This is a genomic window from Pantoea sp. Sc1, from assembly GCF_000255315.1.
GTDB lineage: Bacteria > Pseudomonadota > Gammaproteobacteria > Enterobacterales > Enterobacteriaceae > Pantoea > Pantoea anthophila.
Genome location: NZ_AJFP01000001.1, coordinates 3,732,750 through 3,838,220 on the forward strand (window position 1 = coordinate 3,732,750; position 105,471 = coordinate 3,838,220).

89 protein-coding genes, 4 tRNA genes, 2 rRNA genes and 2 riboswitches (1 of these 97 cut by a window edge) are annotated in these 105,471 nt (G+C 56.6%); of the genes, 32 read left to right on the forward strand and 63 right to left on the reverse strand.

The genetic code is table 11. From position 1 onward, the window contains the following. The 3 genes from murP to gltP form a co-directional block, all read right to left on the reverse strand. Positions 1-173: the 5' portion of a PTS N-acetylmuramic acid transporter subunit IIBC gene (murP, locus tag S7A_RS17310; protein ID WP_009092575.1), read on the reverse strand. The gene continues 1,282 nt to the left of window position 1, outside the view; the window shows 173 of its 1,455 coding nt (coding positions 1-173); the start codon lies at positions 171-173; the stop codon falls past the left edge of the window. Continuing rightward, positions 173-1,084 (reverse strand): N-acetylmuramic acid 6-phosphate etherase, encoded by a 912-nt coding sequence (murQ, locus tag S7A_RS17315; RefSeq protein WP_009092577.1) that lies wholly within the window; start codon positions 1,082-1,084, stop codon positions 173-175. Before murQ ends, murP begins: the two co-directional genes overlap by 1 nt. Positions 1,085-1,442: 358 nt before the next feature. After that, positions 1,443-2,744 carry a glutamate/aspartate:proton symporter GltP gene (gene gltP / locus S7A_RS17320; RefSeq protein WP_009092578.1) on the reverse strand — a complete coding sequence of 434 codons (1,302 nt, stop codon included), beginning with the start codon at positions 2,742-2,744 and terminating at the stop codon, positions 1,443-1,445. A 585-nt stretch (positions 2,745-3,329) separates the two neighbouring features. Here gltP and acs point away from each other — a divergent pair. The 3 genes from acs to S7A_RS17335 all read left to right on the forward strand — a co-directional run bounded on the left by acs (position 3,330) and on the right by S7A_RS17335 (position 7,407). Next, positions 3,330-5,285 (forward strand): acetate--CoA ligase, encoded by a 1,956-nt coding sequence (gene acs / locus S7A_RS17325; protein ID WP_009092579.1) that lies wholly within the window; start codon positions 3,330-3,332, stop codon positions 5,283-5,285. 140 nt (positions 5,286-5,425) lie between these two features. Beyond that, entirely contained in the window at positions 5,426-5,755 is a 330-nt protein-coding gene (locus S7A_RS17330) for a DUF485 domain-containing protein (protein ID WP_009092580.1), read from the forward strand. Beyond that, positions 5,752-7,407 carry a cation acetate symporter gene (locus tag S7A_RS17335; protein ID WP_009092581.1) on the forward strand — a complete coding sequence of 552 codons (1,656 nt, stop codon included), beginning with the start codon at positions 5,752-5,754 and terminating at the stop codon, positions 7,405-7,407. The genes S7A_RS17330 and S7A_RS17335 overlap by 4 nt, the downstream gene beginning before the upstream one ends. A 78-nt stretch (positions 7,408-7,485) precedes the next feature. On the opposite strand, the gene S7A_RS17340 is transcribed toward S7A_RS17335, so the two are convergent. From S7A_RS17340 to S7A_RS17350, 3 genes are all read right to left on the reverse strand, one after another. Further along, positions 7,486-8,031, reverse strand: coding sequence for a YfaZ family outer membrane protein (locus tag S7A_RS17340; RefSeq protein ID WP_009092582.1), 546 nt, complete (start codon positions 8,029-8,031; stop codon positions 7,486-7,488). A 136-nt stretch (positions 8,032-8,167) separates the two neighbouring features. After that, complete coding sequence (locus S7A_RS17345; RefSeq protein WP_009092583.1) at positions 8,168-8,863, reverse strand: LrgB family protein; 696 nt, start codon at positions 8,861-8,863, stop codon at positions 8,168-8,170. Then, positions 8,856-9,281 carry a CidA/LrgA family protein gene (locus S7A_RS17350; protein ID WP_009092584.1) on the reverse strand — a complete coding sequence of 142 codons (426 nt, stop codon included), beginning with the start codon at positions 9,279-9,281 and terminating at the stop codon, positions 8,856-8,858. Before S7A_RS17350 ends, S7A_RS17345 begins: the two co-directional genes overlap by 8 nt. A 102-nt stretch (positions 9,282-9,383) precedes the next feature. Here S7A_RS17350 and S7A_RS17355 point away from each other — a divergent pair, with 102 nt between their 5' ends. Continuing rightward, a complete protein-coding gene (locus tag S7A_RS17355; protein ID WP_009092585.1) occupies positions 9,384-10,286 on the forward strand; it encodes a LysR family transcriptional regulator in 903 nt (300 codons plus the stop codon). Positions 10,287-10,328: 42 nt separating this feature from the next. On the opposite strand, the gene S7A_RS17360 is transcribed toward S7A_RS17355, so the two are convergent. From S7A_RS17360 to soxR, 4 genes are all read right to left on the reverse strand, one after another. After that, positions 10,329-11,978 carry a Na+/H+ antiporter gene (locus S7A_RS17360; protein WP_009092586.1) on the reverse strand — a complete coding sequence of 550 codons (1,650 nt, stop codon included), beginning with the start codon at positions 11,976-11,978 and terminating at the stop codon, positions 10,329-10,331. Between the two features lie 145 nt (positions 11,979-12,123). Next, positions 12,124-13,473 (reverse strand): NCS2 family permease, encoded by a 1,350-nt coding sequence (locus tag S7A_RS17365; protein ID WP_009092587.1) that lies wholly within the window; start codon positions 13,471-13,473, stop codon positions 12,124-12,126. Positions 13,474-13,831: 358 nt separating this feature from the next. Continuing rightward, entirely contained in the window at positions 13,832-14,497 is a 666-nt protein-coding gene (locus S7A_RS17370) for a glutathione S-transferase family protein (RefSeq protein WP_009092589.1), read from the reverse strand. Between the two features lie 39 nt (positions 14,498-14,536). Continuing rightward, on the reverse strand, positions 14,537-15,022 hold the full coding sequence (gene soxR, locus S7A_RS17375) for a redox-sensitive transcriptional activator SoxR (protein ID WP_009092590.1): 486 nt from the start codon (positions 15,020-15,022) through the stop codon (positions 14,537-14,539). A 100-nt stretch (positions 15,023-15,122) separates the two neighbouring features. On the opposite strand from soxR, the gene soxS reads away from it, so the two are divergent. Next, on the forward strand, positions 15,123-15,548 hold the full coding sequence (soxS, locus tag S7A_RS17380; protein ID WP_009092591.1) for a superoxide response transcriptional regulator SoxS: 426 nt from the start codon (positions 15,123-15,125) through the stop codon (positions 15,546-15,548). Between the two features lie 254 nt (positions 15,549-15,802). Next, positions 15,803-16,084, forward strand: a complete 282-nt coding sequence (locus S7A_RS17385) for a YjcB family protein (RefSeq protein ID WP_009092592.1) — start codon at positions 15,803-15,805, stop codon at positions 16,082-16,084. 72 nt (positions 16,085-16,156) lie between these two features. Here the strand turns inward: S7A_RS17385 and S7A_RS17390 are convergent, their stop codons facing one another. Together S7A_RS17390 and S7A_RS17395 are read right to left on the reverse strand one after the other, a co-directional pair. Beyond that, positions 16,157-17,107: an ATP-grasp fold amidoligase family protein gene (locus S7A_RS17390; protein ID WP_033736441.1), complete on the reverse strand. Its 951-nt coding sequence runs from the start codon at positions 17,105-17,107 to the stop codon at positions 16,157-16,159. Positions 17,108-17,115: 8 nt separating this feature from the next. Beyond that, positions 17,116-18,372, reverse strand: a complete 1,257-nt coding sequence (locus S7A_RS17395) for an oligosaccharide flippase family protein (protein ID WP_033736443.1) — start codon at positions 18,370-18,372, stop codon at positions 17,116-17,118. A 525-nt stretch (positions 18,373-18,897) separates the two neighbouring features. Between S7A_RS17395 and S7A_RS17400 the strand changes: the two genes are divergently transcribed. Beyond that, the gene (locus S7A_RS17400; protein ID WP_009092595.1) at positions 18,898-19,293 is read left to right on the forward strand and encodes a transposase; all 396 of its coding nucleotides are present in this window, start codon (positions 18,898-18,900) and stop codon (positions 19,291-19,293) included. 924 nt (positions 19,294-20,217) lie between these two features. On the opposite strand, the gene S7A_RS17405 is transcribed toward S7A_RS17400, so the two are convergent. Beyond that, the gene (locus tag S7A_RS17405) at positions 20,218-21,177 is read right to left on the reverse strand and encodes a DMT family transporter (RefSeq protein ID WP_009092596.1); all 960 of its coding nucleotides are present in this window, start codon (positions 21,175-21,177) and stop codon (positions 20,218-20,220) included. Between the two features lie 76 nt (positions 21,178-21,253). Then, on the reverse strand, positions 21,254-22,081 hold the full coding sequence (locus S7A_RS17410; protein WP_009092597.1) for an AraC family transcriptional regulator: 828 nt from the start codon (positions 22,079-22,081) through the stop codon (positions 21,254-21,256). A gap of 122 nt (positions 22,082-22,203) precedes the next feature. On the opposite strand from S7A_RS17410, the gene S7A_RS17415 reads away from it, so the two are divergent. Continuing rightward, the gene (locus S7A_RS17415) at positions 22,204-22,725 is read left to right on the forward strand and encodes an isochorismatase family protein (protein WP_009092598.1); all 522 of its coding nucleotides are present in this window, start codon (positions 22,204-22,206) and stop codon (positions 22,723-22,725) included. 72 nt (positions 22,726-22,797) lie between these two features. Here S7A_RS17415 and ssb1 read toward each other — a convergent pair whose 3' ends face one another. After that, positions 22,798-23,340, reverse strand: a complete 543-nt coding sequence (ssb1, locus tag S7A_RS17420; protein WP_009092599.1) for a single-stranded DNA-binding protein SSB1 — start codon at positions 23,338-23,340, stop codon at positions 22,798-22,800. A 224-nt stretch (positions 23,341-23,564) separates the two neighbouring features. Here ssb1 and uvrA point away from each other — a divergent pair, with 224 nt between their 5' ends. Beyond that, complete coding sequence (gene uvrA / locus S7A_RS17425) at positions 23,565-26,393, forward strand: excinuclease ABC subunit UvrA (RefSeq protein WP_009092600.1); 2,829 nt, start codon at positions 23,565-23,567, stop codon at positions 26,391-26,393. A gap of 234 nt (positions 26,394-26,627) precedes the next feature. Beyond that, on the forward strand, positions 26,628-27,692 hold the full coding sequence (locus S7A_RS17430) for an NAD(P)-dependent alcohol dehydrogenase (protein WP_009092601.1): 1,065 nt from the start codon (positions 26,628-26,630) through the stop codon (positions 27,690-27,692). A gap of 38 nt (positions 27,693-27,730) precedes the next feature. Here the strand turns inward: S7A_RS17430 and S7A_RS17435 are convergent, their stop codons facing one another. From S7A_RS17435 to dnaB, 6 genes are all read right to left on the reverse strand, one after another. After that, positions 27,731-28,066: an MmcQ/YjbR family DNA-binding protein gene (locus S7A_RS17435; RefSeq protein WP_009092602.1), complete on the reverse strand. Its 336-nt coding sequence runs from the start codon at positions 28,064-28,066 to the stop codon at positions 27,731-27,733. Then, positions 28,066-28,485, reverse strand: a complete 420-nt coding sequence (locus tag S7A_RS17440) for a secondary thiamine-phosphate synthase enzyme YjbQ (RefSeq protein ID WP_009092603.1) — start codon at positions 28,483-28,485, stop codon at positions 28,066-28,068. Before S7A_RS17440 ends, S7A_RS17435 begins: the two co-directional genes overlap by 1 nt. Positions 28,486-28,604: 119 nt before the next feature. Beyond that, positions 28,605-29,798 carry an amino acid aminotransferase gene (locus S7A_RS17445; RefSeq protein ID WP_009092604.1) on the reverse strand — a complete coding sequence of 398 codons (1,194 nt, stop codon included), beginning with the start codon at positions 29,796-29,798 and terminating at the stop codon, positions 28,605-28,607. A 38-nt stretch (positions 29,799-29,836) separates the two neighbouring features. Continuing rightward, a complete protein-coding gene (locus S7A_RS17450; RefSeq protein ID WP_009092605.1) occupies positions 29,837-30,451 on the reverse strand; it encodes a YitT family protein in 615 nt (204 codons plus the stop codon). 241 nt (positions 30,452-30,692) lie between these two features. Continuing rightward, positions 30,693-31,172: an Lrp/AsnC family transcriptional regulator gene (locus tag S7A_RS17455; protein ID WP_009092606.1), complete on the reverse strand. Its 480-nt coding sequence runs from the start codon at positions 31,170-31,172 to the stop codon at positions 30,693-30,695. Positions 31,173-31,301: 129 nt separating this feature from the next. Continuing rightward, positions 31,302-32,708 carry a replicative DNA helicase gene (gene dnaB, locus S7A_RS17460; RefSeq protein ID WP_009092607.1) on the reverse strand — a complete coding sequence of 469 codons (1,407 nt, stop codon included), beginning with the start codon at positions 32,706-32,708 and terminating at the stop codon, positions 31,302-31,304. A 96-nt stretch (positions 32,709-32,804) separates the two neighbouring features. Here dnaB and S7A_RS17465 point away from each other — a divergent pair, with 96 nt between their 5' ends. Beyond that, on the forward strand, positions 32,805-33,788 hold the full coding sequence (locus tag S7A_RS17465; RefSeq protein WP_009092608.1) for a quinone oxidoreductase: 984 nt from the start codon (positions 32,805-32,807) through the stop codon (positions 33,786-33,788). Between the two features lie 208 nt (positions 33,789-33,996). Here the strand turns inward: S7A_RS17465 and pspG are convergent, their stop codons facing one another. The 3 genes from pspG to traF form a co-directional block, all read right to left on the reverse strand. Then, the gene (pspG, locus tag S7A_RS17470) at positions 33,997-34,263 is read right to left on the reverse strand and encodes an envelope stress response protein PspG (protein ID WP_009092609.1); all 267 of its coding nucleotides are present in this window, start codon (positions 34,261-34,263) and stop codon (positions 33,997-33,999) included. Positions 34,264-34,439: 176 nt separating this feature from the next. Continuing rightward, positions 34,440-35,432 carry a tRNA dihydrouridine(20/20a) synthase DusA gene (dusA, locus tag S7A_RS17475; RefSeq protein WP_009092610.1) on the reverse strand — a complete coding sequence of 331 codons (993 nt, stop codon included), beginning with the start codon at positions 35,430-35,432 and terminating at the stop codon, positions 34,440-34,442. A 106-nt stretch (positions 35,433-35,538) separates the two neighbouring features. After that, complete coding sequence (gene traF / locus S7A_RS17480; RefSeq protein ID WP_009092611.1) at positions 35,539-36,789, reverse strand: conjugal transfer protein TraF; 1,251 nt, start codon at positions 36,787-36,789, stop codon at positions 35,539-35,541. Between the two features lie 450 nt (positions 36,790-37,239). Between traF and zur the strand changes: the two genes are divergently transcribed. Next, positions 37,240-37,761, forward strand: a complete 522-nt coding sequence (gene zur, locus S7A_RS17485) for a zinc uptake transcriptional repressor Zur (RefSeq protein ID WP_009092612.1) — start codon at positions 37,240-37,242, stop codon at positions 37,759-37,761. A gap of 42 nt (positions 37,762-37,803) precedes the next feature. On the opposite strand, the gene dinF is transcribed toward zur, so the two are convergent. The 3 genes from dinF to S7A_RS17500 form a co-directional block, all read right to left on the reverse strand. Further along, positions 37,804-39,126, reverse strand: a complete 1,323-nt coding sequence (gene dinF, locus S7A_RS17490) for an MATE family efflux transporter DinF (RefSeq protein ID WP_009092613.1) — start codon at positions 39,124-39,126, stop codon at positions 37,804-37,806. A 100-nt stretch (positions 39,127-39,226) separates the two neighbouring features. Next, on the reverse strand, positions 39,227-39,841 hold the full coding sequence (lexA, locus tag S7A_RS17495; protein WP_009092614.1) for a transcriptional repressor LexA: 615 nt from the start codon (positions 39,839-39,841) through the stop codon (positions 39,227-39,229). 105 nt (positions 39,842-39,946) lie between these two features. Then, a complete protein-coding gene (locus S7A_RS17500) occupies positions 39,947-40,315 on the reverse strand; it encodes a diacylglycerol kinase (protein ID WP_009092615.1) in 369 nt (122 codons plus the stop codon). A gap of 127 nt (positions 40,316-40,442) precedes the next feature. Between S7A_RS17500 and plsB the strand changes: the two genes are divergently transcribed. After that, complete coding sequence (gene plsB / locus S7A_RS17505; RefSeq protein WP_009092616.1) at positions 40,443-42,866, forward strand: glycerol-3-phosphate 1-O-acyltransferase PlsB; 2,424 nt, start codon at positions 40,443-40,445, stop codon at positions 42,864-42,866. Between the two features lie 245 nt (positions 42,867-43,111). Here plsB and ubiA read toward each other — a convergent pair whose 3' ends face one another. From ubiA to S7A_RS17525, 4 genes are all read right to left on the reverse strand, one after another. Further along, positions 43,112-43,978, reverse strand: a complete 867-nt coding sequence (gene ubiA / locus S7A_RS17510) for a 4-hydroxybenzoate octaprenyltransferase (RefSeq protein WP_009092617.1) — start codon at positions 43,976-43,978, stop codon at positions 43,112-43,114. Between the two features lie 28 nt (positions 43,979-44,006). Further along, positions 44,007-44,519, reverse strand: coding sequence for a chorismate lyase (gene ubiC, locus S7A_RS17515; protein WP_009092618.1), 513 nt, complete (start codon positions 44,517-44,519; stop codon positions 44,007-44,009). Between the two features lie 86 nt (positions 44,520-44,605). Next, complete coding sequence (psiE, locus tag S7A_RS17520; protein ID WP_009092619.1) at positions 44,606-45,016, reverse strand: phosphate-starvation-inducible protein PsiE; 411 nt, start codon at positions 45,014-45,016, stop codon at positions 44,606-44,608. A 70-nt stretch (positions 45,017-45,086) separates the two neighbouring features. Next, positions 45,087-45,794: a UTRA domain-containing protein gene (locus tag S7A_RS17525; protein WP_009092620.1), complete on the reverse strand. Its 708-nt coding sequence runs from the start codon at positions 45,792-45,794 to the stop codon at positions 45,087-45,089. A 206-nt stretch (positions 45,795-46,000) separates the two neighbouring features. On the opposite strand from S7A_RS17525, the gene S7A_RS17530 reads away from it, so the two are divergent. From S7A_RS17530 to S7A_RS17555, 6 genes are all read left to right on the forward strand, one after another. Then, complete coding sequence (locus S7A_RS17530) at positions 46,001-47,062, forward strand: ABC transporter substrate-binding protein (protein ID WP_009092621.1); 1,062 nt, start codon at positions 46,001-46,003, stop codon at positions 47,060-47,062. A gap of 19 nt (positions 47,063-47,081) precedes the next feature. Next, complete coding sequence (locus S7A_RS17535; protein ID WP_009092622.1) at positions 47,082-47,894, forward strand: alkaline phosphatase family protein; 813 nt, start codon at positions 47,082-47,084, stop codon at positions 47,892-47,894. Next, positions 47,891-48,736 (forward strand): ABC transporter permease subunit, encoded by an 846-nt coding sequence (locus S7A_RS17540; protein ID WP_009092623.1) that lies wholly within the window; start codon positions 47,891-47,893, stop codon positions 48,734-48,736. The genes S7A_RS17535 and S7A_RS17540 overlap by 4 nt, the downstream gene beginning before the upstream one ends. A gap of 10 nt (positions 48,737-48,746) precedes the next feature. Next, positions 48,747-49,532, forward strand: a complete 786-nt coding sequence (locus tag S7A_RS17545; protein WP_009092624.1) for an ABC transporter permease — start codon at positions 48,747-48,749, stop codon at positions 49,530-49,532. A 2-nt stretch (positions 49,533-49,534) separates the two neighbouring features. Beyond that, on the forward strand, positions 49,535-50,527 hold the full coding sequence (locus S7A_RS17550) for an ABC transporter ATP-binding protein (protein WP_009092625.1): 993 nt from the start codon (positions 49,535-49,537) through the stop codon (positions 50,525-50,527). Positions 50,528-50,635: 108 nt separating this feature from the next. Beyond that, positions 50,636-52,261, forward strand: coding sequence for a Na/Pi cotransporter family protein (locus tag S7A_RS17555; RefSeq protein WP_009092626.1), 1,626 nt, complete (start codon positions 50,636-50,638; stop codon positions 52,259-52,261). 37 nt (positions 52,262-52,298) lie between these two features. Here the strand turns inward: S7A_RS17555 and panS are convergent, their stop codons facing one another. From panS to lysC, 3 genes are all read right to left on the reverse strand, one after another. Beyond that, positions 52,299-53,216, reverse strand: a complete 918-nt coding sequence (panS, locus tag S7A_RS17560) for a ketopantoate/pantoate/pantothenate transporter PanS (RefSeq protein ID WP_009092628.1) — start codon at positions 53,214-53,216, stop codon at positions 52,299-52,301. Positions 53,217-53,397: 181 nt separating this feature from the next. After that, positions 53,398-54,090: an aquaporin Z gene (aqpZ, locus tag S7A_RS17565; RefSeq protein ID WP_009092629.1), complete on the reverse strand. Its 693-nt coding sequence runs from the start codon at positions 54,088-54,090 to the stop codon at positions 53,398-53,400. Between the two features lie 241 nt (positions 54,091-54,331). Then, on the reverse strand, positions 54,332-55,684 hold the full coding sequence (gene lysC / locus S7A_RS17570) for a lysine-sensitive aspartokinase 3 (RefSeq protein ID WP_009092631.1): 1,353 nt from the start codon (positions 55,682-55,684) through the stop codon (positions 54,332-54,334). Between the two features lie 119 nt (positions 55,685-55,803). Then, positions 55,804-55,994: riboswitch (Lysine riboswitch) on the reverse strand. 429 nt (positions 55,995-56,423) lie between these two features. Between lysC and pgi the strand changes: the two genes are divergently transcribed. The 5 genes from pgi (at position 56,424) to S7A_RS17600 (ending at position 62,538) form a co-directional block, all read left to right on the forward strand. After that, complete coding sequence (gene pgi, locus S7A_RS17575) at positions 56,424-58,070, forward strand: glucose-6-phosphate isomerase (protein ID WP_009092632.1); 1,647 nt, start codon at positions 56,424-56,426, stop codon at positions 58,068-58,070. Between the two features lie 565 nt (positions 58,071-58,635). Continuing rightward, complete coding sequence (yjbE, locus tag S7A_RS17585) at positions 58,636-58,884, forward strand: exopolysaccharide production protein YjbE (RefSeq protein ID WP_009092634.1); 249 nt, start codon at positions 58,636-58,638, stop codon at positions 58,882-58,884. A gap of 176 nt (positions 58,885-59,060) precedes the next feature. Then, complete coding sequence (locus tag S7A_RS17590; RefSeq protein ID WP_009092635.1) at positions 59,061-59,708, forward strand: YjbF family lipoprotein; 648 nt, start codon at positions 59,061-59,063, stop codon at positions 59,706-59,708. Next, on the forward strand, positions 59,705-60,448 hold the full coding sequence (locus S7A_RS17595; protein WP_009092636.1) for a capsule biosynthesis GfcC family protein: 744 nt from the start codon (positions 59,705-59,707) through the stop codon (positions 60,446-60,448). The genes S7A_RS17590 and S7A_RS17595 overlap by 4 nt, the downstream gene beginning before the upstream one ends. Then, a complete protein-coding gene (locus tag S7A_RS17600) occupies positions 60,448-62,538 on the forward strand; it encodes a YjbH domain-containing protein (RefSeq protein ID WP_009092637.1) in 2,091 nt (696 codons plus the stop codon). Before S7A_RS17595 ends, S7A_RS17600 begins: the two co-directional genes overlap by 1 nt. A 237-nt stretch (positions 62,539-62,775) precedes the next feature. Here S7A_RS17600 and metH read toward each other — a convergent pair whose 3' ends face one another. After that, on the reverse strand, positions 62,776-66,459 hold the full coding sequence (metH, locus tag S7A_RS17605; RefSeq protein ID WP_009092638.1) for a methionine synthase: 3,684 nt from the start codon (positions 66,457-66,459) through the stop codon (positions 62,776-62,778). A gap of 194 nt (positions 66,460-66,653) precedes the next feature. Here metH and iclR point away from each other — a divergent pair, with 194 nt between their 5' ends. Continuing rightward, complete coding sequence (gene iclR / locus S7A_RS17610; RefSeq protein ID WP_009092639.1) at positions 66,654-67,481, forward strand: glyoxylate bypass operon transcriptional repressor IclR; 828 nt, start codon at positions 66,654-66,656, stop codon at positions 67,479-67,481. On the opposite strand, the gene aceK is transcribed toward iclR, so the two are convergent. From aceK to rrf (S7A_RS17640), 5 genes are all read right to left on the reverse strand, one after another. After that, on the reverse strand, positions 67,456-69,204 hold the full coding sequence (gene aceK / locus S7A_RS17615) for a bifunctional isocitrate dehydrogenase kinase/phosphatase (protein ID WP_009092640.1): 1,749 nt from the start codon (positions 69,202-69,204) through the stop codon (positions 67,456-67,458). The two genes, iclR and aceK, sit on opposite strands and share 26 nt — an antisense overlap. Before the next feature lie 61 nt (positions 69,205-69,265). After that, positions 69,266-70,567 carry an isocitrate lyase gene (gene aceA, locus S7A_RS17620; protein WP_009092641.1) on the reverse strand — a complete coding sequence of 434 codons (1,302 nt, stop codon included), beginning with the start codon at positions 70,565-70,567 and terminating at the stop codon, positions 69,266-69,268. Positions 70,568-70,584: 17 nt separating this feature from the next. After that, a complete protein-coding gene (aceB, locus tag S7A_RS17625) occupies positions 70,585-72,183 on the reverse strand; it encodes a malate synthase A (protein ID WP_009092642.1) in 1,599 nt (532 codons plus the stop codon). A gap of 262 nt (positions 72,184-72,445) precedes the next feature. Further along, complete coding sequence (metA, locus tag S7A_RS17635; RefSeq protein WP_009092644.1) at positions 72,446-73,375, reverse strand: homoserine O-succinyltransferase; 930 nt, start codon at positions 73,373-73,375, stop codon at positions 72,446-72,448. A 179-nt stretch (positions 73,376-73,554) separates the two neighbouring features. Continuing rightward, positions 73,555-73,670, reverse strand: a 5S ribosomal RNA gene (rrf, locus tag S7A_RS17640). A gap of 523 nt (positions 73,671-74,193) precedes the next feature. On the opposite strand from rrf (S7A_RS17640), the gene purH reads away from it, so the two are divergent. Both purH and purD read left to right on the forward strand, forming a co-directional pair. Continuing rightward, positions 74,194-75,783: a bifunctional phosphoribosylaminoimidazolecarboxamide formyltransferase/IMP cyclohydrolase gene (gene purH, locus S7A_RS17645; protein ID WP_009092645.1), complete on the forward strand. Its 1,590-nt coding sequence runs from the start codon at positions 74,194-74,196 to the stop codon at positions 75,781-75,783. Positions 75,784-75,802: 19 nt separating this feature from the next. After that, positions 75,803-77,083 (forward strand): phosphoribosylamine--glycine ligase, encoded by a 1,281-nt coding sequence (gene purD, locus S7A_RS17650; protein ID WP_009092646.1) that lies wholly within the window; start codon positions 75,803-75,805, stop codon positions 77,081-77,083. A gap of 33 nt (positions 77,084-77,116) precedes the next feature. Here purD and S7A_RS17655 read toward each other — a convergent pair whose 3' ends face one another. The 6 genes from S7A_RS17655 to nudC all read right to left on the reverse strand — a co-directional run bounded on the left by S7A_RS17655 (position 77,117) and on the right by nudC (position 81,513). Then, complete coding sequence (locus S7A_RS17655) at positions 77,117-77,779, reverse strand: DUF1481 domain-containing protein (RefSeq protein ID WP_009092647.1); 663 nt, start codon at positions 77,777-77,779, stop codon at positions 77,117-77,119. Positions 77,780-77,848: 69 nt separating this feature from the next. After that, positions 77,849-78,121 (reverse strand): nucleoid-associated protein HU-alpha, encoded by a 273-nt coding sequence (hupA, locus tag S7A_RS17660; protein WP_003850136.1) that lies wholly within the window; start codon positions 78,119-78,121, stop codon positions 77,849-77,851. A 188-nt stretch (positions 78,122-78,309) separates the two neighbouring features. Further along, positions 78,310-78,900 (reverse strand): YjaG family protein, encoded by a 591-nt coding sequence (locus S7A_RS17665; RefSeq protein ID WP_009092648.1) that lies wholly within the window; start codon positions 78,898-78,900, stop codon positions 78,310-78,312. Between the two features lie 63 nt (positions 78,901-78,963). Further along, the gene (nfi, locus tag S7A_RS17670) at positions 78,964-79,632 is read right to left on the reverse strand and encodes a deoxyribonuclease V (RefSeq protein ID WP_009092649.1); all 669 of its coding nucleotides are present in this window, start codon (positions 79,630-79,632) and stop codon (positions 78,964-78,966) included. A 2-nt stretch (positions 79,633-79,634) separates the two neighbouring features. Then, a complete protein-coding gene (hemE, locus tag S7A_RS17675; protein ID WP_009092650.1) occupies positions 79,635-80,702 on the reverse strand; it encodes a uroporphyrinogen decarboxylase in 1,068 nt (355 codons plus the stop codon). Positions 80,703-80,742: 40 nt separating this feature from the next. Next, positions 80,743-81,513, reverse strand: coding sequence for an NAD(+) diphosphatase (gene nudC / locus S7A_RS17680; protein ID WP_009092651.1), 771 nt, complete (start codon positions 81,511-81,513; stop codon positions 80,743-80,745). Between the two features lie 89 nt (positions 81,514-81,602). Between nudC and S7A_RS17685 the strand changes: the two genes are divergently transcribed. From S7A_RS17685 to thiE, 3 genes are all read left to right on the forward strand, one after another. Beyond that, complete coding sequence (locus S7A_RS17685) at positions 81,603-82,109, forward strand: Rsd/AlgQ family anti-sigma factor (protein ID WP_009092652.1); 507 nt, start codon at positions 81,603-81,605, stop codon at positions 82,107-82,109. 153 nt (positions 82,110-82,262) lie between these two features. Beyond that, positions 82,263-82,363: riboswitch (TPP riboswitch) on the forward strand. An 87-nt stretch (positions 82,364-82,450) separates the two neighbouring features. Continuing rightward, the gene (thiC, locus tag S7A_RS17690; protein ID WP_009092653.1) at positions 82,451-84,373 is read left to right on the forward strand and encodes a phosphomethylpyrimidine synthase ThiC; all 1,923 of its coding nucleotides are present in this window, start codon (positions 82,451-82,453) and stop codon (positions 84,371-84,373) included. Between the two features lie 2 nt (positions 84,374-84,375). Then, positions 84,376-85,002: a thiamine phosphate synthase gene (gene thiE, locus S7A_RS17695; RefSeq protein WP_009092654.1), complete on the forward strand. Its 627-nt coding sequence runs from the start codon at positions 84,376-84,378 to the stop codon at positions 85,000-85,002. A gap of 193 nt (positions 85,003-85,195) precedes the next feature. Here thiE and S7A_RS17700 read toward each other — a convergent pair whose 3' ends face one another. After that, complete coding sequence (locus tag S7A_RS17700) at positions 85,196-86,650, reverse strand: PLP-dependent aminotransferase family protein (RefSeq protein ID WP_009092655.1); 1,455 nt, start codon at positions 86,648-86,650, stop codon at positions 85,196-85,198. A 174-nt stretch (positions 86,651-86,824) separates the two neighbouring features. On the opposite strand from S7A_RS17700, the gene S7A_RS17705 reads away from it, so the two are divergent. Continuing rightward, positions 86,825-87,007: a DUF1127 domain-containing protein gene (locus tag S7A_RS17705; RefSeq protein ID WP_009092656.1), complete on the forward strand. Its 183-nt coding sequence runs from the start codon at positions 86,825-86,827 to the stop codon at positions 87,005-87,007. Positions 87,008-87,061: 54 nt separating this feature from the next. On the opposite strand, the gene rpoC is transcribed toward S7A_RS17705, so the two are convergent. From rpoC to S7A_RS17770, 13 genes are all read right to left on the reverse strand, one after another. After that, on the reverse strand, positions 87,062-91,285 hold the full coding sequence (rpoC, locus tag S7A_RS17710) for a DNA-directed RNA polymerase subunit beta' (protein ID WP_009092657.1): 4,224 nt from the start codon (positions 91,283-91,285) through the stop codon (positions 87,062-87,064). A gap of 129 nt (positions 91,286-91,414) precedes the next feature. After that, positions 91,415-95,443 (reverse strand): DNA-directed RNA polymerase subunit beta, encoded by a 4,029-nt coding sequence (gene rpoB, locus S7A_RS17715; protein ID WP_009092658.1) that lies wholly within the window; start codon positions 95,441-95,443, stop codon positions 91,415-91,417. Between the two features lie 329 nt (positions 95,444-95,772). After that, positions 95,773-96,135, reverse strand: coding sequence for a 50S ribosomal protein L7/L12 (rplL, locus tag S7A_RS17720; RefSeq protein ID WP_009092660.1), 363 nt, complete (start codon positions 96,133-96,135; stop codon positions 95,773-95,775). 65 nt (positions 96,136-96,200) lie between these two features. Continuing rightward, positions 96,201-96,698, reverse strand: a complete 498-nt coding sequence (gene rplJ, locus S7A_RS17725) for a 50S ribosomal protein L10 (protein ID WP_003848098.1) — start codon at positions 96,696-96,698, stop codon at positions 96,201-96,203. Between the two features lie 366 nt (positions 96,699-97,064). Beyond that, entirely contained in the window at positions 97,065-97,769 is a 705-nt protein-coding gene (gene rplA, locus S7A_RS17730; RefSeq protein ID WP_009092662.1) for a 50S ribosomal protein L1, read from the reverse strand. A gap of 3 nt (positions 97,770-97,772) precedes the next feature. Next, positions 97,773-98,201 (reverse strand): 50S ribosomal protein L11, encoded by a 429-nt coding sequence (gene rplK, locus S7A_RS17735; RefSeq protein WP_006121495.1) that lies wholly within the window; start codon positions 98,199-98,201, stop codon positions 97,773-97,775. Between the two features lie 148 nt (positions 98,202-98,349). Continuing rightward, positions 98,350-98,895 carry a transcription termination/antitermination protein NusG gene (gene nusG, locus S7A_RS17740; protein ID WP_003848088.1) on the reverse strand — a complete coding sequence of 182 codons (546 nt, stop codon included), beginning with the start codon at positions 98,893-98,895 and terminating at the stop codon, positions 98,350-98,352. A gap of 1 nt (position 98,896) precedes the next feature. After that, positions 98,897-99,280 carry a preprotein translocase subunit SecE gene (gene secE, locus S7A_RS17745; protein WP_008927141.1) on the reverse strand — a complete coding sequence of 128 codons (384 nt, stop codon included), beginning with the start codon at positions 99,278-99,280 and terminating at the stop codon, positions 98,897-98,899. A gap of 229 nt (positions 99,281-99,509) precedes the next feature. Further along, complete coding sequence (gene tuf / locus S7A_RS17750) at positions 99,510-100,694, reverse strand: elongation factor Tu (RefSeq protein ID WP_009092664.1); 1,185 nt, start codon at positions 100,692-100,694, stop codon at positions 99,510-99,512. 108 nt (positions 100,695-100,802) lie between these two features. Continuing rightward, a tRNA-Thr gene (locus tag S7A_RS17755) sits at positions 100,803-100,878 on the reverse strand. Between the two features lie 5 nt (positions 100,879-100,883). Next, positions 100,884-100,958 (reverse strand) — tRNA-Gly (locus S7A_RS17760). A gap of 188 nt (positions 100,959-101,146) precedes the next feature. Next, a tRNA-Tyr gene (locus tag S7A_RS17765) sits at positions 101,147-101,231 on the reverse strand. A gap of 8 nt (positions 101,232-101,239) precedes the next feature. Next, positions 101,240-101,315 (reverse strand) — tRNA-Thr (locus S7A_RS17770). Positions 101,316-102,056: 741 nt separating this feature from the next. On the opposite strand from S7A_RS17770, the gene coaA reads away from it, so the two are divergent. Then, positions 102,057-103,004, forward strand: a complete 948-nt coding sequence (gene coaA, locus S7A_RS17775; RefSeq protein WP_009092666.1) for a type I pantothenate kinase — start codon at positions 102,057-102,059, stop codon at positions 103,002-103,004. 43 nt (positions 103,005-103,047) lie between these two features. On the opposite strand, the gene birA is transcribed toward coaA, so the two are convergent. The 3 genes from birA to rrf (S7A_RS17790) all read right to left on the reverse strand — a co-directional run bounded on the left by birA (position 103,048) and on the right by rrf (S7A_RS17790) (position 105,306). Continuing rightward, positions 103,048-104,007: a bifunctional biotin--[acetyl-CoA-carboxylase] ligase/biotin operon repressor BirA gene (birA, locus tag S7A_RS17780; RefSeq protein WP_009092668.1), complete on the reverse strand. Its 960-nt coding sequence runs from the start codon at positions 104,005-104,007 to the stop codon at positions 103,048-103,050. Then, positions 104,004-105,041: a UDP-N-acetylmuramate dehydrogenase gene (gene murB / locus S7A_RS17785; RefSeq protein WP_009092670.1), complete on the reverse strand. Its 1,038-nt coding sequence runs from the start codon at positions 105,039-105,041 to the stop codon at positions 104,004-104,006. The genes birA and murB overlap by 4 nt, the downstream gene beginning before the upstream one ends. A 149-nt stretch (positions 105,042-105,190) precedes the next feature. Next, positions 105,191-105,306: ribosomal RNA gene (rrf, locus tag S7A_RS17790) — 5S ribosomal RNA — on the reverse strand. Between the last annotated feature and the right edge of the window lie 165 nt (positions 105,307-105,471).

The following is a 105,471-nucleotide window of genomic DNA, read 5'->3' on the forward strand; positions in this document are numbered from 1 at the left end:
TCGATGACGCCCAGCACGCCCGGCAGGCTTTTCAGGCGTGGCAGATCGGCCTGCCCGGCCTGATTGAGCGTCAGCCGCAGCCGCGTCATGCAGTGGCCGCAGGCTGCGATATTGCGCGCGCCGCCGACCGCCTGCAGGATATCGCGCAGCAGTGCTACGGTGATGCTGGCCATCAGCGTGCTCCCGCTGCCTGCAGAGCCTGGCGGATAAAGCCCTGATGCTGGCTGAGCAGCGCTTTTGCCTCATCGGCGTCCAGTCCGGCCAGCACCATCAGGATGGCCGTTTTGCAGTGTCCGCCGCAGGCGGTGAGCGCGGCGCGGGCCGTGGCGTCATCGCAATCCGTGGCCTGCATGACGATGTTGACCTGGCGCTGAACCAGCTTCTGATTCGTGGCTTCCACATCCACCATGAGATTGCCGTAGACCTTTCCGCTGCGGATCATCGCGCCGGTGGTAAGCATGTTGAGCACCAGTTTCTGCGCCGTGCCCGCTTTCATGCGGGAAGAGCCGGTGACAATCTCCGGGCCGACCACCGGGGTGAGCGCAATCGCGGCAACCTGTGCCATGGCGCTGTTTGGATTACAGGTGAGCGCCACGGTGGTCGCGCCAAGTTCGTTCGCGTAAGCCAGCGCACCCAGCACGTAAGGGGTGCGACCGCTGGCGGCGATACCGACCAGGATATCGTGGCGGCTGAAGTGGATATCTTTCAGATCCTGCGCGCCCTGCTCCCGGTTATCTTCGGCGTTTTCAACCGCCTGCAGGATGGCGGTATGGCCACCGGCGATCAGGCCGATAACCTGTTCGCGGGGGGTGCCAAAGGTGGGCGGGCATTCGCTGGCGTCCAGAATACCGAGCCGTCCGGAGGTGCCTGCGCCGCAGTAGATCAGTCGTCCACCGGCCCGGAAGGCGGCGCAGATGGCGTCAACGGCGGCAGCGATCTGCGGCAGGATAGCCTCAACCGCCAGCGCGACCTTTTTATCTTCATCATTAATGACGCGCAGCATCGCTTCGGTGGAGAGTTCATCAATGTTCTGGCTGGCCGGGTTGCGGCCTTCGGTAATCATCTGGCTGAGGTCGAGTTTCATGGCGGGCTCCGCAAAAGGAATAAATTATTCAAACTGGAAAACATTATAAAGAATGATTAATTCGCTGGGGGAGATCTTTTTTCACTGGATGTGAGTGGCGTCGTTGTCAAATCGGAGCCGGTCAGAAAAGGTTCACCTGATCGTAAAGACGCATTCGTCATCCATGACGCTCGCCCCACGCCGTCCCTGGCGTGGGACGCTTTACTCGTCAGGTGAACATTTTCTTCCCTCAGGCTGTTTTACTGCTGTTTGAAAAGAAGTTTTAGCCGGACATCTGCCCTATCGACCCGGTATGAACTAAGCCACATAAAAAAAGGGCCCAACTTTCGTTGAGCCCTTTCTGCGTGAACGAGAACGATCAGCCTGCGGTCTGCGTCCGCAGCTGCAGCTCGTACGCCTTCGCCTGTTCTGCATCGAACTGGTTTTCCCAGCGGGAAATCACCAGCACCGCCAGCGCGTTACCGACCACGTTCAGTGCGGTACGCGCCATGTCCATGATGCGGTCAACACCAGCGATAAACGCCAGGCCTTCCAGCGGAATGCCGACGCTGCCCAGGGTGGCCAGCAGCACCACGAACGACACGCCCGGCACGCCGGCGATCCCTTTCGAGGTCACCATCAGCGTCAGCACCAGCACAATCTCGTCGGTCAGTGACAGGTCAATGCCATAGAGCTGCGCGATAAAGATGGCCGCGATGCTCTGATAAAGCGTTGAACCATCGAGATTAAATGAATAGCCGGTCGGCACCACAAAGCTGGTGATCGCTTTCGGCGCGCCGTAGGCTTCCATCTTCTCCATGATGCGTGGCAGCACGGTTTCCGAACTGGAGGTGGAGTAAGAGAGGATCAGCTCATCTTTCAGGATACGCATCAGGGTGGTGATCCGCAGCTTGCAGAGACGCGCCACGCCGCCCAGTACCACGAAGGCGAAGAAGAGAATCGCCACGTAAACCAGCAGCACCAGCTTGGCCAGCGGCCAGAGCGAGGCAAAGCCGAAGTTGGCAATCGTCACCGCAATCAGCGCAAACACCCCTACCGGCGCATAGCGCATGATCATGTTCGTGACTTTAAACATCGTTTCAGAGATGCCACGGAACAGGTTCACCAGCGGATCGCGCTGTTCTGACGGCAGAGACGAGAGGCCTAAGCCAAACAGCACCGAGAAAAAGATAATCGGCAGCATGTCGCCCTTCACCATTGAGGCGAAGATGTTCTGCGGGATCAGCGACAGAATGGTGGCAACCAGGCTGTGCGGACCGCCCTGCACCTCTGCCGTTGTCGCTTCATATTTAGAGATGTCCACCGTTGCCAGCGTTGACATATCGATGCCGGTGCCGGGTTGAAATACGTTGGCCAGCGTAATACCGACCACAATGGCAAGGGTGGTGATCACTTCAAAGTAGAGAATCGTTTTGACGCCGATGCGTCCCAGCTTCTTTGCATCACCTACGCCGGCAATGCCGACCACCAGGGATGAAATCACAATCGGTACCACAATCATCTTGATGAGATGAATGAAGATATCGCCTGCCGGACTGAGAATGTTGGTGACTAACCATTCACGATTGTCTGGCTGATTATGCAACACAGCGCCCACAATGATACCAAGCACAAGGGCTGTCAGAATCTGCCAGGCCAGGCTGATTTTAAAACCTTTCATAACGTGTCATTTCCTCAGTCAAAACCCGTTTTTTCTCTGCTGCGAAGGTGCAGAAGACGATACACACAGGGAGTGAGCAAAAAGCCCGGTAAATTAGAGGGTGTCTTGAAACAGCGCCTCGTATGAAAATCTGACGATTCCCATACCCATTTTCAGACGCGGTCTGAGTTGATACCTGCAGAACAGGGGCGAGATAAGTACCATTTTCACTGTGGTAAATGCAACCCCTGGCGGATCCGATTAAAAGTTCACCACCTGAGTAGCATAAAGTGCTGCTGACGCTGAAAAACCCTAACCTGCTGTTATGAAAAGTATTACTTCGATGAATTTACGCATAGCTATGCAGGAGCGGTTAAAAAGGCTCCCGGCGCGTTTGCTTGCTTTTTATTCAGGGTGAGTGTCAAAAGGTCATGCCTGTCGCCCTTATCCCCTTCGGCTTATCCAGCAGAAATATCGGGATAGCCTCCTGCTCAGGCGGCGAAGAAATATCCCGTGATCTGTGGCGCAAAAAAGAAACAAAGGCTCAGGGCAGGCTTCAATTAACTATTGATTGACATATCATTAACATCTTCAAGGAGATCCGCCATGAGCCAAAACCACAAACATCCTGTTCCAGAGAACATTGCAGCGAATGCCCTGATCACAGCAGAACAGTATCAGGCGATGTATCAGCACTCTGTCGACGACCCGGACAGTTTCTGGGGCGAACAGGGCAAAATCCTTGACTGGATTAAGCCCTACAGCACAGTGAAAAACTGCTCGTTTGCACCGGGTAACATCAGCATTCGCTGGTACGAAGATGGCACGCTGAACCTGGCGGCAAACTGCCTTGACCGTCATCTCGCCACGCGCGGCGACCACCCGGCCATTATCTGGGAAGGCGACGACGCCAGCGAGAGCAAAACCCTGACCTTCCGCCAGCTGCATGCTGAAGTCTGTCGCTTCGCCAACGTGCTGGAGCTGCTGGAGGTGAAAAAAGGCGATGTGGTGGCGATCTATATGCCGATGGTGCCGGAAGCGGCGGTGGCGATGCTGGCCTGTGCGCGTATCGGGGCCGTTCACTCGGTGATTTTTGGCGGCTTCTCGCCGGAGGCGGTAGCGGGCCGTATCGTCGACTCCAGTGCCTCGCTGGTGATCACCGCAGATGAAGGGATCCGCGCCGGCCGCAGCATCCCGCTGAAGAAAAATGTCGATGACGCATTAAAAAATCCTGCCGTCACCAGCGTGAAGAACGTGGTGGTCTTCCGGCGCACCGGTAAAGAGGTGGGCTGGGTGGAAGGCCGCGATCGGTGGTGGCATGACCTGATGCAGAACGCCAGCACCAACCACTCCCCAGCCGAAGTGGGTGCAGAAGATCCGCTGTTTATCCTCTATACCTCCGGCTCCACCGGCAAACCCAAAGGGGTACTGCACACCACGGGCGGCTATCTGGTCTATGCGGCGACCACCTTTAAGTTTGTCTTTGATTACCATCAGGATGATATCTACTGGTGCACCGCCGATGTCGGCTGGGTCACCGGTCACAGCTATCTGGTCTATGGCCCGCTGGCCTGTGGCGCAACCACGCTGATGTTTGAAGGGGTGCCGAACTGGCCCACACCGAGCCGCATGGCGGAAGTGGTCGATAAACATAAAGTGACCCTGCTCTATACCGCGCCCACGGCTATCCGTGCGCTGATGGCGGAAGGCGATAAGGCGATAGCGAACACTGACCGCAGTACGCTGCGCATCATGGGTTCGGTCGGTGAGCCGATCAACCCGGAAGCCTGGGAGTGGTACTACCAGAAAATCGGCAACAGCCGCTGCCCGATTGTGGACACCTGGTGGCAGACCGAAACCGGCGGCTTCATGATCACCCCGCTGCCGGGTGCAACCGAGCTGAAAGCCGGTTCCGCCACCCGGCCGTTCTTCGGGGTGCAGCCCGCGCTGGTAGACAACGAAGGTCAGCCTCAGGAAGGTGCCTGCGAAGGCAACCTGGTGATCACGGAATCCTGGCCCGGACAGGCGCGAACGCTCTTTGGCGATCACGACCGTTTCGAGCAGACCTATTTTTCCACCTTTAAAAATGCCTACTTCAGTGGTGACGGTGCCCGTCGCGATGAGGATGGCTACTACTGGATCACCGGCCGCGTTGATGACGTACTCAATGTCTCCGGTCACCGGCTCGGCACTGCCGAAATTGAGTCGGCGCTGGTGTCGCACCCGAAAATTGCCGAAGCCGCGGTGGTGGGCATTCCGCACAGCATCAAAGGTCAGGCGATTTATGCCTATATCACGCTGAATCACGGCGAGGAGCCGTCACCGGAGCTTTACACCGAAGTCCGCCAGTGGGTACGCAAAGAGATCGGCCCGATAGCCACGCCGGATGTGCTGCACTGGACGGACTCTCTGCCGAAAACCCGCTCCGGCAAAATCATGCGCCGTATTCTGCGCAAAATTGCCACCGGCGACACCAGCAATCTGGGTGATACCTCCACGCTCGCCGATCCTGGCGTCGTAGAAAAACTGCTTGAGGAGAAACAGTCCATCAACATGCCTTAAGCGCACGCTGTCCGGCGGGAAGATCGCTTCCCGCCACCCTCGCCCCACGCAGTCTGTTTCGGTAGTCACAAATATTATAACCAGCTGAATCCGCGTCCTGACGCGAGGTTCTCCCCTGCAAGACCTCTGGAGAAAATGTGATGAATGACGCCCTTTCGAGTCAGGATGCAATCAATCAACAGATTGAACGTAATCCCCGTTTTCATGAGCTAGTCCGTAAACGCCAGGCGTTCGCGACGCTGCTGTCGCTGATTATGCTGGTGCTCTATGTCGGTTTTATTCTGCTGATTGCGTTCGCGCCCGGCTGGCTCGGTACGCCGCTGCACGCCGGCACCAACGTGACCCGCGGTATCCCGATTGGTGTCGGGCTGATTGTGGTCTCCTTTCTGCTGACCGGCGTCTATGTCTGGCGCGCCAACGGGGAGTTTGACCGTTTAACCAAAGCGATCCTCAGCGAGGTGAAATCATGACCCGACTCACCTTATGGCTGCTGGCCCTGATGCTGCCCTTCTCCGCGCTGGCCGCCGATGCGATAACCGGTGCCGTGCAGCGTCAGGCAACCAACTATCAGGCGATCATCATGTTTATGATTTTCGTCGGGGCCACGCTGGGGATTACTTACTGGGCCTCCAGACGAACCCGTTCACGCAATGACTACTACACCGCGGGCGGCAACATCACCGGCTTCCAGAACGGTCTGGCGATGGCGGGAGACTTTATGTCCGCGGCGTCGTTCCTGGGGATATCGGCGCTGGTTTACACCTCCGGTTATGACGGGCTGATCTACTCGCTCGGCTTCCTGGTCGGCTGGCCGATGATTCTGTTTTTGATCGCCGAACGGCTGCGCAACCTGGGTCGCTATACCTTTGCGGATGTCGCCTCCTATCGTCTTAAGCAGATGCCGATCCGCATCCTCTCCGCCTGCGGTTCGCTGGTGGTGGTGGCGCTTTACCTGATTGCACAGATGGTGGGGGCCGGGAAGCTGATCCAGCTGCTGTTTGGTCTTAACTACCATGTGGCGGTGATTCTGGTCGGCATTCTGATGGTGATGTATGTGCTGTTTGGCGGCATGCTCGCCACCACCTGGGTGCAGATCATCAAAGCGGTGCTGCTGCTGTTTGGCGCCACCTTTATGGCGGTAATGGTCATGAAGGCGACCGGTTTCAGCTTTAATACGCTTTTCACCGAAGCGATGGCGGTTCATCCTAAGGGCGCCGCGATTATGCAGCCTGGCGGACTGGTCAAAGATCCCATTTCGGCGCTGTCACTGGGCTTAGGGCTGATGTTTGGTACGGCTGGCCTGCCACACATTCTGATGCGCTTCTTCACCGTGGCCGATGCTAAAGAGGCGCGGAAAAGCGTCTTCTGGGCTACCGGCTTCATGGGTTACTTTTACTTCCTGACCTTCATTATTGGCTTTGGGGCCATTCTGCTGGTCGGCGCGAATCCGGCGTTTAAAGATGCGGCGGGTGCGCTGATAGGCGGTAACAACATGGCGGCGGTGCACCTGGCGAATGCGGTGGGCGGCAGCACCTTCCTCGGCTTTATCTCTGCGGTCGCTTTTGCCACGATTCTGGCGGTGGTGGCGGGCTTAACCCTGGCAGGCGCGTCGGCGGTGTCGCACGATCTCTACGCCAGCGTTTACCGTAAAGGTCAGGCCAGCGAAAAGGATGAACTGCGGGTCTCTAAAATCACCGTGCTGGCGCTGGGCGTGGTGGCGATTGCGCTGGGTATTCTGTTTGAGAAGCAGAACATCGCCTTTATGGTCGGGCTGGCCTTCTCCATTGCGGCCAGCTGTAATTTCCCGATCATCCTGCTGTCGATGTACTGGTCAAAACTCACCACGCGCGGCGCGATGGTGGGCGGCTGGCTCGGTCTGCTGACTGCGGTGATCCTGATGATCCTCGGCCCGACGGTGTGGGTGCAGGTGCTGGGCAACGCCACACCGATCTTCCCGTATGAGTATCCGGCGCTGTTCTCGATGATCGTGGCCTTTGTAGGCATCTGGATCTTCTCGATTACCGACCATTCGCCGCAGGGTGCAGAAGAGCGTTCGCGCTTCCGGGCGCAGTTCATTCGCTCGCAGACCGGCACCGGTATTGAACAGGGTAAAGCGCACTGATTGCCCTCTGAAACGGGCAGAAACAGGCCATAAAAAAAGGGCGGCTCAATCAGCCGCCCTTTTCTTTCATGTCGCGCATCAGAAACGCAGTGAAGCCCCGACATAAGGACCATCGACCAGCACGTTATCTTTGCGTCCATCTTTGTTGTTCAGCTCGATGTACTGATAACCCACGCGCAGGTTAAGCAGTGAGACCGGCGTGAAGCTCAGGCCGCCCGCCGCTTCCTGGTAGCTGTCCAGCTGATCGGTGAAGGACTCCGGCGCATAGTAATATTCGCCATACAGGCCCCACATGCTGTTCAGGCTGTAGTGTGCTGCACCACCCAGCGCCACCGCAAATCCATCTTTTCCATCTTCAGGATGGGTGAAGATCGCTTTTGCGGTCGGCGCCAGACGCAGCGGCCCGAAATCGACGTTGTAACCCAGACCGGCACCGTAGGTGCTGCCGTCATGATCGCTACGCAGCCAGTTACCCTTCAGAAACAGCCCCGGCGTGGTGGTGCCCAGCCCCAGATTCAGGTTGGTGTTGTGTTCACTGACATCAACACTGCCTTCGATTGCCTGAGCGGCACCGCTCAGTAAAACCAGCCCGAGGGCGCTCCCGGTAACAAGTTGCTTAAACATGATTCCACTCCGTGAAAGGACAATTAATTCGGCCGCAAGGTTAACAGCCTGAAAAACGGAGACAACATTATCCGGAAAACTTTACGTAAAAATACGTGTCGCGGTCAGGAGAGTCGCCTGCGCAGAGCAGTGTAGACTATATCGTCCACATCAGGTGTCCAATCAGCGGAGCCAGAACCACGGTCACCACGCCAGAAAGCATCATCACCAGGCTGGCGACAACGCCCTCCTGCTGCCCAAGCTGATAAGCACGTGCCGTTCCGGCACCGTGCGATGCTGCGCCCAGTCCCGCGCCTTTCGCTACGCCCTGCTTAATGGCAATGCGCAGAAACAGGACGTCACCCACCGCCATGCCAAACACGCCAGTGATCACCACAAACAGCGCCACCAGATCGGGCTGTCCGCCAATCGGCCCCGCGGCGGCCAGCGCAAAGGGGGTGGTGATGGAGCGAACGGCAAGGCTGCGCTGAATCGACTCCGGTAACGTCAGCAGCCGCGCCAGCCAGACGGAACTGCAGACGGCCATCAGCGTGGCGGTCAAGACGCCCGCGCTCAGCGACAGCCAGTGACGCTTAATAATCGCCACGTTCTCATACACCGGCACGGCGAAGGCCAGCGTGGCGGGCCCCAGCAGCCACAGCAGCCAGTGGTTTTCAGCGATGTAATCCTGCCAGCTGATGTGCGTCAGCAGCAGCAGCGCCACCAGCACCAGCGGCGTCATGACCAGGGGCATCAGCAGCAGCGTCCGCCAGCGCCGGTAGAGCCGTTTATTCAGCGCATAGACCAGCAGGGTTACCGCCACACAGAGCAGGCTGAGCAGAATATCACGCATGGGGGCCCTGCTTACGCGCGGCGCGCGCGACTTCATACTGATAAAGCCGATCCACGACCCAGGCGGTGGAAGCCAGCACCAGCACGGTACTGACGCCGATCACCACGCAGATGCGCCAGCCGTCGATCCGCAGCAGATCGCCATAGTTGACCACCGCAACCACGGCCGGAATGAAGAACAGCAGCATCTCGGCCAGCAGCCAGCGTGACCCCGCTTTCACCCAGTTGAGCGGCACGACGCGCGTCACGATCAATGCCAGCAGCAGCAGCATGCCGACGATGTTGGCAGGCAACGGCAGATGCAGCCACGTCACCAGCCGGTCGCAGGCGATAAACAGACCGATATAGAACCCCAGCTGCAGCGGCAGACTCAGCCATTGCGCTGCGCGGTGACTGCGTGGTGTGAGTGCTAACGCCATACCCTTCTCTCCCGATTAAATTCACCGCACCAGTATAAATCGCCGACAGAAGGTGAAAAAAATGAATTAAAATTATCGCAATCATGCCTGAAAGGAATAGTTATGGATGTCCGTGCCCTGCGTTACTTTACTGAAGTGGTTCGCCAGCAGAGCTTTACCCGAGCGGCACAGAAGCTGTTTGTGACGCAGCCGACCATCAGCAAAATGCTGCGCCAGCTGGAGGAGGAGCTGGGCTGTACGCTGCTTCTGCGTGATGGCCGTCGCCTGCATCTTACCGACAGCGGACAGGCGGTCTATCAGCGCGGGCTGGCGATCCTGCAGGAGTTTCATCAGCTGGAAGCAGAGATCGGTGACATCAACGAGCTGAAAACCGGTGAGCTGCGGCTCGGCATTCCACCGATGGTCGGGATGCAGATAGCCGGATCGATCTCTGCGTTTCGCCGCCGCTATCCGGGTGTGGCGCTGAAAATTTCGGAGTTTGGCGGGCTGACCGTCCAGCAGGCGGTGCTGGCGGGCACTCTGGACATCGCGCTGACCGCCCTGCCGGTTGACGCCGGGCTGCCGCTGAACACCCTGCCCCTGATGCACCATCCGCTCTGCGTGCTGCTGCCCCGGCATCCGGCGTGGCTTGGCCGCCAGCAGATTGGACTGGCTGAACTGGCGCAGCATCCGCTGCTGATTTTCAACGAGGAGTTTTCGCTGAACCGGCAGCTGATGCAGGCGTTTCAGCGGCTCAGTCTGACGCCGACGATAGCGGTGCGCAGCGGCCAGTGGGATTTTCTGGCGGCGATGGTGCAGGCGGAAATGGGGCTGGCGATTCTGCCGGAGCCGATCTGTCAGCGGCTGGATAAGCACTCTTTATTGTGGCTGCCGCTGGAGTCGGAGCTGAAATGGAGTCTGGGTCTGATCTGGCGGGAAGGCAGTTATCTGTCGCGCAGTGCGCAGGCGTGGATAGCGTGCTGTCGCGAGCACTGGCCGGATCAGCCGCCGCGTCTGTCGGTGTAGCAGGCGGGCGCGCCGCGTTATCGCAGACGCGCCCGTTGCGGATTACTCCTCTTTTTCGATCAGCAGCGCTTCCAGCAGGTCCAGGTCGTGCAGTAATTTCTGCATCGTCTCATTGGAGATCTGCTGAGTAGCGCGCAGATGATAGACCTCGGCGCGTTCGGCGCGCAGCCCGGTCAGGCGGAAGCGACGCTCCAGGTTTTCAGCGAACAGCGCATGTTCGAGGTCGTTCTTCCCTTCGGCGCGACGACGTAAGTTGCCAATCACCCGCAGGCTCACCTCTTTCAGCAGCTCCGGATCGATATTCTCTTCCGACTCCTTCTCCAGCCGCTCTTCCATTTTGTGCAGGCTCTCAATCGCGGCTCCGGCCATGACGGCACGGGCGTTCTGCAGTTCGCGGCGATGCGCACCCTTGTCGATGGTATCGATGCCGCGCAGCAGAATCGGCAGGATCACCACGCCCACCAGCAGCGAGAACAGAATCACCCCGGTCGCAATAAACACCAGTTCATAACGCGCCGGGAAGGGTTCGCCATTGCTCAGGAACAGGGGAATGGAGAGCACACCCGCCAGGGTAATCGCACCGCGGACACCGGCAAAAGAGGCGATCAGCAGTTCGCGCAGCGAATAGTTAGAGAACTCCAGCGGCTTCTTCTTCAGCAGGCGTTTGCTGAAGCGCTGCATAATCCACAGCCAGCCGAAACGCACCAGCATCAGCGCCAGATAGACCAGCGCGATATCAGCGAACAGCATCCAGAGTTCGACGTTGGGATCGGCCTGCGCCTGGTCAACCGAGGTCTGCAGAATGTCCGGTAACTGCAGGCCAAGCATCAGGAAGACCATGCCGTTAAAGACAAACTCCAGCATCTGCCAGACGCTGTTGGCGCGCAGACGCATCGCCAGCGGAGCCTGACGGATAATGCCGGAGCGGGTGATGGTCATACCGGCCGCCACGGCTGCCAGGATGCCTGACACACCCAGATGTTCGGCAATCAGGTAAGAGGCGAACGGCAGCAGCAGCAGCAGAACGGTCTGGGTCGCCGGGTCGTCACCGCTCCAGCGGCTGAGCAGGCGCAGCGATTTCCCGTAGAGCCAGCAGACCGCTACACCCGCCACCAGACCACCGACGGCGACTTTCAGGAATTCGATGCTCGCGCCGCCCCAGGTAAAGACCATGGTGCCCATGGCGACAGCCACGGCAAACTTCAGCGACACCAGGCCCGACGCGTCGTTCATCAGTGCTTCACCCTGAACGATCGACATAATCTTTTTAGGGATGCGGCCTTCGCCGACGATGCCGGAGAGCGCCACGGCGTCGGTGGGCGACAGTACCGCCGCCAGTGCAAAAGCGGGGATCAGCGGGATACCTGGCACCATCCAGTAGATGAGATAGCCGATACCAATTACGGTAATCAGCACCAGCGCCAGCGCTAAGCCGATAATTTCACGACCGTGATGCAGGAACTCACTGATCGGCGTCTTCCAGCCATCCGCGAACAGCAGCGGCGGGATGAACAGCACCAGAAACAGTTCCGGATCAAAGTCGACATGCAGACCAAACGTCGGCCAGGCCAGCAGCGCACCAGCGGCGATCTGGACAAGGGGTAACGGGATCTGAAAAGGGAGAATGCGGGCCGCGACGCCGGAGAGCGACACGACCAGCGTCATGATGAGAATAGTAAAAAAGATTTCCATGCTTTCCTTAGGCGTCGTTTCTTTCAGTCATTGGTTAAGCGATAAAGTGTAAAACAAACGGCGATGAAGGGTGTCAGCTACGCGTGCGACGAGGAGGAAAAAAGTGAAAAATTCCGGACGCGTTGTTACACGTCCGGTTCAGCAGTCAGATCGCCCAGCCTCCGGCATAAAACGCCACCAGCGCAACGGCAATCACGACGGTGCCGACGTTGAGCCTGCGCCATTCGCCCGCGAAGAGACGGCCCACTACCAGGCTGGCAAACCCAATCATGATGCCGGTCACGATGTTGCAGGTGAGCACGATGATCACCGCCGTTAACAGACCCGACATCGCATCAACAAAATCAGCGAAGTCGATTTTTGCCACGTTGCTCAGCATCAGCAGACCCACATACATCAGGGCAGGTGCCGTGGCGTATGCCGGTACCAGGTAAGCCAGCGGCGACATAAACAGAATGGCCAGGAACAGCAGGCCGACCACAATGGCGGTCAGACCCGTTTTACCGCCCGCCGCCGTTCCCGCCGCCGACTCGATATAGACTGCCGCCGGCGACGCGCCGACCAGACCGGCGAACAGGCTGCTGACAGAGTCCGAGGTCAGGGCACGGCCGCCATTGATGATCTGGCCCTGCTTATCCAGCAGATTGGCTTGCCCCGCCACGGCGCGAATGGTGCCGGTGGCATCAAAGACCGCCGTCATGACCAGTGCCAGCACGCTCGGCAGCACCACCGGCTGCAGGGCACCCATGATATCGAGGCTGAACAGCAGCGACTGTCCCTGCGCATCACGCAGGTCAGGCAGCGCAAACAGCCCGTGATACGTCACCGCCGGGTCAAAGATCAGTCCCAGCAGTGAAATAGCGATAATCGTCAGCAGGATGCCGCCCGGCACCCGGCGCTTCTCCAGCCCGATAATCGCCGCCAGACCCAGCAGCGTCATCATCACCGGAAAGGTGGTGAAGTGGCCCAGGGCGACCGGCAGGCCGGGAGCCGGATTTTTAACGACCAGGCCCACGCCATCCGCCGCAATCAGCAGCAGAAACAGACCAATTCCGACGCCGGTGCCGTGCGCCACCCCCATCGGCAGGTTGCGCAGGATCCACGCACGGATACCGGTGACGGAGATCAGCGTAAAGAGCAGGCCCATCAGGAACACCGCGCCCAGCGCGACCGGCACGCTGATGTGCTGACCCAGCACCAGGCTGAATGCGGTAAAGGCGGTTAACGAGATCGCGCAGCCAATCGCCATCGGCAGATTGGCCCATAAGCCCATCAGGATAGAACCAAAGCTGGCGACCAGACAGGTGGCGACAAAGACGGCCGTCGGGGAGAAACCGGCTTTGCCCAGCATCACCGGTACGACGATTACGGAGTAAACCATCGCCAGAAAGGTGGTGAGTCCGGCCAGAATTTCCTGACGCACGCTGCTGCCTCGCGCCGAGATCGAGAACCAGGCGTCCAGTTTTCCACTGGCCGGGCGTGATTCAGTTGACATAATTGAGCCTCAAAAATTTTTGTTGTGTGGATCGCTCTGCGGCCATCGCTGTCCCTGGAATAAGCGGGTAGACGGTAACCCTGACCGGGCGGACCCGGCAGGCAAACGTTTACCTTGCCGCAGAGTGTGGGTCGCTAAAGGCGGCCGGATAAAAAGGCAGGCGATTATCCGGCGTTTGGCGGCACAGTTTCAACTGTCAGAGGGAGATTGTTCAGCATAAAGATCCGCGGTTCAGGGCGGAAAATCGTGCAGCCGGGGCCAGGGCAACGCGCTGACGCATTGATGTTAAAGCGGTTTCTGACGGACGGGGCACCGGCATAGCCGTGAAGAGAGACGGCTTGCCGGGCGAAAAAGAGGATCAGCCTGGCAGCGAAAGCTCGCCGCCCTGAGCGATCGCGCGCTGCCAGGCGGCGCGCTGCTGTACGGTCTCTAACCATTTCCGGGTGGCGGGCATCTGATCCAGCCCGGCGCGCTGCGCCAGTGCCAGCAGCGGAAAGCTCATCTGGACATCGGCTATGGAGAAGCGCTCACCGGCAAACCAGGGGTTAGCCGCCAGATGCTGTTCAATCATCTTCATGTGCGGCTTTAGCTGTTTATCCAGAAACGCCTTCTGCACCCCTTTCCCGAATGCCGCCCCGACCGGACGCAGCAGCCACGGCACCGGGGCTTTGCCCATCTGCCCGAAGATCAGCTTCATCACCAGCAGCGGCATCAGCGATCCCTCGGCGTAGTGCAGCCAGTAGCGGCACTGCAGACGTGACGCCTCATCACTGATTTTCAGCCGGAAGGTGTGATCGTAGTTCTCTTCCAGGTATTCCAGGATGGCTCCCGACTCGGCCACAACCCGGTTGCCGTCGGTAATCACCGGCGATTTCCCCAGCGGATGCACCTTTTTCAGCGCCTCCGGGGCCAGCATCGTCGGTTCGCGTTGATAGCGTTTAATCTGGTACGGCACTTCCAGCTCTTCCAGCAGCCACAATACGCGTTGCGAGCGCGATTGCTCAAGATGGTGAACGGTGATCATCATGATTCCCTGTGTTTTGACCTCTCTTCAGTATAGACGTCACTCCACATCCGGATGTTTATCATCCTGTTCCGGGTCCAGCAGCACCGCACCCGACCCCTGCTCGCCCAGCCGGTCGCCGGGATTACGCAGCGGGCAGTCGCGCATCGACAGGCAGCCGCAGCCGATACATCCATCCAGATCGTTGCGCAGGCGGGTCAGAGTTTCGATGCGCTTATCCAGCTCTTCGCGCCAGTGCCGGGTCAGCGCATCCCATTCCGGTGTCGACATCCGTTTGTCAGCCGGGATGTGATCGAGACTGTCGCTGACCGTCGCCAGCGGAATACCGATGCGCTGAGCAATCTTGATAATCGCCACGCGTCGCAGCACGTCACGACTGTATCGCCGCTGATTGCCGCTGTTACGCGTACTGAAAATCAGCCCTTTGCTTTCATAAAAGTGCAGTGCCGACACCGCCACACCACTACGGCGCGCCACCTCACCCGGTGTTAACACCGGTTTTGGATAGTTGCGTTCTTTTTTCATCAGGCCCTTTACCTCAAGTTAACTTGAGGAATTATACTCCTTCTCTATCAAAACGACGAAACTCCCTATATCACTTATTAAGCACCAGAAGGATGAGGCCATGATGCAAGAAGAGATCATTCATTCCCTGACGCACTGGATTGACCAGAACCTCGACAAGAGTCTGTCGATCGATGAAGTTGCCGCTAAATCGGGTTATTCAAAATGGCACCTGCAGCGTATGTTCCGTACCGTGACGAAACAGACGCTGGGTGGCTATATTCGTGAGCGTCGCCTGACCCTGGCAGCAGAAGCGCTGTCGCAGACACAGCGCCCGGTTTTTGATATCGCAATGCAATATGGCTACGACTCGCAGCAGACCTTCTCCCGCGTGTTTCGCCGCCAGTTTTCGCAGACGCCAACCGCCTACCGGCATACCATGCGACGTCAGGCGATTCAGCGCCCTCGCCTGCTGAGCTTTGGCTGCAACGACGGCATTGGCAGCTATACCCAGCGCACCACCGGTGAGTGCTGTCCGGTTCGCTGACCGGCAGATGCGCCTGCAACAGGCGCATCTGACTGAATTTCCCGCATTTCCTCCCCTGCCGTTCATTTTTCCCCCGCTCCAGCTGCCATACCAGAGTCAAATTTTGTTCAAAATTTAAAATCGGGTGATATAATGTGACCCAAGTCACACTTTGAACCTGGTTTGACGGCGAAAAAGCCCCTCCTGACACGCTTTTCTGCCGCCGGTGATGTCCGCGAATTGTCAGGAATCCTTACTGATATTGAGGTCCACCGATGGCCACGTTAACCGCCAGTTTTCTTGTTATGCGCTGGGAGTTGCTGAGCGCAGTTCTGATGTTTTTTGCCAGTACCCTGAAAACCCGACTGCGTCAGGATAGCCGTCATGTGATGGCATTTATGTGTGGCGGGATTGGTTTAGGTGTGACCTGCTGGTTTGTGACGGGGCTGATGGGCATTACCCTGAGCATGGAAAACGTGCATAACTTCCTGGAAATCTCAAAGCATGCGTTTATCGATGTGATGAGCCAGGCCCCTGCTGACTGGCCGATGCCCTGATCGATCGCGATAATCCCCAATCGACAGGCATAAAAAACCCCGCTGCGCGGGGTTTTTTATATTGCTGTGTGTTTAAATTTTCTTCAACATGGCAGGGATATTCACATCCTGCACTGTAACGCCCGGGCTCTGCGTTCCGCGGCGGTCCTGAATCCACATATCTCCCATCATCTGATTTAAACCGCGATCCAGTCCGGTGACCAGTCCTGCACCTGGGGTGAAGGTCAGTTCGCCAAAGTAGATCCGCTCGTCATGGATATACCAGTCCACGCGCACATAGTCGAAATCACTGGCCAGCTTCTTGCTCAGTTCGAGCGCATGTTCCAGTGACGGCATGATCGGTGAGACATCCAGTCCGGTGTCACGAATCTTGTGATACGCCTCCTGGAGGTTATTCACGTAGAAATTCATCGACAGCAGCGGCTGACAGCGGTTGTAGATCACCTGCAGCACATATTCAAACCGGCCATCACGCTTGTTGAACATATGGAACTTGTAATCGATCGGCGCGCTTTTGCCATCACCAATGTACTTCTCCACCAGAATACGTGGCTTGATGTAGCGATAGTGAATCTCACGCGCTTCGTTGGCGAAGTCGGTCTTCAGCCAGCGATAGCAGTCATGAATGATCTGCTGCTTGCGCAGGGCATCCGGCTCTTCCAGCAGGATCTCTACCATGTTGGAGGCGTGGTTCGGTTTAATCACCGTCCCCTTCCAGCAGGGTAAGCTGTTCAGCGTGGTCGGGTCAGTGGTTTCGTGTACCAGCGGGATCAGGTACTCATCACCGATTTTCTCAGCAATGAATTCGCGCACCGAGTACTTATCTGACAGGCGACCGTAGTTCTGGTAATCGCCGAAGATAAACTTACGGTACAGCACCTTCTCGTTGAACACTTTTGGCTGACGCAGATTGGGCAGTTTTCTGAACTTGTGGAAGTAGTAGATACGATCCTGATAAGCCCAGGGCATCTTCTTAATAAAATACTGCACACTTCTTCTGAGTTCTTCTTTCAACTTGAGCATATCTGACCTCATTTGTAGGTTTTGTAGTTGAGTGAGGAAACCTGAATCTTTTGAATGACGCCGTTTTTAAAGAAGTAATTCATTACGGTCAGGGACAAAAGTTCTGAAAGGAAAACGCTCCACGCGGCCCCCATGATGCCGTGACCCTGGATCAACCACCAGGAGAGCGGCAAACTGATGACCATCAGACAGACGATTTTCCTCAGCAGGTAATTGAATCCTCCCTCTTTAACCATGTAGCGATAGGCTACGGTCCCCATTGCCGAAAAGCTGGTGGCTATCGACAGCAACGTAATGAGACTTCCTGACTGTGTGTATTCCGGCCCGTACAACGCGATGATGATCCGCTCGCCGAAGAGCGAGATGATCAGCAGCATCAGCAGTGAAACCGCCATAACATAGCCATTGAGCCGGGCGGCAAGCTTAATGGCGACCTCGCCGCGCTCCCTGAAAATTTCAGTGAAGCAGGAGGTGATGAGCGCCACCGGGATAAAAATCCAGGAGGCGGAAATGGTATTCGCCGCTGCAAACAGGCCGAGGTCGCGCGCCGGCGCGGTGCCTGCCAGAAACATCTGCGCCGCTTTCACCTGCACAGAGATGAAGATGCTGGAGATGGCCAGTGGCAGACCGGCATACATCAGATAACGCACATAGGTGGTACGCTTTTCGCGCGGCGGCATCTGGTCCTGATGATCCTGATAGAAGTTGTGACGCTTAATCAGGTAAGGCACCAGGGTCACCGACACAATGGAGAGCGTCAGCCAGAGCGGATTGAGGCGCAGCCAGGCGATGGTAAAGCTGATGCCGAAACTCAGCAGCATGCCTGTCGCATTGGCAACGGTATTCAGGCGCGAGGCCAGCCGCGCATTGTTGTAGACGCTGAACGTGTCCTGGGTGACAAAAACGGACGCCACAAATGAGGCCAGTGCAAATGCCAGAAAATTTTCCTGCATGTTGTACCAGACCCAGATTAAGACTGGCACCGAAGTGACCAGTAACAACACCATCCGCAGCGTCCGGGCGATGCTCATCAGACGCAGGCCTTTTGAGGCATTTTTGCTGACACGCTTAAACAGAATGGTTTCGGTGCCAAAGATGGCAACGGTTTGCACCATTGCAAATAGTGAGGTTGAAAACGCCATCTGGCCAAACACCGTTGGGCCAAAGGATTTTGCCACGTAAGACGTCACAAAAATGACGCCAAATACGGAGATGATCTTTTCAGACATCATCCAGGCGGCATTAGACATTACGCTCAATTTCATCGACTCTTCCTTAGTATTACTCAACTACAACCGCTTCGGTACAACATCCCTGTAACGAATTAATAAGCGCGCAGTAGGCCTGGCGAAAATGTAAGACTTCAGACCAAACTGGTCCGAAAATTGAGAAGTTGATCATAATCCGGAGAGTGAATTCAGGATAATTCTTATTATATCTGGCGCGAATCACTTCAAATGGAAACGATTTCAGGCTGAAAATAACCCAACCTTAAACGGCCACAACCCCCCTATTATTCGGGTCGGTCAGGCTAAATATCCGGTTTACGTTTAATTTTTCCGTATTCGGGATGCGATGAATTTATAACAAAAATCCGCCTCCAGGAAGGCGCGGCCTGCGGATAAGAATAAAATAAGATTTATCCCATGATGATATTTATTCTAAATATCTTAATTTAGGCTTCGCTATTCCATTGGCGCACTTTAATACTGCATTAATAGAATCTTACAGTGCCAGAAATTATTAAAGTCATTCTCATCCATTAATCGATAAGAAAGGTAAGAGCATTTATGAGAAAGTCACGATACAGCGAAGATCAAATCACAAATGCCATTAAAGCTTCTGAATCGGGCGTGAAAGTCAGAGAGATTTGTGAAGAGTTAGGCATCTCTGAAGCCACGTTCTACAGCTGGAAGAAGAAGTTTTCTGGGTTGTCTTCGGAAGAAGGCAGAAAAATCAAGGAGCTGGAAGAAAAACTGCAGAATGCGACGCGTGAGCTGCAGACCCTCAACTCGGATAAAGAGATGCTGCAGAGCGTGCTTAAGCACTTCTTTACCACGAATGAAAAGCGTCAGGCTGTAGACTTCCTGCAGACCACGTTTGACATCGGCACCCGCCGCAGCTGCCGCCTGCTGGATATCAGCCGCAGCGTTTACCATTATCCGTCAGGCACGGAGAACCGATAACCCCCATGCTACCGCGCTTACCAGACTTAACGCTGAGATTTGTTCTTACCAGAAGAGATGAAGATCATTTAACAGGACAATTGCGGCACCCCTTTCCGCTCCATTTATAACTAATGAATGGCTTCACGGCTAAGCTTCTTTTTTTGCGGTAAAATTGATTCACAACAGCAAAAGTCTCGCATTCTACGCCGATTCTTCCCCTCCCAATCTCGTTTTAGCGGGATTGGGCCTCCTCTTTTTTTGTTAAGTGCTGCTAAACCCCACTACCAAAGCGTCTGGATAACATTAAGACGCTTTAAACTTAGAACGAAAAATAATCACACTTCTTTTAAGTTAATCCTGGCCCTAACCCAAACTTTTTGCGGTTACGCTTTAATTCCTTTGCGTGCCTTTTCCGCAATAGTTTCTCCAGGATTAATCCGGCATAAATAGTTTATTGCTCCTTATCACTAACGTTATGTGGCTATCTTTTCACTCTCTTCATTGCGCATCATTGATGCCACAGATTAATCTTTAATTAAAAACGCAGCGGCGGAATTTTCTTACTCATTGAATGTGGAATGAAGTTAATAGTGGTTTTTAACGGGCATAACTCAGGGTCACAATCCAATAAAATGCGGCAGAGAAAAGCGTAACGTCCATAATGCTGCGCTTTTTTTCCTGATTTATGGGCGCTATCTGTGCAGGAAATTGCATCCCGGAGGTAAACGATCCGCCTTCAGCGGGTGAAAAGTGCCGTTTTTTTGCTGACCGGGGGTGTATGGCAGGGGTTAACCCGACGAGATTTTCCCCCTTCGCATCGCATGAAATCGATTTCGCGGCAAAAATCTGTCGGACAGAGTGCAAATCGGGATAGGGTTTTGTCTTAAAAAGCCGGGCAAAGCGGACTTCGCACGGCCAGTTTATTCCAGAGATCGGTGAGGGTTATCCGCTGAGAGCGACCACCCGCGGCTGTGGTTTGATACGCATTGCCCACAGCACGCCAGCCATTAGGCAGGCAATGCCGATAACGGTGAGCAGGGGTGGCCAGCGTTGATGCCAGAGAAAAGTCCATAACAGACCGAACAGGATCTCAAAAACAATCAGCGGCCCCATCAGTACCGTGGGCAGACGCTGGCTGGCTGCGTTCCAGCACAGGCTGCCGAGCCAGGAGCAGAGCAGGCCAATCGCCAGCATCAGAAAGATAAAGAGTGACGGATGTGGCCCGAACGGCAGCGGGAAGTCAGGCTGTTGCCAGGCGATCTGAACGCTGACCAGCGCATACAGGGTCAGCGCCATCGGCAGCGTCACCAGCCCCTGCGCCGTCGCCCAGGTCGAGGGTCGCAGTGCGGGATGAGTGCGCAGCCAGCGGGCATTGCGCAGCGGATACCAGGTCCAGCAGACCACCGCCAGCAGTGCCAGCACGATGCCGGTCAGGTAACGACTAAGATCCAGCGTTGCACCCTGGCTCCGCAACTCCGCCGCATTGACGCAGAGCAACCCGGCCGCCATCATCACCAGCGCCGGAAAGAGCCGCCGCCAGGGCAAACGTCCTTCAAGATGGCCGTAACAGAGATTGGCGGTAACGGCGATCACCACCGGCAGTGTGCCGATAATCATGGTGGAGACCGGCGCGCCGGTGCGCTGAATGGCACTGGCCAGAAACGCATAATAGAAGAGGTTACCCACCAGCGAGAGTTTCACTGCCTCGCGCCAGTCGGCCCGCCCCAGCTGGCGCAACCGGCGGCGATCGTGCCAGGCCAGCGGCAGCGCAATCAGCCCGAACGCCACATAACGTCCCGCCGACTGCAGTGCACCAGGGTAGTCAGGCACCAGCAGCGGCCCGACAAAGATCAGCCCCCACATCAGCCCCGCGGTAACGGCAAACATAACACCAGCAAACATGACTTTTTCCCGTATAGCTTTTTTTCACAGTGTGGCGGGAGTGAAGGAGGAAGGCTTGTAGCAGATTGCGGTTGTGTCAGGGCTGGCGCACCTGTTTCTGATAGCGGCCAGGCGTAATGCCATAGCGGTTAGCAAAGGCGCGGGTCAGATGAGCCTGATCGGTTAACCCGACGGCCGCTGCGACACTGGCAGCGGCTTCGCCCTGTGCCAGTCGCTGTTTGGCATCATAGAGGCGGAAAGCCATCAGCATCTGATGCGGCGTGACGTGATAGTGCTGGCGGAAAGCGCGTAAAAAGTGCCACGGCGACAGCGAGGCCAGCGCCGCCAGCTCCTCCAGCCGCACCGGTTCCGCCAGATTTGCCCGCAGAAAATCACGCACCTGATCAAAGCGATGCCCTCCCTCGGGCCTGCCCGGTGACGACATCCGCGCCAGCGGGCGAATCTGCAACAGCAGTTCGGAAAGCAGACTCTGGCGCGCCAGTCCGGACTCCGCCTGCCAGAGTGCGGCCAGCGTGCGGGAGAGCGGCTGCGCGATGCGCGGATCGGTCAGCAGCGCCTCGTTAAACCACCAGCCGCGATCGCCGGTCAGTTCATCCATCAGCTGCGGCTGAATGTAGATCATCTGATAGCGCCAGCCCTCGTCACAGGCTGACTCACCGGTATGCAGCTCATCCGGATTCATGGTCACCAGCGAGTTCACAGGCGCGGTATATTCGGTGCCGCGATAGCGAAAACGCTGCGCACCCGCCTCAATCGTGCCAATGCCAAAGGCTTCATGGGTATGGGGTTCAAAAGCGTAGCGGGAGATGTGAGCCTGATAGAGTTCCACACCGGGCAACGCGGCCGGTTGCTGAAACTGTGCGCGGTCTTTTTCACAGGGAAAAACAGCCGGAACACCTTCCACTTCTCTCTCCTTATTTATCCGATGTCGGATTAGCATGCCTGCGACCGGGGGGAAAATGCAAAAGATTGCTATCCGCCGCGCCGCAGGTAACACTGTTTTTTTCTCATTCTGAGGGAGTCAGCATGGCACAGCGAGTCGTCATCGTCATTGATATGCAGAACGGCGTGTTCAGCACACCACGTTTCGATAAAGCAGGCCGGGTTGACCGGATCAACCGGCTGACCGATCGCGCCGATATCATCCTCTTTATTCAGCATCGTGAAGGCACGATGTGCGAGGGCAACCCCAGCTTTGATCTGCTGCCGGAACTGGTTCAGCCTGCGGGCGCGCATTACGTGACGAAAACGGCCTGCGACAGCTTCTGGCAGACAGAGCTGACCGCGCTGTTAAAGCGTCTGGAGGTGGAGGCGTTTGTGGTGTGCGGCTGTGCGACCGACTACTGTCTGGATACCACGATTAAAACAGGGGCCAGTGCGGGCTATGCGATTACCGTGGCGGCGGATGCGCACACCACCGCCGATCGCCGCTGGGTCGGGGCCGAAGCGCTGATTAATCAGCACAACGAGGTGTGGGCCTCGCTGCTGATCCCTGGCAACGTGCCGCGCGTGCTGAGCACGGATGCCATACTGGCGGAATGGTCATAGCCCCGGTCAGCCAGGGCCGCGCATAAAAAAAGCCCGCATAGCGGGCTTTTTAAACGCGTCAGGCCAGATGAATCAGAACGGAATATCGTCGTCAAAATCCATTGGCGGTTCGTTGTTGTTGCTGGCAGGCGCACTCTGCGGCTGCTGCGGACGGGACTGCGCGCCGCCGCTGAACTGATTGTTGTTGCCCTGCGGCTGCTGCGGCTGGCCCCAGCCATTGTTGTTGCCACCACCCTGCGCGCCTGCACCGGCATTACCGCCCTGCTGACGGCCGCCCAGCATCTGCATGGTGCCGCCGACGTTAACCACGACTTCGGTGGTGTAACGTTCCTGGCCACCCTGATCCTGCCATTTACGGGTGCGCAGCTGACCTTCGATGTAAACCTGAGAGCCTTTGCGCAGATATTCACCCGCGACTTCAGCCAGTTTGCCAAACAGCACCACACGGTGCCACTCGGTGATCTCTTTGTTTTCACCGGTCTGCTTATCACGCCAGCTCTCCGACGTAGCCAGCGTAATGTTGGCAACAGCGCCACCATTTGGCATATAACGTACTTCCGGATCCTGACCCAGATTCCCGACAAGAATCACTTTGTTAACGCCACGACTGGCCATGTTGCTGTCTCCCGATGAGTTAATGCATTCAGTCTAATCCATCAATTCTAACACGTCCTGCTCACTGTTTCCCACTTTCGAGCCGCGTTCCGGTTTTAATCCTTCGCACGTCCGGACCACAGAGTACTGGATATTTATTCAGTCTATTTTTTGTGCCATAATGACACGTTTATTCTGGCCGTGTCGGCAAGGCGCGGTGAGTGCTGCTAATCCGGGAAAGGTGAATGGATAAGATCGAAGTTCGTGGTGCCCGCACCCATAATTTGAAAAACATTAACCTGACCATCCCACGCGACAAACTCATTGTGGTGACCGGCCTGTCAGGCTCCGGTAAATCCTCACTGGCGTTTGATACGCTGTATGCGGAAGGTCAGCGCCGCTATGTGGAGTCGCTCTCTGCGTATGCGCGCCAGTTTCTTTCGTTAATGGAGAAGCCGGACGTCGATCATATCGAAGGTCTGTCGCCCGCCATCTCTATTGAACAGAAATCCACCTCGCATAACCCGCGCTCGACGGTGGGAACCATCACCGAGATCCACGACTACCTGCGTCTGCTGTTTGCCCGCGTGGGCGAACCGCGCTGCCCGGACCACAACGTACCGCTGGCGGCGCAGACCGTGAGCCAGATGGTCGATCAGGTTCTGGCTCAGCCGGAAGGCCGCCGTCTGATGCTGCTGGCACCGGTGGTGAAAGATCGCAAGGGTGAGCACACCAAAACGCTGGAAAATCTGGCGACGCAGGGCTACATCCGTGCGCGTATCGACGGCGAAGTGTGCGACCTGTCAGACCCGCCGAAACTGGAGCTGCAGAAGAAACACACCATCGAAGTGGTGATTGACCGCTTTAAAGTGCGTGACGACCTGGCGACGCGTCTGGCCGAATCCTTTGAGACAACCCTGGAGCTCTCAGGCGGCACGGCGATCGTGGCGGACATGGATGACAGCGAGGCCGAAGAGCTGCTCTTCTCCGCGAACTTCGCCTGCCCGATTTGTGGTTACAGCATGAGTGAGCTGGAGCCGCGCCTGTTCTCGTTTAATAACCCGGCAGGCGCCTGTCCGACCTGCGACGGCCTGGGCGTACAGCAATATTTCGATCCGGATCGCGTGGTGCAGAACCCTGAGCTCTCCCTGGCCGGTGGCGCAATCCGTGGCTGGGACCGCCGCAACTTTTACTATTTCCAGATGCTGCGTTCGCTGGCGGACCACCTCAGTTTTGATATTGAAGCGCCGTTCGGCAGCCTGCCCGACAACGTGCAGAAAGTGATCCTGTACGGCTCTGGCAAAGAGAGCATCGAATTTAAGTACATCAACGACCGTGGCGACACCTCGGTTCGCCGTCATCCGTTTGAAGGCGTGCTCAACAACATGGAGCGTCGCTACAAAGAGACCGAATCCTCAGCGGTGCGCGAAGAGCTGGCGAAGTTCATCAGCAACCGCGCCTGTGCGAGCTGTGAAGGCACCCGTCTGCGTCGCGAAGCGCGCCATGTCTTTGTCGAAGATACGACGCTGCCGACCATCTCTGAGATGAGCATCGGTCACGCGATGTCCTTCTTTGAAAATCTGAAGCTCAGCGGCCAGCGTGCGCAGATTGCCGAAAAGGTGCTGAAAGAGATTAGCGATCGCCTGAGCTTCCTGGTGAACGTCGGCCTGAACTACCTGTCGATGTCGCGCTCCGCTGAAACCCTTTCCGGTGGTGAAGCGCAGCGTATCCGTCTGGCGAGCCAGATCGGTGCCGGTCTGGTGGGCGTTATGTATGTGCTGGACGAACCGTCAATCGGCCTGCATCAGCGCGACAACGAGCGTCTGCTCGGTACCCTGATTCACCTGCGCGATCTCGGTAATACGGTGATTGTGGTTGAGCACGATGAAGATGCGATTCGTGCCGCCGACCACGTGATCGACATTGGTCCGGGTGCAGGCGTGCATGGCGGCCAGGTAGTGGCAGAAGGCACCGTGGATGAGATCATGGCGCAGGAAGCGTCCCTGACGGGCCAGTTCCTGAGCGGCAAGCGTGAAATCGCCGTGCCGGAGGCGCGGGTGAAGGGCGATCCATCTAAGGTGCTGAAGATTACCGGCGCGCGCGGCAATAACCTCAAGGATGTCACGCTGACGCTGCCGGTGGGTCTGTTCACCTGCATTACCGGTGTCTCCGGCTCCGGTAAGTCGACCCTGATTAACGATACGCTGTTCCCGATTGCGCAGCGGGCGCTGAACGGTGCCACCATCGCAGAGCCGGCCCCTTACCGCGAGGTGGCGGGACTGGAGCACTTTGACAAAGTCATCGACATCGACCAGAGTCCGATTGGCCGCACGCCGCGTTCCAACCCGGCGACCTACACCGGCATCTTCACCCCGGTGCGTGAACTCTTTGCTGGCGTGCCGGAAGCGCGGTCACGCGGTTACACGCCGGGTCGTTTCAGCTTTAACGTGCGCGGCGGACGCTGTGAAGCCTGTCAGGGCGATGGCGTGCTGAAAGTCGAAATGCACTTCCTGCCGGACATCTATGTGCCGTGCGATCAGTGCAAAGGCAAACGCTATAACCGTGAAACGCTGGAAGTGAAGTACAAAGGTAAGAGCATTCACGAGGTGCTGGAGATGACCATCGAAGAGGCACGTGAGTTCTTTGATGCGGTTCCGGCGCTGGCGCGTAAGTTGCAGACGCTGATGGATGTGGGTCTCTCCTACATTCGTCTCGGCCAGTCCGCCACCACCCTCTCCGGTGGTGAAGCTCAGCGCGTGAAGCTGGCGCGTGAACTGTCGAAGCGTGGTACCGGTCAGACGCTCTACATTCTTGATGAGCCGACCACCGGCCTGCACTTTGCCGATATTCAGCAGCTGCTGGAAGTCCTGCATCAGCTGCGCGACCAGGGCAACACCATCGTGGTGATTGAGCACAACCTCGACGTGGTGAAAACCGCTGACTGGATTGTCGACCTTGGCCCGGAAGGCGGCAGCGGCGGCGGCGAAATCCTGATTGCCGGCACGCCGGAGACCGTGGCGGAGTGTGAGAAATCGCATACCGCGCGCTTCCTGAAGCCCCTGTTACAGAAGTAATGATGCCAGGCCCGCCCCGTGCGGGCCTGCTTATTTCTGCTGCCGGTTCAGCCAGAAAAATGCAGAATCAGGCAAGATTCAGACATGTATAGGCATATACGCCTTTCCCCACGCTGACTATCCTTAAGCGGTTCCTCTTTGGCACGCCCCTGGCGTCGCCCTGTTTTTTGCAGCACCACTGCGCTGCTGCACTTCATCAGAAAACACTCACGACACATCGAAACTGGAGACACCATGAATATTACGCATGCGTATGCTGCTCAGGATGCAAAATCCAAACTGGCACCGTTCGATTATAAGCCGCGTGAGCTGCGCGCCCATGACGTTCAGCTTGAGGTGCTGTTCTGTGGCGTCTGCCACTCAGACCTGCATCAGGCCCGTAATGAGTGGAAAAACACGATTTTCCCTGTGGTTCCGGGGCATGAAATTGTGGGTCGCGTCACCGCGGTGGGCCCACAGACCCAGAAATACAAAGTCGGCGATCTGGTTGGCGTAGGCTGCATGGTGGATTCGTGCCGCAGCTGCCCGAGCTGTCAGCAGGGGCTGGAGCAATATTGTGAAAACGGTTTTGTCGGCACCTACAACGGTGAAGACCGCGAGACCGGTGCGATCACCTACGGCGGCTACTCAACGGCGATGGTTGTGGATGAGAGCTTTGTGCTGCGCATTCCGGAAAACCTGGATCTGGCGGGCGTCGCGCCGCTGCTGTGTGCCGGTATCACGACCTACTCGCCGCTGCGCCACTGGAATGTCGGCCCCGGCAAAAAAGTCGGTATCGTAGGCCTGGGTGGCCTGGGGCACATGGGCGTGAAAATTGCTCATGCGATGGGGGCGCATGTGGTGCTGTTCACCACCTCGCCATCCAAAATCGAGGATGGCAAACGCCTGGGCGCCGATGAGGTGGTGATCTCCAAAGATCCAGAGCAGATGGCGCAGCACGCCAACAGCTTCGACTTTATCCTGAACACCGTTGCCGCTCAGCACGACCTTAACCCCTTCATCACCCTGCTGAAGCTGGATGGCAATATGACGCTGGTCGGCGCACCTGAGCACGATCACCCGGCTCCGCAGGTGTTTAACCTGATCTTCAAACGTCGCAGCATCGCCGGTTCACTGATTGGCGGTATCGCAGAAACGCAGGAGATGCTCGATTTCTGTGGCGAGCACGGCATCACCTCGGACATCGAACTGATCGCGATGGATCAGATCAACGAAGCCTATGAGCGCATGCTGAAAAGCGATGTGAAATATCGCTTTGTTATCGATATCAACACCCTGCGCGAGCAGTCGGCTGCCTGATCGGGTCGCCTGCACCCTCCTGCTCAGGCAGGAGGGTGTTAAAGCGCGGCCTGGCGCGCGGCGTCAACCTGCTGGAAGGAGGCATCGACCAGATAGTAGATCTGCGAATCCTTCAGCGACCCATCCAGGAACAGCGTGCTCCAGTGTGATTTATTCAGATGCTCGCTGGGAATGATGTCGCTATGCTCTTCGCGCAGCAGCTCTGCCAGCGCCGGCGTCGATTTCAGCGAAACCGCAGGCCGCCCTTTTACCTCATGTACCATCGCAAACAGCACACCGTTGCTTTTGATCTGCGTGGCCTTCCAGTCACTGTGGACGCTCTGCTCTGCGCCCGGCTTGCTCATGCAGTAGGTCAGTAAGTCTGAGTGATTCATCACGATTCCCCTTGTAAAGTGGCGACAATCCGCCTGGCACCGCCCTCAATGCGATGCTCGCCCAGCCAGATACCCTGCCAGGTCCCCAGAACCAGGCGTCCCCGCTGAACCGGCAGCAAGAGCGACACGCCCAGGGTCGAGGATTTAATGTGCGCCGGCATGTCATCACGTCCTTCGTAGTCGTGCTGATAAGGCGCATTCTCCGGCACGTGCCGCAGGAAATGCTGCTCCATATCGCTGCGCACCGTCGGATCGCAATTTTCATTTAAGGTTAATGACGCCGACGTATGCTGCAACAGCAGATGCAGCAGACCGGTTTTGATATCACGCAATCCGGAGAGCGAGTCGGTGATCTCATCGGTGATGAGATGAAAGCCGCGCGGCTTCGCGCTCAGCGTAATAGTCTGTTGATGCCACATAGCTTATTCCTGAAACGGTTACCCCGTTTAAGTGTGCAGCATGTCGCCGAAAGGTAAACCCTGAGCCATAAAAAAACCGCCAGCGCGAGGCAGGCGGTTTGTTCACAGCAGACGTGCCGTTACATCACCGCGGCAAAGGCTTCCGCTACCTGATGCACATTTTTGCTGTTCAGACCGGCCACACACATGCGGCCACTGCCCACCAGGTAGATGCCGAACTCATTGCGCAGGCGGTCAACCTGCTGCACGCTCAGGCCGGTGTAGCTGAACATGCCGCGCTGCTTCAGCAGATAGTCGAAATTTTTGCCCGGCAGTGCCGTGCTCAGCACCCCGACCAGTGATTCGCGCATCGCGAGAATGCGCAGACGCATCGTCTCCACTTCATCCAGCCAGCTCGCTTTCAGCGCGTCGTCGTTGAGGACGCGGGCCACGACCTGCGCACCGAAATTCGGCGGACTGGAGTAGTTGCGGCGAACAGTCGCTTTCAGCTGGCCCAGCACGCGCGCTGACTCTTCGGCGCTGTCACAGACGACAGAGAGCCCGCCTACGCGCTCGCCATAGAGCGAGAAGATTTTGGAGAAAGAGTTGCTGACCAGTGCCGGCAGGCCGGCTGCGGCGACGGCGCGCAGCGCATAAGCATCCTGCTGCATGCCTTCACCAAAGCCCTGATAGGCGATATCCAGGAAAGGAATCAGCTGCTGTGCTTTCAGCACCTCAATGGTCTCATCCCACTGCGCATTGGTCAGGTCAGCGCCGGTCGGGTTATGGCAGCAGGGGTGCAGTAACACGATGCTCTGCGCTGGCAGCGTTTTCAGAGTATGGATAAAGGCATCAAAACGCACACCGTGAGTTTCGGCGTCATACCAGGGGTAACTCTTCACCTCAAAACCTGCGCCATTAAAAATCGCGATATGGTTTTCCCAGGTGGGATCGCTGACCCAGACGGCCGACTGCGGGAAGTAACGCTTAAGGAAGTCTGCCCCGACTTTCAGCGCACCCGATCCCCCCAGCGTCTGAATCGAGGCGATACGACCCGCCTGCAGCACCGGATGGTCGGCACCAAACAGCAGCGGCGCGATCGCGTTGCGGTAGCTGTTCAGGCCTTCCATGGGCAGATAGAGCGATGCCTGCTTTGGCTCGGCATTGAGCTGCTCTTCAGCAGCCGCTACGGCCTTCAGCTGCGGGATTATGTTCTGCTCGTCGTAGTAAAGCCCGATGCTCAGGTTAACTTTGTGTTCGCGCGGATCTTGTTTAAAGGCTTCCATCAACGACAGAATCGGATCGCCCGCATAGGCATCAACGTTTTGAAACACGGTGTAGGTCTCCATGATTGGTCCAGAGGTAAAGAGGGCTAAACCCGATAGCGTCCCGGACGGTGGTTCATTGCAATAATCAGATTGAGGATCACGGCTCCTGCAATGGAGGCCAGCAGGATGGGGCCACTGACCACAAACAGGGATGCCAGCACGACGCAGGTGTCGACCGCCATCTGCAGTTTACCCGCGCGGATCCCAACGCGATCCTGCAGCCACAGCGCCAGAATATTGATGCCGCCCAGGCTCGCCTTATGACGAAACAACACTATAAACCCGATCCCCATGATGACGTTACCGAACAGTGTCGCATAGAACGGATTGAGATCGGAAAAGTGAACGAACAGCGGGTGCAGCTGCGTAAACAGCGACACCAGCCCGACGGCACAGAAGGTTTTCAGGGTAAATTCCCAGCCCATGCGTTTTACCGCCAGCCAGTAAAAAGGCAGGTTGATCAGGAAAAATGCGCTGCCAAAGGAGAGCGGGGAGAGGTAGCTCAGCAGAAAGGCGATACCGGCAGTGCCGCCCGTCAGGGCACCCGCCTGTTTCAGCATAATGACGCCGAACGAAACCATCAGGGTGCCCAGCACCATCGCCAGCGCATCTTCAATACGCGAATGCGGGACGCGGGAGGGTTCTGCGATGTTATCCATGGGGGTTATCTCAGTGCAAATGATGCGGTTGCAATGCAAAAAACGCACCATTGCCGCAGCGTCAATCGGCTGCTGGCCGAAGGCTGGTGATATCCCGTTGATATCTAAGGCGCTTTATAACAGGATTTCGTGCATACCTTCCGGTTAAAACCGTCACTCCATGCGCAAAATCCCGTTACGATGCGTATTCTTTGCGTTTATGGTCGCCAGTCTGCACCAAAAACGCACAGCACGCACCTTTTTAGCGCGTTTTGTTCGCAGGCAGCATCATCAGGCCATTCTCTTTCATGCGCCCCAGTACCACGGAGGTTTTGACATGAGACACGCTCTGATGGCCCGCCACTAACTGGCTGATAAGTGCACTGAGGGAGTTAAGATCGGCCACCGCCACTTTAAGCAGATAGTCAGCGTCACCGGTGGTTTTGTAGGCGTCGACAATCGCCTCTTCCTGCTCCACCATGCGGTGAAAGCTCTCCACATATTCGGTGGTGTGGTTGATTAAGCGTACCTCTATCAGCCCCACCATCCCCAGGCCAATGGCATCGGGCGAGAGCCGGGCGTGATAGCCCAGAATCAGATTGGCCTGTTCCAGATTGATGCGGCGGCGGGAACATTGCGAGGCGGAGAGGCCAACCAGGTCGCTGAGTTCCTGGTTAGTAAGACGGCCGTTAGCTTGTAATAAAGTCAGGATTTTCAGGTCGTAATCGTCTACGTGAGTCATTCCGTTTCCACAGAGTGAGAGGCGTCGCTTTGTTACAGATAACCCGATAACCGGAGAGGTTGTCCAACACTATTTTCTGATGATGGGAGCTGTCATGCACAGATCGTGCATGACAGCATAAAGCGCAGATTATTCGTCGTCGTATTGCGGGCCGGCGTAGTTGTCGAAGCGTGACCACTGACCGTTAAACGTCAGCCGCACCGTACCGATTGGACCGTTACGCTGTTTACCCAGGATGATCTCGGCGATCCCTTTGAGATCGCTGTTCTCGTGATAGACCTCGTCACGATAGATGAACATGATCAAATCCGCATCCTGCTCGATCGATCCCGATTCACGCAGATCCGAGTTAACCGGACGCTTATCGGCACGCTGCTCCAGTGAGCGGTTAAGCTGCGACAGCGCGACCACCGGCACATTAAGCTCTTTGGCCAGCGCCTTGAGCGAGCGGGAGATCTCCGCAATCTCCAGCGTTCGGTTGTCCGACAGCGATGGCACGCGCATCAGCTGCAGGTAGTCGATCATGATCAGGCTCAATCCGCCGTTTTCACGGTAGATACGCCGGGCACGCGAACGCACTTCAGTGGGGGTCAGGCCGGAAGAGTCATCGATATACATGTTCTTCTTCTCCAGCAGGATACCCATGGTGCCGGAGATACGGGCCCAGTCCTCATCATCAAGCTGGCCGGTTCGGATGCGGGTCTGGTCGACGCGGGAAAGCGAGGCCAGCATACGCATCATGATCTGCTCGCTGGGCATCTCCAGACTGAAAATCAGCACTGGCTTATCCTGCAGCATCGCGGCGTTTTCGCACAGGTTCATCGCAAAAGTGGTTTTACCCATCGAAGGACGGGCGGCGACGATGATCAGGTCTGAACCCTGCAGGCCAGCGGTCTTTTTATTCAGATCCTGATAGCCAGTGTCGACGCCGGTGACGCCATCGTGCGGGGTCTGATAGAGCGACTCAATACGGGAGACGGTCGATTCCAGAATCTGCTCGATGTTCTTCGGCCCGGCATCTTTATCTGCGCGCGCTTCGGCAATCTTGAAGACGTTCGATTCCGCAAAGTCGAGCAGCTCTTCGCTGTTCCGCCCCTGCGGATCATAACCGGCATCGGCGATCTCGTTGGCAACGGAGATCATCTCGCGTACGACCGCACGTTCGCGCACGATATCGGCATAGGCGCCGATGTTCGCTGCACTCGGGGTGTTTTTCGCCAGCTCAGCCAGGTAGGCGAACCCCCCCGCCATCTCCAGTTCGCCACGGGTTTCCAGTGACTCGGAGAGCGTAATCAGGTCAATGGGCTTGCTGTTTTCCAGCAACCGCTGCATCTCTGAAAAAATCAGCCGGTGCGAGCGGTTGAAAAAATCATTCGCGACGACGCGCTCAGAGACGTTATCCCAGCGCTCGTTATCCAGCATTAACCCACCGAGCACCGACTGCTCCGCTTCCAGCGAATGCGGGGGCATTTTCACGCCAGCCAGCTGGCGATCCTGCGTTTCGTTCGATTTGTTGGTGGGTTTATTTCCTGCCATAGTGAATGCATTACCGATCTTCTGTGGGGACGCGCAAGTATACCTTAGTTGGGGTGCGTGCCTCACCCTCATGATGAAACAATCACAGGAGTCAGAATGGCAAAGCGTATTCAGTTCAGCGCGCACGGCGGACCGGAAGTGTTAACGTGGACGGATTTTGACCCGGCTGACCCGGCTGAACATGAAGTGCAGGTGGAACACCGCGCGATCGGGATTAATTACATCGACACCTATGTGCGCAGCGGCCTCTATCCTGTGGCGGCGTTTCCTTCGGGGCTGGGTACGGAAGCCGCAGGCGTGGTGTCGCGGGTGGGCCGTGGCGTCACCCTGTTTAAACCCGGCGATCGCGTGGTCTACTGCCTGGCGTCAATGGGGGCCTACAGCGAACTTCATAACGTGGCCGAAGATCGCCTGATGCATCTCCCGGAGGCGATCAGCTTTGAGCAGGGTGCCGCCAGCTATCTGAAAGGGCTGACCACGCAGTATCTGCTGCGGCAAACCTATAAAATCAGCGCCGGCGAGACCTTCCTGTTTCATGCCGCAGCAGGCGGCGTCGGTTTAATCGCCTGTCAGTGGGCAAAAGCACTGGGCGCACACCTGATTGGCACGGTCGGCTCTGCGGAAAAAGCAACCATCGCCAGAAACGCCGGGGCCTGGGCGACCATCAACTATCGTGAAGAGAATATTGCTGCGCGCGTCAGCGAGCTGACCGACGGGAAAAAAGTGGGTGTGGTGTATGACTCTGTCGGCAAAGATACCTGGGAAGCGTCGCTGGATTCCCTGCGCCGTCACGGGCTGATGGTCAGTTTCGGTAACGCGTCCGGGCCGGTAACCGGCATCGACCTCGGCATTCTGAATAAGAAAGGCTCGCTGTTTGTTACCCGCCCTTCGCTGTTTGGCTACATCACCAACCGCCAGGAGCTGGAAACGGCCAGCGCCGAACTCTTCTCGCTGCTGGCAAGCGGCGCAATCAGGGTAGAGGTACCGGAGCAGCAGAAGTTTGCGCTGAAAGAGGCCAGCAAAGCACATCAGATCCTGGAGAGCCGCGCCACGCAGGGTTCCTGCCTGCTGATCCCCTGACCGGACAAACAAAAAGGGCTTCCCGCAGGAAGCCCTTCTCTTTTTTATTTTTTGTTCGCGCTGGTGTAGGGACAGCGGCGATGAATTCCTGTCGCGTCGATGGCACATCGCGTTGACAAAAGCCATCCTGCCAGAAAACATAAGTAAAAAATATGTTTAATTGCAGATTGCGGCTTTGCAATCTCTCACTCTGTGATCACTCCCGCAATTATCGCCAGCTTTTCCGGTCTAACCTGTTGATCTTACGTCTTAGCTTACGTCGTGCACGCGCCTCGCTGTCGCCAAAGAAGGCGCGATGCAGCCAGACCGCGATCACGGCCAGCACCAGCCACGGTAACACTTTGATAACAAGTGCAAACAGCCCGCCGACAAACATCACCAGGGTGGCGACCACCAGTGCTGCCAGCACGCCCAGCAGCGACACGCCGGTCAGCAACAGCATCAGGAAAAACCCCAGTACAAATAAAATTTCCACGTCAGGACTCCTTTATCCACTTTCATACCAGGACAGTTACAAAAAGCGTGCCAACAGGTAACCTATTGAATAGTCGTGGTTTACGGGAAGGGGGCGTGAGATAACCTGGTGAAAAAGACCAGATGATGGCGTAAAAAAAACCAGCCTGAAGGCTGATTTTCTGTGACGTCAGCGGATCAGGCTTCCTGAGGAATCTTATCCGCCACCAGCGCCAGCGCCGCTTCCAGAACGCGGACATCCGCCCCCGGCTTATGCGCATTTTCACTCAGATGGCGTCGCCACTGGCGTGCGCCCGGAATGCCCTGGAAGAGTCCCAGCATATGGCGCGTGACGTGGCCCAGATAGGTGCCCTTCGCCAGTTCCGCTTCAATATAGGGATACATGGCGCGTACCACCTCAACCGGGTTAGCCGCCGGATGCTGACGCCCGAACAGCTGCTGGTCGACCTGCGCCAGAATGCCGGGGTTCTGATAGGCTTCACGACCCATCATCACGCCGTCAAGGTGCTCCAGATGCGCCTGTGCCTCTTCCAGCGTTTTCACGCCGCCATTAAGCGCAATCGTCAGATGCGGGAAATCGCGCTTCAGCTGGTAGACGCGGGGATAATCCAGCGGGGGAATTTCGCGGTTCTCTTTGGGGCTGAGGCCGGAGAGCCAGGCTTTGCGCGCATGGATGATAAATGTTTCGCACTCGCCGCGGCCCGCCACCGTGCCGATAAAGTCGGTCAGGAAGGCATAGCTGTCCAGCTCATCAATCCCGATACGGGTTTTCACCGTGACCGGAATCGACACCACGTCGCGCATCGCTTTCACGGCATCTGCGACCAGAGTGGCTTCGGCCATCAGGCAGGCACCGAAACGGCCATTCTGCACCCGATCAGAGGGACAGCCGACGTTCAGGTTGATCTCATCGTAGCCGCGCTGCTCCGCCAGCTTCGCGCACTGCGCCAGCGCCGCCGGATCGCTTCCGCCCAGCTGCAACGCAACCGGGTGTTCAGCGTCACTGTAAGCCAGATAATCCCCTTTGCCATGGATGATCGCGCCGGTCGTCACCATTTCGGTGTAGAGCAGGGTGTCGCCGGTCAGCTGACGATGAAAATAGCGACAGTGCCGATCGGTCCAGTCGAGCATAGGGGCGATGGAGAAGCGTTGCGAAGAAAAAGTAGCCATGTAGCGCAGACAATCCGGTAATTAAGGGTGATGGAATTCTGTGCAAGGATAACACAAGGGCGGGCGATAGTGCATCGCCCGCCCCCGGAGAGCCGGAATAACCCGCTTAGAAGTTAAAGCCCAGCTGCATCATCGCGCCCCAGGTATTGTTAGCACCGACGGAACCAGCCAGATCCAGATGGACAGCTTTGTTAAACGGTGACAGACCAAAACCTGCCGTGGCCACATTTTCGTCGTTAGACCGCATATCCGCCCGATAACCCGCGCGCAGCTGCAGCCAGTCAAGTACGCGGTACTCCGCACCCACTGCCGCATACTGGCTGTTATCCTGAGTTTTGAAGCGTTTCGTTTCCGTGAGATCCACATCGCCGGTCACGGTAAACGGACCTTTATCCCAGGACAAACCGGTGGTGACCAGCGGGCGAATCTGGTAGGTGTCGCGGAACCCGTTAACCTCCCGGGTCTGCAGATCGCGTGAAACCAGGTTCTGCCCGGTCACACCCAGCGTCCAGTTTTCAGCAAAGGTGGTCGCCAGACCGGCATCAACGTTAAAGCCGGTGTCGGTGCTGCGATACTGACTGTTGTTGATGTCATTTTTGTCGTAGTTATAGATGCTGGCAGTGTAGTTATAGAGCCAGGTTTTCTGCACTTTTGGCGTCACGCCCACCGACACCGGCTGACCGGCGACAGTGAACTCATGCGCCACCGCCACACCATAATCGGTAACCAGCGCCGCTAAGCCGTTCGCACTGGAGCGAAGGTTATTCTGATCGCCCGGAACGGGCAGAATCGTACCGTTAGCAACCCCGCGCAGGTAATTGATATCACCCTGTACCACGTTAGCCCGGACGTGTGCCGTACCGTAGGCTTTGGCGATAAAGGCGAAAGGCAGCGTTTCATTGGGGATTGTCACGGCGACGGCCGCACCCGCACTGCCGTCCGCTTTGTTACCGCGCAAATCGCTGAGCTTGTCAGCGACATCGCCGGAGGCAGCACGCAGTTCAGGATAACCACGCAGATAATCGGCAAACGTCAGGTTACCAATCACACCGCGGTAACGATCCACGGTGTCGGTAATATCATCGACTTTATCGATCAGCTTATCTTTGTCCGTTACCTGAATGCCTGCTGAAGGAATAATAATGCTGACATTATCGTCAGATTTAGCACGCGTCATTAATGCCGGGTTCGCCAGCACTGCAGAGCCATAAACAGAAGATGCCACGCCGGTGCCGCCCATGGCGTCATTACGTGCATCATACCAGGTCCCTGCCGCCATGGCGGAAGAAGAAAGGAAAAGCGCGGTCGCTGCAGCGGAACAGATCAGCGCTGAGCGTTGAGCGGATTTTTTCACCATTTGCCTGCCATCACCTGAGAAAGTGTCGTTGATACATTCAACAACTGAATAGTTTGTCAGCCCTATTGTGAACCCTGGCTAACGCGTTATTGCTGTGAATTCAAAGGAAACAGTGTCTTAATTCAAAGGATTGGACGTTTTGCGACCAGAATTAGCGTGTAATTATTAAAAACGGACCGGCTAATTTCAAATAATGTCAGACTTTTATTAAGTCTTTCTGAACATTACTTCTTAACTCAGTGAGATGCAAAGCAAAAGGACAAAAAATTCTGCTCCGGTTGATTTACAGGTGGATCGGTTTTTTCGTCAGATTTGAGATAGAGAGGAGCGAAAATTCCTCAGGCGCTGTTTTTTCAGGCTAATTGTGCTGTTTTAACAGACAGAAACGCGCTTCAGCACCCCGACAGGTTATGTGATAAAATAACATCACTTATTCAGCGGAGAATTTTCATGACTACCATGACGTCGCAGCAAATTTTGATTCAGGCCGAAAAAATGTGCCTGCAACGTGGTGTGCGTCTGACTTCGCAACGCGCTGAAGTGTTGCGTCTGATGGCGGAACAGCCGGGCTCAATCAGTGCCTACGACCTGCTGGATCAGCTCCGGATCAGCGAACCTCAGGCCAAACCTCCCACGGTTTATCGTGCGCTCGACTTCCTGCTGGAGCAGGGTTTTGTGCATCGGGTGGAGTCCAACAACAGCTATGTGATGTGTCACCATTTCGAGGCACCGGCTCATACGTCGGTGATGCTGGTCTGTGACCGCTGCGCCGCCGTCACCGAGAAGCAGGCGCAGGGCGTGGAAAAGATTATCGCCACGCTGGCGGGTGAAGCGCAGTTTGCCCTGCGTCACAGCGTGATCGAAGCCCATGGCTTATGCGAAAACTGCGCGGAAGCAGACGCCTGTACGCAGCACGAAAACTGCGGACATGACCATCAGGATGAGGGTAAAAAGCGCGGACGACGGGGATAAGCGGCGGAACAATCACTATCGGAATAGAAACGATCTGCCTGCTCAGGCCGTAAACCAGCTGTGCTGACGCCAGTGCCTGCGCCAGATGAGCCACAGTGAGAGGCCGCGCAGCGCCAGGAAAACCGTTACCGCCAGCCATAAACCGTGATTGCCCAGCACCGGCACGCTCAGCAGCGTCAGAAAATAGCCTGCGGCTGCCACCATCATGCTGTTACGCATCTCACGTCCGCGCGTTGCGCCGATAAACATCCCATCCAGCAGATAACACCAGACGCCGATCAGCGGCATAATCACCTGCCAGACCAGATAGCGGTCGGCCGCCTGCTGCACTGTCTGCAGAGAGGTCAGCAGCATCACGATTTGCGGGCCGGTAAAGGCATAAACCAGCGAGAAGAAGAGCGCCACCGCCGCCGCCTGTCGGCAGGCAGAGTGCCAGACGCGCAGCAGTTTGCTGCCATCTTTTGCGCCATGCGCTTCACCTGCAAACGCTTCGACGGCATAGGCAAAACCATCGAGCGCGTAGGCGGTAAAGGTAATGAACATCAGTAATACGGCATTCACCGCGACCACCTCCGGCCCCAGCCTGGCGCCCAGCACGGTCAGCGAGGCGAAACAGAGCTGCAGCATAAGAGAGCGCAGCATAATATCCCGGTTGAGACGCAGCAGCCGGGCGCTGTCACCGCGCCAGCTCTGCTTCAGCAGGCTGAACGGAATGCCGCGCAGCTTCAGAACCCGCCAGACCATCATGCCGCCGACGCCAAGCGTGATATATTCCGCCAGTGCCGTTGCGGTGGCTGCCCCCGCAACGCCCCAGTGCAGCCCCATGACCAGCCAGAGGTCGAGCACGATATTCACCAGGTTCCCCACCACCAGCAGGATCACCGGCGCACGCGCATACTGCACGCCCAGCAGCCAGCCCAGAATCACCAGGTTCGCCAGCGTGGCAGGCGCACTGAGCCAGCGGATCTGAATAAACAGTCCGGCCTGTGCCAGTACCAGAGGATCGCCGCCAACCAGATGGGTGGCCAGCTGAATAATGGGGTAACGCAGCGCAACAAACAGGAGACCCGCCAGCAACGCCATGATCAGCGGCTGGACCAGGGCGCGTGCCAGCGCCGTTTTGTCACCTGCTCCGAAGGCCTGTGCCGTCAGGCCCGTGGTGCTCATGCGAAGGAAAAGCAGCAGCATAAAGAGGAAGCTGGTGACGGTCGTCCCGACCGCGACCCCGCCAAGATAGACGGGGCTGTCGAGATGACCAATCACTGCCGTATCGACCACGCCCAGTAAGGGAACGGTGATATTTGACAGGATCATGGGCAGCGCGAGCCGCCAGAGATTTTTATCGGTTGCCGTGATAAAGCGCATTCGCCATTCCGTGCTCAGTGTCGCTGCGCAGAGGCGGCAGCGACAAAATCAGGGCAGACAGAATAGCACCAGAAAAGGCGAATGCACGCAGGCGTCAGAATCAGAGCCATTCGCCGTTGCGTACGACACCCACCGCCAGACCTTCCACGGTCAGCGACTGGGCACGCGTATCGACAACAATCGGGTCGAAGTCGCTGTTTTCAGGCAGCAGATGCACGATAGCACCCTGCTTTTTCCAGCGTTTCACCGTCACTTCATCGTCAATGCGGGCCACCACAACCTGGCCATTGCGCACATCCTGCGTTTTATGCACCGCGAGCAGGTCGCCGTCCATAATCCCGATATCTTTCATCGACATTCCGCTGACGCGCAGCAGGAAATCCGCCGAAGGTTTGAACAGGCCCGGATCGACTTTGTAATGCGTCTCGATATGTTCCTGCGCCATGATGGGCTCACCGGCAGCAACCCGGCCAATCAGCGGTATGCCTTCTGAGGCTTCTTCTTCCATTAACAGACGGATGCCGCGCGATGCGCCGGAGACAATCTCAATGACGCCTTTGCGCGCCAGCGCTTTCAGATGCTCTTCTGCCGCGTTTGGCGAGCGGAAACCCAGCTGCGCGGCAATCTCGGCACGCGTAGGCGGCATGCCTGTTGAAGTAATATGGTCGCGAATCAGGTCATAGACCTGCTGCTGCCTGCTGGTTAATGCTTTCATCCCGCCCCCTGGTTGTTTATACAGTCGCTGTGAGTATATACAGGTATTGGCGAAATGAAAACCGATTGTCAGGGAAAACGCGGCCTGAGCCGCGTTATGGAAGGTTTATCGCAAATGTGTCCAGAGCAGCGCGATCCAGACAAACAGGGCCAGTAAGATAGCCAGCAACACCGCTGCTGAGCCCATATCTTTTGCCCGGCCCGCGAGCGGATGATGCTCCTGACCGATGCGATCGACCACCGCTTCAATGGCGCTATTGAGGATTTCGACGATGACCACCAGCACCACCGACCCAATCATAAGGATGCGCGAGATCACATCAACGTCCAGCCAGCACGCGATAATGATCGCCGCCAGCGCAGCCAGGGCTTCCTGACGAAACGCCGCTTCATGTTGCCATGCGGCCCGCAGCCCCTGCCAGGAGTAACCGGCGGCTTTTACTATTCTGATAAGTCCGGTGGCATTATTTGCCATGTGTGGGAACCCTTTTATCGGATTGACGTCAATGTCTGGGCTGCGTGCATTTGGCACCACCACAGATCTTCGCTGAACTTTCTGGTATGCTTGCGGCGCTTTGCTAACAAGAGGCTTCATGTTGTCTATGTCAGGTTGGCGTAAACTTTATTATAAATTGCTTAATTTACCACTCTCGTTTCTGGTAAAGAGTAAGGCCATTCCGGCCGATCCCGTGTCTGAACATGGTCTGGATCCGACCCGACCTATTATGTATGTTTTGCCTTACGATTCGAAGGCTGACTTACTGACTTTGCGCGCGCAGTGTCTGCGGCATCATCTGCCCGATCCGCTCTCTCCACTGGAGATTGATGGTTCCCTGCTGCCTCGCCACGTCTTTATCCACGATGGCCCGCGCGTCTTCCCCTATTTTGTACCCAGCGTGGAATCGGTGAAAATTTTCCACGATTACCTGGACCTGCATCGCAATAATCCCACGCTGGATATTCAGATGCTGCCCGTCACCGTGATGTTTGGTCGCGCACCGGGACGTGAAGTTCAGGGCGAAGCCACACCACATCTGCGGGTGCTGAACGGCGTGCAGAAGTTCTTTGCGGTCATCTGGCATGGGCGCGACAGCTTTGTCCGCTTCTCGCCGACCGTGTCGCTGCGGCGTATGGCCACGGAACATGGGACAGATAAGTCGATCGCGCAGAAGCTGGCCCGCGTCGCGCGTATCCATTTTGCCCGTCAGCGGCTGGCTGCGATTGGCCCGCGTTTACCGGCCCGTCAGGATCTGTTTAATCGCCTGCTGCAATCCAAAGCGATTGAAAAAGCCGTAGAAGATGAGGCGCGCAGCAAAAAAATCTCCCATGAGAAAGCGCAGCAGAATGCCGTCGAGATGATGGAAGAGATTGCGGCGAACTTCTCCTATGAAGCGATTCGCGTTACTGACCGGGTGATGGGCTGGCTCTGGAGCCGTCTCTATCAGGGCATCAACGTCAATGGCGGCGAAAAAGTGCGCCAGCTGGCGCAGGATGGTCATGAGATCGTCTACGTGCCCTGCCACCGCAGCCACATGGATTATCTGCTGCTCTCCTACGTGCTCTATCACCAGGGCCTGGTGCCGCCGCACATCGCAGCAGGCATCAACCTCAACTTCTGGCCAGCCGGTCCGATCTTCCGTCGTCTGGGTGCCTTCTTTATCCGTCGCACCTTTAAAGGCAACAAGCTGTACGCCACGGTATTCCGCGAATACCTCGGTGAGCTGTTCACCCGGGGTTACTCGGTTGAGTACTTTGTCGAAGGTGGCCGTTCACGCACGGGCCGTCTGCTGGACCCGAAAACCGGCACGTTAGCCATGACGCTGCAGGCGATGCTGCGCGGCGGCAATCGTCCCATCACGCTGGTGCCGATCTACATCGGATATGAGCATGTGATGGAAGTGGGTACTTACGCCAAAGAGCTGCGCGGCGCGGCAAAAGAGAAAGAGGGCTTCATGCAGATGGTGCGTGGCCTGCGTAAGCTGCGCAATCTCGGTCAGGGTTACGTTAACTTTGGCGAACCGCTGCCGCTGGTTAACTATCTCAACAAGCGCGTGCCGGAATGGCGTGACTCGATCGATCCGATTGAGCCACAGCGTCCCGGCTGGCTGACCCCGACCGTGAACGATATTGCGGCTCGCGTGATGGTGCGGATCAATGAAGCCGGCGCGGCTAACGCCATGAACCTCTGTGTTACGGCCCTGCTTGCCTCACGTCAGCGCTCACTTACCCGCGAACAGTTGATTGAACAGCTGGAGTGCTATACCCAGCTGCTGCGCAATGTGCCTTACTCGCCGAATGCGACCCTGCCCGATCTCTCTGCGGAAGCGCTGCTGGATCACGCCCTGGGCATGAACAAGTTTGAGAGTGAAAAGGACAGCATTGGCGACATCATCATTCTGCCGCGTGAGCAGGCGGTGCTGATGACCTATTACCGCAACAACATTCATCACATGCTGGTGATGCCATCGCTGATTGCCGCCATTGTTCAGCAACACCAGACGCTGAGCGAAGCGGAACTGCTGCGTCAGGTCAGCCTGATCTATCCGATGCTGAAGAGCGAGCTCTTCCTGCGCTGGGAGACGGATGAGCTGCCGCAACTGCTGACTGAACTGAGTCAGGAGCTGGCGCGTCAGGGTCTGATTACGCTTGAGGCCGGAGAACTGCGCTTTACCGCGGCGCGCTATCGCACGCTGCAACTGCTGGCCGCCGGTGTGCGTGAAACGCTGCAGCGTTATGCCATTACCTTCTCGATTCTCAGCGCCAAGCCGACGATTAACCGCGGCACGCTGGAGAAAGAGAGCCGGACGCTGGCACAACGTCTCTCCGTGCTGCACGGTATCAACGCTCCGGAGTTCTTCGACAAAGCGGTCTTTACCTCACTGGTACTGACGCTGCGTGATGAAGGCTACATCAGTGACAGCGGAGATGCGGATGTGGCGCAGACCCAGGCCACCTGGCACATCCTGGCTGACCTGGTGACCAGCGATGTCCGGATGACCATCGAAACGGCTGTCGCGCACGACTGATACCGGCGTAAAGCAAAAAAGGCGACCTCAGGGTCGCCTTTTTTATGTCGCACAGGGCTGTCTGGCAGGCTTCTTACAGCAACGAAGAACCTGACGCGCAGGGGACAGGGACAGAAGAGGAAAGCGTCCCGCGCCAGGGATGGCGCGGGCCGAGCCGTCATGGATGACAGCTTTTGCGTCTTTCCGATCTGGCCCTGTCCCCTGCGCAGGCGCGGTCTTTCCGCTATGACAGGCTGCCTTTCCAGTCAGAACAGCTGAGTGAACGGCGGCGTATTCATTAAAATGCCGAGGAACAGCACCATCCCGACATAGTTATTATTGAGGAAAGCCTGGAAACAGGGCTGACGTTCGCGCCCGGCTATCAGCTTCTGCTGATAAACAAACAGGGCGGCAGCCAGCAGGAGTGTCCAGTAGAAGGCGCTGTTCAGGTGCAGCATCGTCCCCACCGACGCCATCAGCAGCAGGGTTGCCAGTTGCAGCAGACCAATAATCAGCTTGTCGAAGCGACCAAATAAAATGGCGGTCGACTTCACCCCAATCTTCAGGTCATCGTCCCTGTCCACCATCGCATACTGCGTATCGTAAGCAACCGTCCAGCAGATGTTGGCAATGAATACCAGCCAGCAGACCAGAGGTAAGGACTCACTAACTGCACACCAGGCCATAGGGATTGCCCAGCCAAATGCGGCCCCCAGTACGACCTGCGGCAGATGGGTATAGCGCTTCATAAAGGGATAGACCCAGGCCAGCGCCAGCCCCACCACGGAAAGCATGATGGTCATCAGGTTCATGGTCAGCACCAGCGCAAAAGCCACCAGCCCCAGAATCACAAACAGCAGCTTCGCTTCTCTGGCACTCACCGCGCCGCTGGCCAGCGGCCGATGTCGGGTGCGCTCAACGTGACCATCCACTTTGCGATCGGCATAGTCATTGATGACACAACCCGCCGCCCGCATCACAAAGACCCCGGCCACAAACACCACCAGCACCGGTAACGGCGGCATCGCCATGTCAGCCAGCCAGAGTGCCCAGAGCGTGGGCCACATCAGCAGCAGCGTGCCGATCGGTTTATCGATGCGCATCAGGCGGCTGTAGTCCCGCCATTTATTCATACTTAAGCTCTTTTCCACCACAAAATCCTCAGACCAGATCGCGATAGAGCGGCGATGCCGGTAAAAACAGTTCCGTCAGCAGCAGCGGCTTGCCGGAGAGGCGCAGACGCGACCGCCGTCCCCACAATGCATCAATCTGTCCGGGTTCAATAAAATCGCGGGTCAGCGTCGAAGAGGAGAAAAGATAGCGACCCAGAGGACGGGTACCCAGCTGCTGCAGCATCGCCTCAGGCCCGTTGAGGGTGCTTTCCGGCACCAGGGTGCGGCCCGCCAGCCAGGGCTGATCGTCGCCGAACAGCAGCACTTCACGCAGCCAGAAGCGTTCATCATCCGGCAACAGGGCGCGTTCCTCGCCCAACTCGCTGGCGTCGATAAAGCCTTCGCGCAATGGCCGAACCGTCACCCGCTGACAATGCTGTTCAAAACGGCGCGTCATTGAATCCTCTTCCATCAGCCAGTCGAGCAACGGCGGCGCGAGGGCTGCCTGCGATGGAGAAAGCCAGTTGAGCGCACCTAATAAGCTGAGCGCGTCTTGAGACATAGCACCACTCCCGGTAATTTTGAGGTCGGTAGTTTAGCGCAGAGACGCGATGCGAACACCTGCCGTCGTACCAGACGGCAGGTGAATTATTCGCGTTTCAGCCGGTTGCTGTTTGCCAGCCACAGCGTAATGACCAGCATCAGTATCGCCGCCGAGTAGCAGAGCGTATCGAAGGGATTTTTGTGATCGACAATAATCAGGCGGATGATCGCCGTAATGCCGATGTAGACAAAATAGCGCAGCGGAAAGTGATAGCCGGACTGAAAGTACTTCACTATCAGGGCAATAAATTCGAAGTAGAGGAAATAGATCACGATTCCCTCAATCAGCAGATAGGAAGAGGCCTGCTCGCCGGTATTAAACAGCACGTTTGCCAGATGGATCGTCTCTTTGCCTAAAAAGACGATCAGGATGATCGCCAGACTCAGCAGGCCCACATTCAGCACCCATTGCAGTGCTGTTGCAAGGTGGCGGGCCAAAGGATTTTTGTCACTCATGTTGCGCCTTAAAAGGGAGTTATCAGCGCGCATCATCATGCGCGAGTGTGATGTAAATCACAATAACTCCTCAGGCTTCGACATCCACACAGAGTGCATCATAGCGCCAGTATTCACAGTCGCAGTCGATCACCGCTTTTTGCTGATTGCGGTTGATGCGGGTGATCAGCAGGCCGGGGCTGCCGGTCGCCACATTCAGCGCAGGTGCGGCAACGTCCGGCAGCGGGCCGGGCAGAATGGTAAAGCGCGCGCCACCGTAACGAATACCGTAGCGCTGGTCATAGAGGTCGGTCAGGGAGCGCGTCAGATCTTCCTCCAGCAGGCCAGGGAAAAAGTGCGGATTCAGGTAGTGTTCCACATAGAGTACCGCGCGCCCATCAATGCGCCGCAGACGGCGGATGCAGTAGACCACCGAGCCGGGGGCCAGACCCAGTGCTGTCGCCACGGCGTCCTGCGCGGCTACCTCGCCAGCCGCAATAACCTCCGTCGTCGCCCGCCGCCCCTGCTCCGTCGCCATCGCATGAAAGTGGCTGTGGTGCAGCGGGTTGTAGACCAGCCGCGGCGGCGCGATAAACCAGCCCCGACGCAGCTCGCGGTAGATCATCCCCTGCGCTTCCAGCTTGCCCAGCGCTTCACGCAGCGTGATCCGCGTGGTGCTGAAAGCCTCGCTCAGGGCGCGTTCCGCCGGCAACCGCCCGCTCTGAAACTCGCCATCCCGGATACGGCTCAGCAGTGCACTGGCGATCGCCTCCGCCGTTTTGAGTGCGATTGACTCCACAACAGTAGCCTCATTCTGGTGCGACTCCGCACTATAACTGTTCAGGTTAACGCGCCTGTGACGGGCGGATGACCCGGGTCTGCTGCCTTTCTTCCCCCGTATCGCGCGGTTCTGTCATAAATCGTTCATATACAGGGGCTACATTGGCTCGGTTCTTGCTGGACTAGACCAGTCAGGCCCCTCAACTTACACCCGGAGCAACTGAGATGAAAGCGTTTATCGCCTCTGTAGTAGCCAGTGCTGTAGTGCTCACCCTGCCCGTCGCGCAGGCCGCCGATAACGACCTCGCCGCGCTGGAAAAAGCGGCGCGCAGTGAAGGCCAGGTCAACAGCGTCGGGATGCCGGACAGCTGGGCCAACTGGAAGGAGACCTGGAGCGATCTCAACAGCAAATATGGCCTTAAGCACAGCGACACCGATATGTCATCGGCGCAGGAGCTGGCGAAATTTGATGCGGAGAAAGATAACGCCAGCGCTGACATCGGCGACGTCGGCGCGGCCTTTGGCCCCATCGCCGTGGCGAAAGGGCTGACGCAGCCGTATAAACCGACCCACTGGGATCAGATCCCGGCCTGGGCCAAAGATAAAGAGGGTCACTGGGCGCTGGCCTATACCGGCACCATCGCTTTCCTGATCGACAAGCAGCAGGTTAAGGATATCCCCCACAGCTGGGCCGATCTGAAAAAAGGTAAGTATGTGGTTACTATCGGTGATGTCGGCGTGGCAGCTCAGGCAGCCAACGGTGTGCTGGCGGCAAACTACGCATTAGGCGGCGACGAGAAGAACCTGAAACCGGCGCTGGCATTCTTCGCTGACCTGGCAAAACAGGGGCGTCTTGGCGTGACCGATCCGGTGATCGCCAACATCGAAAAAGGGGAAGTGCAGATGGCGGTGGTGTGGGACTTTAACGCCCTTAACTACCGTGACCAGATTGATAAAAGCCGCTACGAAGTGGTGATCCCCTCTGACGGTTCTGTTACTTCCGGTTACACCACCCTCATCAACAAATATGCGAAACATCCTGCCGCGGCAAAACTGACGCGCGAATATATCTTCTCAGACCAGGGCCAGATCAACCTGGCGAAGGGCTATGCCCGTCCGATTCGTGCCGAGCATCTGACGCTGCCTGCGGATGTTCAGGCTCGTCTGCTGCCGCAGTCAGAGTACAAAAATGCCCGCCCGGTTAAAGATCAGGCCGCCTGGGATAAATCGTCAAAAATGCTGCCGCGCCTGTGGCAGGAAAACGTCATCATCAACATGCAGCAGTAACCTGCGGCGGGGAGAGGAAATGAAGACTATCCTGGTGGTGCTGGATGGGCTGAGCAATCAGGTCGCACAACATGCAATGGGTTATCTGCATGCCGAATGTTCGCAGGGCAACGGTTTTTACTACCGTCTGACCTGTGAACTGCCCTCACTGTCGCGGCCGCTTTATGAGTGCATTCTGACCGGCGTCCCGCCGGTCAGAAGCGGCATTATTCACAATGGCGTCAGCCGGTTAAGTCGCGAGCGCAGCATCTTTCACTTTGCCCGTGCGGCGGGCCTGACCACCGCGGCGGCGGCCTACCACTGGGTGAGTGAACTTTATAACCGAACCCCGTTTGTTCCGGCGCGCGATCGTCATACGGACGCACCGGAACTGCCGATTCAGTATGGTCATTTTTACTCTGACGACAGCTATCCCGATTCGCATCTGTTTGAAGACGCAGAGAGCCTGCGGCTGCGTCACGATCCCGACTTTCTGCTGATCCACCCGATGAACATCGACGACGCCGGTCATAAATCGGGGCTCTCCTCACCGCAGTACCGCAACCGGGCGCGCATCGCCGACGGCCTGCTGTCGCAGTGGATGCCGCTGTGGCTGGCCGAGGGCTATCAGGTGATGGTGACCGCCGATCATGGTATGAATGACGATCGCTCCCATGGCGGCATTCTGCCTGAGGAGACTACGGTGCCGCTGTTTGTCTTTGGCCGGGCCTTCTCGCTTCAGCCTGATCTGGCACCGCAGCAGACCGATCTGTGCGGCACCCTGTGCGAACTGCTTGAGGTGCCGCATGACAAACCGGTCTGCCGCGGGCTGCTGGCGGAGCCACCGAGATGAGGAGAAAAGGCTTTGCCCTGCTGCTGTTGCTGCCGTTTGCCCTGTTCTGGGTCGCCTTTCAGCTGGCACCGCTACTGTGGATCGCCATCAACAGCTTCTGGAGTGAGATGAACAGCCAGTGGGGCTGGGATAATTATCACGACATCCTGACCTCGCCCTTTTATCAGCAGGCGTTTCGTTTTTCGCTCGATATTTCGCTCTGGTCAAGCGTCTATGGATTAGTGATTGCGCTAGTTACCGGCTACTCCCTGCACCAGCTCGGCGGCGGGCGGCTGCAGCGTTTCCTGCTCTCCTTTACCAACATGACCAGCAATTTTGCCGGTGTCCCGCTCGCCTTCGCCTTTGTGATCCTGCTGGGGCTGAACGGCTGTCTGACGCTGCTGCTGCGTCACTACGGGCTGATTGAGAGCTTCCGGCTCTTTTCGCGCAACGGCATGGTGCTGGTCTACACCTGGTTCCAGATCCCGCTGGGCGTGCTGCTGCTCTACCCGGCGTTCGACGGGCTGAAGAAAGAGTGGCAGGAGTCGGCGGCTCTGCTGGGGGCCAGCCGCTGGCACTACGGGTGGCACATCGCCCTGCCGATTCTGTTTCCGGCACTGCTTGGCACCTTTGTTATCCTGCTGGCGAACGCGCTGGGGGCTTACGCCACCATTTATGCCCTGACTACCGGAAACTTTAACGTGGTGCCGGTGCGCATCGCCGCGCTGGTCTCCGGGGATATCTCGCTGGACCCCAACACCGGCAGCGCGCTGGCGATGCTGCTGGTGGCGATTATGGCGCTGATCACCCTGGTGCAGCAGTATCTGGTGCGCCGCAGCTATCTCAACGCGAAACAGCCCTGAAGGAGCATTCATGTCACCTGCTGAGCGCCTGTATCACCGGATAATGGTGGGGGTACTTTTTCTCCTGCTGGCCCTGCCGCTGGCGGCCACGCTGCTCTATGCGATCGCCTCTGACTGGAGTAATACCATTCTGCCGCAGGGCTATAGCCTGAAGTGGTTCATCCAGCTCTGGAGTGACCCGCGTTTTCTGACGGCGCTGGGCCATTCCCTGCTAATTTGCTTTGGTGCGCTGCTCTTTTCGCTGCTGCTGGTGCTGCCTGCCATGTTTGTAATCGCTTACTACTATCCACGGCTGGATGCGGTGATGAACATCCTGATCCTGATGCCCTTCGCCGTGCCGCCGGTGGTCTCGTCAGTGGGTTTGCTGCAGCTCTACTCTTCCTCCCCGCTGATGCTGACCGGCACACCCTGGATACTGATTGGCTGTTATTTCACCATCGCGCTGCCCTTTATCTATCGGGCGCTGGCGAACAATATGCAGGCCATCAACCTGAAAGAGCTGATCGACGCCGCGCAGCTGCTGGGTGCCAGCACCTGGCAGGCGGCACTCTGGGTGGTGCTGCCCAACCTGCGCAAAGGGATGCTGATTGCGGTCCTGCTCTCCTTCTCCTTTCTGATTGGCGAATTTGTCTTTGCTAACCTGCTGGTCGGCAACCGCTATGAAACCCTGCAGGTCTATCTCTACAACATGCGCAACGGCAGCGGTCACTTCACCAGCGCGCTGGTGATCTCCTATTTCTTTGTGGTGCTGCTGGTCACCTGGCTGGCTAACGCCCTGAATCCCGAACGAGGCTGAGTATGAGTTATCTTGAGGTCAGATCGCTGAATAAACGCTATGGGCCCACCCCCATTTTCGAGGAGATCGATTTCAACGCGGCAGAAGGTGAGTTCGTTACCCTGCTCGGCCCCAGCGGCTGCGGTAAATCGACGCTGCTGCGCTGCCTGGCCGGTTTAACCGGCGTCGACAGCGGCGAAATCCGGCTGGCGGGTCACGATATTGTGCCGCTGGCGCCGCAGAAGCGCGCCATCGGTATGGTGTTCCAGAGCTACGCACTCTTTCCCAACATGACGGTAGAGAAAAACGTCGCGTTTGGCCTGAAGATGCAGAAGCTGCCCGACGCAGAGATCCGCCAGCGGGTGCCGGAGGTGCTGGAGCTGGTGGAACTCAGCGACTATGCGCGCCGTTATCCGCATCAGCTGTCGGGCGGGCAGTGTCAGCGCGTGGCACTGGCGCGTTCGCTGGTGACGCGTCCGCGTCTGCTGCTGCTGGATGAGCCGCTGTCGGCGCTGGATGCGCGAATCCGTCGCCATCTGCGCGATCAAATCCGCCGCATCCAGCGCGAGCTGAACCTCACGACCCTTTTCGTCACCCACGATCAGGAGGAGGCGCTGACGCTCTCCGATCGTATTGTGCTGATGAACCGGGGTAAAATCGTGCAGAACGGCGATGCCGAAGCGCTCTACACCCAGCCGGCTGACCTCTTCGCCGCCGGGTTTATCGGTAACTACAACCTGCTCAGCGCTGAGCAGGCAACGCGGCTGACCGGCCAGCCTTTTCACAGCCAGGTGGCGATTCGTCCGGAATCAATGCAGTTCACGGCGCAGGGCCAGGGCATTCCTGCGGTCATCCTCAGCCACAGCCTGCTGGGCAACGTCATCCGCTATCGTATCCGGGCGCAGGATGTGGAACTTTCGGTGGATGTGCTTAACCGATCGGCGGCGGATTTGCATCCCGCTGGCAGTCAGATTGGTCTACAATTAGCGATGTCGACTTTGCGCCAGGTGGCTTAAAACACAGGAAAAAATCAGGCAAAGCACGGCAATCCCTTTTCACAGATTGCTCTCTCCGTCAGGCTGGCAGTCTGTGCTTTAAGCCTGACTCTGGAGGAGCAACCCCTCGTGTTAACGCTGCTTAATTTACTCTCTGCCGTGGCCCTGCTGGTCTGGGGCACGCATATCGTCCGCACCGGCATCATGCGGGTTTACGGCGCCGATCTGCGCCGCGTCCTCAGCCGCAGCATAGAAAAGAAACCGATGGCGTTTCTGGCGGGCATTGGTGTGACCACGCTGGTGCAGAGCAGCAATGCCACCACCCTGCTGGTCACCTCCTTTGTGGCGCAGAATCTGGTCAGCCTGACCCCCGCGCTGGTGGTGATCCTGGGGGCGGATGTCGGCACCGCGATCATGGCCCGTATCCTGACGTTTGATCTCTCCTGGCTCTCGCCGCTGTTTATCTTTTTTGGCGTGGTCTTCTTTCTCAGCCGTAAGCAGACCCGAGCCGGACAGCTAGGCCGGGCCAGTATCGGACTGGGTCTGATCCTGCTGGCACTGCAGCTGATTGTTGAAGCCGCCCGCCCGATTACCCAGGCCGCCGGGGTCCAGGTGCTCTTCTCCAGCCTGACCGGCGATGTGATGCTTGATGCCCTGCTGGGCGCGGTCTTCGCCATTATCAGTTACTCCAGCCTGGCTGCGGTGCTGATCACCGCCACGCTGACCGCCACCGGGGTGATCTCTTTTAAGGTGGCGCTCTGTCTGGTGATTGGTGCCAACCTGGGCAGCGGCCTGCTGGCCCTCATCAACGCCAGCGGCTCCAATGCGGCGGGCAAGCGCGTGGCGCTCGGCAGCCTGCTGTTTAAGCTGATCGGCTGCGTGGTGATCCTGCCCTTTGTCGATATCGTGGCGACATGGCTGGATAAGCTGCCGGTGAACGATGAAGAGCTGGTGATCTTCTTCCACGTCTTCTACAACCTGGTTCGCTGCGTGGCGATGGTGCCCTTTGCTGACCTGATGGCGCGCCTCTGCCGTCGTCTTATCGCCGACGATGTGGACACCGCTCTGCAGCTGAAACCGAAGCATCTTGACCGCAGCGCACTGGATACCCCGGCGCTTGCCCTGGTGAATGCCGCCCGCGAGGCGCTGCGCATGGGCGACGTGCTGGAGCAGATGCTGGAGGCGTTTAATAAGGTGATGCATGGGGAATCCCGCGAGGAGCGCACGGTGCGGCGGCTGGATGATGATGTCGATGTGCTCTACACCGCCATCAAACTCTATCTGGCGCGGATGCCGAAAGAGGATCTGCCGGAAGAGGATTCGCGGCGCTGGGGGGAAATCATTGAGATGTCGCTCAATCTGGAGCAGGCCGGTGACATCATTGAACGGATGAGCGGTGATGTAGCGGATAAGTCGCTGGCGGCGGGCCGCGCCTTCTCAGCCGAGGGACTGAAAGAGCTGGAAGGCCTGCAGGAGCTGCTGATCAGCAACCTCAGAATGAGTCTGTCGGTGTTTCTGTCGCACGATGTCACCAGTGCCAAACGGCTGCGCCGAGCGAAACATCGTTTCCGTCTGATGATTCGCCGCTACTCGCACGCGCACGTTGACCGCCTGCATCAGCAGAACGTGCAGAGTATTGAGACCAGTTCGCTGCACCTCGGTTTGCTCGGTGACATGAAGCGTCTCAACTCACTGTTCTGCAGCGTCGCCTATACCGTGCTGGAGCAGCCCGACGATGAGCGTGATTATGAATAAGCGCGCAGAGGAGGGAAACCTCTGCGCGCCATCGGTGTTACGGCTTCTTGATCGGCTTTCCGGACCAGTAGCCCGCCAGCAGTGAACCTGACAGGTTGTGCCACACCGAGAACAGCGCGCCCGGCAGGGCCGCCAGCGGCGAGAAGTAGAGCTTGCCCAGCGTCGCCGCCAGACCGGAGTTCTGCATCCCGACCTCCAGCGCCAGCGTGCGGCAGGTTGACTCATCAAAGCCAAACAGCTTGCCTCCCCAGTAACCGCCCAGCAGGCCAATGGCGTTATGCAGGATCACAGCGGCGATCACCATCAGGCCCACCGATCCGATAAAGCTCTGACTGCCCGCCACGACTGCGCTGATGATCAGCAGAATACAGATCATTGAAAACGCAGGCAGCCAGGGCTCGACCCGGCGAACCACGCTGTTCATGCTGTGATGAATGATCAGCCCGAGGCTAATCGGGATCACCACGATTTTCACGATGCTCAGCAGCATTCCCACCACATCCACCTGAATATGGGTGTCCACATAAAAGCGGGTCAGCAGCGGCGTGGCGAATACGCCCACCAGCGCCGAGACGGAGGAGATCGTGACCGACAGCGCCACATCCCCCTTCGCCAGATAGATCATCACGTTGCTGGCAGTGCCGCTGGCGACGCTGCCGACCAGAATCATCCCCGCAGCGAGATCGGGCGGCATATGGAACAGTTTTGCCAGCGCCCAGGCGGCTAACGGCATCACCAGATAGTGCAGAAAGGTACCGGCAATCACGGGCGCGGGGCGGGTCAGCACGCGTTTAAAATCGTCAATATTGAGCGTCACGCCCATGCCAAACATGATCAGCATCAGCAGATACGTGACCCACGGCCCGATGCCAAGAAACGTTCCGGGCGAGTAATACGCGGCGACAGATAACAGCACGGCCCAGAGCGGGAACAGGCGGGTTAAAGTGGCGAGCATGGCCAGACTTCCTTATAAGAGTGTTGTGTTTTATGCAGAGTTGCCCCTGAAGCACGCCATACAGGAACGACTGCTGACGCGGGCGGGATCATAACATTTCGTTATCACGACGTAAGGCGAACATGCGGCGGGGCGGGAAAATGCGGATCGACTGCTGCCGATCCGCTGCAAATCGACGAAATTACGCTGCTTTATCCTCTAAACTGCGGTAGATCACACCACCCACCACACCACCGATAACCGGCATCAGCCAGAACATCCACAGTTGTGAGAGTGCCCAGTCCCCCTGGAACAGGGCCACTGCCGTGCTGCGGGCCGGGTTGACCGAGGTGTTGGTCACCGGAATCGTCACCAGATGAATCAGGGTTAACGTCAGGCCAATCGCGATCGGCGCAAAGCCTTTCGGTGCACGTTCGCTGGTCGCCCCCATGATGACGATCAGGAAGATGGCGGTCATCACGACTTCGCTGATCATACCCGCCTGCAGGCTGAAGCCGCCCGGCGAATGCGTGCCGTAACCGTTCGCCGCGAAGCCGCTGGCGGCGGCACTGAACTCGCCTCTGCCGCTGGCGATCAGCCAGAGCACCGCACCCGCCGCAATGCCACCCGCCAGCTGCGCGAGGATGTAAGGGATAGCCTGCGCTGCGGGAAAACGTCCGCCTGCCACCAGGCCCAGGGTGACCGCCGGGTTAAAATGACCGCCTGAAATGTGTCCGACCGCATAGGCCATGACCAGCACGCTCAACCCGAACGCCAGCGCCACGCCCAGAAAGCCAATGCCCAGCTGCGGAAACGCGGCAGACAGCACGGCACTCCCGCAACCGCCCGCCACCAGCACAAAGGTGCCCAGCGCTTCTGCGATTAACCTTTTCATGATATTTCCTGTGATTGGGTGAATGGATTTTGCGGCGGGATTATAAAACTGCGCAGGCGGATCGCAACGCAAGTACATGAAATGGCAGGATAAAAGGGTTGCCATTTGGCAACAGGGAATAATAACCCTTTGTAAAAAGGGGATTTATCCGGGATGACGTAACGCGGGGAAAACCGGCCAGTGTGACCCGGCCGGACGCTTTTTCAGGCCGCGCTGAGGCGGCCTGAGAAAACAGAGAGGCTTACTCGAACAGATTGCGGTGCAGCGTACGCACCACGCTTTCTGCATCGTTGCCCGGCACCAGGAAGCAGAGGTTGTAGCTGCTGGCACCGTAGCAAATCATGCGCAGGTTGAACGGGTCGAGTACACCAAACACCTCTTTGCCAACGCCGCAGGCTTTAGAGAGCTGGTTGCCGATAATCGCCACCAGCGCCAGATCTTCTTCTACTTCTACCCGGCAGAGCGACGAGAGTTCCGTCAGCAGCGCCTGGGTCAGCAGGCTGGCACTGGTAGAGGTGGAGCCGGTGGTGTCGAGCGTCAGCGCCACGCTCACTTCCGAGGTGGTGATCAGATCGACCGAGACGTTGTGGCGCGCCAGAATGTTGAACAGTTCGGCGAGGAAACCAAACGTATGCAGCATGTTCAGGCTGTGCAGCGTTAACAGCGTCTGCTTACGGCGCAACGCCAGCGCCCGGAACAGCGGCGGGTTGCGGGTTTCGTTGCAGACGCGGGTTCCTCCCGCGGCCGGATCCTTGCTGGAGCCGACAAAGACCGGGATACCGCGGCGTACGGCGGGCAGCAGCGTGGCCGGATGCAGGACTTTCGCGCCAAACGTCGCCATTTCAGCGGCTTCTTCAAAGGTGATTTCATCAATACGCTTCGCGGTCGGCACCACGCGCGGATCGGTGGTGTAGATACCCGGCACATCGGTCCAGATATCCACGCGCGCCGCGTGAAGGGCTTCGCCGAGCAGCGCTGCGGTGTAATCACTGCCGCCACGGCCTAACGTGGTGGTGCGCCCTTCACTTTCACTGCCGATGAAGCCCTGGGTCACAACCAGCGCCTGCGCGATGCGCGGCTGCAGCTGCTCCGTCGCCTGCGTTGCCAGCACGTCGACGTCCGGTACAGCCCGGCCAAAGCGATCGTCGGTGCGCAGCACTCTGCGAACGTCAAACCACTCCGCATTGACCTGGCGTTCACGCAGAATTTCAACAAACAGCAGGGAGGACATGAGCTCGCCGTGACTGACCAGTTCATCGGTCAGGGCACTTGAGGTGGCCAGCGAAGCGGCTTCAGAGAGCATACTGATATTGTCGATCATCCGATCGATTTCATCGCGGATCACATCCGGACGCTGCAGACGATCCACAATGGCATACTGGATACGGCGGATATCATCGAGCAGAACGGCACGCTGGGCAGCGGGCTGGCCTTCAGCCAGCGAAACCAGCAGATTGGTGATGCCCGCCGAGGCGGAAAGCACCACCAGACGGGTGCTGGCATCCTGCAGCACCACATCAGCGCTGCGATTCATCGCTTCAAAATCAGCGACGCTGGTGCCGCCAAATTTTGCCACAATCAGTGTTTGAGACATGTAGTAGAACCTCGTGTCAGGTTATCTTGTTCCCGCCATTGAGAAAGGGGTCGGGAAACATTCTTTCAGCCAGGCACAAGGAAAGAGCAGAAACGGGCAGACCAGATCGGGTAGACGAGTCACCCAGAAGCGCCCCACCTTGCGAAACGTCGACTGCACGTTTCTGGTGACAACCCAGAGGATTCAGCCCCTGTAGCCGACAGGCAACACACCGCGTGCTGACCCACCTCGGCGTCGCTCCCCATCATGTGTTTTCGCCGGATACGGTTCCTCCAACACACTGCCTGGGCGACGCGCCTCTTCTGGCTTGCGCACAGGTGCGCAAGTAGGCGCATACATTTAGCCTTTTCTGGCCCTGCTGTCAATGTCAGCATGGCTGGCGCGCCGCATCAGAAAACAAATCTGCCTGCGCCACAGCGTCTAGAGTGCTGGGTGGGTTCAGTCCGACGCGCCCTTTTTTCTGCGAAGCTTAATGGGTTCAGCCGTTGCATTCATTCCTGATTCGGCACAACGTTTTGTATGGCCTTTCGCGTCACACTCGGTCGGACGTTGTCACTGCCCTCTCCGGCTGTTCGCGCCAGTGAATGCTGGCGACAGGATGCGGGCTTTCCGCTCCCCTGCCCGGAGCGCGCTGACAAAATTTTTCCTTTCAGTTACAACTGTGGTCATACTGAAACGCTAAACGGGGTCGATGTGACCCGATGGGATGACGGTTCTTTTTATCAACAAGAGTGTTGCCATGAAAAATATCAATCCGACACAAACCGCAGCCTGGAAAGCGCTGCAACAGCATTTTGAGCAGATGAAATCGGTGGAAATTGCCGATCTGTTTGCTGAGGATGCCGATCGTTTTGCCAAATTCTCTGCCACCTTTGATGATCAGATGCTGGTGGATTTCTCCAAAAACCGCATCACCCAGGAAACCCTCGATAAGTTACAGGCTCTGGCGAGAGAGACCGATCTCAGCGGTGCCATTAAGTCTATGTTCTCGGGTGAGAAGATTAACCGGACCGAAGATCGTGCGGTGCTGCACGTCGCGCTGCGCAACCGCAGCAACACCCCGATTCTGGTGGATGGCAAAGATGTGATGCCGGAAGTGAACGCGGTGCTGGATAAGATGAAAGGCTTCTCCGAGCGTATCATCAGCGGCGAGTGGAAAGGCTATACCGGTAAAGCGATTACGGACGTGGTAAACATCGGTATCGGCGGCTCCGACCTCGGCCCGTTCATGGTGACTGAGGCGCTGCGCCCGTATAAAAACCACCTGAATATGCACTTTGTTTCTAACGTTGACGGCACCCACATCGCCGAAACGCTGAAAGATCTCAGCCCGGAAACCACCCTGTTCCTGGTCGCATCGAAGACCTTTACCACGCAGGAAACCATGACCAACGCCCACAGTGCGCGTGACTGGTTCCTGAAAACGGCTGGCGATCAGCAGCACGTGGCGAAACACTTTGCGGCGCTCTCCACCAACGCCAAAGCGGTGGGCGAGTTTGGCATCGACACCAACAACATGTTTGAATTCTGGGACTGGGTAGGCGGTCGCTATTCGCTCTGGTCTGCCATCGGCCTGTCGATCATTCTCTCTATCGGTTTCGATAACTTCGAGCAGCTGCTGAGCGGCGCGCACGCCATGGATCAGCACTTCGCCTCGACGCCTGCTGAACAGAACCTGCCGGTGCTGCTGGCGCTGATTGGTATCTGGTACAACAACTTCTTTGGTGCCGAAACCGAAGCGATCCTGCCTTATGACCAGTACATGCACCGCTTTGCGGCCTATTTCCAGCAGGGAAATATGGAGTCAAACGGCAAGTATGTGGATCGCGACGGTCACCCGGTGGATTACCAGACCGGTCCTATTATCTGGGGCGAACCGGGCACCAACGGTCAGCATGCGTTCTATCAGCTGATTCATCAGGGAACCAAGCTGGTGCCGTGCGACTTTATTGCACCCGCCATCAGCCATAACGCCCTCGCCGACCACCATCCGAAGCTGCTTTCCAACTTCTTTGCGCAGACCGAAGCGCTGGCCTTTGGTAAATCACGCGACGTGGTGGAGAAAGAGTTTACGGATGCCGGTAAATCTGCAGAGTCCGTGGCCCATATCGTGCCGTTTAAAGTCTTTGAAGGTAACCGCCCGACCAACTCTATCCTGCTGCGTGAGATTACCCCATTCAGCCTGGGTGCTCTGATTGCCCTGTATGAACATAAAATCTTCACTCAGGGTGCCATCCTGAATATCTTCACCTTCGATCAGTGGGGTGTGGAATTAGGGAAGCAACTGGCGAACCGCATTCTGCCGGAACTGGAAAATGATGAACAGATTACCAGTCATGACAGTTCCACTAATGCCTTAATTAATCGCTACAAGTCCTGGCGTTAATCGGCTTTAAATTAATCAGGCGGCACATTTGCCGCCTTTTTTTGTCTCTGTTTACGCCCTGTCTGGCGCTTTATGGATACACAGACCGTCACTGGCGCGGGAAAATTCCGAAAGTCACCTAAGACAATTCTGAACATTGCCGGATCATACCCGCCAACACCCAGTATAAAATGGACCTGAAAAGTGTCGTTACCCTGGGTTAACCCTTGATTCATAATCCTATTTAATTTTAGCAATCCTGAGTAAATTCTGATTATTCTTATTCCGTACCAGATATTAATAAAAGAGAACATTACGCTTTGCAATTCTTTAACCCGCAGCGAAATATCTGGCATCAGGCCGAAATATTCCGATATAAAAGGCGGTTATCTCCAATCTGACTGATTAAATCACGCCATCACCCCCTCCGCCGCCCTGGTTTTTATGGCGCTGAACTCTGATATTTTGTTGCCCTATAATGAACGCGCCCGCAATGGGACTGCCTGTCGCTCTGGTCATAGCTTGTCTGTATAGCCAGGATCGTCAGGCGGAGATCCTTCATTCACTCAATGCAGGAAACGTTGTTATGAAAAAAACTATGGTTGCCGGTGCAGCCCTGATCCTCGTTGCCGCCTCATCCAGCGCCTTTGCCGCGCCGGAAGAAGCGGGTTCCGCAGCTGGCGCGCAGGCGGGAGCAATCTCGTCCGGCACGTCGACCGCTGTCGGTATCGGTGCGCTGGGCGCGCTGGTCGGGATCGGGATCGCCGCTTCTGGCGGTGGTGACGGTGCAAATACCGGTACAACAACCACAACCACGACGAGCACAACTCGTTGATGGAAACCCGAAACGCGTCTGATTACTGACCGGTGACTCACGGGCAACGCTGACGTTTCAGCGACGCCACACAGTCCGCCGTTTTGCCGCCAGACGTAACGGGCAGAGCACCTTTAAACATAACCACACGTCTGTGTGGTTATTTTTACTTTGGCATGACTTATCAGGGACACACAGTGCGCCAACTTCCTCTGCTGCTCGCTTGCCTGCTGCTGCAGGCCTGTACACAAACGCAAAAAGGTCTTGAACAGACCCTGCTGCTCGCGGTTAACGGTCCTGACGATGTCACCGTAACCGATCAACAGGTCAACAATCTGCCCTACGCCAGTCTCTACGCCCGTCTGAATGAGGGACCGCGTATTTTCGTGGTGCTGGGCTACAACGAGAATGGTCAGCAGAAATGGGTGACTCAGGATCAGGCGATGCTGGTCACACAGCATGGGCGCCTGGTAAAAACCCTGGGCTTACCGGATAACCTGCTGAGCGTCAGCAATCTGCAGCAGGACCCGCTGGCTGCCCCCCTTCACCTCAGCAATGGCGCAGGCTGGACCCGCATCGTGCAGTGGACCGAACAGGGCAAGGTTCGCGGCGCGACCGTGCGTTCTACCTTTGCGCGCGGCACCGATGAAGTCCTGACCCTCGCGGGCAACCGCATTCCCTGCCGCGTCTGGCATGAGCAGGTGAGCATCGACAGCAGTAACCGCACGTGGGAAAACACCTTCTGGATCGATAACAGCAGCGGCGATGTGGTGCAGGCCCATCAGATGCTGGCGGCAGATGCCTTCCCTGTAGACACCACTATTCTGAAGCCGGCGAAATCATGAAAAAAATAACATTTTTGCTGGCCGGGCTGAGCCTGCTCAGCAGCGCAGGCGCGCAGGCGACGGCGCAGGTGATTGTCCACGCACCGCATAATGGCGGTCAGGCTGAACTGAGCCAGATTGCCGATCTCGCCCAGCTGGTGACGCTTCCTCCGCTGCAGGCGAACACGGACTGGCGTCGTACTTTTATTGCCGAGCGCGGTGCCAGCGCCGTGGCACAGCAGCACTATCAGCAGACGCTGGGCGAGCTGCGCGCGTGGCGTGCCGACAGCAGTGGCGACCGGGCGGCGGCCATTGATGAGGTGATCCGCCAGCTGAGTGCGATCAGGGTAACAGGCCGCCAGTTTACCTCGCTCGACCCGGACTGGATCCGTCTGCATCCGGCAGACAACCGTCGTCTGGAAGGCAGCTATGACCTCTGGCTGCAAACCCCGTCCGATTCCGTGCTGCTGCTCGGCGCGCTGAGTGGGGCAGGCAAAGTGAGCTGGCAACCGGGAAAATCCGTACGTGACTATCTTGCGGGGCATTCGTTACTTTCCGGGGCAGAACGCAATTTTGTTACGGTGATTGCTCCGTCGGGTGCCACGCAGCAGGTGCCGGTAGCGTACTGGAATCATCGCCATGTGGAAGTGGAGCCAGGCAGCATTATCTGGCTCGGCTTTTCATCGTGGAGCCTGCCAGGTGCCTATGAAGATCTCAACGATCGCCTCCTCTCCGTACTGACTCACCGGATACCAGACTGATGAAAAAACGTTATCTCTTCAGCCTGCTGGCTGTTTCCGTGGCGGCAGCCTGTCAGGCGCAGGCTGACACCTGGCCTGCGCCGGTGGGACCTTCACAATCTGATTTTGGCGGCGTGGGCCTGATGCAGGTGCCGACCGCGCGCATGGCCAGAGAGGGGGAGTTCAGCCTCAATGCCCGCGACAACGATCAGTATCGCTACTACTCCGCATCGCTGCAGCTCTTTCCGTGGCTGGAGACGACCGTGCGTTACACCGACGTGCGTACCCGCCAGTACAGTGCGGTCTCTGAATTCAGCGGCACGCAGAGCTATAAAGATAAAGCCTTCGACCTGAAACTGCGTCTGTGGCAGGAAGGATTCTGGCTGCCGGAAGTGGCGGTCGGCACCCGCGATCTCGGCGGCACGGGCCTGTTCGACAGCGAATATCTGGTAGCGACCAAGGCCTGGGGGCCGTTCGACTTTACGTTCGGTCTCGGCTGGGGCTATCTCGGCAACAGCGGCACGGTGAAGAACCCCTTCTGTTCCTACAGCGACAGCTACTGTCAGCGTCCACGGGTCGGCGAAGCGGGTTCCATCAACGGCTCGCAGATGTTCCACGGTCCGACGGCGCTGTTTGGCGGTATTGAGTATCAGACCCCCTGGCAGCCGCTGCGCCTTAAAATGGAGTATGAGGGCAACGACTATCAGAATGACTTTGCTGGCCGTCTGGAGCAGCGTAGCAAGCTGAACGTCGGGGCGATTTACCGTGTGACCGACTGGGCGGATATCAACGCCAGCTACGAACGCGGCAACACCTTTATGTTTGGTGTTACCCTGCGCACGAACTTTAACGATCTGCGCCAGGCGCACATCGACAGCGAGAAGCCCGCCTACAATCCGCAGCCGCAGCCGCGTCTGCTGGAGCCGACCGTGGTGGGGAATCAGCTTACCGACCTGAAATATAACGCCGGTCTCGATGGCCCGCGTATTCAGACACAGGGCCATACGCTCTATGTCTCCGGTGAGCAGACCAAATATCGCGATACCCGCGAAGGCGTCGATCGTGCTAACCGCATCATCATGAATCATCTGCCGGACGGCATCGACACCATCAATGTCACCGAGTCGCGCTTTAATATGCCGCAGGTCACCACGGAAACGCAGGTCGCCAGCCTGCGTAACGATCTGCAAGGCTATCCGCTGGGCCATGAGCAGCCGCTGCAGCAGACGCGCAAAGATCCGGTCGATCCGGGCACTACTGAGCAGGGGATGTTTATCCGCAAAGATCGCCTGAACTACAGCCTGTCACCGGTGCTGAATCAGTCGGTGGGCGGCCCGGAGAGTTTCTACATGTATCAGGTCGGCGTGATGGGTAACGTCGATTACTGGCTGACCGACCACCTGCTGGTGGGAGGCAGTCTGTTTGGCAACCTCGCCAACAACTACGATAAGTTCAACTATAACGGCGCACCGGCCGACTCATCGCTGCCGCGCGTGCGTACCCATATCCGCGACTACGTCGAGAATAACGTCTACGTTAACGATCTGCAGGCCAACTATATGGGCCACCTTGGTAACGGCTTCTATGGTCAGGTCTACGGCGGTTATCTGGAGACGATGTATGGCGGCGTGGGCGGCGAGGTGCTCTATCGTCCGGTTGATGCGAACTGGGCGGTGGGCGTCGATGCCAACTACGTCCGGCAGCGTGACTGGGACAACATGATGCAGTTCAACCGCTATAAAGCCTCAACCGGCAACCTGACCGGCTACTGGCGTCCGTGGTTTATGCAGGATGTGCTGGTGAAAGCCAGCGTCGGTCAGTATCTGGCGAAAGATAAAGGCGTGACGGTTGATGTGTCCAAGCGCTTTGACAGCGGCGTAATGGTGGGGGTGTATGCCACGAAAACCAACGTCTCCTCGGAAGAGTATGGCGAGGGTGACTTCACCAAAGGCTTCTATATCTCCGTACCGATGGATCTGTTCACCGTGACGCCAACACGCGGTCGCGCGCAGGTTAACTGGGTGCCGCTGACGCGCGATGGCGGTCAGATGCTGGGTCGTAAATACCAGCTGTATGATCTGACCTCCGATAGCGACGCGCGCTTTAACTAAGCAGAGGCGGCCTCGTTCAGACGGCGGCCGGACGTAAAGCGATGGGAGCATACGCCTGAAGCAAAGCATAGCGGGCCAGGGATGGCCCGCGCTGAGCCTGCCATGGATGGCGTTAAGGCGACTTTGCGCAAGGCGTATGCTCCCTGAGCCTGCTCTGCGGTAAGCGGGTGCACGCACAGGAAACCCGGTCAGATCGGAAAGGCGCTAATGCCATCCCTGGCCGCTCGGCCCGCTTTTTTACTCCTCGTCGTAGCCAAGATGCGGTGCCAGCCAGCGTTCCACTTCGCTGACCGACATGGCTTTGCGGGCCGCATAATCCTCCACCTGGTCACGCTGGATCTGCGCCACGGCGAAATATCGACTGTCAGGATGGCTGAAGTACCAGCCGGCGACGGCAGCGCCCGGCCACATGGCATAGGATTCGGTGAGCGTCATGCCGATCTGTTCTTCCACCCCCAGCAGCGTCCAGATGGCCGCTTTTTCGGTGTGATCCGGGCAGGCCGGATAGCCTGGCGCCGGTCGTATCCCCTGATAACGCTCGCGAATCAGCTCGTCATTGCTGAGATTTTCATTGGGGGCGAAGCCCCAGATCACCTTACGCACCCGCTCATGCAGATATTCGGCAAACGCCTCCGCCAGACGGTCCGCCAGCGCCTTCACCATAATCTTGTTGTAGTCGTCATGCTGCAGGTCATACGCCGCCGCCAGCGCATCCTCTTCCAGCCCGCCGGTCACCGCGAAAGCGCCAAGATAATCCGCTTTTCCCGTTGATTTGGGTGCCACGAAATCGGCCAGGCAGTAGTTTGCAAAGTCGGCTTTCTCTGTCTGCTGACGTAAGTGATGACTCACACACAAAACTTCATCGCGCCGCTCATCGCTATAGAGATGGATATCGTCACCGACCCGGTTAGCCGGGAAAATACCGACCACGCCACGGGGTGTCAGCAGCGACTGCTCACTTAATCTGTCGAGCATCGCACTGGCATCGGCAAACAGACGCTGTGCCTCTTCACCCACCACCTCATCTTCCAGAATGCGGGGATATTTGCCCGCCAGCGACCAGGTCATAAAGAACGGCGTCCAGTCAATATAGTGGCGCAGCGTGTCGATACTGGCCTCAACCTGACTGACGCCGGGGCGATGCGGCACCGGTGGCGTGTAGTTTTCCCACGCGATCAGGCTGGCGTTATCGCGCGCGGCCTGCAGCGACACCGGCGGCGTGCGCGGTTTTTTGCGTGCGTGCTGGATGCGCACGGTTTCATACTCCCGTCGGGTCCGGGCAATAAAATCGGCTTTCAGCGTGTCGGAGAGCAGCGATGACACTACACCGACGGTGCGTGAAGCGTTCTGCACGTAAACCGTCGGACCGCTGTAGTGCTGCTCGATTTTGACGGCGGTATGCGCCTTTGAGGTAGTCGCGCCGCCTATCAGCAGCGGCAGCGTAAAGCCCTGACGCTCCATCTCCTTCGCCATGTTAACCATCTCATCCAGCGACGGCGTGATCAGGCCCGACAAGCCGATGATATCCGCATCGACTTCCCGCGCGGTTTTCAGGATCTTCTCCCCTGGCACCATCACGCCCAGGTCGATAATTTCGTAGTTATTGCACTGCAGCACCACGCCAACAATATTCTTGCCGATGTCATGCACATCCCCTTTCACCGTGGCCAGCACGATTTTGCCGTTGCTGCGCCCGGCCTCTTTGCTGGCCTCGATAAAGGGTTCCAGATACGCCACCGCCTGTTTCATGACGCGTGCCGATTTCACCACCTGCGGCAGGAACATTTTGCCTTCGCCGAACAGGTCGCCGACCACATTCATGCCCGCCATCAGCGGCCCTTCGATAACCTCTATCGGGCGGGACACCTGCTGGCGTGCCTCTTCGGTGTCCTGCTCAATAAACTCCGTTATTCCTTTAACCAGCGAATATTCCAGTCGCTTAGCTACCGCCCAGCCGCGCCACTCCGCCAGCTGTTTCTCCTCCGCGCCGTCACTTTTGCCACCACGATACGTTTCCGCCAGCGCCAGCAGCCGCTCGGTGCCCTCTTCTCGCCGGTTGAGAATCACATCTTCGACGGCATCGCGCAGTTCAGCGGGCAGATCGTCATAGATAGCCAGCTGGCCGGCGTTGACAATCCCCATCCCCATGCCGTTGCGGATGGCGTGATAGAGGAACACGGCGTGGATCGCTTCGCGAACCGGTTCGTTGCCGCGAAAAGAAAATGAGACGTTGGAGACGCCACCCGATATCATCGCATGGGGCAGTTCACGCCGGATATCTTCGCACGCCCCGATAAAGTCCATCGCGTAGTTGTTGTGCTCCTCTATGCCGGTCGCCACGGCAAAGATATTGGGGTCAAAGATGATATCTTCCGGCGGGAAACCGACCTCCTGTGTGAGGATCTGATAAGCCCGGCGGCAGATCGCGATCTTACGGGCGCGGGTATCCGCCTGCCCCACTTCATCAAAGGCCATCACCACCATGGCAGCGCCGTAGCGCCGCACCTGACGGGCATAATGGATAAAGGCCGCCTCGCCCTCTTTCATCGAAATCGAGTTAACAATCCCTTTGCCCTGAATGCACTGTAACCCTTTTTCAATCACCGCCCATTTCGAAGAGTCGATCATCACCGGCACGCGGGCGATATCGGGTTCGCCCGCAATCAGATTCAGAAAACGCACCATCGCTGCTTCAGCGTCGAGCATCCCTTCGTCCATATTGATGTCGATAATCTGCGCGCCGCTCTGCACCTGCTGCAACGCGACGTCCAGCGCCTCGTGATATTTCTCTTCTTTAATCAGTCTTTTAAATTTTGCCGAGCCAGTGACGTTGGTGCGCTCCCCGACGTTGACAAACAGTGATTCGGCGCTGATGTTAAGCGGCTCCAGACCGGAGAGACGACAGGCCACCGGAATAGCCGGTGGCTTCCGCGGTGCGACGCCTTCAACAGCGGCGGCCATGGCGGCAATATGCTGCGGCGTCGTGCCACAGCAGCCGCCAATAATATTCAGGAAGCCGGCACGGGCCCATTCCCCCATCTGCCGGGCCATCACTTCCGCATCGAGATCATATTCGCCAAACGCATTGGGCAGACCTGCGTTGGGGTGCGCGCTGACGTAGCCCTCAGCGATGCGCGACAGCTCCGCCACATACTGACGCAGCTCATCCGGGCCGAGCGCACAGTTCAGGCCAAAAGAGAGGGGTTCTGCATGACGCAGAGCGTTATAAAAGGCTTCGGTGGTCTGGCCGGAGAGTGTCCGCCCGGAGGCATCGGTAATCGTCCCGGAGATCATCAGCGGCAGCGTCACGCCCAGCGCCTCCATCTCGCTCTGCACCGCATAGACCGCGGCTTTCGCATTCAGCGTGTCGAACACCGTTTCAATCATGATGAGGTCAACACCGCCCTCCACCAGCGCGCGGGTCGACTCCCGGTACGCGTCCACCAGCTGACTGAAGGTGACGTTGCGGAAGGCGGGATCGTTTACATCGGGCGAGATAGAGCAGGTGCGGTTAGTCGGGCCCAGCACGCCCGCCACAAAGCGCGGGCGATCCGGCGTTTTCGCCGTCCACGCATCGGCGCAGGATCGTGCCAGCCGGGCCGCTTCACGGTTGATTTCTGCCGAGAGGCTTTCCATGCGGTAATCTGCCATCGCAATCGACGTGGCATTGAAGGTGTTGGTTTCGAGGATGTCAGCGCCTGCGGCCAGATAGGCGTCGTGGATCTCGCGGATCACCGCCGGCTGACTCAGCACCAGCAGATCGTTGTTGCCTTTAAGATCGCAGGGCCACTCTGCGAAGCGGCTGCCGCGAAAATCCGCCTCCTCCAGCCGGTAGCGCTGGATCAGGGTGCCCATGGCACCGTCCAGCACCATAATGCGTTGTGCGAGCTGCTGATATAACGCGTCGATTTTCGTGCTCACCGTTGCCCCACTCACGTCAGTCTGCTGGCGAAAAAGCCTGTTTTTCATTCTGGCACAAGCTTAACTGGCGACAAAGTCACCTTATCCGGGACGGATAACGATCGCGGGCAGAGAGGTCTGACCAGAAAAGCAGCGTTTGCAAACGTCACGATTAAAACGAAAATGATTTCCACAATGCAAAAGAGGAGTTTCCCATGGCAATGCCGGTTCCCGCTAAGCGCGGCAAAAAACCCCGTAGCACGCCTGTCGCCGCACCAGCGGGCGGTCAGGTCCAGTCGCTGACGCGCGGCCTGACCCTGCTGGAGCTGATTGCCGATTCACACGGCAGCGTGGCGCTGACCGAACTGGCCCAGCAGGCGGGCCTGCCAAACTCCACCACCCATCGCCTGCTCAGCACCATGCAGCAGCAGGGTTTTGTCCGTCAGGTGGGCGACCTGGGTCTGTGGACTATCGGCGCACACGCCTTTATGGTCGGCAGCAGTTTTCTGCAAAGCCGTAACCTGCTGGCGCTGGTGCACCCGGTGCTGCGCAGGCTGATGGAGCAGTCCGGCGAGACGGTCAATCTGGCGGTACTGGATCTCAGCGATCATCAGGCAGTGATCATCGATCAGGTGCAGTGCACGCAGCTGATGCGGATGTCTGCGCCGATTGGCGGCAAGCTGCCGATGCACGCCTCCGGTGCCGGCAAAGCGTTCCTGGCACATCTGGGCGATGAGCAGGTCACGGCGCTGTTGCATCAGAAGGGCTTGCACTACTACACCGCGAAGACGCTGATGTCGCCGCAGAGCCTGAAAGAGAATCTGGCACAGGTGCGCAAAGCGGGCTTTTCCTTTGACGATGAAGAGCATGCGCTGGGTCTGCGCTGTGTCGCCGCCCCCATCTATGACGAACATGGCGACGCCTTTGCGGCGCTCTCCATCTCCGGGCCGATTGCCCGCATGACGGATGACCGCATTACTGAACTCGGCGCGCTGGTCATCCGCGAGGCGCGACAGGTTACGCTGGCGTACAGTGGTCGTTAACGGTTTCTGCCGCGTAGCAGACGCTGAAACGCTGCGTCTGCCGCCAGGCAATCACCTCTTCCACATGGCCCTGAGCGATGCGCTGCTGCTGAGCGCGCCACCAGCCGGGGTCAAAAAGTTCCGGATGCAGTTGCAGCAGCAAGGCGCCGGTCGCGGCTTCGCTGCATAACGCATAGCGGAAAGTCTCCGGAAACACATCGTCCGGCCCGACGCTGTACCAGGGCTCTGCGCTGAGTTCATCTTCCTCATAACGCGCGCGCGGCACCTCCCGGAAGTTCAGTTCGAGCATCGGGCGGATCTCATCGTAGTCATAAAAAATGACCCGGCCATGGCGGGTGATGCCGAAGTTTTTAAACAGCATATCGCCGGGAAAGATATTGGCGGCCGCCAGCTGCCGGATGGCGTTGCCATACTCCTCGATTGCATGATGACGCTCTGCCGCGCTGGCCTGCGCCAGATAGAGATTAAGCGGCTGCATCCGTCGCTCCAGCCACAGATGACGAATAATCAGACGGTCGCCCTGGATCTCCACTTTTTCTGCCGCACAGGCGTTCAGCTCAGCCAGCAGCGCCGGTGAGAAGCGCGCCAGCGGCAGCGCAAACTGCTCAAACTCCTGCGTATCGGCCATACGTCCCACGCGATCATGCTCTTTGACCTGCTGATAACAGGCGCGCACCTGCGCTTCCGTCACCTCTTTCTGTGGCGCGAAGCGATCCTTAATGACCTTAAACACCCGATCAAACCCCGGCAGCGTGAAAACCAGCATCACCATGCCGCGCACGCCAGGCGCGATCTCAAAGGCCGCATCACTCTCTGCCAGCGCCTGAAGATATTCACGGTAGCTTTCCGTTTTGCCATGTTTCTGGCAGCCAATCGCCCTGTACCGTTCCGCCAGGGTTTTGCCCGGCAGAATCGGTTGCAGCCAGGCGACCAGCGCAGCAGGCACCGGGGCATAGACCATGAAACAGGCGCGGGCGAACCCAAAGACAATGCTGGCGTCATTCACATCGGTGAGACAGGTGTCTATCCAGAGTTCGCCGGCGTCAGTGCGCTGAATCGGCAGCAGACAGGGAGCGATGCCGTCCGGCAGATGCAGGCGCGCCACCAGCAACGCGGTTTTGTTGCGATAAAAAAGCTCACTGCTGACCTCAAGCCAGCCCTGATCCAGACCGGCAAAGTGCGACGTCAGGTGACGGACAATCCAGCCGACATCCCGGGCGCGATGCTGCCACGGCAGGGTCAGCGGTAAATCGGCCAGAGCCTGATCCACCGCGGCCCGCCAGCCTCTGTCCGGCAGATAACGTCGCGACAGGGGCCGCAAAGGGGTGACCGGCGTAGCCTGGGATTGAGAGCTGAAGATAAACAGGCGCTCAGGCTGCAGATCGGCATGGCCATGTAATCGGCAGTAGACGGAGTTAAAGAAGCTTTCGGCAATTTCATGCCGCGGGTAGCCGGGAAGCAGGCTCTGATAGTGTTCCTTGATCTGCAGCCAGAATGCCTGATCCCAGTCTGCCGCGCCGTTCAGCACCCGCAGCTGATCAGCAACCAGAGAGACATGATGGTCGTAGAGGTGGATGCGAGCCTTCATGGCGTGCTGCACCGCCTGCCATTCCGCCTGTTCAAACCGCTGCTGCGCCCCGGCGGTGATATCCAGAAAGCGGCCATACTGCGCATCTGAACCCTGCAGAATCGTGTGGGCGATTAAAGATTCACGTGGCGGCATAATCAGCTCCGGCAAAGGCCCGCCCGCAGCGTGCGGGCGGGGGATCCGTCAGGAAAGCGCGTCAGAACTGATGCTCTTCGGTCGAACCGGTCAGCGCCGTGACCGACGATTTACCGCCCTGAATGGTGGTGGTGACCTGATCGAAGTAGCCGGTGCCCACCTCCTGCTGATGCGACGAGAAGCTGTAACCGCGATCGCGCGCCGCAAACTCAGGTTGCTGAACCTTTTCAACATAGTGACGCATCCCTTCGCCCTGAGCATAGGCATGGGCCAGATCAAACATGTTGAACCACATGCTGTGGATGCCTGCCAGCGTGATGAACTGGAAGCGATAACCCATGTCGCTGAGCGACTGCTGAAACGTCGCGATGGTGCTGTCGTCGAGATTTTTCTTCCAGTTGAATGACGGCGAACAGTTGTAGGCCAGCAGCTTGCCGGGAAAGCGCGCATGAATGGCGTCGGCAAAGCGCTGCGCCATCGCCAGGTCCGGCGTCGAGGTTTCACACCAGAGGATGTCAGCATAAGGTGCATAGGCCAGACCGCGACTGATCGCCTGTTCTATCCCTGCATGGGTACGAAAGAACCCTTCTGCCGTCCGGTCGCCCCGGATAAAGGGACGGTCGTATTCATCGCAGTCTGAAGTGATCAGGTCAGCGGCATCGGCATCGGTGCGGGCCAGCAGCAGGGTGGGCACCCCCATCACATCGGCGGCCAGCCGGGCCGCCACCAGTTTCTGAATCGCCTCCTGGGTCGGCACCAGCACCTTACCGCCCATATGGCCGCATTTTTTCACCGCAGCCAGCTGATCCTCGAAGTGAACCGCCGCGGCACCCGCCTGAATCATCGCCTTCATCAGTTCAAATGCGTTCAGCACGCCGCCAAAACCCGCTTCCGCATCGGCAACAATCGGCAGAAAGAAATCGGTGTACCGGCTGTCACCCGCTTCGATACCCGCGGACCACTGAATCTGATCGGCACGCTGAAAGGTCTGATTGATGCGCGTCACGACCTCCGGCACTGAGTTGACCGGATAGAGCGACTGGTCGGGATACATCTGCCCGGCAACGTTGGCATCTGCCGCCACCTGCCAGCCAGAGAGATAGATCGCTTCAATGCCCGCTTTCGCCTGCTGAAGGGCCTGACCGCCGCTCAGCGCGCCCAGACTGTTGATGTAGCCCTTCTTTGCCTTGCCGTTCAGCAGTGCCCAGAGTTTCTCTGCACCGCGCTCCGCCAGCGTACAGGCGGGTTGTAATGAGCCGCGCAGATTAACCACCTCTGCTGCGCTGTACGGGCGGGTAATCCCATGCCAGCGTGCGGTCTGCCAATCCTGTTCAAGTTGCTCGATTTGTTGAGTGCGTGTCATGGCAATAGCTCCTTTGTTCAGGGGATCAGGCGGTAGCCTGGCAGGGTAAGAAAGGAAACCAGTTCGCGTTCGGTGGTGATCTGCGCCATCAGCTGCGCCGCGTCGTGGTAGCGACCGCCGCTGAAACGGGATTCACCCAGCGTGTTTTGCAGCAGATGCAGCTCTTCGTTCAGCCAGCGCAGAAACAGTTCAGCGGTGACCGGCTGGCCGCTGTCCAGGATTTGCTGGTGGCGAATCCACTGCCAGATAGAGGTGCGCGCAATCTCCGCCGTAGCGGCATCCTCCATCAGTCCATCAATCGGCACACAACCGTTACCGCTAATCCAGGCCTCAAGGTATTGCAGCGCGACGCGGATGTTGGCACGCATACCCGCCTCGGTGCGTTGCCCTTCACAGGGCGCAAGTAACTGCTCTGCCGTGATCGGGGCGTCCGCTTCACGCATGACATGCAGCTGATTAGGCCGATCGCCGAGAGTGGCATTGAAGACGGCCATCGCACTCTCTGCCAGGCCAGGATGCGCTATCCAGGTGCCGTCGTGTCCATTGCCCGCCTCACGCTGCTTATCTTCCGTTACGCGTTGCAATACCCAGGCATTGCGCACCGGATCTTTGTGGGGAATGAGGGCCGACATGCCCCCCATCGCAAATGCCCCCCGGCGATGACAGGTTTTAATCAGCAGTCGCGAATAGGCATCCAGGAATGGCTGCGACATGGTCACCGACTGGCGATCCGGCAATATCCTATCCGGATGCTGTTGCAGGGTTTTGATATAGCTGAAGATGTAATCCCAGCGGCCGCAGTTCAGGCCGACGATGTGATCGCGCAGATTCCACAGGATCTCATCCATCTGGAAGACCGCAGGCAGGGTCTCGATCAGCACCGTCACTTTGATCGTTCCGCGCGGCAGATCGAACTGATCCTCGCTGAAACGAAAGATCTCACGCCACCAGGCGACCTCCTGCCAGCTTTCGGTTTTCGGCAGATAGAAGTAAGGGCCGCTGCCTTTCGCCAGTAAAGCGCGAACGTTGTGGAAAAAGTAGAGAGCGAAATCGAACAGGCCGCCCGGAATCGCCTTACCCTGCCAGCTGACATGTTTTTCTGACAGATGCAGACCGCGCACCCGGCACATCAGCACCGCCGGATGGGCATTTAACTGATAGATTTTTCCCTTGTCGCTGGTGTAACTCAGCGTTCCCTGCACCGCCTCGCGCAGCGTGAGCTGACCGTCAATCAGTTTTGACCACGCCGGGGAAAGCGAATCCTCAAAGTCAGCCATAAAGACGTTCACGTCAGCATTCAGCGCGTTGATCACCATCTTCCGATCGGGCGGCCCGGTGATCTCCACCCGGCGATCCGCTAAATCGGCCGGAATGGATCGAATATGCCATTCACTTTCTCTTATGGAAGCGGTTTCCATATCGAAGTCTGGCAGCGTGCCCTGGTCATAGCGTTGTTGTCGCCGCTGACGGTCGAGTAACAGTGCTTCGCGTTGCGGCGCAAAGCGTGTCACCAGAGCCTCTAAAAACGAGATGGCTTCAGGGGTAAACAGGCTCTCTGCTCCCTGGTTCAGGGGCTGGCTGAAGGTCAGGGTATGGCTGATCACGGAATCTGTCATGCTGGCGCTCTCCTGTATTCAAAAGATCGAATGCAGCGGATCCACTCGCTGTTTGTTTTGTGAGCTACAGATCCAGAGCATAAGCATTTATTTTCTTAAATCAAAAACTATTTCCATTTTTGCATTTAAACGGCGATATCTCTCTGTTTCAGAACGGATTAAAGTTTCATCTTTTAAAGGAATGCTTTTCATCTGGCTTTTTACAGGCGAAAAAAACCGTGCTGCCATCGGCTAACACGGTTCAGTTGAAGATTAAGCGGGACTATTCCAGTGTCGGATTCATGTGACGCAGATCGAATGGCGTGATCTGATAGACGTAGTAGTTGAGCCAGTTCGAAAACAGCAGATTGCCGTGGCTGCGCCAGGTGGCCCGCGGTGGCAGCGCCGGATTATTCTGCGGGAAATAGTTATATGGAATCTCCGGTTTCACGCCCGCCTCATAATCGCGATGGTACTCACCGGCCAGGGTCAGGGCATCATACTCCGGGTGACCGGTAACAAAGACCAGTCGCTTGTCCCTGCTCGCCATCAGATACGCCCCGGTTTGTTCCGATTCAGCAAACAGCTCAAGATCGGTGTAATCGGTGATCAGCTGGGTAGGAAAATCAGCATAGCGTGAGTGCGGAGCCAGGAAATTATCATCAAAACCCCGGGTCAGTAACGCGTGCGGATGCAGTATCTGATGCTCATAGACGCCAGACAGTTTGTTCTGTCGGGTTTGTTTCGGAATACCATACAGAATATTCAGCGCAGCCTGCACCGCCCAGCAGACAAACAGGGTTGAGGTAACATGCTCATTTGCCCAGTGCAGCACGCGCTGAATCTGTGGCCAGTAAGCGACATCGTTAAAATCAACCAGTCCGAGCGGCGCACCTGTCACGATTAAGCCATCGTAGTTGTCGTGCTGAATATCTTCGAAATTGCAGTAGAAGTTGTTGAGGTGCTCGCTGGGGGTGTTGCGCGACTCACGGCTGTCGATACGCAGCAGCTGAATATCGATCTGTAAGGGTGAGTTGGACAGCAGACGCAGAAACTGATTCTCCGTTTCGATCTTCTTCGGCATCAGATTCAGTACCAGCACTTTAAGCGGACGGATCTCCTGAACACTGGCGCGCGATGATGTCATGACAAAGACATTTTCATCACGCAAAAAATTTACTGCCGGTAATTCGTCGGGAACCCTGATTGGCATAACCTGCTCACCTCATACAACCGTATAAACGTTTAGACATCTGGATGCCCAACATTAGCCTGATTGGGGTGAGTTGTCGAGGTTTCATGCAGAAAATGAAAATGTTTCAGCTTAAACTGGCAAACAGCAGACGTAAAAAAGCCCCGCACGTCGGTGCGGGGCTTCTTCACTTATATAATGCCTGGCAGTTCCCTACTCTCGCATGGGGAGGCCCCACACTACCATCGGCGCTACGGCGTTTCACTTCTGAGTTCGGCATGGGGTCAGGTGGGACCACCGCGCTAAAGCCGCCAGGCAAATTCTTTGTGCTCTGTCCTGTGTCTTCTGTGCTGATGCTGCGTTGGCCGCCCTCCCGCTGCTCAGTCACATACGTCAGTATGCTCCTTCACATCGCTCGGTTGCCGCCTTGCCTCAGCGCAGAATCCTTCGGACTTTACTCCGCAGGACACAACTGTTATCCGGTAACAATACCGCATTCCGTAAGCCGTTGTGCCGTGTCGATGGAGGCGCATTATAGGGAGTTGTCAGACAGGCGCAACCCATAAATTGCAGAAAAAAGCGCGTTCGCTGCATTCCACAGCAAAAGTCGCTGTTATACGCAGTTACACACAGCGTTATCCACATTCACCGGGCCTGGCAAATTTAGGCGAGCATCACGCAAACGTTTTCGCTACAATGCCGGGCAATATGACGGACTCCCCTTTTAGGGGCGTTACCTGAGGTTTTTGATCTTTCCTTCTTATATAGAAGAGAAAACCGCTGTAAAACCTGATGTAACGCTCTTCTATACGCGAAACAAAGCCAAGGGATAAACCACCATGCAACAACCTCGTCCTGTACGCCGCGCCTTGCTCAGTGTCTCTGACAAAGCCGGCATCCTCGAATTTGCTCAGGCGCTCTCCAGTCGCGGTGTCGAACTGCTCTCCACAGGTGGAACCGCTCGCCTGCTGGCGGATGCGGGTCTGGCTGTCACAGAAGTCTCTGATTACACCGGTTTCCCGGAAATGATGGATGGACGCGTCAAAACCCTGCATCCGAAAGTGCATGGCGGCATTCTGGGTCGTCGCGGCCAGGATGATGCCATCATGGCGCAGCATGACATCAGCCCTATCGACATGGTGGTCGTTAATCTCTATCCCTTTGCCCAGACCGTTGCCCGTGAAGGATGCTCACTGGAAGACGCAGTAGAAAACATCGATATCGGCGGCCCGACTATGGTGCGCTCTGCCGCTAAGAACCACAAAGATGTGGCTATCGTGGTCAGCAGCGGCGACTACGACGCCATCATTGCTGAAATGGATGCCCACCAGAACAGCCTGACGCTCGACACCCGTTTCGACCTGGCGATCAAAGCGTTTGAACACACCGCCGCTTACGACGGTATGATCGCGAACTACTTTGGTAGTCTGGTGCCCGCCTATCACGGTGAACGCAATCAGCCTGCGGGTCGCTTCCCGCGTACCCTGAATCTGAACTTCATCAAGAAGCAGGATATGCGTTACGGCGAAAACAGCCACCAGCAGGCGGCCTTCTATATAGAAGAGCAGGTTGCTGAAGCCTCGGTTGCCACCGCGCAACAGGTTCAGGGCAAAGCGCTCTCCTATAACAATATCGCTGACACGGATGCTGCACTCGAGTGTGTCAAAGAGTTCAGTGACCCCGCCTGCGTCATTGTTAAACATGCTAACCCCTGTGGCGTTGCGACCGGCGACGACCTGCTGTCAGCCTATGACCGTGCTTACCAGACCGACCCTACCTCTGCGTTCGGGGGCATCATCGCCTTTAACCGCGAGCTGGATGAAGCGACAGCACAGGCCATTATCAGCCGCCAGTTCGTTGAGGTGATCATCGCGCCAGCCGTTTCCGAGGCCGCGCTGAAGATTACCGCCACGAAACAGAATGTCCGTGTCCTGATCTGCGGCCAGTGGCAAAACCGCACGGCAGCGCTGGATTTCAAACGCGTCAACGGTGGCCTGCTGGTTCAGGATCGCGATCTCGGTATGGTCGATGCCAGCCAGCTGCGCGTGGTCAGCAAGCGTCAGCCATCGGAGCAGGAGCTGCGTGATGCCCTCTTCTGCTGGAAGGTCGCGAAGTTTGTTAAATCCAACGCCATTGTCTATGCGCGTGACGGGATGACGATCGGGATTGGTGCCGGCCAGATGAGCCGCGTCTACTCCGCTAAAATTGCCGGTATTAAAGCGGGCGATGAAGGACTGGAAGTGAAAGGTTCTGCCATGGCGTCAGATGCGTTCTTCCCCTTCCGCGACGGTATTGATGCGGCCGCTGCGGTGGGCGTGAGCTGTGTGATTCAGCCTGGCGGATCTATCCGCGATGAAGAGGTGATTGCGGCGGCGGATGAGCACGGCATTGCCATGATCTTTACCGATATGCGCCACTTCCGTCATTAATCGTTCCGGAGAGTAACAGATGAAAATTTTAGTGATTGGTAATGGCGGACGTGAACACGCGCTGGCCTGGAAAGCGGCACAGTCGCCGCTCGCAGAAACCGTCTTTGTTGCGCCAGGTAACGCCGGTACGGCATTAGAGCCTGCGCTGCAGAATGTCGCAATCAGTGCGACCGATATCCCTGCCCTGCTGGATTTTGCCCAGCGCGAGAAGATCGATCTGACCATTGTCGGACCGGAAGCACCGCTGGTCATTGGCGTGGTGGATGCATTCCGTCAGGCTGGGCTGACCATTTTTGGCCCGACTCAGGCTGCCGCACAGCTGGAAGGCTCAAAAGCATTTACCAAAGATTTTCTGGCGCGCCATCAGATCCCCAGCGCGGCATACCAGAACTTTACCGAGGTCGAGCCGGCTCTCGCGTATCTGCGTGAAAAAGGCGCGCCTATCGTTATTAAAGCTGACGGCCTGGCCGCCGGTAAAGGCGTCATTGTGGCGATGACGCTGCAGGAAGCTGAAGAGGCCGTTCAGGATATGCTGGCCGGTAATGCCTTTGGCGACGCCGGGCACCGCATTGTGATCGAAGAGTTTCTGGATGGCGAAGAAGCCAGCTTTATTGTGATGGTCGACGGCGAGCATGTGCTGCCAATGGCCACCAGCCAGGATCATAAACGCGTAGGCGATGGTGATACCGGTCCGAACACCGGCGGAATGGGTGCCTACTCCCCGGCGCCGGTCGTCACCGATGAGATCCACCAGCGCGTCATGGATCAGGTTATCTGGCCGACGGTGCGCGGCATGGCTGCTGAAGGCAACGTTTACACCGGTTTTCTCTACGCCGGTCTGATGATCGATCGCACCGGGCAGCCGAAAGTGATCGAATTCAACTGCCGCTTCGGCGATCCGGAAACCCAGCCGATCATGCTGCGCCTGCAGTCGGATCTGGTCGATCTTTGCCTGGCCGCCTGCGAGGGTAAACTGGATCAGAAAACGTCCCAGTGGGATCCGCGTCCTGCGCTCGGTGTGGTACTGGCGGCGGGCGGTTATCCGGGTGACTACAGTCAGGGTGATCAGATCCACGGTCTGCCACTGGAAGAGGTTGCGGACGGCAAGGTCTTTCACGCCGGAACCCGGCTGGAAGAGGATCGGGTGCTGACCAGCGGTGGCCGCGTGCTGTGCGTTACCGCACTGGGTGAGGATGTCGCTGCGGCACAGAAGCGGGCTTATGCGCTGACACAGCCCATCTCGTGGCAGGGCAGCTTCTGCCGCCGCGATATTGGCTATCGCGCCATTAATCGCAAATAAGTTCAGGGGGCACCGGGTGCCCCCTTTTTATTTTTACATATCATCTTCTGTCGGCTGCTGCGCGCACTCATCCTGCTGACTGATCCGCAACAGCTGAATGCCTTCCGGCGCGTCCAGCCATGACACCATCAGCGGTGCCGGGGCGCTGCGCTGCTGCTGTGTCAGTATCCGCAGGGCATCAGCATCAAAAGCGGGCCTGACCTGCTGCCCTTCACAACTCTCCAGCAGATTGTTGCCCAGCCAGTGTCCCTGCCTCAGGAATACCCGACCGCTTAACAGCGCATCACTAAGATTACGCATCCGCTGAGCGTCAAACTTATAGAGTTCTACCGCATCAGCACTCACGGCTTCACGCCGGTCTGACAGCTGACGCTGCATAAAGTTGAGGCCGCCCGCCTGGTCAAAGCGCAGGGTGACATCATCAGGCTGCTTCCCTTTTACCTGGCGCTGAACGCTGATCAGCGCCTCTTCCAGCCAGACATAATCGGTCACCTCGCCCTCACCGCCACTGAACGGCGTGTAGATCGTACGAATATGGACAGACTGGTGATCGCTGTTTTTACGCCAGATGCGCACAACACCACGATCGGCAAGATAGCCACTGGCAGAAAAGGGGGGAATATCCGGAACAGAGCTGCAGCTAAACAGAAACAGGGAGAGAAACAGAACAGCTAAACGCTGAAACAGCGGGGTCATGATGGCTGGCCTCTTAAACAAAAGGGGCGAAACGCCCCCTGTTTTAAAGCTTAACCGCAGTGCGACGTCTTACTTAACGGCGTCTTTCAGCGCTTTACCAGACACGAATGCCGGTACGTTTGCTGCAGCGATTTTGATCTCTTTGCCAGTCTGCGGGTTACGACCGGTACGCTCAGCGCGGTGGTTCACTTTAAAAGTACCAAAACCAACCAGTTGTACAGCATCACCATCTTTCAGAGACTCAGTGATCGCAGCCAGAGTAGATTCCAGCGCTGCCTTAGCCTGGGTTTTAGACAGGTCAGCTTTTTCTGCGATCACATCAATCAGTTGAGTCTTGTTCATAAGTTATCCTTAAAGTGTATTTATCGCTTGCTAAGCAACGAGTGCGAGGGAAAAGCCATATTCTGGCACTCTTCTGCCTGCACGCACCGATAGCCACAATTTTCAGCCCCCCAAATGTAGACCAGAGAGGGGGCCAATGTGAAGCCTCCAGGCGCGCTAATTCGGGCCTGAAGTCACGTTTTATCGCCTTACTGCTGGAAATTTATACCGATGTTACTTATTCCCGCTTCACGCAGGTCAGATCGCAGACCTTTAATCAATTCAAGGTCGCGCTCTTCACACTCCGCCAGCAGGCGGAAAATCTCCCACTGGAGGTCCCACTCATCGATGATAGCCGGGTTTTCACGCAGCTCCTCATCGGTCATTTCGCGTCCAGCCTGTGTCATTTCCAGCATGGCAACCGTCGTAATGGATGTCCTGCTGACTTCAATCGCATGCTCCAGCGTTTCACCACTCAGCTGGGCATGTAACACTTCGCTCAGGGCCACGCAGGCATCGATAGCCGGATAGACGCCATAGACCTCAAACGCATCGCCATCGGGAATGGCAGCCTCGAGCTTTTCCAGCTGGCTGTCGAAGTTAATCTTCGCATCTTTGACCGTCAGGTTTTCCCAGATCAGATCAAGAATGCGGCGATAGAGTGCCGGATCGGCAAATTCAGTCTGCTCGCAGAATGCGCGATAGTTGGGGTACATACGCTCGCACAGGCAGGCCATAAACGTCAGATGCTGCCAGCTTTCCAGCTTCGCCAGACGCAGATGAACGGGATTTTGTAACATAAAGGTGGCTCTTATTCGTTTCTCTGGCCGCAGTGTAACTGCAAAAGCGCAGCACAAACAGTGTTAAAGCGCGTTTTGCCAGCGCTGGAAAGCGGAACGGTTCGACGCCACTGCATCGGCCCAGCGGGTGGGTTCCGGCAAACGGTAACCGCGCGTACAGTTTTCGACCCACTGCAGCGCAGTATCCAGGCTGACACGGTGGCCGGTGGCGACGAACAGCGGGTTGCAGCGTTGCTTGCTGCGCCATACCCAGCCAATCTGCTCACCTTTGTCGATCAGCGGCTGGCGGCTGCCCGGTTGCGCATCCAGATCGGCAAAACGACCACACAGCCGGCTTTTCGCGACCCCGATAGTAGGCACATCCACCAGCAGACCAAAATGCGAGGCAACGCCGAGCCGTCTGGGATGCGAAATTCCGTGTCCATCCACAAACAGCAGGTCCGGCTTCTGCTCCAGCATCTCCCAGGCGGCCATCAGGGCCGGATATTCCCGGAAGGAGAGAAAGCCCGGGATATAGGGCATCGTCGTCTCAATACGCGCGATGCGATGCTCCACCAGCCGAAGCGATGGGTACTCCAGGATTACCATCGCTGCGCGTGTGATCGTGCCTTCCTGCTCAAAACCTACGTCGGCCCCACCGATATAGCGAGGCGGCAATACATCAAAATCATCGTCACGCACCACGTCAGCGGCGCGTTGTAACTGCTCAGCGCGAAGTGCGGCAATATCCATGATTACTCCTGATGCCAGGGACGTGATAAACGATGCACAGCATCAACAAAGACACCGGCATTTTCCGGTGGCACATCCAGATGAATACCGTGCCCCAGATTAAAGACATGGCCGGTGCCGGAACCAAAGCGCTCCAGAATACCGGCCACTTCCTGCTCAATACGCTCAGGTGCCGCATAGAGCATAGAGGGGTCCATATTGCCCTGCAGCGCAACTTTATCGCCCACGCGACGGCGCGCATCGTCAATGTCGGTGGTCCAGTCGAGACCCAGCGCATCACAGCCGGTGGCGGCCATCGCTTCCAGCCACTGTCCACCGCCTTTGGTGAACAGCGTCACCGGCACGCGGCGGCCGTCATTTTCACGCAGCAGGCCATCAACAATTTTGTGCATGTAGTGAAGGGAGAACTCGCGGTAGTCACGGCCGGTCAGCACACCGCCCCAGGTATCGAAGACCATCACCGACTGGGCACCTGCGCGAATCTGCGCATTGAGATAGAGAATGACGCTGTCAGCCAGCTTATCCAGCATCGCATGCAGCGTAGCAGGCTCGGCATACATCATCTTTTTGATTCGGGTAAACGCTTTGCTGCTGCCGCCTTCCACCATGTAGGTGGCCAGCGTCCATGGACTGCCGGAGAAGCCGATCAGCGGCACCTCGCCATTCAGATTGCGGCGGATGGTGCGAACCGCGTTCATCACATAGCCCAGCTCCATCTCCGGATCGGGCACCGGCAAGCGATCAACGTCAGCGCGGCAGGTTACAGGGTTTGAGAAACGCGGGCCTTCGCCGGTTTCAAAATAGAGTCCCAGTCCCATCGCATCCGGAATCGTCAGGATGTCACTGAAGAGGATGGCGGCATCCAGCGGAAAACGACGCAGCGGCTGCAGGGTGACTTCACAGGCCAGCTCGGCGTTTTTACACAGCGACATAAAATCACCCGCCTGGGCGCGTGTCGCTTTGTATTCCGGCAAATAGCGCCCGGCTTGTCGCATCATCCATACCGGCGTGACATCCACCGGCTGACGTAACAGGGCACGCAAATAACGATCGTTCTTCAGTTCACTCATCTCAACACTCTCTCAATAACAGGCGTGTAGTGTAGCACTTTCACACTTCAGCGCGGCACAGGGCGACGGTATCTTCAATCAGGCGGCGTGCCACGGTGCCGGGTGGAGGCAGCAGGGGAAGGTCATCAAAACGGAACCAGGCCGCATCCAGCAGCTCTTTGCCATCATGCTGCAGATCGCCGCTGTCATACTCCGCCATGAAGGCGGTCATCAGGGATTGCGGAAAGGGCCACGGCTGAGAGGTCACATAGCGCACGTTTTTGACGCGGATGTTGCTCTCCTCCATCACTTCGCGGGCTACGGCCTGCTCCAGCGTCTCACCGACCTCCACAAAGCCGGCCAGCACGGTATAGACCTTGTTGCGATGGCGGGCATGATTTGCCAGCAGGATTTCATCACCACGACGGATAGCCACGATAATGCAGGGGGCGATTTGCGGATAGTAACGCTCACGGCAATGACTGCACAGGCAGGCAAATTCATGCCTGCTGTGATGCATTTCATGGCCGCAGTAGCCGCACCAGCGATGAGAGCGGTAAAACTCCGCCAGCTGCACACCCCGCCCCGCCAGCTGAAACAGTCCGACATCCTGATCGATCAACTGCCGCACGGAGAACATATCGGCAGAGCGTGACGCACAAATCAGCCAGACATTTTCGCCCTGCCACTCTCCGATAAGGCGTGCTTTACTGCCAGTCAGACCAAAATTTTCGGCGTTTCCGTGGGGTAAATCACCTTGTGGCAACCAAAGTTTCTGTTCATGGCTGACAATCCACCATCCAGCGTCTACGCTTGAGATTTCGCATTGCATTTATTTCGTCATCCTTAGCGTCAAATCGTACGCTGAAGCCCTGATGTTAAGTGTGTTGATAAACAACTATAACTCACATGGAGTCAGATATGCTTAACCAGTTAAACGTCCTGGCTGAACGCGTAGGTGGCAGTAATGAGCTGGTCGATTCCTGGCTCGAAGCCCGTCGCCAGCTGCTGGTGACCTATTATCATCTGGTCGGCCTGAAGCCCAACAAAGAAGCCCTGACCCGTCTTGATGAGCAGGCGCTGGACAACTTCTGTCACAGCCTGGTCGATTATCTTTCGGCCGGTCACTTCAGTATCTATGAACGTGTTATCAGTGAAATGAACGGTGACAGCCCGATGATTGCGGCTGCGCAGATCTATCCGCCACTGGAAGCCAACACCGAGCGGCTGATGCAGCTCTATGATGGTCACCTGCAACAGGCGATAGACGATGAAAACTGCATGACTTTCCAGCAGGCGCTTTCAGAAGTGGGCGAAGTGCTGGAGTCGCGCTTCACGCTGGAAGATAAGCTGATCCAGCTGGCATGGGATAATCAGCTGGCTACCCCGCCGGTTGCCAATGACAGCCAGATTGCCCGTCCCGCTTAACCGGTATCACCACCAAAAGGGTTGAGATTATCCACTCGCCCTTTTATGCTGAAGAGGTTCCGAGGCCACTACGCCGACGAACCTTTTTTGTTTTTTGCTGTGAAAAACACGCTTTTTACGCCCGACCTGCCGGTCAGATTAGGGCGTAAAAAGCGCTTCTTGTCGGAGTGCCCAGCCGGGCTGAGACCGTTAATTCGGGATCCGCGGAACCTGATCAGGTTAGAACCTGCGAAGGGAACAAGAGTAAATTTTTACGGTATGCCAGCACTCTTATGCTGCCGATACCGCTACTCCTTCCGAACTCCGGACAAGCATCGTTCCCCCTGAACAGGAAGATTGCTATGTCTGACCCAAAAATGACCCGTCGTGAACAGCGTGCCCAGGCGCAGGAATTTATCGATTCGCTGCAAAGCGGCAGTGCATTCCCCCAGTCCCGTCGCATCTGGATAACCGGCAGCCGTGACGATATTCGCGTTCCGATGCGCGAGATCACGCTAAGCCCGACCCACACCGGTGGCAGCAAAGCGCAGCCGACCTATGAGCCAAACGAAGCGGTGCCGGTTTACGACACGGCAGGTGCCTATGGCGATCCCGCGGCACAGATCGATGTTCATCGCGGCCTGGAAAAACTGCGCGCCCGCTGGATAGCGGAACGCGATGACAGCGAATACCTGCCACAAAACAGTTCCGGCTACACCCAGCAACGGCTGGCTGATGAGGGGCTGGACCATCTGCGCTTCGATCACTTACCGACGCCGCGCCGGGCCTGTGCAGGCCGCCGCGTCACCCAGCTGCATTATGCCCGACAGGGGATCATCACCCCGGAAATGGAGTTTATTGCGCTGCGGGAAAATATGGGCCGTGAGCGGATTCGCAGTGAAGTGCTGCTGCAACAGCATCCGGGCCACAGTTTTGGCGCGCATCTGCCAGCCAGCATCACACCAGAGTTTGTGCGGCAGGAGGTGGCAGCCGGACGGGCCATCATCCCTGCCAATATCAATCACCCGGAATCGGAGCCGATGATCATCGGCCGCAACTTTCTGGTTAAGGTGAATGCCAATATCGGTAACTCAGCGGTCACCTCCTCCATCGAAGAGGAAGTGGAAAAACTGGTCTGGTCGACGCGCTGGGGGGCCGATACGGTGATGGATCTCTCTACCGGCCGCTATATTCATGAAACGCGCGAGTGGATTCTGCGGAACAGCCCGGTCCCCATCGGCACAGTGCCGATCTATCAGGCGCTGGAAAAAGTGAACGGCGTGGCCGAGGCGCTGAACTGGGACGTTTTCCGCGACACGCTGCTTGAGCAGGCGGAACAGGGGGTGGATTACTTCACGATACACGCTGGCGTCCTGCTGCGTTATGTCCCGATGACGGCGAAGCGGCTGACCGGGATCGTGTCGCGCGGCGGATCGATCATGGCGAAATGGTGCCTGTCGCATCATCAGGAGAACTTCCTTTATCAGCATTTCCGGGAGATTTGTGAAATCTGCGCCGCTTACGATGTGTCGCTGTCGCTGGGCGATGGTCTGCGGCCGGGTTCAATTCAGGATGCGAACGATGAGGCGCAGTTCGCTGAGCTGCGTACCCTGGGCGAACTGACCCGTATTGCCTGGGAATATGATGTGCAGGTGATGATTGAAGGGCCGGGCCATGTGCCGATGCATATGATCCGCCGCAACATGACCGAACAGCTCGACCTGTGCGATGAAGCCCCCTTCTACACCCTCGGCCCGCTGACCACCGACATCGCACCGGGCTATGACCACTTTACCTCCGGAATCGGGGCCGCCATGATTGGCTGGTTTGGCTGCGCCATGCTCTGTTACGTCACACCTAAAGAGCATCTGGGGCTGCCGAACAAAGAGGATGTCAAACAGGGGCTGATCACCTACAAAATCGCGGCACATGCTGCCGACCTGGCAAAAGGCCATCCCGCCGCGCAGATCCGCGATAACGCCATGTCCAAAGCGCGCTTTGAATTCCGCTGGGAAGATCAGTTCAACCTGGCTTTGGACCCTCACACCGCCCGCGCCATGCATGATGAAACCCTGCCGCAGGAGTCAGGCAAAGTGGCTCATTTCTGTTCAATGTGCGGTCCTAAATTCTGCTCAATGAAGATTTCTCAGGAGGTACGCGAGTTTGCGGCACGCCAGGATAGCCGCGCTGAACCGGTGGAAGTGGGCATGGCCCGGATGTCAGAGCATTTCCGCAGCCGCGGGGGTGAGCTTTATCACTCTGCCGATGTTATTGAGGAGGAGTAACCATGTCTGCCTTTCCTGCTACCGCCCCGCGCCTGGGGCTCTATCCGGTGGTTGACAGCCCCGCCTGGATTGAACGCCTGCTGACGGCGGGCGTGCGCACGTTGCAGCTGCGCATAAAAGATCAGCCTGATGAGATTGCCGAACCCGCGATTGCTCAGGCGATAGCGCTGGGCAAACGCTACGATGCGCGCCTGTTTATCAATGATTACTGGGAGCTGGCGATCAGACATGACGCCTATGGTGTGCATCTGGGTCAGGAAGATCTGGATGTTGCCGATCTCGCCCGGATTCGCCAGGCAGGATTGCGGCTCGGGATCTCGACCCATGATGATACCGAGCTGGATCGCGCCCTGGCGATCCAGCCCTCTTACATTGCGCTGGGACATATCTTCCCGACGCAGACCAAAGCGATGCCTTCTGCGCCTCAGGGCGTGGAACAACTGAAGCGACACCTGGCACGCCTGACGCACATCCCCACCGTGGCGATTGGCGGTATCTCGATTGCCCGGGCACCGGAAGTCCTGGCAACCGGCGTGGGCAGCATTGCTGTGGTGAGTGCGATAACCCAGGCTGATGACTGGCGTGAAGCCACGCGCACCCTGCTGGCGCTGGCAGAGCCTCACGGATAGCGATTTCCGGAACCTGTCCCGCATCCTGGCGGCAAATGCGGTAACGTTCACCACTTTCCGGGAAAGCGGCGCGCAGAAGCAGAGGCTGAGGGTGGCACCTCCTGAACCGATACTTTAACGTGGCCGTCGTCAGGTGACGGTTATCTGACCAGGGCCGGTTCCCTCCTCTTGCCGGCCCTGCTTCTTCTTCGGTTTAAGCGACATCGGGAGCGGAAGCAGGCGTCTCATGCTGACAGGAGAGCATGGCGCGTTCCACGGCCGCACCCAGCCGTGCCAGCGCCTGTTCCGTCTGATCGGTGATGGGCAGCGCAAAGTTCAGACGCAGACAGTTGCGATATTTCCCCGATGCTGAAAAGAGTGAGCCGACGGCAATCTGGATTTTTGACTCGCGCAGTTCGCGGTTAAGCCGGACGGCGTCAAACGCTTCAGGAAGTTCTATCCACATCATAAAACCGCCCTGAGGACGAGAGACGCAGATACCGCAGGGAAAGTAGTGGCGCACCCAGCAGCTGAAAGTTTCATAGTTGCGGTGATAGATCTGCCGCATCCGGCGCAGATGAGGCTGATAATGCCCCTGGCGGATAAACTCGGAAACGGCATGCTGAGGCTGCGTAGCCGTAGAGCCTGTGACGATATATTTCATGTGCAGCACGCGGTCGCGATAACGGCCAGGTGCCACCCAGCCAACCCGCAGACCTGGCGCCAGCGTTTTTGAAAAGGAGCTGCAGAGCAGAACCCGGCCATCCATATCGAGCGCCTTAATGGCAGGCGGACGGGGATATTCCCAGGCTAACTCACCATAGACGTCATCTTCGATGATGGCCGCATCAAAACGCTGCGCCAGCGCCAGTAACGCCCGCTTGCGCGCCTCAGGCATGATAAAGCCGAGCGGATTATTGCAGTTCGGAACAACGATGACCGCTTTAATGGGCCACTGGTCAAAAGCCAGTTCCAGCGCCTCAAGACTGATGCCGGTTATCGCATCGGTCGGAATCTCAATGGCCCGGATGCCAAAGCCACGCAGGGTTTGCATGATACCGTGAAAAGAGGGCGACTCGACGGCGATGATATCGCCCGGTTCACAGACCGCCCGCACGGCTACCGATAAGGCTTCATGGCAGCCGGTCGTGATAACAATATCATCGGCGGTAAGCTGACAGCCGCTATCGATCGCCAGGCGGGCAACCTGTTTCCGCAGCGCGAGGACGCCATAGAGGGTGTCATAATTCAGCAGACCAGCCTCCTGCTTCTGAGCCTGACGGCTGAAGGCTTTCCACAGCGGCTTCAGGGTCGGCTGGGTCAGATCGGGCATGCCGCTGCCCAGTTGCAGTACGTCATCTTCCAGCCGGCTGTTGAGCAGCTCCAGCACCGCGTCCCACTGCGTCACCTCAACAGGCCGCTGTACGGGACGGGTCAGCGCAGGTACCGGCGGCGTGGCTTTGTGCGACGCCACAAAATAGCCGGAGCGCGACTGCGGGATAATCATCTGCTTCTCTTCCAGCAGGCGATAAGCCTGCTGCACCGTACTGATACTCACCCCATGTTCCGCACTCAGGCTGCGCACAGAGGGCAGACGCTCCCCGCTGCGAAACAAGCCCTGTTCGATACGCTGTGCCAGCAACGTGGCCAGATGTTCATAGCGGGTCATTGTATCCTCTCCTGCCAGCGTGATGATGATCGACCAGTACAGTCAGGCTCCTTTTTTACCATTCAGATCGCGATCTCTTCAATCTGTATGTTAATAAAAGGTGATTTTTGAGTCTGTATCATACAGGTGTATCCCCGGAAAATAGTGCTCAGGCCAATCATTGAGGAAACGATCATGGGATATGATGAAAATCGCGCCGCTAAGCCTTTTGCCGTTACGCCTTACCTTCTGCTCCGTTATCTGTGGCGCAGCTTCAGACGCTGGCAGCTGCGGCGCGAAACGCGCGCTATTCTGTCGAGACTGAGTGACAGTCAGCTGAAAGATATCGGCATCGACCGCAATGACTGGAATGGCTGAATCAGAGACAAAAAAAACCCTGCCGAAGCAGGGTTTTTATCAGGCGAAGGACGATTAATCGTCTTTGCTGCCGCCGAGGCCGGCGTTCAGCAGTTCAGCCAGACTGGCTGAGGCTTCATCCGCAGTCACCTGCGGTGCAGCCGGAACTTCACCCGCCGCTTTACGGCGCATACGATCCTGATGGTATGCATAACCGGTACCGGCCGGGATCAGACGACCCACGATGACGTTCTCTTTCAGGCCGCGCAGTTCATCACGCTTACCTGCTACTGCTGCTTCGGTCAGGACACGGGTCGTTTCCTGGAACGATGCGGCAGAGATGAACGATTCGGTTGCCAGTGACGCTTTGGTAATACCCAGCAGGTCACGTACGAAGGTTGCGCCAACTTTTCCGTTCGCTTCCAGATCACGGTTAGAGATCTTGATGCGAGAGAATTCAGCCTGCTCACCTTCCAGGAAGTCGGTGCTTCCTGCGCTCACGATGGTCGCTTTACGCAGCATCTGACGAACGATGACTTCGATGTGCTTATCGTTAATCTTAACGCCCTGCAGACGATAAACTTCCTGCACTTCGTTAGTGATATAACGGGTCACCGCATGCACGCCACGCAAGCGCAGGATGTCATGTGGAGACTCTGGGCCATCGGAAACCACGTCACCGCGCTCAACACGTTCACCTTCGAACACGTTCAGCTGACGCCATTTCGGAATCATCTCTTCATATGGCTCACTGCCATCCAGCGGCGTGATGACCAGACGACGCTTACCTTTGGTCTCTTTACCGAAGGAGATGATACCGCTGATCTCAGCCAGGATAGCCGGCTCTTTCGGACGACGCGCTTCGAACAGGTCAGCAACGCGTGGCAGACCACCGGTAATATCCTTGGTACCGCCAGATTCCTGCGGAACACGCGCCAGCGTGTCACCGGCACTGATCTTAACGCCATCTTCCAGCTGAACAATCGCTTTACCTGGCAGGAAGTACTGAGCAGGCATATCAGTGCCTGGGATCAGAACGTCGTTGCCGCTGGCATCAACAATTTTCAGCGCAGGACGCAGATCTTTACCGCCTGACGTACGTTCAGCACTGTCCAGCACCACCAGCGAAGAAAGACCGGTCAGATCATCTGTCTGACGGGTAATGGTCTGGCCGTCAATCATGTCGGTGAAGCGAATGAAACCGCCCACTTCGGTGATAACTGGCATGGTATGCGGATCCCAGTTTGCTACGGTTTCGCCCGCTGCAACCTGCTCACCATCACCTTTCGCCATGGTAGAACCGTAAGGAACTTTATAGCTCTCTTTGGTACGACCAAATTCATCGATCATTTTCAGTTCGACGTTACGCGAGGTGATCACCAGCTTACCTGCCGAGTTCGTTACCGACTTGGCGTTGGTCAGCTTGATGGTACCTTTGTTCTTCACCTGAATGCTGGATTCAGCAGCCGCACGTGATGCCGCACCACCGATGTGGAACGTACGCATCGTCAGCTGTGTACCCGGCTCACCGATAGACTGTGCCGCGATAACACCGATCGCTTCACCTTTGTTGATGATGTGACCACGTGCCAGGTCGCGACCGTAGCAATGCGCACACACACCAAAGTCAGTTTCACAACCTACGACCGAACGCACTTTCAGGCTGTCGACTGAGTTCAGTTCCAGCACGTCACACCAGTGCTCATCGAGCAGGGTGTTGCGTGGAACCAGAATGTCAGCCGAGCCCGGCTTCAGAACGTCTTCCGCGGTCACACGACCCAGAACTCGTTCGCGCAGTGGCTCTTTCACGTCGCCACCTTCGATGACCGGGGTCATCATGATGCCTTCGTGCGTTCCACAGTCATCTTCGGTCACAACCAGATCCTGGGCAACGTCAACCAGACGACGCGTCAGATAACCGGAGTTCGCGGTTTTCAGTGCGGTATCCGCAAGACCTTTACGCGCACCGTGGGTTGAGATGAAGTACTGGAGTACGTTCAGACCTTCACGGAAGTTCGCGGTAATCGGCGTCTCGATGATGGAGCCATCTGGCTTCGCCATCAGACCACGCATACCGGCCAGCTGACGAATCTGTGCAGCAGAACCACGCGCACCGGAGTCGGCCATCATAAAGATGCTGTTAAAGGAAACCTGTTTCTCTTCTTCGCCGTCACGGTTAATCACGGTTTCAGTAGAGAGGTTTTCCATCATCGCCTTGGCAACACGTTCGTTGGCTGCGGCCCAGATATCGATGACTTTGTTATAACGTTCACCCGCGGTAACCAGACCAGACTGGAACTGTTCCTGGATCTCAGCCACTTCCGCTTCCGCTTCGGTGATGATTTCCACTTTCTTCTCTGGAATAACCATGTCGTCGATACCGACTGACGCGCCTGAACGGGCTGCGTAGGCGAAACCGGTGTACATGGTCTGGTCAGCAAAGATAACGGTCGGCTTCAGCCCCAGAATGCGGTAACAGGTGTTCAGCATTTTGGAGATCGCTTTTTTACCCAGCGCCTGGTTCACGATGGAGTAAGGCAGACCTTTCGGCACGATCATCCACAGAATGGCACGGCCAATCGTGGTGTCGATCAGGCTGGTTTTAGCGACCCACTCATCCTGCTCATTTTTCTCGTGTTCGGTGATACGCACCTTAACGCGAGCGTGCAGTGAGGCCAGGCCAGCGCGATAAATACGCTCAGCTTCTTTCGGACCAGTCAGTACCATGCCTTCGCCTTTGGCGTTAACACAGTCACGGGTCATGTAGTACAGACCCAGTACAACGTCCTGAGAAGGAACGATGATTGGCTCGCCGTTCGCAGGTGACAGGATGTTGTTGGTAGACATCATCAGCGCACGCGCTTCCAGCTGGGCTTCCAGCGTCAGCGGAACGTGAACAGCCATCTGGTCACCATCGAAGTCGGCGTTATACGCCGCACAAACCAGCGGGTGCAGCTGGATAGCTTTACCTTCGATCAGAACCGGTTCAAAGGCCTGAATACCCAGACGGTGCAGCGTAGGCGCACGGTTCAGCAGAACCGGGTGCTCACGGATCACTTCGTCGAGGATATCCCAGACAACCGCTTCTTCGCGCTCAACCATTTTCTTCGCGGCTTTGATGGTGGTGGCCAGGCCACGCAGTTCCAGCTTGCCGTAAATAAACGGTTTGAACAGTTCGAGTGCCATTTTCTTCGGCAGGCCGCACTGATGCAGACGCAGGTATGGACCTACGGTGATAACCGAACGACCGGAGTAGTCGACACGTTTACCCAGCAGGTTCTGACGGAAACGACCCTGCTTACCTTTGATCATGTCAGCCAGCGATTTCAGCGGACGCTTGTTGGAACCGGTGATCGCACGACCGCGACGACCGTTGTCCAGCAGTGCATCGACCGCTTCCTGCAGCATACGCTTTTCGTTGCGCACGATGATATCTGGCGCAGCCAGATCCAGCAGGCGCTTCAGACGGTTGTTACGGTTGATCACGCGACGATAAAGATCGTTCAGATCTGACGTAGCAAAACGTCCGCCATCCAGCGGAACCAGCGGACGCAGATCCGGTGGCAGAACAGGCAGCACGGTCAGGATCATCCACTCTGGCTTGTTACCAGACTGAACGAACGCTTCCAGCAGCTTGATACGCTTGGTCAGCTTTTTACGCTTGGTTTCAGAGTTGGTTTCGTTCAGCTCTTCACGCAGCTGCTCGCACTCCTGGTCCAGATCCATGTTTTTCAACAGGGCCTGGATCGCTTCGGCGCCCATTTTGGCGTCGAACTCGTCACCGAACTCTTCCAGTGCGTCAAGGTACTGCTCTTCAGTCAGGATCTGACGCTTCTCGAGGTTGGTCATGCCACCTTCGATTACCACGTAAGATTCAAAGTAGAGCACGCGCTCGATGTCACGCAGTGGCATATCCAGCAGCAAGCCGATACGCGATGGCAGTGACTTCAGGAACCAGATGTGCGCAGTCGGCGACGCCAGTTCGATGTGGCCCATACGCTCACGGCGTACTTTAGTCTGGGTCACTTCAACGCCGCACTTCTCACAAATCACACCACGGTGTTTCAGACGCTTGTACTTACCGCACAGGCACTCATAGTCTTTTACCGGCCCGAAGATACGGGCACAGAACAGACCATCGCGCTCTGGCTTAAAAGTACGGTAGTTAATGGTTTCTGGCTTTTTCACTTCACCAAAAGACCAGGAACGGATCATGTCTGGCGAAGCCAGCGCAATTTTGATCGCATCAAACTCTTCGGTCTTAGTTTGCGCTTTCAGAAACTTAAGTAAGTCTTTCACGGATTAGCTCCCGTCGGAGTGAGACTCAGGGGGCGTCCAACCGAAATTGAACGCCCCGTAACCAGTACAATTGCGAGCGCTTAAACCCTGCGCTTTCAGGCGGCGGCGAACCACAGCCTGAAATGGGGGTTACTCGTCTTCCAGCTCGATGTTGATACCCAGCGAGCGAATCTCTTTCAACAGTACGTTGAAGGATTCCGGCATGCCCGGTTCCATCTGATGGTTGCCGTCAACGATGTTTTTATACATCTTGGTACGGCCGTTGACGTCATCAGACTTAACGGTAAGCATTTCCTGCAGGGTATACGCGGCACCGTATGCTTCCAGTGCCCATACTTCCATCTCACCAAAGCGCTGACCACCGAACTGCGCCTTACCACCCAGCGGCTGCTGAGTAACCAGGCTGTAGGAACCGGTAGAACGTGCATGCATCTTGTCATCAACCAGGTGGTTAAGTTTCAGCATGTACATGTAGCCAACGGTTACCTGACGTTCGAACTGTTCACCGGTGCGGCCGTCAAACAGGGTAATCTGACCGGAAGAAGGCAGACCGCCGAGCTGTAATAGCTCTTTGATTTCGCTCTCTTTCGCGCCATCAAACACCGGCGTTGCGATTGGCATACCTTTTTTCAGGTTCTCTGCCAGGCGCAGCACTTCGTCGTCGGAGAAGGTGTTCAGGTCAACTTTCTGACGCAGGTCGCTTCCCAGGTCATAGGCACGCTGGATGAATTCGCGCAGTTTCGCGACTTCTTCCTGCTTCTTCAGCATGGCGTTGATTTTCTCACCAATGCCCTTCGCTGCCATCCCCAGGTGTGTCTCAAGGATCTGACCGATGTTCATACGCGATGGTACGCCCAGCGGGTTCAGTACGATGTCGACCGGCGTACCGTTCTCATCGTAAGGCATGTCTTCGATTGGGTTGATCTTAGAGATAACACCTTTGTTACCGTGACGACCTGCCATCTTATCACCAGGCTGGATCTGACGTTTAACGGCCAGATAAACCTTAACGATTTTCAGCACGCCCGGTGCCAGATCGTCGCCCTGGGTGATCTTACGGCGCTTGCCTTCGAGTTTTTTCTCAAACTCGTGCTTCAGTTCGTCGTACTGCTCTGCCAGCTGCTCCAGCTGGTTTTGTCTGGCTTCATCAGTCAGACCCAGCTCCAGCCAGCGCTCGCGCGGCAGCTTGTCCAGCTTGTCAGCTTCAACGCCACCTGCGATCAGGACGCTCTGGATACGGCTGAACAGGCCCGCTTCCAGGATCTGCAGCTCTTCAGACAGGTCTTTCTTAGCCTGCTTCAGCTGCATCTCTTCGATTTCGAGCGCACGCTTGTCTTTTTCCACGCCATCGCGGGTAAAGACCTGAACGTCGATCACGGTACCTGACACGCCATTCGGCACGCGCAGTGATGAATCTTTTACGTCAGAGGCTTTTTCACCGAAGATCGCACGCAGCAGCTTCTCTTCTGGCGTCAGCTGGGTTTCACCTTTCGGGGTAACCTTACCAACCAGAATGTCACCACCGGTCACTTCAGCACCGATGTAGACGATGCCTGACTCATCCAGTTTAGAGAGTGCAGCTTCACCCACGTTCGGGATATCAGCGGTAATCTCTTCCGGTCCCAGTTTGGTGTCACGCGACACGCAAGCCAGTTCCTGGATGTGGATGGTGGTAAAGCGATCTTCCTGAACCACACGCTCGGAGACCAGGATGGAGTCTTCGAAGTTGTAACCGTTCCACGGCATGAACGCGACACGCATGTTCTGGCCCAGTGCCAGTTCACCCAGATCGGTGGACGGGCCATCTGCCAGCACGTCTCCGCGCTCAACCGGCTCACCCAGAGAGACACATGGCATCTGGTTGATGCAGGTGTTCTGGTTTGAACGGGTATATTTGGTCAGGTTATAGATGTCGATACCGGCTTCGCCCGCGTACATCTCATCTTCGTTAACTTTGATAACGATACGTGATGCATCAACATACTGAACGGTACCACCACGTTTGGCGACGGCAGTAACACCGGAGTCAACGGCAACAGCACGTTCCATACCGGTACCAACCAGCGGCTTATCTGCACGCAGAGTCGGAACGGCCTGACGTTGCATGTTCGCACCCATCAGAGCACGGTTGGCGTCATCGTGTTCCAGGAACGGGATCAGGGATGCACCGACAGAAACCACCTGCTGGGTGGAAACGTCCATGTAGTCAACCTGATCGCGGCTGAACAGACTCGATTCGCCTTTGCTACGGCAGGTGACCAGGTCATCAACAAACGCGCCGTTTTCATCGAGCGGGGCGTTCGCCTGAGCGATAACGTAGTTACCCTCTTCAATAGCAGAGAGGTAGTGGATCTCGTCAGAAACCAGACCGTCGATAACACGACGATAAGGCGTCTCAAGGAAACCATACTCATTGGTCTGTGCATAAACAGACAAGGAGTTGATCAGACCGATGTTCGGACCTTCAGGGGTTTCGATTGGGCAGACACGACCGTAGTGCGTTGGGTGTACGTCACGCACTTCGAAGCCGGCACGCTCACGCGTCAAACCACCCGGGCCAAGTGCAGAGATACGACGTTTATGCGTAATCTCTGACAGCGGGTTGTTCTGATTCATAAACTGTGAAGGCTGGCTTGAACCGAAGAACTCTTTCACCGCAGCCGAAATCGGCTTCGCGTTGATCATGTCCTGTGGCATCAGCGTATCGAGGTCGCCCAGAGAGAGACGCTCTTTAACCGCACGCTCAACACGCACCAGGCCGACACGGAACTGGTTCTCAGCCATTTCACCGACTGAACGAATACGACGGTTGCCGAGGTGGTCGATATCGTCCACTTCGCCTTTACCGTTACGGATGTCGATCAGTTTTTTCATCACTTCGATGATGTCTTCTTTGCTCAGGATACCTGAACCTTCGATTTCATCACGCAGCAGTGAACGGTTGAACTTCATGCGGCCCACGGCAGAGAGATCGTAACGATCTTCAGAGAAGAACAGGTTCTCGAACAGGTTCTCTGCAGCTTCACGCGTTGGCGGCTCACCAGGACGCATCATGCGGTAGATCTCAACCAGTGCGCTCAGGCGATCGCTGGTTGGGTCAACACGCAGGGTCTCAGACATATATGGACCGTGGTCCAGATCGTTGGTGAACAGCGTTTCGATGCGTTTGTGACCCGACTGGCTCAGTTTGGCCAGCAGATCCAGTGACAGCTCCATGTTCGCTGCAACAATCAGCTCACCGGTGCTCTCATCGATGTAGTCTTTAGCAACCACTTTGCCCGCGATATATTCAACCGGAACTTCGATGTGCTGAATGCCATCTTTTTCCAGCTGACGAATATGACGCGCAGTAATGCGGCGACCTTTTTCGACGTAGACGGTGCCGTTCGCTTCGATATCGAAGGTCGCGGTTTCACCGCGCAGGCGCTCAGGCACCAGCTCCATCTGCAGCTTGTTGTCGCGAATTTCAAACACCACTTTCTCAAAGAAGAGATCGAGGATCTGAGGTGTTGTGAACTGCAACGCACGCAGGATGATAGTGGCCGGCAGCTTACGACGACGGTCAATACGGACAAACAGGTTATCTTTCGGGTCAAACTCAAAGTCGAGCCATGAACCGCGGTAAGGGATGATACGTGCGTTATAAAGCACTTTACCCGAAGAGTGGGTTTTACCCTTATCGCTATCAAAGAACACGCCAGGACTACGGTGCAGCTGAGAAACGATAACGCGCTCGGTACCGTTAATAACAAAGGTACCGTTGTCGGTCATGAGCGGAATTTCGCCCATGTAGACTTCTTGTTCTTTAATGTCTTTTACGGTGCCTTCTGGCGCTTCGCGCTCATAGATCACCAGACGCAGTTTCACGCGCAGCGGTGCCGAATAGGTCACGCCACGGATCTGACACTCTTTCACGTCAAAGACAGGTTCGCCCAGGCGATAGCTCACATACTGCAACTCAGAGTTGCCGCTGTAGCTCGCAATAGGGAATACAGAGCGGAATGCAGCTTCCAGCCCGTACTGACCTTCTGGATCTTGCTCGATAAACTTCTGGAACGAGTCGAGCTGGATGGAAAGGAGATAAGGTATGTCCAGTACTTGTGGACGTTTACCAAAATCCTTACGAATACGTTTTTTCTCGGTATAGGAGTAAACCATAGGGTTCCTCAGCTAGCTGACAAGTCGACCCACGCTGTCCGTCCTGACAGGACAGTTCATGCAACACGATTTTGTTTGATTCACTGGCTGCGCGGCAGCAGTGCAATACCTCTTTCTATCACGCTTAAATCATTTCATCGCTTTTGTGAAGGCAGGGAACCCGCACAGGAAAGCGGTATATTAAGTCGTCGATAGAGAAAGATATTGAAGAGTAGCAATGGACAAACAGTGTGAAACCCCATTGAGACCCTGTAGCGCAAAAAGGCTGGTGACCAAAAAGTCACCAGCCATCAGTCTGAAACTACTCAGACTGCAACCCGAAGGTTGTCTTACTTAACTTCAACTTCAGCGCCAGCTTCTTTCAGAGCAGCTTCAAGTGCAGCTGCGTCATCTTTGCTGATGCCTTCTTTGATTACGCCAGTTGCTTCAACCAGGTCTTTGGCTTCTTTCAGGCCCAGACCAGTTGCAGTACGTACGGCTTTGATAACTGCTACTTTGTTCGCGCCAACAGCTTTCAGTACGACGTCGAATTCAGTTTTTTCTTCAACAGCTTCAGCCGGGCCCGCAGCAACAGCTACAGCAGCAGCAGCAGAAACGCCGAATTTTTCTTCCATAGCAGAAACCAGCTCAACAACTTCCATTACGGACATCGCTGCAACAGCTTCCAGAATTTGGTCTTTAGTGATAGACATGACAATTGTTCCTAAGAATCAGAAAAAGTTTATACGTAAGCAGGTACGAAGAAAAGAAAAGGGCCTTAAGCCGCTTCTTTTGCATCGCGTACAGCAGCCAGAGTGCGGACCAGTTTGCCGGCAGCGGCTTCTTTCATGGTCGACATCAGACGTGCCAGTGCTTCTTCGTAGGTCGGCAGAGTTGCCAGACGGTCAATATTGGCCGCCGTGATCAGCTCACCTTCAAAGGCTGCAGCTTTGACCTCAAATTTTGCATTCGCTTTCGCGAAATCTTTGAACAGACGAGCAGCAGCGCCCGGGTGTTCCATAGAATATGCAATCAGGGTCGGACCAACAAACGTGTCTTTCAGGCACTCAAACTGAGTTCCTTCAACGACGCGGCGCAGCAGGGTGTTACGAACAACACGCATGTAAACGCCAGCTTCACGACCTGCTTTACGCAGTTCGGTCATTTTATCAACGGTAACGCCACGGGAATCCGCAACAACCGCTGAAAGCGCACCTTTGGCTACTTCGCTGACTTCAGCAACAATTGCTTGTTTGTCTTGAAGATTTAATGCCATTAGCTTTTGCTCCTGGATTTGACCGGGAAAGGATTTCCCCGGAACTCACTTCACTTACTCACCCAAAAGGGGAAATAAGCGCTCGAACACGGTGAGCAGAATCCAGCTAAGAAAAAATTCTTTTGGTTCTGTCACCGTCTACGCAGGGTATTAAGCGGACTATCCGGAGATAGACAGCTCCTGCGGTCTTGGACGGAGGCCAGGATAAGGCCTGGCTCCAACCTAAATTCTGTGTGACGCAGCAGAATCAGAGGGAAAGGCGTTAAACGCCGCTGTCGCATCTGACTCTCTGGTGTCCTGTTCTGCTAATAACAGAACAACGGGCGTAAGATTCTAGGTGAATTTTTCGCCCGTTTCAAGCAGCAATTAGTTTGCTGTTGCGTTCAGACCAGCCTGGTCAACGGCAACGCCGGCGCCCATGGTGGTTGAAAGGCTGACTTTCTTGATGTACACGCCTTTCGCCTGAGATGGTTTCGCTTTTTTCAGCGCAACCAGCAGAGATTCCAGGTTTTCTTTCAGTTTGTCAGCGTCAAAGTCCACTTTACCGATGGTAGTGTGGATGATGCCGTTTTTGTCGTTACGATAACGAACCTGACCTGCTTTAGCGTTCTTAACCGCTTCAGCAACGTTAGGGGTTACAGTACCGACTTTCGGGTTTGGCATCAGGCCGCGTGGACCCAGAATCTGGCCCAGCTGGCCAACAACGCGCATTGCATCCGGAGAAGCAATAACAACGTCAAAATTCATTTCGCCTTTCTTGATCTGCTCAGCCAGGTCTTCCATACCAACCAGCTCTGCGCCAGCAGCTTTTGCCGCTTCAGCGTTTGCGCCCTGGGTGAAGACAGCAACACGTACTGAACGACCAGTACCGTGTGGCAGAACGGTCGCGCCGCGTACGTTCTGATCAGATTTACGTGCATCGATGCCGAGGTTGACAGCAACGTCAACGCTTTCAACGAACTTGGCAGTCGCCAGTTCTTTCAGCAGAGCAACAGCTTCAGCAATGTCATACTGCTTGGTCGCGTCAACTTTGTCGCGAATTACGGTCATGCGCTTGGTCAGCTTAGCCATTTCTTAGTCCTCTACTACCAGGCCCATGGAACGAGCAGTACCTTCGATTGAGCGAGTCATCGCTTCAACGTCAGAACCAGTCATGTCCGCAGCTTTGGTTTCTGCGATTTCACGTACCTGAGCACGGGTCACTTTACCGACTTTATCTTTGTTCGGCTTACCAGAACCAGACTTGATGCCCGCTGCTTTTTTCAGCAGTACGGCAGCCGGAGGGGTTTTGGTGATAAAGGTAAATGAACGGTCGCTGTATACAGTGATAACAACAGGAGTCGGCAGACCTTTTTCCAGAGATTCGGTCTTCGCGTTGAACGCTTTGCAGAATTCCATGATGTTAACACCCTGCTGACCCAGAGCTGGACCAACCGGTGGACTTGGGTTCGCCATACCAGCTGCAACCTGCAGCTTGACGTAGGCTTGGACTTTCTTAGCCATGATATTTCCTCAATTGGGTTATAGCGCCTTTAAAAGGCTCCCCGTGATAACGATTTATACGCCGTTGCCAGCGCATAAAAACAAAAGGCGCGAAATTGTAGTTAAATTTCGCGCCTGCTGCAACAGCTAAATTGTGAGCGGAAAGAGGTTAACCTTTCTCCACCTGACCGAAGTCGAGTTCAACCGGTGTTGCACGTCCGAAGATGGAGACAGAAACCGTCAGGCGGCTCTTCTCGTAATCCACATCCTCAACCACACCGTTAAAGTCAGCAAACGGACCGTCGTTAACGCGAACCATTTCGCCTGGTTCAAACAGCGTTTTCGGACGAGGCTTGTCGCCGACCTGCTGCAGACGGTTCATGATCGCATCAACTTCTTTATCGCTGATAGGTGCCGGACGGTCAGATGTGCCGCCGATGAAACCCATCACGCGCGGGACGCTGCGCACCAGGTGCCAGCTGGCGTCATTCATCACCATCTGAACCAGTACATATCCCGGGAAAAACTTGCGCTCGCTCTTACGACGCTGGCCACCACGAATTTCAACGACTTCTTCAGTCGGAACCATGACGTCGCCAAACAGCTCTTCCATGTTGTGCAATTTGATATGCTCGCGCAGCGACTGTGCTACGCGGCCTTCAAAACCGGAAAACGCCTGTACGACGTACCAGCGTTTCTTTGGAGCTTCAGACATCTCAGAACCTCAGGCCAGTGATAAACGATACCAGACGGACCAGAATACCATCCAGCCCCCACAAAATCAGTGACATCACGGCGGTAACCGCGGCAACGATTAACGTGGTGTGCAGCGTTTCCTGGCGGGTTGGCCAGATAACCTTACGCATTTCTGTTCTTGCTTCACGAGCAAAAGCCACGGTCGCTTTGCCTTTGGTCGTTAAAAGCGCAATGCCGCCAGCCGCTGCGATCAGTACAACTACGGCTAACGCACGCAGTGGCAGTGACACATCACGATAGAGGTAGTTACCTACAATCGCTGCAAGCAGCAGTAATACGACTACTACCCACTTTACCGCTTCCAGGCCACGCCCGCTCCCTTGAGCTTCGGTATTCGCACTCATAAACCAACCTGCCACAATAATTCAGAAACTATTCTGCCCCGCAGTGCGAGGCGTCCAAACCGAATGAGCTTTTGGGGCGTAACTCGGTATCCAACGCCGCATGACAGAGCCTGTCTCAGCAATGATTATGATCGAAAATCACTGATGAGCCAGGTTCTATGAAACAGCGTGCAAAAAGGGCATCAAATGATGCCCTTTCCGTGTGCATTGCGTCAAACGTTATCGGTAATTATGCGATAACTTTAGCAACAACACCCGCGCCAACGGTACGGCCGCCTTCGCGGATTGCGAAGCGCAGACCTTCGTCCATTGCGATTGGGTGGATCAGGGTAACAACCATTTTGATGTTGTCGCCTGGCATTACCATTTCAACGCCTTCTGGCAGCTCTACTGAACCGGTCACGTCAGTGGTACGGAAGTAGAACTGTGGACGGTAGCCCTTGAAGAACGGAGTATGGCGGCCACCTTCGTCTTTAGACAGAACGTAAACTTCTGACTCGAACTGGGTGTGTGGCTTGATGGTGCCTGGCTTAGCCAGAACCTGACCACGCTGGATGTCTTCACGCTTGATACCGCGCAGCAGAACACCACAGTTTTCGCCTGCCTGACCCTGGTCCAGCAGCTTACGGAACATCTCAACACCGGTACAGGTTGATTTCGCAGTATCTTTGATACCTACGATTTCAACTTCGTCGCCGACTTTAACGATGCCGCGCTCAACACGACCGGTAACAACGGTACCACGGCCAGAGATTGAGAATACGTCTTCGATTGGCAGCAGGAACGGCATGTCGATCGCACGAACCGGATCCGGGATGTAGTTGTCCAGGTGCTCAGCCAGCTCGATGATTTTCGCTTCCCACTCAGCGTCGCCTTCCAGCGCTTTCAGAGCAGAACCACGAACGATTGGAGTGTCGTCGCCTGGGAAGTCGTACTGTGACAGCAGGTCACGTACTTCCATCTCAACCAGTTCCAGCAGCTCTTCATCATCAACCATGTCACACTTGTTCAGGAACACGATGATGTAAGGAACGCCAACCTGACGACCCAGCAGGATGTGCTCACGGGTCTGTGGCATCGGGCCATCAGTCGCAGCAACAACCAGGATCGCGCCGTCCATCTGCGCAGCACCGGTGATCATGTTTTTCACATAGTCGGCGTGGCCTGGGCAGTCAACGTGAGCGTAGTGACGTGAAGCAGTCTCATACTCAACGTGTGCGGTGTTGATGGTAATACCGCGGGCTTTTTCTTCAGGGGTGCTGTCGATCTGGTCGAATGCACGCGCCTGGCCGCCGTTGGTTTTAGCCAGTACGGTAGTGATTGCTGCAGTCAGGGTGGTTTTACCGTGGTCAACGTGACCGATGGTGCCCACGTTTACGTGCAGTTTGTTACGTTGAAATTGCTCTTTAGCCATCGCTAGTCCCTCTAAGACACGGATATATCAATGATATCATCACATTAACCAGGCAATGCCTGACTGCAAGGAAGTTACAGAGAAAATCAGGAGGGAGATTAAAGGAAGTGGTGCTGATACCCAGAGTCGAACTGGGGACCTCACCCTTACCAAGGGTGCGCTCTACCAACTGAGCCATATCAGCACATCTGGAGCGGGCAGCGGGAATCGAACCCGCATCATCAGCTTGGAAGGCTGAGGTAATAGCCATTATACGATGCCCGCATCCTGGAACTCGGCTACCTGTTCTTTCTGTAGCTTGCAGATAACAGAGAATGCCTCTGCTACCTACTGTCCGTCAGCGAAGCTGACCGACGTTGACTTCGCTAACGCTCAGTCTGAATTCAGGGTGAGAAGTGACTCACCTGACAGATAAACAGGCCGTTTATCTGAACCCAACCGCGAGGTCGGGATGGTGGTGGGAGAAGGATTCGAACCTTCGAAGTCTGTGACGGCAGATTTACAGTCTGCTCCCTTTGGCCGCTCGGGAATCCCACCTACTTGATTGGTGCCGGCTACCGGAATCGAACTGGTGACCTACTGATTACAAGTCAGTTGCTCTACCAACTGAGCTAAGCCGGCATCAAGTGACGCGCATTCTAGGAAGGTCGGCGTTCGGATGCAACTAAAAAATCGCATATTTTTTTCTATCGCTTACTATTTGTGCAAATCATCGCAATTTAGTGGTTTTCTGCGGAATATTTGTCCAGCCTGGCCCTTTTTTCTCGACTTTACTCTGGCTTCACTCCCCCCCTGCCCCTCTTTTTACAATGCCTGCCCCCAGTGTTCTTACGCCGGTTATTTCGCTTATTCCTGAAAAAAGATCCTGCCCATCCGCTGACTGACGCTTTTTTCGTCACGTCAGGATGATTTTGGGTTAGAGGCTAAGCTCACAGGCCGATATTTCCATGAAGGCAATATCCCTTTTCTTTAACAGCACCCGGCAGAAGGGTCCGGATGGTGTGCTTATTGAGGGGATATCGCATTCGCTTCCTTACAGGCCTTAATGCGTGGCACTGCCACCGGGACAGGTAACAAGGGTGTTACGCACTATGGGTGGGAAGAAGCCTGTAACGGCTTTACAGGCTCATAGTCTGTTATAAAGTCGTTAATGGCTTGGGTAATGGCGCGTTTTGTGGCTATACCGACGAAAGCGAGATCACAGTTATCTTTTTACTTCTGTTAAAAGCCATACTGGTGATACCCTCCAGCCCATTGTTCTCACTGATAAACCAGCGATTCGTGATTCAAATCACCTGCGTTGTCCTGCTTATCGGATAACACGCCGGTGATAGCAATGAATTTGCGGTCAGATGCATGCTTATGGATAAAACGACTCCCCTGACAACGCCCTACTTAGAATTCACTCGTGAGCAGTGGGCGGCATTACGTGATTCCGTTCCTATGACGCTATCAGAGGAAGAGATTGCGCAGCTGAAAGGCATCAACGAGGACCTCTCTCTGGAAGAGGTGGCAGAGATTTACCTGCCTCTTTCGCGCCTGCTTAATTTCTATATCAGTTCAAATGTGCGCAGGCAGGCTGTACTGGAGCAGTTTCTGGGCACCAACGGGCAGAAGATCCCTTACATCATCAGCATTGCGGGTAGCGTTGCCGTCGGTAAAAGCACGACAGCACGTGTATTGCAGGCATTGCTCAGCCGCTGGCCTGAACATCGTAAGGTGGAATTAATCACCACGGATGGCTTCCTGCATCCTAATGCCGTGCTCAAAGAGCGTGGCTTAATGAAGAAGAAAGGATTCCCGCAATCCTACGATATGCACCGGCTGGTCAATTTCGTCTCAGATTTAAAGTCAGGAGCCAGTCAGGTTACCGCTCCGGTCTATTCGCATCTGATTTACGACGTTATCCCTGATGGCGATAAAGTCATACAGCAGCCGGATATTGTGATTCTTGAGGGGCTCAACGTCTTACAGAGCGGTATGGACTATCCCCATGACCCCCATCACGTCTTTGTTTCTGACTTCGTCGATTTCTCAATCTATGTCGATGCAGAAGAAGATCTTCTGCAAAGCTGGTACATCAATCGCTTTCTGAAATTCCGCCAGGGTGCCTTTACCGACCCCGACTCCTACTTCCATCACTATGCCCAGCTCTCCGAGGCGGAAGCCGTTGAAATAGCGGGTAATCTGTGGAAAGAGATTAACTGGCTCAATCTGCAGGAAAATATTCTGCCGACACGAGAGAGAGCCAGCCTGATTATGACGAAAAGCGGCGATCACGCTGTTGATAAAGTCCGTCTGCGTAAATAACGCCAGTGATAAAAAAGCCTGCATTCATGCAGGCTTTTTTTATTCAGACAGGACGTAACGATATCTCTCCGCCAACCCATGCCTTTATTTCGCCATCCTGTTCCAGTAACAGTCCACCCTGGCTGTCAACACCGCGCGCAATACCGTGCACTTCGCGTTCGCCGATGAGCAACTTAACAGGCCGGTTGATAAAGTTGTCCAGCGCGGCCCAGCGTGTCACAAAGGGCGCTAACCCCTCCTGCTCAAAGAGTGGCAGTGCCTCGCGCAGACGATTAATCAGACGAGCTGCCAGCTCGTTGCGATTCACCGTTACCCCGGCTTCCTGCAGGTTAATCCAGCCCTGATTAATCTGGGAGGCGTCAGCGGTTCGCATTGCCAGATTGATACCTGCACCGATCACAATCTGCGCAGCATCGCCCGTTTTCCCGGTCAGTTCAACCAGGATACCCGCCAGTTTGCGATCGTTAAGATAAATATCATTTGGCCATTTTACCCTGACCTCATCTGCGCCCAGTGAGCGTAATGTCTCCGCCATGATGATACCAATGACCAGGCTGAGGCCCATCGCCGCTGCGGGGCCCTGTTCCAGGCGCCAGTACATCGACATATAGAGGTTAGCGCCAAATGGAGAGAACCACTGACGGCCCCGGCGTCCCCGCCCCGCCTGCTGATATTCAGCAATACAGGCAGCACCAGAAGGCATGTCATGCATGCGCTCCAGCAGGTACTGATTTGTTGAGTCAATCACCGGTATCACCGAGACATTGCCCTGCTCAACCTGCGCGAGAATCGCCTGCTCATCCAGTAGCTGGATTGGCGCAGGCAGACTGTAGCCTTTACCGGTGACGGTATAGACATCAAGTCCCCAGCTTTTCAGTGTCTGGATATGCTTGTTGATGGCAGCCCGGCTCATTCCCAGCGTCTCACCCAGCTGCTCGCCAGAGTGAAACTCGCCGTCAGACAAAATATCGACCAGCTTTAACGGGACATTGTGGTCTTTCATGCGATCACCTCGACGGCATTGCATTCACCCTGTGCCTGAATAAACCGGACTTCAGGCTCAAGCCAGACATCAAATTTCTCTCCTACCCGGGCGCGTACCGCTCTGGCCAGCGCCACGATGTCGGCAGGCAGGGCATTGTCAGCATTGATCAGCACCAGAGCCTGCTGCTGATGAACGGCTGCGCCCCCGATGCGATAGCCTTTAAGCTGGCACTGATCGATCAGCCAGCCCGCTGCCAGCTTCGTTTCACCTTCTGGCATCAGATAGTGCGGCATGGCGGGGAACCGGGCCAGCAGAGCGCTGCACTGCGCCTGCGTCACCACCGGATTTTTAAAAAAGCTGCCGACATTTCCGGTGACTTTCGGATCCGGTAACTTGCTCTGACGCATCTGACATACAGCGTGATAGACATCCCAGGCACTGGCGATGGTCGGATTCAGTGTTTTCAGATCGCCATAGGTCAGGACAGGCTGCCATTGCTTAGGCAGGCATATCCCGACTGCGACGATGACATAGCCTGACTGATAACGATGTTTGAAAATGCTGTCACGATAGCCAAACTCACAGGCTTCACGATCCAGACGTTCTGTTTCGCCACTGTGCAGATTAAGCACATCCACATATTCGCAGACATCTTTTAACTCCACGCCGTAAGCACCAATATTCTGAATCGGTGCCGAGCCGGTCATGCCCGGGATCAGCGCCAGATTTTCCAGTCCGGCGATCCCTTTTTCCAGGGTACTTTTGACCAGCTCATGCCAGTTCTCACCGGCTCCGACATGCAGTTTCCAGCTCTCATATTCATCCTGAATGGTGATGCCTTTAATGCGGTTCAGTACCACAGTTCCGGCAAAATCATCCAGAAAGAGGACATTGCTGCCTTCACCGAGCACAAGGAAAGGCGTTTGATCCTGCTGGCTGGCCTGCCATGCAGCCAGAATGGCGGCAGGCGTCTCAGCGACGATGCGTTTTTGTGTGTGTACTGCAAGCCCAAGTGTATTGTCGGCTTTTAAGGAGGGATGCTGGCTGGACATTTGACGGCCTTAACTGAGTTATCTGGCCGTAGTTTACCGTATCGGAGATGTGTTCTCAGGCAGTTTTCGGGGTCCGAAGGCGGTTTTTCACGATCGGCAGACGTAAAAAAGCCCCGCACGTCAGTGCGGGGCTTCTTCACTTGTATAATGCCTGGCAGTTCCCTACTCTCGCATGGGGAGGCCCCACACTACCATCGGCGCTACGGCGTTTCACTTCTGAGTTCGGCATGGGGTCAGGTGGGACCACCGCGCTAAAGCCGCCAGGCAAATTCTTGGTGCACGGAACGAATCTTTTACGTCATGACCGCGTTGCCATCGCTCAGCCACACCGGTCACATACCTCAGTATGCTCCCGCTGATGTCCTCGCTCTGCGCCTTGTCACGCCGCAAAATCTTTCGTTCCCGCAGATTCTTTAATCCGGTAAACAAA

Bases quoted from the DNA above. Each gene is read 5' to 3' on its own strand.
- murQ (WP_009092577.1), bottom strand. From the start codon at position 1,084: ATGAAACTCGACCTCAGCCAGATGATTACCGAAGGCCGCAACCCGGCC.
- gltP (WP_009092578.1), bottom strand. From the start codon at position 2,744: ATGAAAGGTTTTAAAATCAGCCTGGCCTGGCAGATTCTGACAGCCCTT.
- acs (WP_009092579.1), top strand. From the start codon at position 3,330: ATGAGCCAAAACCACAAACATCCTGTTCCAGAGAACATTGCAGCGAAT.
- S7A_RS17330 (WP_009092580.1), top strand. From the start codon at position 5,426: ATGAATGACGCCCTTTCGAGTCAGGATGCAATCAATCAACAGATTGAA.
- S7A_RS17335 (WP_009092581.1), top strand. From the start codon at position 5,752: ATGACCCGACTCACCTTATGGCTGCTGGCCCTGATGCTGCCCTTCTCC.
- S7A_RS17340 (WP_009092582.1), bottom strand. From the start codon at position 8,031: ATGTTTAAGCAACTTGTTACCGGGAGCGCCCTCGGGCTGGTTTTACTG.
- S7A_RS17345 (WP_009092583.1), bottom strand. From the start codon at position 8,863: ATGCGTGATATTCTGCTCAGCCTGCTCTGTGTGGCGGTAACCCTGCTG.
- S7A_RS17350 (WP_009092584.1), bottom strand. From the start codon at position 9,281: ATGGCGTTAGCACTCACACCACGCAGTCACCGCGCAGCGCAATGGCTG.
- S7A_RS17355 (WP_009092585.1), top strand. From the start codon at position 9,384: ATGGATGTCCGTGCCCTGCGTTACTTTACTGAAGTGGTTCGCCAGCAG.
- S7A_RS17360 (WP_009092586.1), bottom strand. From the start codon at position 11,978: ATGGAAATCTTTTTTACTATTCTCATCATGACGCTGGTCGTGTCGCTC.
- S7A_RS17365 (WP_009092587.1), bottom strand. From the start codon at position 13,473: ATGTCAACTGAATCACGCCCGGCCAGTGGAAAACTGGACGCCTGGTTC.
- S7A_RS17370 (WP_009092589.1), bottom strand. From the start codon at position 14,497: ATGATCACCGTTCACCATCTTGAGCAATCGCGCTCGCAACGCGTATTG.
- soxR (WP_009092590.1), bottom strand. From the start codon at position 15,022: ATGAAAAAAGAACGCAACTATCCAAAACCGGTGTTAACACCGGGTGAG.
- soxS (WP_009092591.1), top strand. From the start codon at position 15,123: ATGATGCAAGAAGAGATCATTCATTCCCTGACGCACTGGATTGACCAG.
- S7A_RS17385 (WP_009092592.1), top strand. From the start codon at position 15,803: ATGGCCACGTTAACCGCCAGTTTTCTTGTTATGCGCTGGGAGTTGCTG.
- S7A_RS17390 (WP_033736441.1), bottom strand. From the start codon at position 17,107: ATGCTCAAGTTGAAAGAAGAACTCAGAAGAAGTGTGCAGTATTTTATT.
- S7A_RS17395 (WP_033736443.1), bottom strand. From the start codon at position 18,372: ATGAAATTGAGCGTAATGTCTAATGCCGCCTGGATGATGTCTGAAAAG.
- S7A_RS17400 (WP_009092595.1), top strand. From the start codon at position 18,898: ATGAGAAAGTCACGATACAGCGAAGATCAAATCACAAATGCCATTAAA.
- S7A_RS17405 (WP_009092596.1), bottom strand. From the start codon at position 21,177: ATGTTTGCTGGTGTTATGTTTGCCGTTACCGCGGGGCTGATGTGGGGG.
- S7A_RS17415 (WP_009092598.1), top strand. From the start codon at position 22,204: ATGGCACAGCGAGTCGTCATCGTCATTGATATGCAGAACGGCGTGTTC.
- ssb1 (WP_009092599.1), bottom strand. From the start codon at position 23,340: ATGGCCAGTCGTGGCGTTAACAAAGTGATTCTTGTCGGGAATCTGGGT.
- uvrA (WP_009092600.1), top strand. From the start codon at position 23,565: ATGGATAAGATCGAAGTTCGTGGTGCCCGCACCCATAATTTGAAAAAC.
- S7A_RS17430 (WP_009092601.1), top strand. From the start codon at position 26,628: ATGAATATTACGCATGCGTATGCTGCTCAGGATGCAAAATCCAAACTG.
- S7A_RS17435 (WP_009092602.1), bottom strand. From the start codon at position 28,066: ATGAATCACTCAGACTTACTGACCTACTGCATGAGCAAGCCGGGCGCA.
- S7A_RS17440 (WP_009092603.1), bottom strand. From the start codon at position 28,485: ATGTGGCATCAACAGACTATTACGCTGAGCGCGAAGCCGCGCGGCTTT.
- S7A_RS17450 (WP_009092605.1), bottom strand. From the start codon at position 30,451: ATGGATAACATCGCAGAACCCTCCCGCGTCCCGCATTCGCGTATTGAA.
- S7A_RS17455 (WP_009092606.1), bottom strand. From the start codon at position 31,172: ATGACTCACGTAGACGATTACGACCTGAAAATCCTGACTTTATTACAA.
- dnaB (WP_009092607.1), bottom strand. From the start codon at position 32,708: ATGGCAGGAAATAAACCCACCAACAAATCGAACGAAACGCAGGATCGC.
- S7A_RS17465 (WP_009092608.1), top strand. From the start codon at position 32,805: ATGGCAAAGCGTATTCAGTTCAGCGCGCACGGCGGACCGGAAGTGTTA.
- dusA (WP_009092610.1), bottom strand. From the start codon at position 35,432: ATGGCTACTTTTTCTTCGCAACGCTTCTCCATCGCCCCTATGCTCGAC.
- traF (WP_009092611.1), bottom strand. From the start codon at position 36,789: ATGGTGAAAAAATCCGCTCAACGCTCAGCGCTGATCTGTTCCGCTGCA.
- zur (WP_009092612.1), top strand. From the start codon at position 37,240: ATGACTACCATGACGTCGCAGCAAATTTTGATTCAGGCCGAAAAAATG.
- dinF (WP_009092613.1), bottom strand. From the start codon at position 39,126: ATGCGCTTTATCACGGCAACCGATAAAAATCTCTGGCGGCTCGCGCTG.
- lexA (WP_009092614.1), bottom strand. From the start codon at position 39,841: ATGAAAGCATTAACCAGCAGGCAGCAGCAGGTCTATGACCTGATTCGC.
- S7A_RS17500 (WP_009092615.1), bottom strand. From the start codon at position 40,315: ATGGCAAATAATGCCACCGGACTTATCAGAATAGTAAAAGCCGCCGGT.
- plsB (WP_009092616.1), top strand. From the start codon at position 40,443: ATGTCAGGTTGGCGTAAACTTTATTATAAATTGCTTAATTTACCACTC.
- ubiA (WP_009092617.1), bottom strand. From the start codon at position 43,978: ATGAATAAATGGCGGGACTACAGCCGCCTGATGCGCATCGATAAACCG.
- ubiC (WP_009092618.1), bottom strand. From the start codon at position 44,519: ATGTCTCAAGACGCGCTCAGCTTATTAGGTGCGCTCAACTGGCTTTCT.
- psiE (WP_009092619.1), bottom strand. From the start codon at position 45,016: ATGAGTGACAAAAATCCTTTGGCCCGCCACCTTGCAACAGCACTGCAA.
- S7A_RS17530 (WP_009092621.1), top strand. From the start codon at position 46,001: ATGAAAGCGTTTATCGCCTCTGTAGTAGCCAGTGCTGTAGTGCTCACC.
- S7A_RS17535 (WP_009092622.1), top strand. From the start codon at position 47,082: ATGAAGACTATCCTGGTGGTGCTGGATGGGCTGAGCAATCAGGTCGCA.
- S7A_RS17540 (WP_009092623.1), top strand. From the start codon at position 47,891: ATGAGGAGAAAAGGCTTTGCCCTGCTGCTGTTGCTGCCGTTTGCCCTG.
- S7A_RS17545 (WP_009092624.1), top strand. From the start codon at position 48,747: ATGTCACCTGCTGAGCGCCTGTATCACCGGATAATGGTGGGGGTACTT.
- S7A_RS17550 (WP_009092625.1), top strand. From the start codon at position 49,535: ATGAGTTATCTTGAGGTCAGATCGCTGAATAAACGCTATGGGCCCACC.
- panS (WP_009092628.1), bottom strand. From the start codon at position 53,216: ATGCTCGCCACTTTAACCCGCCTGTTCCCGCTCTGGGCCGTGCTGTTA.
- aqpZ (WP_009092629.1), bottom strand. From the start codon at position 54,090: ATGAAAAGGTTAATCGCAGAAGCGCTGGGCACCTTTGTGCTGGTGGCG.
- lysC (WP_009092631.1), bottom strand. From the start codon at position 55,684: ATGTCTCAAACACTGATTGTGGCAAAATTTGGCGGCACCAGCGTCGCT.
- pgi (WP_009092632.1), top strand. From the start codon at position 56,424: ATGAAAAATATCAATCCGACACAAACCGCAGCCTGGAAAGCGCTGCAA.
- yjbE (WP_009092634.1), top strand. From the start codon at position 58,636: ATGAAAAAAACTATGGTTGCCGGTGCAGCCCTGATCCTCGTTGCCGCC.
- S7A_RS17595 (WP_009092636.1), top strand. From the start codon at position 59,705: ATGAAAAAAATAACATTTTTGCTGGCCGGGCTGAGCCTGCTCAGCAGC.
- S7A_RS17600 (WP_009092637.1), top strand. From the start codon at position 60,448: ATGAAAAAACGTTATCTCTTCAGCCTGCTGGCTGTTTCCGTGGCGGCA.
- iclR (WP_009092639.1), top strand. From the start codon at position 66,654: ATGGCAATGCCGGTTCCCGCTAAGCGCGGCAAAAAACCCCGTAGCACG.
- aceK (WP_009092640.1), bottom strand. From the start codon at position 69,204: ATGCCGCCACGTGAATCTTTAATCGCCCACACGATTCTGCAGGGTTCA.
- aceA (WP_009092641.1), bottom strand. From the start codon at position 70,567: ATGACACGCACTCAACAAATCGAGCAACTTGAACAGGATTGGCAGACC.
- aceB (WP_009092642.1), bottom strand. From the start codon at position 72,183: ATGACAGATTCCGTGATCAGCCATACCCTGACCTTCAGCCAGCCCCTG.
- metA (WP_009092644.1), bottom strand. From the start codon at position 73,375: ATGCCAATCAGGGTTCCCGACGAATTACCGGCAGTAAATTTTTTGCGT.
- purH (WP_009092645.1), top strand. From the start codon at position 74,194: ATGCAACAACCTCGTCCTGTACGCCGCGCCTTGCTCAGTGTCTCTGAC.
- purD (WP_009092646.1), top strand. From the start codon at position 75,803: ATGAAAATTTTAGTGATTGGTAATGGCGGACGTGAACACGCGCTGGCC.
- S7A_RS17655 (WP_009092647.1), bottom strand. From the start codon at position 77,779: ATGACCCCGCTGTTTCAGCGTTTAGCTGTTCTGTTTCTCTCCCTGTTT.
- hupA (WP_003850136.1), bottom strand. From the start codon at position 78,121: ATGAACAAGACTCAACTGATTGATGTGATCGCAGAAAAAGCTGACCTG.
- S7A_RS17665 (WP_009092648.1), bottom strand. From the start codon at position 78,900: ATGTTACAAAATCCCGTTCATCTGCGTCTGGCGAAGCTGGAAAGCTGG.
- nfi (WP_009092649.1), bottom strand. From the start codon at position 79,632: ATGGATATTGCCGCACTTCGCGCTGAGCAGTTACAACGCGCCGCTGAC.
- hemE (WP_009092650.1), bottom strand. From the start codon at position 80,702: ATGAGTGAACTGAAGAACGATCGTTATTTGCGTGCCCTGTTACGTCAG.
- nudC (WP_009092651.1), bottom strand. From the start codon at position 81,513: ATGCAATGCGAAATCTCAAGCGTAGACGCTGGATGGTGGATTGTCAGC.
- S7A_RS17685 (WP_009092652.1), top strand. From the start codon at position 81,603: ATGCTTAACCAGTTAAACGTCCTGGCTGAACGCGTAGGTGGCAGTAAT.
- thiC (WP_009092653.1), top strand. From the start codon at position 82,451: ATGTCTGACCCAAAAATGACCCGTCGTGAACAGCGTGCCCAGGCGCAG.
- thiE (WP_009092654.1), top strand. From the start codon at position 84,376: ATGTCTGCCTTTCCTGCTACCGCCCCGCGCCTGGGGCTCTATCCGGTG.
- S7A_RS17700 (WP_009092655.1), bottom strand. From the start codon at position 86,650: ATGACCCGCTATGAACATCTGGCCACGTTGCTGGCACAGCGTATCGAA.
- S7A_RS17705 (WP_009092656.1), top strand. From the start codon at position 86,825: ATGGGATATGATGAAAATCGCGCCGCTAAGCCTTTTGCCGTTACGCCT.
- rpoB (WP_009092658.1), bottom strand. From the start codon at position 95,443: ATGGTTTACTCCTATACCGAGAAAAAACGTATTCGTAAGGATTTTGGT.
- rplL (WP_009092660.1), bottom strand. From the start codon at position 96,135: ATGTCTATCACTAAAGACCAAATTCTGGAAGCTGTTGCAGCGATGTCC.
- rplJ (WP_003848098.1), bottom strand. From the start codon at position 96,698: ATGGCATTAAATCTTCAAGACAAACAAGCAATTGTTGCTGAAGTCAGC.
- rplA (WP_009092662.1), bottom strand. From the start codon at position 97,769: ATGGCTAAGCTGACCAAGCGCATGACCGTAATTCGCGACAAAGTTGAC.
- rplK (WP_006121495.1), bottom strand. From the start codon at position 98,201: ATGGCTAAGAAAGTCCAAGCCTACGTCAAGCTGCAGGTTGCAGCTGGT.
- nusG (WP_003848088.1), bottom strand. From the start codon at position 98,895: ATGTCTGAAGCTCCAAAGAAACGCTGGTACGTCGTACAGGCGTTTTCC.
- secE (WP_008927141.1), bottom strand. From the start codon at position 99,280: ATGAGTGCGAATACCGAAGCTCAAGGGAGCGGGCGTGGCCTGGAAGCG.
- tuf (WP_009092664.1), bottom strand. From the start codon at position 100,694: ATGGCTAAAGAGCAATTTCAACGTAACAAACTGCACGTAAACGTGGGC.
- coaA (WP_009092666.1), top strand. From the start codon at position 102,057: ATGGATAAAACGACTCCCCTGACAACGCCCTACTTAGAATTCACTCGT.
- birA (WP_009092668.1), bottom strand. From the start codon at position 104,007: ATGAAAGACCACAATGTCCCGTTAAAGCTGGTCGATATTTTGTCTGAC.
- murB (WP_009092670.1), bottom strand. From the start codon at position 105,041: ATGTCCAGCCAGCATCCCTCCTTAAAAGCCGACAATACACTTGGGCTT.